Genomic DNA, 115,343 nt, shown 5'->3' with positions numbered 1-115,343 from the left:
GGCCGAAGGTCAGCGCCTCGTCGTCCTGGCCGCGCTTGGCCAGCACCACGACCCGCACGGCCAGTTCCCGCGCGAGACGCTCGGGGGAGAGCTCCTCGCCGGGCGCACGGCCTTCCCCGAGCAGCGCGCCGTGCGCCTCCCGCAGCAGGCCGGCGGCGAACCGGTGGCCGTCGCCGCCGGACAGGTCGCCGGCCTCGCCGCAGGCGCCGTGGACGGCCAGCGCCACGCGGGCCAGCAACTCGGGGTCGCCGGCCTCCCGGGCGACGGCGGCCGCCTCCTCGAAGGCCCGCCGCCCGCCCTCGTGGTCGTCGACCTGGACGAGCTCGCGGCCCAGGTCGATCGCGATCACGACCCGCCTGCGCGGCTCACCGGCCGCCGCGAGCTCCAGCGCCCTGCGGTAGTGCCCGATCGCCTCCTCGACCGCCAGACGGCCCGCGGCACCCCGGGCGGCGGCGAGCAGCCGGTCCACCGCGACGGACACCTCGATCCGTTCTCCCGCCAGGTAGGCGTGCCGGGCCAGGTCCGCGGGCAGGACGTGCTCGGCCAGGCCGGGCGACCCGTCGACGGCCCGGACGACCGCGGCGTGCAGGCGGGGCGCCTCTCCCCCCTCCGGCGACCCGCCCGGCGATCCGTCCGGCGGCTCGTACAGCGATTCGTACAGCGTCTGCCGGACCAGGTCGTGGGCGAACGCGAACGTGTCTCCCCCGCGCTCCACGACGAGGCGGGCGGCCACGGCCTGGTCGAGCAGCCGTTCCAGGTGGGGAACGGGGGTCTCGGCGACGGCGGCCAGCACCTGGCGGTGGAACTCCCGGCCGAGCACCGCGGCGGTGGTGAGCAGGTCGATGACCGGCCGGGGCAGCAGGGACAGCCGGCGCAGCAGGGTGTCGCGGACGCCGGGGGCGATGGCGGTCACGGAGCCGCCGCCGCTCCACAGCCGCGCCGTCTGCTCGACGAAGAACGGGTTGCCGCCGGTGCGCAGGTGCACCTCGGCGACCAGATCGGCGGACGGCTCCCGGCCGGCGGCGCGGGTCATCAGCGCGCCGACCTCCTCCCGTCCCAGCCCGGTGAGCGTGATCGTCGCCGCCCGCGCCGTCAGGGGCAGCACGAGAGGGCGCAGCGGATGATCCGGCGACTCCACCTCGACGTCACGGTAGGTGCCGACCAGCAGCACCCGCTCGAACCAGGTGTGCTGCGCCGCGAACTCCAGCAGCCGGAGCGTCGCGGGATCGGCCCAGTGCAGGTCTTCGAGAACGACCACGAGGGGACGGCTCTGCGAGACCGATACAAGGGCGCTGGTCACCGCGTCGTACAGCCGGAAGCCGTCGGCCGCGTCGGCCCCCGGCGACTCTCCCAGCAGGGCGGACAGGCCGGTGCCCCCGGCCTCCTCGGCCGCCGCCCACTCCCCCGGCGCGGCGCAGCGCCGCAGCCCGCGAAGGACCTGCACCCAGGGCCAGTAGCCCGGCGCGCTGTCGGAGTCCCAGCACGACCCGCCGAGCACGAGCGCGCCCAGGCGCCTGGCCTCCTCCGCCACGCTGGCGACGAGCGTGGTCTTGCCGATGCCGGCCTCACCGGCGACCAGCACCAGGCCGCCGTGGCTGGCGACCGCACGTCCGATCTCGGCACGCAGCAGCGCGGCAGGATGCTCCCTGCCGAGCAGTCCGGTGATCGCGCCATCGATTCGCATGCCGCTCCGAAGGTATCCGCCCGCTCCGACAATTCACGGCCGCCGGGGATCTCTCGCCGTACGGTACCGCGTCTCCTCGGCCGTACGGCGCCGCGGACGCTCAGGCGAAGAACTCCGTCAGGATGCGCGCCAGTGCGGCCGGCCGCTGCAGCACCGCGTGGTCCTCCCCGGGCATCACCCGCAGTTCGGCGCCCGGGAGGGCCGCCGCGACCGCCTCCGTCGCCTTCGCGAGGCCGGGCGAGGTCTGGTCGCCGTAGACCGCCAGCACCGGCACGCCGACCCCGGCGACCCGCTCGTGCGGCCTCCCCTGCCAGGGCGCGGTGACCAGCACGTCGTACGGCAGGCTGGGGGCCTTGTCCGCCATGAACGCCCATCCCTCGCCGGCCTTCATCCCGGCGATCACCTCGGCCGGGACGCCGACCGCCTCACGGAGGAACAGTTCGGTCGCGCCGTCGCGGTCCCCGGCCGCGACCAGCTCCCTGAGCCGGTCGTATACGCCGGCCACCGGGCCCGGCTGGTCCTCGTCGGCGTGGTACGGCGGTTCGTAGACGGCGACCCGGTCGATCGGCAGCCCGCGCCCGGCCGCCTCAAGCACAAGGATGGCGCCGGAGGAGTGGCCGAACACCGAGGCCCGGCCGCCCGCGTGCGCGATGACGGCCGCCAGGTCGGCGACCTCGTTCGCCACCTGGTAGTCCTCGCTCCTGTCGTCACTGGCCCCCCGGCCGCGCCGGTCGTAGGTCAGCACGGTGAACGCCGGTGCGAGTTCGGCGGCGAGCGCGGCCACGGTCGAGCGGTCGTTGAACGCGCCGCCGACCAGGATGACCGGCGCGCCGTCGCCGATCGTGTCGACGGCGAGGGTTGTGCCGTCCTCGGAGGTGATGGTCTCGGTCATGTCTGCCGGCCTTTCGGGTTGGCTCACGGTCGGGCTCAGGAGTGGGGCTTACGGCCGGGTGAAGGTGACGTGGGTGACGCCGCTGGGAGTGGACACCGACTCGACGCGGAAGCGCTTCTCGAGTTCCTCCAGCCCGTCCCACAGTCGCTCGCCGCGGCCCAGGACGATCGGGACGACGGCGACGTGCATGTGGTCGACCAGGTCCGCGGCCAGGAACTGGCGGACGGTGCTCGGCCCGCCGCCGATGCGCACGTCGAGGCCGCCCGCCGCCTCGCGGGCCTGACGCAGCGCCTCCTCGGGGGTGGCGTCGACGAAGTGGAAGGTGGTGCCCCCTTCCATCTCCACGGAGGGCCGGGGGTGGTGGGTCAGGACGAAGACCGGCGTGTGGAACGGCGGGTTCGGCCCCCACCAGCCGTTCCAGTCGTGGTTCTCCCACGGGCCCCGCTGCGGCCCGAACTTGTTGCGGCCCATGATCTCCGCCCCGATGCCCGTGTCCCACGTGCGGACTATGGCGTCCTCGACCCCGGTGCTCCCGCCGGTCTTCCCCTGCATGGCCTGGAAGGTCCGCGTCTCGAAGAACCACTCGTGCAGGCGTTCGCCCGCGTGGCCGAACGGCTCGTCGAGGCTCTGCCCCTCGCCGGTGGCGAAGCCGTCCAGGGAGACGGCGAAGTTGTGCACCCTGACACGTGACATGGTTGATCTCCCGATCTCCACAGGTGATTGCGGATTGCAATCACTAAGAAGGAGCGTAGACTGGGTGATTGTAAAACGCAACCAGTTGGAGGTCGGCGATGCGAGACGAGCCCCGGTCGGGCTGCCCGATCAACGGATCGGTGGAGGCGCTCGGAGACAGGTGGAGCCTCATCGTGCTGCGCGACGTGATCTTCGGTGGGCGCCGGCACTTCCGCGACCTGCTCGCCAACTCCATGGAGGGGATCGCGTCGAACATCCTCAGCAGCCGCCTCAAGGCCCTCGTGGCCAAGGGACTCCTGACCCACGAGGAGGCGGGGCGCGGACGACGGGGGACCTACAGTCTCACCGAGGCGGGCATCCAGACGGTCCCGATCATGGTCGCGCTCGGCTCCTGGGGCCTGCGCCATCTCCCGACGACACCGGCGCTGGCCATCCGGGCGCGGTTGCTGGAGGAAGGCGGCCCGCCTCTCTGGGAGGACCTGATGGACGAGCTGCGCGAGGCGCACCTCGGCGTCCCCCGCCCGGACCCCGGCCGCCCCCGCGCGTCCCAACTGCTCCAGGACGCGTACGAACGGGTCCTGGCGACGTCATCGACAATGGAAACATGACATCCGAAGTCGTCGAACTCAGTCATGTGGTCCGGCACGGCATGATCACCTATCCGGGCCTGCCCGCACCGGAGATCACCGATCACCTGGCGCGCGAGGACTCCCGGGGCCGTTACGCCCCGGGCGTCGAGTTCCAGATCGGCCGCATCGCGATGGTGGCGAACACCGGCACGTACCTCGACACTCCGTTCCACCGGCTCGCGGAGGGCGAGGACCTGGCCCAGATCGACCTGTCCCGGCTGGTCGACGTCCCCGGTCTGCTGATCGACGTCTCCGGCTCCCCCCGGCGCGGCATCGGCGTCGACGCGTTCGAGGGCCACGACGTCAGGGGGCGCGCGGTCCTGCTGCGTACGGGCTGGGACAGGCACTGGGGCAGCCCGGCCTACGGCGACCCGGAGCATCCCTTCCTGACGGCGGACGCGGCCGCCCTGCTCGCCGACCGGCAACCGGCCGTCGTCGGCATCGACAGTGTCAACATCGACGACATGGCCGACGGGCTCCGCCCGGCCCATACCGCCCTGCTCACCGCGGGCGTTCCGATCATCGAGCACCTGCGCGGACTGGAACGGCTGCCGCAGACCGGGTTCCGGCTCCACGCGGCGCCCATCGCCGTGTCCGGCATGGGCACGTTTCCCGTCCGCGCGTACGCCCTCGTCCCCTGACCTCCTTATCCTCAGGCGTACAGCATGGGCAGGTCGACCAGGAGGACGCGGGGGTCGCGGGCGGCGGCCTCGGTGAGCGCGGGATCGAAACCGGCGCCGCTGTAGAGCGCGAGCACCGTGTCGCGCGTGTCGAGCCCTCGCATGTGCAGCTGGTCCCTGGCCTGCGCCAGGCGCTTCAGGTGGCCGACGTTCATGGTCTGCGACCACTTCGCCTCGCCGACCGACAGGAGCCGGCGCGGGTGGTCGTCCTGCGGCGCGAGGGCGATCACGTCGACCTCGATGTTCTGCCCCCTGCCGCCGCCGGGGGCGATCCCCGCGGCGACCTCGGTGGCGTACTCGCCGTCCCAGTCGTGGGCGAGCGCGAACTCCCGGCAGACGTGCTCGAAGTGCGGGCCCACCACCTGCGCCGCGAACCTGGCTCCGGCGCCCCGCCACACCCGGTCGGCCCATCCCCGCTCCAGCAGGCTCCAGGCCGGACGCATGATCGCCTCGTAGAACGTGACGAGCGGCTCGGCGACCCGGTAGAGCGAGCGCTTGCGGATGGGGTCGATCTCCTTGCGGATGAGCCGGCAGTCCTCCAGCACGGCGAGCGGATGGGCGATGTCGGTCGCCTTCCGCTCCATGTGCCCCGCGATGCCGCCCCGCGTGTTGTTCCCGGCCGCGATCGCGCCCAGGACAGCGTGGTAGAGCGCCTCGTCGCGGATCTCCATCTCGTTCGTCAGCAGGTATCGGGCCTCGCGGAAGAGCGGCACCGCGGGGTCGAGCACCCGTCTGACCACCCAGTCGTCGAGATCCTCGCCCGGTGCCTCGTGGTCGACGAAGCCGGTCCGGTACGCCGGCGTCCCGCCCACGATGGCGTTCACCTGGAGCGCGAGCCGGGGGTCGTCGATTCCCCAGAACCGCCGGGCGAGCCGATGGTCGAAGGGCTGCACCACCAGGTCGAGCGACGCCCGCCCGCGCAGCGGCGCCTGCCCGGCGAGCAGCCTCCCCATCACCGACATCGCGGACCCGGCGAGCACCAGACGCACCCGGCTCCCGGTACTCCGATGCGCGCCCCGCCCGTCGATCTCCCGCTGGAGGATCGAGGGGATCGAGGGATCGGCCTTCGTCAGGTACGGGAACTCGTCGAGGACGATCAGCCGGTCACCGCAGTGATCCAGCAGATGGACGACGGCCTCGTCCCAGTTGGCGAACGCCAGCGTGCCCGGCACTCCCAGGTAGGCCGCGACGGCCGTGCCGAACTGCCGGAGCGCGTCGGCCGACGTGGACTCGACGGCCACGAAGTAGAAGCCGCCGTAGACGTCGGCGAGCGCCTGCAGGAGGAACGTCTTGCCCTGCCGGCGGCGGCCGCTCACCACCGCCAGCCGCATCTCCGGGCTCGGCGACTCGGCGAAGGCCGTGAGGGCGGCCCATTCGCGATCACGGTCGAAGATGTGGGCGGGCTTCATGGCCGCTCCCGGTATAAGTGCGCTTCTTATAAGTGGACTTCTTAGAAGTGTACTTATACAGATGGCAATCTCAGTGGTCCGGCGCGAAGTGGGAGAGGACCTCGGGGTTGGCCATGGCGTCGCGGTTGGCCGCCCGGTCGACGGGCGTGCCGAGCAGGATCTTCCGTACGGGGACCTCCAGCTTCTTGCCCGACAGCGTGCGGGGGATGCCGGGGACCTCGTGGATCTCGTCGGGCACGTGCCGGGGCGACAGTTCGGTGCGCAGGGCCGTACGCAGCCGGGAGATCAGGTCGTCGGACAGCGCCGTGCCGTCGGCGAGCGTGACGAAGAGCAGCAGCCTGCCCTCCTGGCCGAGTTGCCCGGTGTCGATGACCAGGCTGTCGGCGATCTCCTCGAACCGCTCCACGACCCGGTAGAACTCGCTGGTGCCCATGCGCACCCCGCCGCGGTTCAGGGTGGAGTCGGACCGGCCGTAGATGACGCAGCCGCCGTCCGGGAGGATCTTGATCCAGTCGCCGTGCCGCCAGACACCCGGATAGTCGGCGAAGTACGACTCCCGGTACCGGTCACCGGAGGGGTCGTTCCAGAACATGACCGGCATGGACGGCATGGGCCGGGTGATGACGAGTTCGCCCACCTCACCGATGATCGAGGCCCCGGAGGGGTCGAACGACTCGACGGACGCGCCCAGGCAGCGGCACGGGATGACGCCGGCCCGGATCGGCAGCAGCGGCACCGGGCCGACGAACCCGGTGCACACGTCGGTGCCGCCGGAGAACGAGCCGAGTTGCACGCCGGGCCCGACCTCGGAATAGACCCAGGCGAACCCCTCCGGCGGCAGCGGCGAGCCGGTCGAGCCGATGCCGCGCAGCCGGTCGAGGCCCTCCGGCTTCAGCCCGGCCTTCATGGACGCGACGATGTACGGCGCGCCGGTGCCGAAGTAGGTCACGCCCTCCTCGGCGGCGAGCCGCCACAGGGCCTCGGTGCCGGGATGGGCCGCGCTGCCGTCGTACAGCAGGACGGTGGCGCCGGCCAGCAGGCCGCCGATGAGGTAGTTCCACATCATCCAGCCGGTGGTGGTGTACCAGAAGAACACGTCCCCCTCGCCGAGGTCCTGGTGGAAGGACAGCGACTTGAGGTGCTCCAGGACGATTCCGCCGTGGCCGTGGACGATCGGCTTGGGCAGGCCGGTGGTGCCCGAGGAGTAGAGCACCCACAGCGGATGACCGAACGGCACCCGCTCGAACTCCAGCGGCGCGAACTCGGCGCGCAGGTCGTCCCAGCTCGGCGCGCCGTCGGGCGCCTCCGCGCCGAGCCGGGGGATCCAGACGGTCGCCCGCAGCGTCGGCAGCTTCCCGGCGATCTCGCGCACCACCTCCGACCGGTCGTACGCCTTGCCGCCGTAGCGGTAGCCGTCCACCGCGATCAGCACCTTCGGCTCGATCTGCGCGAAGCGGTCGGTCACGCTGGGCGCGCCGAAGTCCGGCGAGCAGGAGGACCAGATCGCCCCGAGCGAGGCGGTGGCGAGGAAGGCGATGAGCGCCTCGGGGATGTTCGGGACGTAGGCCGCGACCCGGTCGCCGAGCCCGACGCCGAGCCGCACCAGCCCCGCCCGGACCCGGGCGACCTCCTCGCGGATCTCGCCCAGCGAGTACTGCCAGCGGCTGCCCGACTCGTCGCGGAAGACCACCGCCGTACGGCCGGGGTGGCCGCGCAGCGCGTTCTCGGCGTAGTTGAGGGCCGAGCCGGCGAACCATTCGGCGTCCGGCATCGTTCCACGGATGACGGGCCCGTCGCCACGCGTGCCGATCACGCCGAAGTAGTCCCAGATGGACGTCCAGAAGTCGGCCGGAGACTCGACGGACCACTTCCACACGTCCTCGTACGTACCGGTGTGGCCCAGCCGTTCCATGTACCGGGTGATCCGGGCGGCACGCACGACGTCGGGCGTGGGTTCCCAGAGCAGAGCGCCTTCCTCGACCATGCCCCCCATCTTCGCCATGCCCGGGCCAGGTGTCACCCTCGTGGCCCACACAGAACACCCCTGTCATATGTGGGTTCTGAGCTGGTCGATCGCGATGCGGGCGGCGGCCCCGATCGCGGCGTCGGCCCGCGGCTGGTTCTGCGCCGTGCTGAGCGACCGGGTGAAGACCGCCACGGCGTAGCGCCCGCCGTCGGGATACTCGACCACCCCGACCTCGTTGCGGAGCGTGGGCAGCGTGCCCGTCTTGCCGCTCACCGCGACGTCGTCGAACGGGAAGCCCGAGGCCAGCCGGTGCGGCCACACCTGCAGCGCCATGAGGCGGCGGACCGCCGCGCAGGAGGCGGCGCCCGCCGCCTCGTCCCGCCAGATCATGGCCAGCAGCCGGGTCATCTCGCGTGGCGTGCTCCGGTTGCTCCGCTCCGGATGGAGCGCGCGCAGCCGTGCCACCACCTCGGGGTCCGCGCACGCCTGCATCAGGGCGGCCTGGTCCGCCACACCCGCGTCCTCCCACAGGCTGGTCAGCATGTCGCGGCAGTCGTGCACCACCCGCGTCTCCGTGAGCCCGAGGCCGTCGAGCAGCGTGTTGACCGCCTCCCGGCCCACCCGGGCCAGCAGCACGTCGGCCGCGGCGTTGTCGCTCACCGTCATCATCAGGTACGCCAGGTCGCGCAGCGACAGCGTGGCGTCGTCGAGCATCGCCGCCAGCCCGGTGCCCCCGCGCGTACGGCCCTCCGCCGGCACGCGGACGAGCCCGGCGAGGTCGAGCAGCCCGCGCTCGGCCTGGCGGTGCAGTTCCACCAGCAGGGGCAATTTGAAGACCGACGAGAGCACCACCGGCTCGCCGGCCCGCAGGCCCACCTCGCGCCCGCCGTCGACGTCGACGGCGTGCAGCCATCCGGTGACGCCGGCGTTGCGGAAGACGCGCTCCAGCGGATCCACGCCGGGGCTCACGCGAGGAACCCGGTCGCCGGGCGCGGCGCCACACGGGGCGTGGGCGGCGCTCCCTCGTCCACCATGCCCGCGCTCTCCTTCAGCACCCGTACGGCCACGGCCGTGAAGTCTCGCACGTACGGCCCCGGCTCGGCCCGCCAGGCCGGGAGGCAGCGCCAGGCCAGCGGCGTGCCCGCGAGCGGCCGCCACACCACTCCCGGCGTCTCCGCGGGGGCGCCGAACGCGACGGCCGTGCCGGACAGGACCAGGCCGAGGGCGAACTCCGCGCGGTCGGTGCAGGTGATCGCGGCGGGGACGAATCCGCCGCGGCGGCAGGAGGCCAGCGTGTCGTCGTACAGGCCGGGCTCGGCGTCCCGGGGGAACAGCACCAGCTCCCGCCCGGCCAGGTCGCCGAGGTGCACGGTCGCCCAGGCGGTGAGCTCGTCGTCCTCGGCCAGCAGGACGCCCGGATGACGGACGAGCACGGGCCCGTAGGCGAGCCCGTCCGCGGCGACCGGATGCCGCAGCAGCCCGACGTCGAGCCTGCCCTCCAGCAACGCGGCGACCTGCGCGGCCGTGCCCATCTCGGCGGGCGACAGCCGTACGTCGGGGCGTCGGTCGCGGAACCCCGCGATGAGCGCGGCGAGCACGGGTGCGCCCAGGTCGGCGGGCACGCCCGCACGCAGGACCGCCGCGTCGCCGCGCGCCAGGTCGGCCATGAGGTCGCGCATCCGCTCCACCCTGGCGACGATCTCACGGGCCTCGGGCACCAGCAGCCGGCCCGCCTCGGTCAGCGCGACCCGGCGGCTCGACCGCTCGAACAGGCGCATGCCCAGCTCCTCCTCCAGACGCCTGATGCGCTGGCTCAGCGGCGGCTGGGCCATGCCCAGCCGCGCGGCCGCGTTCCCGAAGTGCAGCTCTTCCGTCACGACGAGGAAGTAGCCGAGATGCCGGACAAGGTCCACGAGCTGGGAGCATATCCAAATCGCACATGAAGCGCGTTGATATCCATATTGGACATACTCCCGGCCGGTCTGCTGCCCTTGACGCGCACTCGACTCGAAGGGGGACGCATGAGAGAGCGAAGGCGGTGGCCGTATGTCACGGCGGGGGTGCTCGTTCCGGTGGTGGCCGCGGGGGCGACCATCTGGGCGCTGCGGACGAAGGGCTCACCCGAGGAGACCGCGCGGGACTTCCTCGCGGCCTGGTCACGCTCGGACTACGCGGCGATGCGCGCACTCACCGCCGGTCCGCCGGCCTCTTTCGAGAGCACCTACCGCCGCTTCCACGACGACCTGAAGCTGACCGGGCAGCGATTCCAGGTGAGGGATGTCCAGGAGGAGACCGTGCGGTTCCGGGCACGGCTCACCGGCCCGCTGCCCATCGCGTACGACGGCAGGCTGCGGCTGGTCGAGAGCGACCGCGCCTGGAAGGTGGCCTGGACCCCGGCGGCCGTCCACCCGCGGCTGACCGGCGGCGTGCGGGCCAGGCTCACCACGGTGCCCGCCGAGCGCGCCCCGACGACCGCCGCGGACGGCACCCGCATCGACACGCCGGACGCTCCGGGCTCCGTGCAGCAGCTCGTCGAGGCACTCCGCGCGCGGTACGGCTCCCGCCTGGACGGCACCGCGTCCGCGCGGGCCGACCTCGTCGACACGCGGACGGGCTCGAAGGTCGTCACCCTCGCCGAAGGCGGGGCGAAGCCCGGCGAGCCGCTGCGGACCACGCTCGACCTGCGGGTGCACCGGGCGGGGGCGCGGGCCCTGGACGGCGTGGACAAACCCGCCTCGCTCGTCGCGCTGCGCCCGTCCACGGGCGAGGTCCTCGCGGTGGTGAACAAGCCGGGCGGCTACAACCGCGCCCTGCTCGGCGCGTATCCGCCCGGCTCCACCTTCAAGGTGGTGACGGCCTCGGCCCTGGTCGCCGGTGGCGTCACGCCCGGCCAGACCGTCGAGTGCCCCGCCGAGAAGACGATCGGCGGCTTCCCGTTCCACAACGCCGAGCACCACGACTACGGCACGCTGCGCTTCGTCGACGCCTTCGCCCATTCGTGCAACACCACGTTCGGCGCCATGGCGGTGGACCGCCTCGGCGCGGACCGCCTGACCAAGGTGGCCGCCGACTTCGGGTTCGGCGCCACCATCAAGATCGGTGTGCCCGCCGTGGACGCCGCCTTCCCCGCGCCGCGCGACGAGACCGACCTCGCGTCCGCCGCCATCGGCCAGGGGCGCGTCCTGGCCAGCCCGCTGAACATGGCCGCGGTCGCGGGCGCCGTCGCCGCGGGCACCTGGCGCCAGCCCCGGCTGGTCCCGGCCTCGCTCGTCCCGGACGCCACTCCTCCCCGCCGGCTGGAGCCGGCGGTCGTGTCCGCGCTGCGGAGGCTGATGCCCGCCGTGGTCAGCGAGGGCACGGCGAGCGGTGTCTCCTTCCCGCCGGGCGCCGCGGGCAAGACCGGCACGGCCGAGTACGGCTCGGGCGAGGCCGGGTCGGGCGAGGCCGGGTCGGGCGAGGCGGGGTCGAACGACGAGCCGCCCACCCACTCGTGGTTCATCGGATACAGGGGCGACCTGGCCTTCGCGGTGGTGGTCGAGGGCGGCGGCACCGGCGCTGAGGTCGCCGCCCCGGTCGCCGCCCGCTTCCTCAGGGCGCTCTGAGCGACGACCGTACGCTCGTCGACCTCCTCCGCAGCGGCCGGAAGGCCGGTTCCGATCGTCGGAACCGGCCTCTCGGCCCGGCAGGCGAGCCGGGGTGGTTCAGTACACCTCGCTCCTGTTGTTGTTGATCTCGTCCAGGATCCGGATCGCGTCGCCGTAGCGGTCCCCGTTGCCCGATACGGGAAGGGCGAGCGTTCCGGCGGCGAAGAGAGCCGCGTCACGGACGGTGTGGACGCCGTTCCGGAGGCCCGCAGCCGAGGAGACCGTCGTGTCGGCGTTGACGCGCCGGGTGGCCAGGTTGAAGTAACCGGCGAGAAGCTGGGTGCGCAGGATGTTCACCTGCGGGCCGCCCGCCGTCAGGACGGCCGTGACCTCGGCCGGCGACAGGGCGCCGTCGGCGGTCGAGCCGTCCGCCCTCTCGAAACGCTGGTCGGTCGCCTGGATGCGGGCGAGGATCTCGCCCGTCCACTGCTGCGAATGGTTCTTCCAGTACCCCTGGCTCAGCGGGTCGCGCGTCGCGGGCACCTGGGTGATCCTCGTCGTGGCCGACGCGGTCACGGGCGCGTACGTGCAGCCGTTGGCGTTGGTGAACGTCACCCGGGCCGTGTTCTCGACCGTGCTCCCCGGCGCGGCGAGCAGGCTCGGCCGGGCCGTGTACTCGATCGCCTTGCGGCCCGAGGCGCCGGCGACTCCGCCCACGTGCCACACGAGGGTGCGGGTGCCGTCCCCGTTGAGGGTCACCTCGGGCGCGGGCCCGGCTCCCGTGTCCAGCGCCCTGCTGTAGTACACCCCGGCGGGAAGGACGTCGGTGACCACCACGTCGTCCGCGCCGCCGCTGCCCGTGTTCTCGTACGTGATCCGGTAGGTGATCGCCTCGCCCGCGTTGACCGACGGGGTGGCGGTCTTCGACACCGCGAGCACCGGCGCGTGCACGGTGGTCGTGACCGTGCCGGAGCCGGAGAAGGCGTTGCCGAGCATGTCCTTGGCCGTGGCGGAGGCCCTGTTCGTCAGGACCGTGCCGTCCTCGGCGGTGCACGGCACCTCCACGCTCACGTGGCGCGTCGCACCGGCTCCGACGGGGAGCAGGCCGATGTCGAAGACGGCGCGCGTCCCGTCGGGTCGGACGTCGGTGAGCTCGGTGGAGAGCGCCGGGCCGCGGCCCGTATTGGTGACCTTCGCGTCGTAGCCGACGGTGTCACCGGGGTTGGCGCCTGCCGGGCCGGTGGTGTCCACGGCCGGTTCCGGCCGGACCAGCGGGGCGAGGAACGCGCGGTTGTCGCGGACGGCGTCGGGGTCGGGCTCGCCCTCGGTGGGCCTGCCGGCCGTCGGGAAACCGTCGATGGTCCGGAACCCGTAGAAGATCCTGTTCCAGTCCTCTGAGCCGTTCAGTGTTCCCAGGATGGCCGCCTCGCCGGGGTCCTGGGTGCCGTTGCCGTTCGCGTCGTTGAAGTCGCCGTTGATGTTCGCGGACACGTTGGCGGTCGGCAGCGGCGGCCCGCACGTCGCGCCGGACAGTCCACCGCCGTCCCAGTCGTTGCCGCCCGCGCCGGCGACGCCGATTCCCGCGCACTCGTCCAGGCCGGGCGGCAGCACCTCGTTGAGCGGCGAAAGGGCGACGCGGGAGTAGTCACAGCCTCCCGGGACCACTCCGGGGAACGCCGGGACGCTGCAGTCCTGGAAGGTGTAGTTCATGAGGCTCAGGTAGTTGGGCTTGTTGTTGACGCTGTCGCCGCCGCCGTGCTGCAGGCCGAGGGTGTGGCCGAACTCGTGCATGAGCGTGCCCGCCTGCTCGTTCTGCGTGCCGACCGAACGGCCGCCGGCGTCGGTCCCCCAGCAGGCGCCGCCCCCCGCGTTCGTGCCGCCCAGGGCGACGATGAAGTTCACGCCGGGGATGCCCTTCGCCCAGCCGCTGGTGCAGTCGTTGGCCGCGGACCGGTAGTTGGTCTGGTGGACGAACAGCGCGTAGCGGAAGAGGAGGTCGCGGGCCTTGTTCATGTTCTTCAGGGTGAAGAAGTTCGTCGCCGGCCTGCCGGCGGCTCCGTCCCAGTCGACCACCGTGTTGCCGGCCTCCGCGATCCGGTCGCCGCCGCCTCCGTAGTTGCCGAAGGTGCCCACCGGTGCCGCCGCCCCTGCACGCGGCACCGTGGTGGCGGTTCCCGGGGCCTGGCGGAACATGTTGCCGACGTCGACGTGCAGTTGGAGCCCCTTGGTGCCGTCGGCGTTGTCCACGGGAGCGTCGGCGAACGCCTGGACGACCGATTGGACCGCCCCCTGAGCCGGGCAGTGGTCGTGGTCGGCGGCGGCCAGGCAGTCGACCTCCAGGAACAGGTCCTTCCGCAGCGGGTCGGCGCCCATGCCGGGGAGGTCGACGTCCACGGTGCCGTCGCCGTCCGCGTTGTAGCCGTTGCGCTCCCATCCGTCGAGCAGGAAGTCGCCGTCGGAGTCGCCGCTGGTCGACTCGGTGCTGACGTCGAAGCACACCTTGACGCGGGGTTCGTCGTCGTCTCCGCCGTCCCCCGTCGAACACGACTGGGGCCAGTTGACCTGGTCTTCCTGGCCGGTGTGGTCGATCCACTTGCCGTTGTAGTAACTGACCCTGAAGTCGAGGTTGTTGTCGTCGTCGCGCGGGCTCGCGTCGCCGAGGTCGTCGCCGGAGCTGTCGTCCCTGTCCCAGATCTGGATGGTGACCGGCACGTTCACCACGCTGTCGGGAACCTGCGTCGACACCACCCAGAACGGGTCGATGCTTCCGTTGTTGTCGATGATGGGGGTGGACGGGTCGTCGTCGCTGCTACCCGGTGGCTGTTTTACGCCGTTTATCCACACTTTGGCGTAGAAATCGGCGTGGCCTTCCAGCGCGGCCTCCAGCCCTTCCTCGTCACAGTCGTCCACGCACTCCACATGGGTGATGGTGACGGAGAAGGGGCGCGTACCGGCGGCTCGGGCGGTTCCACCGGCAAGGTTCATCGCGAGCATCCCGAGGAGAAGCACCGCGACGGCTGAGATTCGACTGATCATCGCGAATCCTTGCGTAGGAGATTTGCGCTCAGGATCGATCGCGTGATCAGGCCTGCCAAGAGTATCCGTATACTCACCTAACTCCGCGGATCACCAACCTTCCGCCGAGACAGGGTCGTGTCGGGGCACCGGCACAGGTCGACGTCTCAGCGGCCCGTACGGCCGGCCGGGGTGGTCAGGCGGGCGACGGCCGCGACGACCTCGGAGGAGTTGGCGAGGTCGGGCAGCACGATGTCGGCGCCCGCCTCGTGCAGCTCGGCCGGGGTGGACCGGCCCGAGGCCACGGCGATCATCGCCGCGCCGCCGATCCGCGCCGCCTGGACGTCGCGGGCGGAGTCGCCGACGAGCACGGTGTTGCCCGCGGTGAAGGCGGCGCCGTGCCGTTCCCTGGCCCGGCCCTGGGCGACCTGCAGCAGGGTGGCCTTCGGGTAGACCTCCTCGCCGTACCCGCCCACCTCGAAGTCGATCCACTTGTCCAGGCCGAAGGCCTTGAGCTTGTGGACGGCGTTGCTCTTGACGGTCCCGGTGAGCACCGACTGCACGACGCCGTCGAGGCGGGAGACGGCCTTGAGCGCGTCCCGTGCCCCGGGCATCGCACGCCCCTCCCTGGTCAGCCGGTCACGCCGTTCGGCGAAGCAGACGGCCAGCGCGTCGAGGAACCTCGGCAGGTGGTGGTCCTCGACGGCGATGCCGTTGACGGCCAGGGTCTCGAAGACGATCTCGGAGTCGGGGCGGCCCGCCGCCGGCGCGAGTTTCACCAGCGGCCGTCCCGTCACCATCCGGAAGGCGGCCGCGTAGGCGTCGCGGGTGACGATGGCGACGTCGACGAGCGTGAGGTCGACGTTCCAGAGAACGAGGCGGTTGATCGCGGCCTCCGTGGGGGGTGCGTCGGGGATCGTGCCCAGCGTACGGCCCACGGGCGGGGCAGACGATGCCGCAGGCCGTCACCGGCATACCGAATGTGCGATCCGGCGCCCGCGGGTACGCGACCCGGACCGGCCCGACGGGAGGTGGGCCGGGCTTCGACGGCTCCTCGACGTGGAGGAACGCCAGGCCCGCCGGGACGCGTGAGCCCGGGCGGCCGTCAGACGAAGTCGAGGGCGTCGGCCAGCGAGTCCACCACCGGGACGCCGACGCCCTCCAGGTCGGACCGCCGCGTCATGCCGCCCGTGTAGAGGACCGCGCGGGCGCCGACGTGCAGGGCGGCGTGGGCGTCGTCCACGCTGTCGCCGATGACGACGACCTTCGCCGAGTCGATGCCCAGCGCGCGCAGGTGCTCGACCATGTGCTCGGCCTTGTGGCCCCCGGACGCGGAGCGCAGCCCGTCGACCCGCCGGAAGTGACCGTCGATGCCGAACTCGCCGACCTTCCGGACCAGCCGCTCGTGGCCCCACATGGACAGCAGCGACTGCGTGCGGCCCGACTCGTCCCAGGCGCGCAGGCTCGACAGCGCGCCCTCGGCGAGATTGCAGACCTCCATCAGCCGGTGGTAGTGCTCGTGGAAACCCGTGTCGAGCAGCTCCCACTCGCCCTCGCGCAGCGGCCGGCCGAGCATCCGCTCGTACGCCACCCAGATCGGGCGGGTGTAGACCTCGCGGAAGCCCTCCACGTCGTACGGACCGAGGCCGTACGACTGGAAGAGCTCGTTGGTCGCGCCGATGACGGCGTCGACGTCGTGGAAGAGCGTCCCGTTCCAGTCCCAAACAATGTGTGTCATCTCGTCTCAAGCTTAGACGGCGCCTGTGACGAAATCGTGAACGCCGCCGGTCAGCTCAGCAGATCGGGGATCTCCTGTGTGGCGTACCAGAGCAGCTCGTGGTCCTCCACGCCGTCGACGACGAACCGCGCGTCGTCGTCCCCGCCGTCGGCGGCGGGCAGCGCCGCGATCGCCGCCTCGACGTCCGGCACGGCGGCCGGGTCGTCCACGTGCACCGCGGCGAGCAGCTTCAGCGGAACCGGCTCGACGACCCGGACGCGGGCGCGTTCCTCCAGGGCGGCCCCGACCTTCACGGTCTCGTCCGGCACCTCGGCCGCGAGGACCACCCGCCGTGCGGCGCCTTCTCCGTCACCGGCCACCGGGCCGGCGGCCAGCAGGCGCAGCGAGGCGCGGGCGGCCTCGGTGAGCGCGACGTACTCAAGTTCCTCGGTGTCCCCCGAGGCGTACCACTCGATCAACGCGGGGGTGACCGCGAAGCCGGTCAGCGGAGCCGGACCCAGCTCACCGGCGGCGACGACGCGCGCCAGCGCGGGCAGCGTGGACGGCAGATACACGCGCATGCGTTCCTCGACTCCATATCGGTGCGGCCGGGACACCCCCGGCCCGTCCCTGCGGCTGAATCTACAGACCGGGCGGCTGCTCCGCGGAGCGTGCCGCGCGCAGCGGCACGCCGAACAGGCGCTCCATCTCGGCGATGGTCGCCGTGGGATCGGTGTGGTGGACGCCGACCAGCCCGAGGGCCCGCGCCGCCGTGATGTTCGCCTCGATGTCGTCGACGAACACGCACTGCCCCGCCTCCAGCGCGAGCAGGCCGAGCGCGTGGTGGAAGATGCGCTCCTCCGGCTTGCGCATGCCGACCTCGCCGGAGATGACGACCGCGTCGAAGATGGCCTCCCAGCCCTCGCGCGTGTAGTGGTCGCCCCACGAGTTCGACACCAGGCAGGTGCTCAGCCCCGCGACGCGGGCCAGGCGCAGCATCTCGTTCATCTCCTCGACCGGCCGGAACCCGGCGAACATCCGGGTCAGCAGGCCGTCGGCCTCGGGCGGGCCGCCGTCGAGGGTGACCAGGCGGGCGGCCAGCTCGCGCTCGAAGTCGAAGATGGGGATCTCGCCGCGCTCCAGCGCGTGGATCGGGTTCTCTCCGCCTGACTGGACACCGGCCTGGTAGGCCTGGGTGACCAGCGCGCGCATGACCTCCCGGTAGTGCCGGGGGTCGATCCGGTCGGCCTCGATCCACTCCACGATGGACTCGGTCAGGCTCGTCGTCAGAACCCCGCCCCAGTCGATCAGCACACCCTTGAGCACCGCGCCTCCCAGCCGACGTGCCTCTCAAATATAGGTCTCCCCCGGCGACCGCCCCACCCAAGCCCACGCGGGACCAGGCGGCCAGGGGCACAGGCGGGCAGGGATCAGGCGGGCAGGGATCAGGCGGCAGGGCTCAGCGGGACTGGGCGAAGACGCGCTGGGCCACCTTGAGGTGCTCGGGGGACCGCAACGCGCCGGGGTCGGTGCGGATCGGCCCGAAGAGGCCGCGCCTCTCCTTCAGCCGCAGGATCCGCAGCACCGACTCGTCGATCCTGCTTTCGGAGATCCGCCCCGACCTGACCGCCTTGAGGATGGCGTCGTACGCCTTCGGGAGGTTCGGCGGCATGAGGAGCATGTCGGCCCCGGCGAGGACCGCCCGCACGACCACCTCGCTGTCGCCGTACTTCTTGCGCACCCCGGCCATGTCCAGCGCGTCCGTGCTGATCACGCCGCCGAAGCCGAGTTCGTCGCGGAGCAGGCCGGTGAGGATGCGGTGCGACAGCGTCGCCGGGTCGCCCGAGGGGTCCAGCTGCGGCATCACCACGTGCGCCGACATGACGACGTCCACGCCGTGGGCGATGGCCGTGCGGAACGGCGGCGCGTCCAGCGTCCGCCACTTGGACATCGTGTGCTTGATGACCGGGAGGCCGGTGTGGCTGTCGACGGAGGTGTCGCCGTGGCCGGGGAAGTGCTTGGCGACGGAGGCCACCTTCGCCGCGTGGAAGCCGTCGACGGCCGCGCCGACCATCGGCGCCACCTTCTTCGGGTCCGAGCCGTAGGCGCGCGGCCCGATGACCGGGTTGCGGGGGTTGACGTTGACGTCGGCGACCGGGGCGAAGTCGAGGGAGATGCCGAGGGCGCGGAGTTCCTCACCGGTGACCCGGGCGACGTCCCGCGCGTTGGCGGTCTGGCCGGTCGCGCCGATCTGCGCCGCGCCGGGAAGCTTGGTGACCAGGGCGCGGAGCCGGGAGACGATGCCGTTCTCCTGGTCTACGCCGATCATGAGCGGCGCGCCGCCGTCCTCGCGGGCCGCCTCGCGCAGGCCGGTCGTGAGCGCCGCCACCTGCCCGGCCCCCGACACGTTGCCCGCCCAGTCGAACAGGATCACCCCGCCGGGCCGGAACTTCTCCACGACCTCCGCCGGCGTCGCCACGCCGTACCGCGCCTGGTTCTCCTTGCTCGGCCCTCCTGCCTTCGGGCCCCACACCACGACGGTGAACAACTGCGCGACCTTGTCCCGCAGGTTCATCGAGGCGAGCGTCCGCTCGGCCAACCCCTTCGACGCCCCCTCCGCCGACGCCTCCGACGACGACGCAGCCGACGACTCGGCCGGGGTGGCGGCGGTAGAGGCGGCGGAGGATGCCGCCGCGGACGCGGACACCGGCGCGGCCGCGCCCCGCGAGGCCTGCGCGCCCGCGGCGCCGGTTCCGGACGAGCATCCGGCCACGAGGAGGGCGGCGAGCATGACCCCGCCTTGTCTGAGTCCTGGCACGCCTTTTACCGTAACCGCACCTCCGGCCTGCTCACCCACCGGCTCGCGGACCGGTATGGGCGGCGTCACGAGGTGCCCGCCGCCCACGCCGTACGGATCAGAGCCCGAGGTCCTCCAGGCCGGGCAGCACCGCACGCGCGGCGGCCTTGGCGTCCCGCGCGGAGGTGGCGGACCGGGCCGCGGCGGCGGCGGAACGGCACTCGCCGAGTGTGTGCCGGGCCAGTGCCGCACGCACCCACGGGAGCGCGGGAGCGCCCATCGACAGCGAGGTCACCCCCATGCCGACGAGCACGCAGGCGAGCACCGGATCGGCCGCCGCCTCGCCGCAGACCCCGCACCCCTTGCCCGCCTCGGAGGCGGCCGAGGCGGCCATGGCGATCAGGTCGAGCACCGCCGGATGCCACGGGTCCTGCAGCCCGGCGACGGCGCTGACCTGGCGGTCGGCCGCGAGCGCGTACTGCGTGAGGTCGTTAGTGCCGATCGAGAAGAAGTCGGCGGCCCGGATGAGGTCCGCCGCGCGCAGCGCCGCCGACGGCACCTCGATCATGATTCCCGCGCTGTCCAGCCCCGCCGTACGGCAGGCCTCGGCGAACCACTCGGCCTCCTCGGCCGTGGCCACCATCGGTGCCATGACCTGGACCTTGGCGGACGTGCCCGCCGCGGCGGCGGCCAGCGCGCCGAGCTGGGCGGCCATGATCTCGGGGTAGCGGCGGAACATGCGCAGGCCGCGTTCCCCGAGCGCCGGGTTCGGCTCCTCCTCCGGCGGCGGCAGGAACGCGAGCGGCTTGTCGGCCCCGGAGTCGAGCGTGCGCACCACCACCCGGCCGCGGGGGAACGCCTCGAACACCGCGCGGTAGGCCTCCTCCTGCTCGTTCGCGGACGGCGCCGACGCGCGGTCGAGGAAGAGGAACTCGGTGCGGTAGAGACCGACGCCCTCGGCGCCGTGTTCGAGAGCGCCGGGCAGGTCGCGCGGGCCGCCGATGTTGGCGAGCAGCGGCACGGGGTGGCCGTCGGCGGTCGCGCCGGGGCCGTCGGCCGCCGACAGCGCCGCGCGCCGCGCCTCGACGGCCCGGCGGGCCGCCGCGACCCGGTCCGGGCCGGGGGCGAGCAGCACCTCACCCGAGCCGCCGTCCACCAGCACGGGGGTGCCGGGGGCGATCGCGGTGGCGCCCGCGCAGCCGACGACGGCGGGCACGCCCATCGCGCGGGCGAGGATCGCGGTGTGGCTGGTCGGCCCGCCCTGCTCGGTGACGAACGCGGCGACCACGTCCTTCGACAGCAACGCGGTGTCGGCCGGGGCGAGGTCCCTGGCGACGAGCACGAACGGCTCGGCGGCGCTCGCCGGCACGCCGGGCATGGGCAGGCCGGTGAGCACGGCGATGGTCCGGTCGCGGATGTCGTCGAGGTCGGTCACCCGCTCGGCGAGGTAGCCTCCGGCCGCGGCCAGCAGGTCGCGGTACTTGCCGAAGGCGTCGAAGACGGCGCGCGGGGCGGCCACGCCCCGGTCGATCAGCGCGCCCACCTCCGCCGCCAGGCTGGGATCGCGGGCCATCAGCGCCTGCGCGCCGAGCACCTCCTGGGCCTCCCCGCCCGCCCTGGCGCCGCGCGCCTCGAGGTCGGCGGCCACCTCCTCGACCGCCCGCTCGGCGCGCGCCCGCTCGGCGGCGGCGTCGCCGCCGTGGCGCGACTCCTTGTCCGGCTCGGGGATCTCCCCCGCCAGCACGTGGGCCGGGCCGTATCCGGCGCCGGGGCTGACCGCCGTGCCGGTGAGCGACCCCGGGCCGGTCACCGCCTCTCCCCTGCCGGGCGCCTCCCGGCCCGTCTCCCCGCCCCCCGTGAGGGCCGCCGGACCGGTCACCCCGTCCCCCGCTCCCGAGCCGGTCGCCCTGTCGCCCGCTCCCGTGAGCGGCTCCGGGCCCGTCGCCTCGCCGCCCGACGGCGTCCGCCGTGTGCTCACCGCGCGTCCGCCGGCGTCAGGGGGCCGCGGCGATCTGGGCGAGTTCGTCGAGCAGCGCGTCGGCCCCCTCGCCCTCCGCGCTGATGACGATCGACTCCCCCTGCCGCACGTCGAGCGCCAGCACCGACAGGATGCTCTTCGCGCTCACCGGCGCGCCGCCCGCCTTGGCGATGGTGACGTCGAACGACGCCTTCGCCGCGGTCTGCACGAACGTCGCCGCCGGGCGGGCGTGCAGCCCGACCTCCGACGTGACACTGACTCTGCGCTCGGCCACGTTTTCTCCTCACTCCGCGCGGTGGTCTAGACCGCGGGTGGTTCCGTCAAAGGCCAGTCAATACCCGACATGTCAGGGATTACCAGATCAGCATGCGACAGTTCATCCGGGTGATGCGTGGTGGCCACCGCTACGCAGGTCATACCCGCCGCCTGGGCCGCCTCGATGCCCGCGAGCGAGTCCTCGAACACCACGCACGCGGCGGGGTCCACCCCGAGAAGGTCCGCGGCCAGGAGATAGCCGGACGGATCGGGCTTGCCCACGGTCACGTCCTCAGCGGACACGATGGTCCGGACCACCTCCAGGACCCCGATCTCGGTCAGCCTTTCCACCGCCCAGTCCCGATCCGCCGAGGTCACCAGCGCGAGCGGCGACCCGTGCCCGGCGACCCGCAGGACCAGGTCGGCCGCGCCCGGCACGGGCACGATGCCGGGCAGGTCCGGATGGCCGTAGTAGGAGGAGATCTCGTCCATCAGCGCCCGCGCGTCCATGTCGGGGAACACCTCGGGGATGACGTCGGAGCCGCGGCGGCCCATGAAGCGCCGCAGCAGCGTCTCGTCGTGGGCGATCCCGTGGCTGTCCAGGAGCATCCGCCACAGGGCCCGGCTGCGTATCTCCGTGTTGATCAAAGTGCCGTCGAGATCGAAGAGCGCGGCCTTCACGACGGCCTCACGCCCACTCGAACAGCGTGTCGCCCGCGTTCACGCTGCCCTCGGCGATCCCGCCGACCGCGTCCCGCACCGCGTCGAGCGCCACCACCGGGCAGACCGGTGACCGGCCGCCCGCCTCCACGACCGCGGGGTCCCAGGCCACCACCGGCTGACCGGCCCGTACGCGGTCGCCCTCGGCGGCGAGCAGGCGGAAGCCCTCCCCCTTGAGCTGGACGGTGTCGATGCCGAGATGCACCAGCACGCCCCTGCCGTCGTCGCCCACGACGACGTACGCGTGGGGGTGCAGTTTCACGATCGTGCCGTCGATCGGGGCCAGGGCCTCGACGGGCTCCCTGCGGGGGTCGATCGCGGTGCCGGGGCCGACCATCGCCTGGGAGAACACCGGATCGGGCACGGCGGACAGCCCGATGGCCGCCCCCGCGACAGGGGCGAGAACAGTCGTCAATGAAGCGCCCTTCCCTGAGGTTCCGGGCAGGCGTCACGCAGGGGCCGCCGGAGACCCGTGAGGGACGGGCGAGGGACCGGCGGGCCCGTCGTGACCTGCCGGTTCAGCCGATGATGTCCTCGATGTCGCTGGCGATGGTGTCGGCCTCGGGCCCCACCACGACCTGGACGACGTTGCCCGCGGCCATCACTCCGTGGGCGCCGGCCGCCTTGAGCGCGGCCTGGTTCACCTTCGACGCGTCGTGCACCTCGGTGCGCAGCCGCGTGATGCACGGCTCCACCTCGATGATGTTGTCGGCGCCACCGAGCCCGGCGATGATCGCCTCGGCGTCTGCAGCCATGGGGGTCCTCCTGGTATTCGGTCGGTCCGTCGTTCAGTCGGTCTGGGTGACCTTCTTCAGACCGCGGGGGGAATCAGGGTCGATACCGAGCCTGCGCGCGAGCGCCTCGGTGAGCAACTGCCCCGGGACGATGAGTCCCAACGGCGCCACCCACTCGGGCAGGTCCGGACCGTTCAGCGCGGCGGTCGAGGCCGCGGCGAGCCACTCGCCGCCCCCGACGCCGTACGCGGCGGCGCCCGCGCCGGTGACCCGCTCGGCCAGCGCGACGGTGCCCGCGAGTGTGGGGCCCTGTCCGGACGCGACCAGGATCGCCGGGGTGTCGGCGTCCACGACCGCGATCGGGCCGTGCAGCAGGTCGGCGTACGAGAGGCCCATCGCGTGCAGGTAGCACGCCTCCTTGAGCTTGAGCGCGAGCTCCAGGGCGGTCGAGAACGCCAGGCCGCGGCCGGAGACGACGACGCCGGGCTTGTCGGCCAGGCCCTCGACCACGGCGTCCAGGTCGCCGGGGTCGGAGACGAGCTTCTCCACGGCGTCCGGCACCCGGCGCAGGTCGTCGGGGTCGACGTCGGCGCCGAGGCCGATGGCGAGCACGGCCAGCGCGGCGAGCTGGGTCGTGTAGGTCTTCGTGGCCGGGACGGCCTTCTCCTCGCCGGCGAGCGTGCACAGCGCGAGGTCGGCCGCCTGCGCCAGCGGCGAGTCCTCGCCGCCGTTGGTGACGGCGACGGTCCGCGCGCCGCAGTCCTTCGCCCACTGGAGGGTCTCGACGATCTCCTCCGTACGGCCGGACTGGGACAGGCCCACGGCCAGCACGCCGTCGAGGTCGAGTCTCCGGCGGTAGGTGGTGGCGATCGAGGGGGCGCCCAGCGCAGCCATCCGGCCCGTCCGCGCCTCGATCAGGTAGCGGCCGTACACCGCCGCGTTGTCCGAGGTCCCGCGGGCGACGAAGAGCAGGTGCCGGGTGCCGCGGGCGACGGCCTCGACCTCGCCGGTCCGCGGGAGCAGGGCGTCCAGCGTCGCCCGGATCGCCGCGGGCTGCTCGGCGATCTCACCGCGCATTCTGGTCGTCATCAGTGATCATCCCCTGCTTGGCGAGATTTGTCTGTTATGGATCCGTCGCCGGCCCATACATTGACACATATTTCCCGGCTGTGGTCTAGTCCGGACTAGACCAGTAAGAACCTTAACTTATCCACACGATCCGGAGCGAGAGGGGAGGGATCAGTGGCCGAGATCGATCCGGACAGCCCGGTGCCGAAGTATTTCCAGCTACGGGAGATCCTGCTCGACCTCATCGAGAACAACGAGCTGCCGATCGGCGCGGCGATCCCCTCCGAACGCGACCTGAGCCAGCGCTTCGACCTGTCTCGTATGACGGTACGGCAGGCCGTCGACCACCTGGTGTCCGAGGGGCGGCTGCACCGTGTGCCGGGCAAGGGCACGTTCGTGGCGCGGCCGAAGATCGAGCTGGCCCTCCAGCTCACCTCCTTCACCGACGACATGCGGGCGCGCGGCATGGAGCCGGGCTCCCGCGACCTGGACCGGCGGGTGGTCCGGGCCAGTGCCCACCTCGCGCGGCAGCTCGGCATCCAGCCGGGCGACGCCGTCCACTTCATCGAGCGGCTGCGTACGGCGGACGGGGAACCGCTGAGCATCGAACGGGCCCATATCCCGGTCAAGCTCGCGCCCGGACTCGATGAGTTCGACCTGACCGGACGATCCCTGTACGCCCTGCTCGAGTCGCGCTACGCGCTCGTGATGGACGCCGGGGAGCTGACCATCGACGGCGGCGTCGCCGATCCGAGCGACGCCGACCTGCTCAAACTGCCCCGGGGCGGGGCCGTGCTGCTGCTGCAGCGCCGGTCCTTCGCCGGCGGGGTCTGCGCCGAACTCGGCGTCTCGACCTACCGAGCCGACCGCTACCAACTCCGGACGCTCCTCGGAGCCCCGGCCAGACGCCTCTAGTGCCGTGACCGCCAAGATTTGCCCGAAAGGAGCGGTGTCCAGAGTGGTGCATCGCAAGGCGGAGGAGGAGCTCGTAGCGGAGCTACGAGCGACGACGACAACGCAGCGAGGTGCCGCTCTGGGCGACGCGACGGGCAAAGATTGGCGGGAGGGGCACCAGCTACCCCCATCCTGGAGGAACAGCCCATGAGTTCCACCTCCGCCGACGCGGGCCTGCCGGCCGCACCCTCGGGCCAGAACGCGGTGATGACCGCACTCTCCCGCATCGGCCGCTCCCTGATGCTTCCGATCGCGGCGCTGCCCGCCGCGGCGCTCCTCCTCCGGATCGGCCAGGACGACCTGCTCGGCCGTACGGACAACGCGACCCTGGACAAGATCGCACAGGTCATCGGCGGCGCGGGCGGCGCCCTCTTCGACGCGCTGCCGCTGCTGTTCGCGGTGGGTGTCGCGGTCGGCTTCGCCCGGCGGGCCGACGGCTCCACCGCCCTGGCGGCCGTGGTCGGCTACCTCGTCTGGGACCGGGTCACCCACCTGATGTTCTTCGACGCCGCCGCGGACGCGGCGGTGCACAAGAAGGTGGCGCAGTCCGTCCTGGGGGCGGACGGCAAGCCTGCCGAGGCGCTCAACCTGGCGTCGGCCAACCCGACCGGAGTGCTCGGCGGCATCCTCATGGGCCTCGTCGCGGCCGTCCTGTGGCAGCGGTACTACCGCACGAAGCTGCCCGCCTACCTGGCCTTCTTCGGCGGGCGGCGCTTCGTGCCGATCCTCACCGCGCTGGCCGGGCTCGTCCTCGGCGTCGTCTTCGGCCTGATCTGGCCGCCGATCGGTGAAGGGCTGTCCAACTTCGGCAGCTGGCTGGCCAACAACTCGACGCTCGGCGCGGGCATCTACGGGATCGTGAACCGGGGCCTCATCCCCTTCGGCCTGCACCACTTCGTCAACTCGATCGTCTGGTTCACCGTGCCGGAGTGCACCGTCGGGGCCACCCACGCCGCGGGCGACCTGAACTGCTACTTCGCCGGGCAGGACGGCGCCGGCGCGTTCATGGCGGGCTTCTTCCCGGTCATGATGTTCGGCCTGCCGGCCGCCGCCATCGCGATGTGGCGGGCCGCCCCGCCGCACCGCCGCGCCACCGTCGGCGGCATCATGATCTCCTCGGCGCTGATCTCCTTCGTCACCGGCATCACCGAGCCGATCGAGTTCGCGTTCATCTTCGTGGCGCCGGTGCTGTTCGCGGTGCACGCGCTGCTCACCGGCGTCTCGATGGCCCTGGTCGCGTTCCTGGACGGACGCCTCGGCTTCGGGTTCTCCGCCGGAGCCATCGACGCCGCGCTGAACGCGACGAAGGACAACACGCACAACTTCTGGCTGATCATGCTGATCGGCGTCGTCTACTTCGTCCTCTACTACGTGATCTTCAGCTTCCTCATCAAGAAGCTGAACATCATGACGCCCGGCCGGGAACCCGAGCCCGATGTGGACTCCGGGGAGAGCACCGAGACAGCGCGCGCCCGCGCCTGACGCGTCACGTCCCCCTCGCGGGGAAGCAGGGGCGCCCGGTGATCCCGGGCGCCCCTGTCGCGTTCTCCACGGATTCCGGATGACCTCAATGTTCTCCGTCATGTTCCGGTAACAGGGGATGTTCCCCCAGCTCGGCCGGATCTTCCTGGACGAATGGCAGCACACGGCGGCGACTCTCGGCAAAGTTGGCGACCCCGGTATCAGGCGGGATGACCGAAATCTCTATTAGGCGTCAGAACCCGGCGCGCGAGAGCGGAGTCCCGATGCCCAAGCCCGTCCCCCTGCCACGGCTCGCGTCCGTCCCCCCGGCCGATCCTCCGTACGACGAGCAGGACGGCGGCCCGGTCACCTACGGCGCGCTCGCCCTCGCCCCGGCGACCCTCCCGGCGCCGCCCGTGTCCTACCCGTACGGGCGGCCGGGGGGCTCCCTCACCGACGAGCGCCGCCTGCGCGGGCTCGGCCAGGCGCTGGCGGAGATCCTGGCGGGCCGCAGGCCGCCGGAGACGGTGGCCGGCCGGCTCACCGAGCGGGCCTACCGCGAGCTGGTCCGGGCGGGAAAGATGATCGACACCGAGCGGCCGCCGCTGACCGGTCTCCCGCACGTGCAACGGCCTCTGGAGGGGGTCATCGAGATGTGCCTGCTGGTCAACTGCGGGCCGCGCAGCCGCGTGCTCGCCGTGCGGCTGGAGCGGCAGGGCATGCAGTGGCTGGTCACCGACTTCGAGACCGCCTGACCCCCCTGCCCCCGGCCCCCGACGCCCGGTCATGGGAGGACCCCGCCGGACATGTCCGGCGGGGTCCTCCTCAGCTCAGGTCACACCCGGCGGTCAGGCCTGCTGGTTGCGCGGGTCGCCGTGGCAGCGCTTGAACTTCTTGCCCGAGCCGCAGGGGCAGGGCGCGTTGCGCTCGACGTCGCCGTACGCGGCACGCTGCTCGGGGGTCGACTTGACCCGGCTGACCTCCACGTCGCCGCTCTCGCCGGGCGCGGTGTAGACCATCTCGGTCGGCCGCGACGGCTGCCGCAGCGCCCTGGCGATGATCGACCCGGTCTCCGACAGCGCCGTGTCCTCCTCGGCGTTCTCCTCCACGATCGGGTTGGCCTGCACCTCGACCTCGAGGTTGAACAGGTAGCCGACCGACTCCTCCTTGATGCCGTCGAGCATCGCGGAGAACATCTCGAAGCCCTCGCGCTGGTACTCGATCAGCGGGTCCTTCTGGGCATAGGCGCGCATGCCGATGCCCTCCTGGAGGTAGTCCATCTCGTAGAGGTGCTCGCGCCACTTGCGGTCGAGCACCGAGAGGATGACCCGGCGCTCCAGCTCGCGCATCGCCTCGGGGCCGAGCTGCTCCTCGCGGCGGTCGTACGCCTGGAGCGCGTCTTCCTTGATCTTGTCGGCGATGAACTTGGCGTCGAGGTCCTCCTTGCCGCCACCGGCCTCCTCGACGAGCTGCTCGACCGTCACGGAGACGGGGTAGAGCTGCCCGAAGGCCTTCCACAGCTTGTCGAGGTCCCACTCCTCGGCGAAGCCCTCGCCGGTGGCGCCCTTGACGTAGTCGTCGACCACGTCGACGACGAAGGTCCGGACCTGCTCGTGCAGGTCGGCGCCTTCCAGCACCCGCCGCCGCTCGGCGTAGATGACCGTGCGCTGGCGGTTCATCACCTCGTCGTACTTCAGGACGTTCTTGCGGATCTCGAAGTTCTGCTGCTCGACCTGGTGCTGGGCCGACGCGATGGCCTTGGACACCATGCCCGACTCGATCGGCACGTCGTCCGGGATGTTCAGCCGCGTCATGATCATCTCGACCCGGGCGGCGTTGAACAGGCGCATCAGGTCGTCTTCGAGCGACAGGTAGAAGCGCGACTCACCGGGGTCGCCCTGACGGCCGGAACGGCCGCGGAGCTGGTTGTCGATGCGCCGCGACTCGTGCCGCTCGGTGCCCAGCACGTAGAGCCCGCCGGATTCGACGACCTGCTCGTGCTCGGCCTTGACGGCCTCCTTGGCCTTCTCCAGCGCCTCGGGCCAGGCCTTCTCGTACTCGTCGGGCGTCTCGGACGGCGACAGGCCGCGCTGCTGAAGCTCCAGGTCGGCGCGGAACTCGGGGTTGCCGCCGAGCATGATGTCGGTGCCTCGACCGGCCATGTTGGTGGCCACGGTGACCGCGCCCTTGCGGCCCGCCTCCGCGACGATGGCGGCCTCACGGGCGTGGTTCTTGGCGTTCAGCACCTCGTGCGGCACGCCCTGGCGCTTGAGCATGCGCGACAGCTTCTCGGACTTCTCGACGCTCGTGGTGCCGACGAGGACCGGCTGGCCCTGCTCGTAGCGCGCCTTGATGTCGTCGACGCACGCCTGGAACTTGGCGTCCTCGGTCTTGTAGACGACGTCGGCCTGGTCCTGACGGATCATCGGCCGGTTGGTCGGGATGGGGACGACGCCCAGCTTGTACGTCTGGTGGAACTCGTTCGCCTCGGTCGCGGCCGTACCGGTCATGCCCGCGAGCTTCTCGTACAGGCGGAAGTAGTTCTGGAGGGTGATCGTGGCGAGAGTCTGGTTCTCGTCCTTGATCTTCACGCCTTCCTTGGCCTCGATGGCCTGGTGCATGCCCTCGTTGTAGCGGCGGCCGTGCAGCACGCGCCCGGTGAACTCGTCGACGATCAGGACCTCGCCGTCGACGACGATGTAGTCCTTGTCCTTCTTGAACAGTTCCTTCGCCTTGAGCGCGTTGTTCAGGAACTGCACGAGGTGGGTGTGCTCGGGCTTGTAGAGGTTGTCGATGCCGAGCCAGTCCTCGACCCGCTCCACGCCCGCTTCCAGGATGCCGACCGTGCGCTTCTTCTCGTCGACGACGTAGTCGCCGGTGCTCTCCTCGCCGTCCTTGCCCTCGGTGCCGCGGCGGAGCCTCGGCACGATCTTGGCGAACTCCTGGTACCACTTGCCCGACTGCTCACCGGGGCCGGAGATGATGAGCGGGGTGCGGGCCTCGTCGATCAGGATCGAGTCGACCTCGTCGACGATGGCGTAGTTGTGGCCGCGCTGGACGCACTCCTCCATCGACCACGCCATGTTGTCACGCAGGTAGTCGAAGCCGAACTCGTTGTTCGTGCCGTACGTGATGTCGGCGTTGTACTGCCTGCGGCGCTCGTCCGGCGACATGTTGGCCAGGATGACGCCGACCTCCAGGCCCAGGAAGCGGTGCACGCGGCCCATCGTCTCGGCGTCGCGCTTGGCCAGGTAGTCGTTGACCGTGACGACGTGGACGCCCTTGCCGGAGATCGCGTTGAGGTAGGCGGGGAGCGTACAGGTGAGCGTCTTGCCCTCACCGGTGCGCATCTCGGAGATGTTGCCCATGTGCAGGTTGGCGCCGCCCATGAGCTGCACGTCGAAGTGGCGCTGCCCGAGGACCCGGCGGGCGGCCTCGCGTACGGTCGCGAAGGCCTCCGGCATCAGGTCGTCGAGGGACTCGCCGTCGGCGTGCCGCTGCTTGTACTCGGCGGTCAGCGCGCGGAGCTCGGCGTCGGACAGGCTCTTGAAGTCCTCTTCGATGGAGTTGACCTGCTCGGCGATGCGCTTGAGCTTCCGCAGAGTCTTGCCTTCGCCGGCGCGAAGGATCTTGTCGAGAATGGCTGGCACTTTTAGTAAAGCTCCTCGCAGGTCTCACCCCGGTCGATCACCGGGGTGTGAGGACGAGACATACTTCCCCGCTAACCATCGTAGGCGGTTCCATCACCAGACACAGCCACCCTCAAACGACGGAGCGCCGCGCAACAATCCCCTATCTCATAAGGAGAAAACCGCCCAGAGGGTTCCCCCGATGTCCCGACCGCCCGGCCCATCAGGTAGAAAACGGGGTATGGCACAGAGCGGACACCAGGGCAGCCACGCGGGAAGCGCCAAATCATGGCTCGCCGTCAGCATCATCCTCATCGGCTTCACGATCGGGGGCGTGGCGCTGACCCTCGGCCCGAACTGGCTCTTCGTGTGGATCGGCGCGGGCGTCTGCGCCGTGGGCGGGCTGCTCGCCCTCGCGTTCGACATCTTCTCGGACGTGATCGTGGACGCGCCCCGGGAGATCAACGTGCAGGAGCACCACTCCCCGTTCGAGCACCGGTCCATCGGCTCCTGAAGCCGGCGATGAGGCCGCTGAAGCTTTCAGCGGCCCGCCCGGCCCCGAACCGCCGTAGGCGTTTTGTCGGTCACCGCGTCTACCATCTCCTCCTGTGACCGACCTGACCGCCGACGAGGCCCGCAGGATCATCCTCCGGGCCCAGGGCCTCCTCGGCGCCGCCGCGCGCGCCGGCGGGGTTCCCGCCATGCTGCGGCGCGTCGGCGCCGTCCAGCTCGACACCATCTCCGTCCTCGCCCGCTCCCACGAGCTCGTCGCGTACGCGAGGCTCGGCGCGGTCGGCCGGGACGCGGTCGAGCGCGCCTACTGGGACGCCCCCGCCCGTGCCTTCGAGTACTGGTGCCACGCCGCCTGCGTCCTGCCCATCGAGCAGTGGCCGCTGTACGACTTCCGCCGCCGCGCGTTCCGGGAGCGGCGGTTCCGGTGGCACGAGGTGCCGCCCGTGGTGGACAAGGTGCTGGAGCAGGTGCGCTCCGACGGCCCGCTGACCACCGCCGACATCGGCGGCGCCAAGAATGGTGGCCCCTGGTGGGACTGGTCGGACACCAAGATCGCCATTGAGTGGCTGCTCGACATCGGCGAGGTCGTCTGCACCCGCCGTGTGGGCTGGCGGCGGGTCTACGAGCTCGCCGAGCGCGCGATCCCGGCGGAGCTGCTCGGCCTGGACCTGTCGGACGCCGAGTGCGTGACCCGGCTGACCGGCATCGCCGGGCGCGCGCTGGGCGTGGCCACCCGGGCCGACCTCACCGACTTCACCCGCGTCAGGGGCGCGCACGCCGCCCTGCTCGACGAGGCCCTGCTCAGTGGGGCGGCCGGTCTCGTGCCCGTACGGGTGTCGGGCTGGCCCGCCCGGCGCGGCGCGGGCGCGGATGGGCCCAACGCCTGGGCCGACCCCGCGGCGCTGGACGGCGAGCCGCGCGGGCGGCACCGCACGACGCCGCTGTCGCCGTTCGACTCGCTGATCTGGGAGCGGGCGCGGGCCGAGCGCGTCTTCGGCCTCAACCACCGGTTGGAGGCCTACGTGCCGAGGGACAAGCGGGTCCACGGCTACTTCGCGATGCCGGTGCTCGCGGGCGGCCGGATCATCGGCCGGGTCGACCCGGCCCGCGAGGGCGCCACCCTGGTCGCCCGCCAGGTCGGCTTCGAGCCGGGCGCACGGGCCCGCGACGTGGAGGCGATGAGCGACGCCCTGTGGGAGGCCGCCAGCTGGGTCGGCTGCACCGGCGTGCGGGTGGAGCGCGTCGGCACGCCCGAACTCGAGGCCCCACTGCGCGCCGCCGTGGCCCGCGACCCGCGCTGAGCGGCCTGCCGCCCGGCCACAGTGACCGAGGTCGGTGCCGGCGAGTACCGGCTCATGCGGCAGGACCTCGCCTCCTGGAGCCATGCCCGAATCCACCTGGCGGCCGCCCGCCGGATTCTCCGGCGCACTGCCTGCCCAAGCGGTGCAATAGGGGCATGTCCCGATCTTCCCGAGTGCCGCCGCGCGCGGTCATCGCCGTGGCCGCGGTCATCGGCGCGACTGTGGCCGTCCGCGCACGCCGCCACTCCCGTCCCGCACTCCCGGTAGCTCTCACCGGGCCGCCGTCGGCGGCAGCGCCGGAGAGCACATCGGGTCCCGCAGAGGATGCCCCGGCACCTCCTCGGCGGCAATTACCTCGGGGCTGCTGCTGACCATGGCCGTGATCGGCGCCTGCTCCGCCGCGGCCTTGGTGCTGCAGGGTCCGAACTGGGCGCGCTGGACCCTTGTCGGCCTGGCCTTGGCGGGCACGGCCAGCTTGGGGATCGCATTCATGATCGGCCCGCTGGCCCGCCGCCTGGCCGGCGAGACCGCCCCGTTGACGCCCGCCGAACGCCGGCAGATGAGCGTCGTCGAGCGCGTGGAGGCCGTCAACGCCGCCCGCAGCACCCTGATCCAGGCCGCCACCGGCCTGGTCGTCATCGGCGGCGTGGTCTTCACCGTTCAAGGCCTGCGGTACACCGCCGAGTCCCTGAAGACCTCCCGCCAGGCCCAGCTGACCGCGGAGCAGGGGCAGATCACCGACCGCTACACCAAGGCCGTCGAACAGCTCGGCTCATCCAAGCAGGACGTGCGCCTGGGCGGCATCTACGCCCTGCAGCGCCTTACGGTCGACTCCCCCCGCGACCGCGAAACCATCCGCAACGTCCTGGCCGCCTACGTCCGGGGCCACGACACCTGCACTCCACAGGACCGCAAGGGCAGACCACCTGAGCAGTGCACCGCGAAAACCCTCTCCGCCCTCGCCAAGATCCCGATCACGAGGCCCGGGGCGGACGTGCTCGCGGCACTGACCATCGCCCCCGCCTTGGCCGCCGGACGCAGCGACGGCATCCCTCCCTCCACGGGCGATGGCACCACCGACTTCTCCCAGGTCCGTTTCCCTCGCACCTACCTGAGCGGCGCGTACCTGCGCAACGCGAACCTGAGCAACGCCAACCTGCGCGGCGCGTACCTGAGCGACGCCTACCTGCGCGACGCGGACCTGCGCGGCGCGCTCGTCCAGGCGTACCTGAGCGGCGCGGACCTGCATGGCGCGGATCTGCGCGGCACGTACCTGAGTGGCGTGGACCTGAGCGACGCGGATCTGCGCGGCACGTACCTGTTCGGCGCGGATCTGCGCGAGGCGGACCTGACCAAGGTGCGGCTGACCGGCGCGCACCTGCGTGGCGCCGACCTGCGTGGCGCGGACCTGAGGTTCGTGCGAGGGATGACCGAGAAGGAGATTCGGACCGTGGCCGTCGTCGATGCCACGACACGGTTCTGACCGCGGCCGAGGCTCAGGTGATCTCCAGCAGGCGCTCGCGCACGGCGTAGACCACGGCCTCCATGCGCGAGTGGAGCTGGAGCTTCTCCAGGATGTTGCGCACGTGGTTCTTCACGGTGTTCTCGGAGATGAACAGGTCCTTGGCGATCTCGCGGTTGTTCATGCCCTTCGCCACGAGGCGGAGGACCTCCATCTCGCGCTCGGTCAGGCGGGGAACGGGAAGCTGCGGGGGCCGCTCGGCCTCCTTGCGGCTCATGTTCGCGAACTCGGTGATCAGCTTGGCCGCCATGGCCGGGTTGATCAGCGACTGCCCCTCGTGCACCCCGCGCACCGCGTCGGGCACCTCGTCGATCTGGACGTCCTTGAGCAGATAGCCGGTCGCACCCGCCTTGATCGCCTCGAAGAGGTCCTCCTCCTCGTCGCTGACCGTCAGCATGATGATCCGGGTGCTCGGCACCGATTCCTTGATCTTCCGGGTCGCTCCGATGCCGTCCAGCTTCGGCATCCGGACGTCCATCAGCGCCACGTCCGGCATCAGCCGGTCGGCGAGCTCCACCGCCTCCTGGCCGTCGCTCGCCTCGCCCACCACCTCGATGTCCGCCTCCGCGGCCAGCGCGAGCTCCAGGCTGCGGCGGATCAGTGCGTGATCGTCGACGATCAGGACACGGATCGGCTCGCTTCTACCGGCTGCTCGAGCCGCCTCGTCGGGTCGGGACACGGAACCTCCTTGCGGGGGCCAAGGACGCTGGATCGCCATCATTACACGGGTTCCGGAGTGTTAGGGATCTTCGTCGCGCCGGCCCGGCCCTCGACAGGGGATCGCACGGCGCCCCGGCCCGCGTCCGTCCGGGCCGGGGCACCGCGGCCCCGCCGGCCGGAGCGGCCGGGGACCGCGCGACGACCTGTGTCAGGGCTCGACGAGCCTGAGGAGCCCGTAGTCGTAGCCGCGCCGCCGGTAGACGACGCTGGGCAGGCCCCCCTCCTTGTCACGGAAGAGGTAGAAGTCGTGACCCACCAGCTCCATTTCCAGGAGCGCCTGGTCGATCGTCATGGGGTCGGCCTTGTGGAACTTCTCGCGTACGATCAGCGGTCCGTCGCCGTCCATCTCGATGGGCACGATGGGCCCGGAATCCTCGACCCGCTCCGGCTCCGGCTCCCACTCGGCGACCGCCTGGACCGCCTGGACCTCCGCGACCGGCCCGGGCTCCTCCCGGGTGGTGCGGACCACCCCCTGCGCGTCCTCCATCACCGCCGTGAGCTCGGCCGTCGAGGGCGGGCAGTTCTTCCCGTGGTGGATCTTGCGGCGGTCGGCGAGCCGCCTCAGCCGCTCTTCGAGCTTGCCGATGGCGATGTCCAGCGCCGAGAAGCGGTCGTCCGCACACGCCTCGGCGCGGATGACGGGGCCACGTGAGTGGATGGTGAGCTCCACCCGTTCGCGTTGCCCGCTCTGCCGGTGGTTGGACTCCTTGGAGACCTCCACATCGGCCTGGATGAGCTTGTTGTCCAGTCGTTGGATTCTGGCCAGCTTGGACGTCACATGATCACGGAAACGGTCACTCACTGTGGTGTGCCGTCCCTTGACGATGATTTCCACGCAAAGCCTCCCTTCGCACATCGACTGCGGTGCACGGCTTACGGAGCACCCGTCCGGCCGACCTGGTCTTCGTCCCCACATCCGCCTGCTGAGGGGTTCGCGGCTCAGTCGCCACTACTGCCCTTCTCCTCTTGCGGGGGACATCTGGACCCCCGGGAGGGCAGGACTTACCTCTAAGCCGCACCGTGATCGGTCGACCAAGAGTCGCCTTACGTGGGCCGTTTCGCCTGCGGCTGGCATCGGCTTGCCAGGCCGGACCCCACGAGGGAGTCGGCCCGGCGCAACCACGGACCCGGACGGGTGCCATGTCTGAACGCTAGTCGCTGCCGACAGGAATGTCAGCCAAGAGGAGAGCCGGACGATCACTTTGCGTGATCCGGGTTGCCGTCTCACCCTTGTAAAACTCGCGGTCATATTCCTGGAATCCCCGCCGATCCGGGGTCCACACCTCTCTGGAGCAGGTGGGTCGCCGAATCCGCCGTCTCGTCCACCTACGCGGCGGCGAGGAGCGATCCTGCCTCAGGATTTACCATCCGTGATTATCGCGAATGTGGTGCTTCCGGCGTGTCGCGACGTACGGGACGCGCCTGGGGGTGGCCGCGATCGTCACCGCCGCGGACGGCGTGACGCCCGCCGCGCGCAGCGCCCGCGCCGCCTCCGCCAGCGTCGCCCCGGTCGTGACGACGTCGTCCACCAGGACGACCCGGAACCCCACAGCACGCCCTGTGCCGCTGTGAGGCGGCCTCAGCGCCCCCAGGGCGCGATGCCCGACCTCGAAGGCTCCGGAGAGGTTGGCGGCCCGCTCCAGCGAGCCCAGGCCCGCCTGGTCGGCCACCCGTCTGCGCTGCCGCAGCAGCGGCGCGAGCACGGCGGCGCGGCCCAGCCCGCGCAGCTCGCGGACGGCGGCCGTCGCGACGGCGCGCACCGGGTCGTGACCCCGGCGGCGGACGGCGGCCCGGGCGCTCGGCACCGGCACCAGCCACGTCACGGCCGCCTCCCCCTCACCTGCCCGATCCCCGCCTGCCCCGTCCCCGCCCCGGCCACCACCGGACAGACCCGCGCCGGACAGGGCCGCGCCGGACAGGGCCGCGCCTGCCGGGCGCGCCGCGCGCTCCCCCTCCGCCTCGGCTTCGGTCTGCCAGGCGGCGACGCAGGTCGCCACGCAGGCGGCCAGGGCCGGCACGAGAGCCGTACGGCCGCGTTCCTTGCAGGCGAGGATCATCCGGCGGGCCGCGCCCTCGTAGGCGGTGGCCGACCAGCAGTCCGGCAGCCCGGGAGGCGCCGGGTCCGGCGGCCGCGGAGCCGGCTCCCCGAGCAGCTTCACCAGGCAGGAAGGGCAGGCCACCGCGCCCCACACGCCGCATCCGGCGCAGCGGGGCGGGAGGATCAGATCGAGCAGCGCCGGCACCACGCGCCCAGCATCCCGCCCGCCACCGACATTCCGGCGGACGGGCCGGTCAGCCGAGGGGATAGACGGGAGTGGTGGCGCCGTCCTTGGCGAGCTGGTTCCAAGCCTGCTTGTCGGTGCTGTAACTGATCACCTGGCCCTCGTCGGCTCCGGCGATGACGTGGTCGGGGGCGGCGGCGATCGAGTCGATCTTCGAATCCAGCTTGATCGGCCCGGCGTCCGGGTCCGTCCTGCCCTCCATCACCGACCACGGCGTCAGCTCCTGGCCGCTCTTGACCTTGGACAGCACGAGCAGATCGGTGGCGTCCCGCCAGGCGATGTCCTCGATCTGCTGGTCGTCGCGGGAGTCGATGAGCGTCCGCACGTCGTCGATCCGCACCTGCTCGCCGAGACGGAGAATCGTGCCGATCCGCACGGAGGTGCCGAGCCCGTCGTCGAGGATGGCGGCGACCCTGGCCCCGTCGCGGGAGACCCGCAGCTTGATGATGCGCCCGTACGACAGTTCCTCGGAGATCTCCACCCTGCGGGGCTGGCCGGCGACCGCCGTCCAGACCCGGCTCTCGTGCGCACTCACCTTCTCGGCCGACCAGACGGCGCCGTACCGGTCCCAGGAGGGCGGGCTCATGTTCTTGCCGGCGATCCACCGCTGCCACGCGCTGCCCGCGGTCATCGGCGCGACGTAGACGCCGTCACCGTTGACCAGGGCCGCCACCAGGACCGGATACTGGGTCAGGACGGCCGGCTCGGTGAACTTCCCGGGCTGCTCGCCCGCCGCGCCCGGCACGGGGGTGCCGGCGCCCTTCTCCTTGTACTGCAGCAGCCTGCCGCCCTGCATGTAGTAGGCCTGCGGCGAACCGGTCAGCACGTTCGGGTCGTAGGCGTCGTAGTCGGCGGGCCGGAACCGGACGCCGGAACCGCCGCCGTTGACGCGGATCTCCACCGTGCGGCCGGTGACCAGGTCGCCGAGCGTCCAGACGAGCTGCGCCTTCAGCGCGTCGAGGCGGTCGGACGGCACCGCGTCCACCTGCGAGGTGAAGTCGACCACGACGGTGTCGCCCTCGACGGAGATCCGGTTGAGATCGGTGCCGGCGGGGAAGGCGCTGCGCACCGCGCTCGCGATCGACGAGGTCGGTCCGGCGAGCAGCCGGCGGACCCGTGTCTCTGGCACCCCTCTGCTGGGCTCGATGGGCACCCACACCCGGTCGGCCACCAGCCCCGTCGCCGGGGTGGCCGGGGGATAGTAGAGGTCCACCCGCCGGTAGGCCCGCCGCACGTCGTCGCTCGACAGCAGGCGGGCGTCCGGCGGGATGTCGATCCGCCACTCGGCGCCCACCTTGACCAGGGTGAAGGGCTCGACCAGAGCGCCGGTCGCGGGGGTGTACCTGCCCTCGGAGTCGATCGTGGCGACCTTCGTCCCCTTCAGCGTCACCGTCGTCCGGGTGGCGTGTTCGAGGTCCTGCGTACGGTCCGGCTCGATCTTGCCCTCGTAGACGCGGGTCTGCCGCCTCGGGTTCCAGCGCTGGGACGCGCCCGGGGTGAGGTACTGCTTGGCGACCCGCAACTCGGCGTCGTCGAAGGAGGCCATGGCGGCCTGGAAGCCCTTGACGATGTCGTCGGGCGGCGCGCCCGGCTTCGGCGGCTCCGCGATGATCCGCACGTACGGCTCGCTGAGCGTGTCCTTGCTCTTGTCCTCCTGGGCGACCCGGGGGCCTCCGCTCGTCGGCACGGTGGCGCAGGCCGTCCCGCCGCCGGCCAGCACGAGAACCACGCCCGCGAACGCCGCGAGGCGGCGGGTCACCGCGGCGCGCCGCTCAGTCCGCATCGAAACCGCCCGCCTCGGCGCTCTCCCGTACGCGGGGCCCGGCCTCGGAGATCGCCCCGACGGCGGGGGTGAGGACCGGCGTGGCGTGGCTGCGCCAGGTGCGCCGCATCTCCACCTCCGGCGGGACCAGCGGGAGCGGCGATCCGCGCAGCGGCGTCCCCGCGACGCGCGGCAGCGACAGGCGGAACTGGCTGCCCTCACCGGCCGCGCCCCACGCCTGGAGCCAGCCGCCGTGCAGCATCGCGTCCTCCCGCGAGATCGCCAGCCCGAGGCCCGTGCCGCCGATGGTGCGGGCACGTGAGGGATCGGCCCGCCAGAAGCGGTCGAAGACCAGGTTCTCCTCGCCCGGCTTCAGGCCGACCCCGTGGTCGCGTACGGCCACGGCCACGGCGTCGCGGTCGGCTCCGAGGGTGACGACGACGTCCCGGCCCTCGCCGTGCTCGATGGCGTTGAACAGCAGGTTGCGCAGGATGCGCTCGACCCTGCGGCTGTCCACCTCGGCCATGCACGGCTCGTTGGGCAGGCGCAGCTCGAACCGGGTGGCCTGCCGTTCGGCCAGCGTCTCGGAGTCGCCCACCGCGCGCAGCACCACGTCGCGCATGTCGACGGGGTCCAGGTCGAGGGTCGCGGCCCCCGCGTCGTAGCGGCTGATCTCCAGCAGGTCGGCGAGCATGGACTCGAACCGTTCGAGCTGGTTCTGCATCAGCTCGGCCGCCCGCGCCGACGAGGGGTCGAAGTCCTCGCGGCCCTCGTACAGCAGGTCGGCGGCCATGCGGACGGTCGTCAGCGGCGTGCGCAGCTCGTGCGAGACGTCGGAGACGAACTGGCGCTGCACCTGGGAGAGCTCCTCCAGCTGGTGGATCTTGAGCGCCAGGTTGGAGGCCATCTCGTTGAACGAGGTGGCCAGCCGGGCGAGGTCGTCCTCACCGCGCACCTTGAGCCGCTCCTCCAGGCGGCCGGCCGCCAGCCGTTCCGCCGCCTGGCGCGCGAGCCGTACGGGGATGACCACCTGGCGGGTGACGAGCGAGGCGACGCCCGCGAGCAGCAGCACGAGCGCGGCGCCCGCGCCGATCAGCATCCGCTGGACCGCCTGGAGCGTCTTCTCCTCGTCGCCCAGCGGGAAGACGTGGTAGATCTCGTAGCTCCCGTTGACCATGGCGCCGACCACCAGCGCGGGCCCGGGCTGCTTCGCGCCGATGTAGCGCACCGTCACGGTCTGGTGCCACAGAGGGTGGTCCTCGTCGCTGTTCCTGACGTCCGCCCTGAGGGAGGCGGGGATGCTCGACGGGTCGATCTGGCTGGAGACCCTGCCCTGCCCGACCATGCTCGTGTTGTAGATCACGACGTCGTAGCGACCGCCGGAGCGGTCCGCCAGCGCCTGGGCCGCCGTGTCGACGGGATCGCCCACCGGGCCGGGCGCCGAACCGTCCTGCCCGCCGTCGCCGATGTCGGAGAGCCGGCTCAGGTAACCGCTCGCGGTGGCGTTGTTGGCCTGCGACTCCGCGACCGCGGACACCTCGCTGGCGTTGTGCACCGACGCGTAGATCGACTGCATCAGGAACACGCCGAGGACGACCACGACGGCCATCGACAGCACCAGCGTGCTGGTGACGACGCGGAGCTGGAGCGAGCGCCGCCAGACGCCCCGCAGCCGGCCCGCGAGACGGCGCGCGCGTCTGCGGACCCCACGGGCGATCTGGCCAGGGGTCCGGCGGCGGGACTTTCTCGCGGGTACCGGCATGGTCGGAGCGGGCGCCTACGCGGGGCCGGCCTTGTAACCCACCCCGCGCACCGTGACGACGATCTCCGGGCGCTCCGGGTCCTTCTCGATCTTCGCGCGGAGGCGCTGGACGTGCACGTTCACCAGGCGGGTGTCGGCGGCGTGCCGGTAGCCCCAGACCTGCTCCAGCAGCACCTCGCGGGTGAAGACCTGACGGGGCTTGCGCGCCAGCGCGACCAGCAGGTCGAACTCCAGCGGCGTGAGGTTGATGGTCTCCTCGCCACGCTTGACCGAGTGACCGGCCACGTCGATCGTGATGTCGCCGATCTGGAGGATCTCGGGGGTGGGCTCGTCGGTGCGGCGCAGGCGGGCGCGCACCCGGGCGACGAGTTCCTTGGGCTTGAACGGCTTGACGATGTAGTCGTCGGCGCCGGACTCCAGGCCGAGGACCACGTCGATGGTGTCGCTCTTGGCCGTCAGCATGACGATGGGGACCCCGGACTCGGCGCGGATGCGGCGGCAGACGTCGATGCCGTCGGCGCCGGGGAGCATCAGGTCGAGCAGGACGAGGTCCGGCCGGGTGTCCCGGAAGGCGTCGAGTGCCTTGTCGCCGTCGGACACGAACGACGGTTCGAAACCCTCCCCGCGCAAGACGATGCCGAGCATCTCGGCGAGAGCGGCGTCGTCGTCGACGACCAGCACGCGACCTTTCATGGCCCCTCATTCGTACGCGTTTGGGAGATTTGGGCGTTTGTCACAGGTACCCCCGCAGGCTACCGGTGGCCGCCACTCGGGTGTTACACGACCATGACAGAGGTTGGAGTTTAGGCGGGATGGAGTTTAGGCGCAGTACACCAAGCGCGCGATTATCTGACCAGATGCGGTCACACCGGGGGGAATCCCGTGGTGCGGTCACGTTCCAAGTGTGCTCCCGCACCCCGGTTTCGGCCATCCCCTGCCGGGGCTCGCTTCCGCCCGCGAGGGGACGCCGGTGCACCACCTGCCCGTCTCCGCCGGACAACCCGGCGGTCGCGGCACTTGGTGATCGCGCGGCACACGCACGTACATCATGCCAGGATTGGGACATGACAGACGGCCCCGGCTCCTCCCCCGACGTGCCCTCCGGCTGGGCGGCCGAGCAACCTCCGCCGTACGGCGGAGCCGCCGGGACCGGCGGGACGGGCGAGTCCTGGGCCGCCCCCGGCGGCCGGGAAGGCCCGGCCGGCCCGCAACCCGGCCCGCAACCCGGCCCGCAACCCGGCCCGTACGGCCAGCCCATGTCCCATGAGCAGTATGGCCAGCCCGGCTCTTCCGGCCCGTACGGCCAGCCCGGACAGTATGGTCAGCCCGGCTACGGCCAGTACGGACCGTACGGTCAGGGCCCGCAGGCGGGCGGGCCGCACTACGGGTCCGGTCCCTACGGCCAGGGCCCCTACGGCCAGGGCCCCTATGCGCAAGGTCCATACGGACACCGGCCGCCCGACGCGCCGCGGCCGGGGATCATCCCGCTGCGCCCGCTGACGCTCGGCGACATCTTCGACGGCACGATCAAGCTGATCCGCTCGAACCCGAAGGCCACGCTCGGCCTGTCGGCGATCGTCGCGGCCGTCACCGCGATCCCCGGCGCGCTCGGCCAGGCGGTCGGCCTCGGCATGTTCGGGACGGCGCTGGACGGCTACGGCTCCGGCTCCTACGAGACGGCCGCCTCGCCCGCGCTCCCGGTCGTCGGCCTGGCCGCGCAGTACATCGGCGCGATCATCACCTATGTCATGACGTTCCTGGGCACCACGATCCTCACGGGCATCCTCACCCGGGTGCTCGGCCGCGCCGTCTTCGGCGGCCGGATCACGGTGGGCGAGGCGTGGCAGCTCGCGCGGTCGCGGGTGCTCGCCCTGCTGGGGCTGGCGCTGCTACAGGCTCTCATCCTCATGGCGCCGGTGCTCGTACTCGCCGCACTGCTCGTGGCTTTGGGGCTGGGCGACGCGACGGCGGGCGCCTTCGTGGCCGTCAGCCTGCTGTTCGTCCTGGCCTACATCCCGTACGCCGCCTTCTTCTACACCCGCTTCTCGCTGGCTGCCCCCGCGGTCGTGCTGGAGGGCCGCGGGGTCACCGACGCGATGGCCCGATCGTGGCGGCTGGTGAGGGGCGGCAGCTGGCGGGTGTTCGGCATCCTGGTGCTCACGGCCGTGCTCGTGGGCATCGCCTCCAGCGTGCTGGGAGTCCCGTTCACGATCGGCGGTTCCCTGCTCGGGATGTTCGGCGGCGGCACGGTCGCCGCCACGGTGCTCACCACGATCCTCCTGGCCGCGGGCAGCGTCGTCGCCTCCATGATCACCTATCCCTTCCAGGCGGGCGTGGCGGGGCTCCTCTACGCGGACAGGCGGATGCGGGCCGAGGCGTTCGACCTCGTGCTGCAGACGGCGGCCGCGCAGAACCAGTCGCAGGGCTGGGTCCACACCGGCGTCGACGACCTGTGGCACCCGAGTCACGCGGCCGCGACGGGACCGGCTCCCGGCCCCGGCTCTCCGCCTTACGGGACCCCGCCCGGAGCCTCGCCCTACTACGGAACCCCGCCGTACGGACCCCAGGCGTGACGGCGGTACTGCTCGCGCCGCTCGCGTCGTCGCTCGCCTCCTTCTCGTCGCCCGTCGACATCGGCCGCGACCAGGCCGCGGACGAGGCGGCACGCGAGCTGTCGAGGGCGGGCTACCAGCACGAGCCGCTGTTCGACCGGTTGCGGCGGGAGTTCTCCCAGTTCATCGGTGACCTGATGAGCGGCGACGGCACGGGCACGGGCGGCGCGCTGTCGCTCGTCGTGATCGTCGTCGTCCTGGTCGTCCTCGCCGTGCTGCTCCTGTGGGCCCTGCGCCGCTTCTCCGGCTCCGCGAGGACGGAGCCGGGAGCCGTGTTCGGGCGGAGCGAGCGGACGGCCGCCGAGCACAGGTCGGAGGCCGAACGCCTGGCGGCGGCGGAGGACTGGGCCGGGGCCATCCGGGAGCGGTTACGCGCCGTCGCCCGCGACCTGGAGGAACGCGCCGTCGTCGCCCCCCTGCCGGGCCGTACGGCGATGGAGCTCGCCGAGGCCGCCGGGCAGGCGCTGCCGTCCCACGCGGCGGACCTGCGGGCGGCGGCACGCCTGTTCGACGACGTCACGTACGGCGAGGCAGACGGCACCCGTGAGGGGTACCTGACGCTCGCCGCCCTGGACGAACGCCTGCGCTCGGCCCGCACGGGCGTGACGGCATGACCGCGCCCACAACCGGGACCACGACCGGGGCGCGGCGGGGCCGGGGGCGGGAGGCGGCCTGGATCTCGCTGGTGGTGCTGCTCGTGCTGGGCGCGGCGGCTCTGCCCGCGTTGCTCGCGCCTGACCGGCCCCCCGGGCGGCTCCTGGACCCGGCCGACACCTCGCTCGGCGGGAGCGCCGCCCTCGCCCGGCTGCTGGAGGCGCACGGGGTGGAGGTCGTCCGGGTGGAGACGCCGGGCGCGGCGGTGGCCGCCGCGGGGCCGGAAACCCTGCTGCTGGTCACCGAGGCGAGCATGCTCGGCGACCACGACGACGCCGTCCGGCTGGCCGAGGCGCCCGGCGACCGGCTCATCGCCGGGCACGCGTCCTACCTCGACGTGCTCGCCGCGGGCCTGCACAGGAAGGGCGTCGAGCGCACCCGCTCCCGGCCGCCCCGGTGCGCGCTGCGGGAGGCCGTGCGGGCCGGCGACGTCTACACCGGCGGACTCTCCTTCTCCGGCCCGTCCGGGTCCACGGGCTGCTATCCGGCGGGCGACGGCCACACGCTGGTCCGTTACACCGAGGACGGCCACACCGTGACCGCGCTGGGCGACGCGTCGTTCCTGACCAACCTGCGGCTCGCGGACGACGGCAACGCGGCGCTCGCGCTGAACCTGGCCGGCGCGCGGCCGAAGCTCGTCTGGCTCACCTGGCCCGACGATCCCGCCGACGCCGCCGACGGCGGAGACGGCGCCACAGGGGCGGACGGCGAACCGGCCAGGTCGCTCGGCGATCTCATCCCAGGCGGCGTCAACTGGGCGGTCTTCCAGCTCGTCGTCGCGGTGGCCGTGACCGCCCTGTGGCGGGGGCGCCGCCTCGGCCCGGTCGTGACCGAGCGCCTCCCCGTGGTCGTACGGGCCTCGGAGACCGTGGAGGGGCGGGGCCTGCTCTACCGGTCGCGCCGGGCCAGGGACCGCGCCGCCCTCGCCCTGCGGGCCGCCACCGCCGACCGGCTCGCTCCTCTCCTGGGCGTGCCGCGTACGGCGACGGCCGAGGAGGTCGCCGACGCCGCGGCGGCGCGTACCGGGCAGGACCCGGGACCGGTACGGGCGCTGCTGTGCGGCCCCGAACCGGCCGACGACGCCGCGCTGGTGGCCCTCGCCGCCCATCTGGACACACTGGAAAGGCAGGTTCGAGACTCGTGACCACCCCCGGACCGGGCGCCGCCCCCTCGGCGTCGTCCCCCGTACCCCCGGCCACCTCGCCGCCGCCCCTGTCAGCCCCGTCGGCCCCGTCGCTTCCGCCGCTGCCGACACCTCCCGGGGCCGACGCCGCGCGGGAGGCGCTGGCGGCGCTGCGCGCGGAGGTCGGCAAGGCGGTCGTGGGCCAGGACCCGGTCGTCACCGGCCTGGTCATCGCGCTGCTCTGCCGGGGTCACGTGCTGCTCGAAGGCGTGCCCGGAGTGGCCAAGACCCTGCTCGTCCGCACGCTGTCGGCCACGCTCTCGCTCGACTTCAAGCGCGTGCAGTTCACCCCCGACCTGATGCCGGGCGACGTGACGGGATCACTGGTCTACGACGCGCGGACGGCGGAGTTCGAGTTCCGCGAGGGGCCGATCTTCACCAACCTCCTGCTCGCCGACGAGATCAACCGTACGCCGCCGAAGACCCAGGCCGCCCTGCTGGAGGCGATGGAGGAACGGCAGGTGAGCGTCGAGGGAGCGGCCCGCGCGCTGCCCGATCCGTTCATCGTCGTGGCGACGCAGAACCCCGTCGAGTACGAGGGCACCTACCAGCTTCCCGAGGCGCAGCTCGACCGGTTCCTGCTCAAGCTCACCGTGCCGCTGCCGCCGCGCGAGCAGGAGATCGCCGTCCTCGAACGGCACGCGCTCGGCTTCGATCCGCGCGACCTGTCGGAGCTCAGGGCGGTGGCGTCCGCGGCCGACCTCGCGGCGGGACGGCGGGCGGTCGCCCAGGTCCACGTGGGCCCGGAGGTGCTCGGCTACATCGTGGACCTCGCCCGGGCCACCCGGCAGTCGCCCTCGCTCCAGCTCGGCGTCTCGCCGCGCGGGGCCACCGCGCTGCTCGCCGCCGCGCGGGCCTGGGCCTGGCTGTCGGGCCGGTCGTACGTGACCCCCGACGACGTGAAGGCCCTCGCGCGGCCCGCCCTGCGGCACCGCGTGGGGCTGCGCCCGGAGGCCGAACTGGAGGGCGCCACCCCGGACGGCATCCTGGAGGGCATCCTGTCGGCCGTACCGGTGCCCCGGTGAGGGCCGCGTGGCGCTGACCGGGCGCGCGGGACTGCTCGCCGCCCTCGCCGCGATCGTGGTGCTCCTCGCCCCCGAGCCCGGCCTGGTCGTGCTGGCCGCCGCGCTGGTGCTGGCCGCGCTCGTGACGGCCGACCTGCTGCTCGCGGGCGGCGTGCGCGGGCTGCGGTTCCACCGGGACGGCGACCGGCGCGTACGGCTCGGCCAGTCGCTCGTGATCGGGCTGGTCGTGGACAACCCCGGCCCGCGCCGGCTGCGGGGCGTGCTGCGCGACGCCTGGCAGCCCTCGGCCGGGGCCGCCCCGCGGCGGCAGGCGCTCGACGTGCCGCCCGGCGAGCGTCGGCGGCTGGTCACGACGCTCACGCCCGTACGCAGGGGTGACCGGGAGGCGGTGGCCGTGACGGTGCGCTCGGTCGGGCCGCTGGGCCTGGCGGCGCGGCAGCGGACGTTCGAGGCGCCGTGGACCGTGCGGGTGCTGCCGCCCTTCCTCAGCCGCAGGCATCTGCCGGCGCGGCTGGCCCGCCTGCGGGAGCTGGACGGACGGCACCCCGCGCTGGTGCGCGGCCAGGGCACCGAGTTCGACTCGTTGCGCGAGTACGTGGTCGGCGACGACGTCCGCTCCATCGACTGGCGGGCGAGCGCCCGGCGCAGCGACGTCGTCGTGCGCACCTGGCGGCCGGAACGCGACCGCCGCGTGCTGATCGTGCTCGACACCGGCCGCACCTCGGCCGGCCGGATCGGGACGGCGCCACCGGGCTTCGGGCCGGGCTTCGCGCCGGACTCCGGTGCGCCAGGCTCCGAGGCGGACGCGGGGCCGGGCCCGGGACGAGGTCGGGGAGCCGGTTCGGGGCCTGGTCCGGCACGAGGTCAGCGGGCCGGTTCGGGGGCCGGTTCGGGGGCCGCCGGATGGCCGCGGCTGGACTGGTCGATGGACGCCGCGCTGCTCCTCGCCGCCCTCGCCGCGCGGGCCGGCGACCGGGTGGACTTCCTCGCCTACGACCGGGCCGTACGGGCGCAGGTGTCCGGCGCGTCACGCACCGAACTGCTGTCGTCGATGGTGAACGCGATGGCGCCGATCGAGGCGGAGCTGGTCGAGTCCGACGCGGCCGGGATGGCGGCGGCCGTGCTGTCCCGGGCCCGGCGCCGCTGCCTGGTGGTGCTGCTGACCGACCTGAACACGGCGGCCATGGAAGAAGGGCTGCTGCCCGTGCTGCCGCGGTTGTCGGCGCGTCACCTGGTCCTGGTCGCCGCGGTGGCCGACCCGCGGGTGGCCGAGATGGCGGCGGGCCGGGGCACCGCCGAGGCGGTGTACGACGCCGCGGCGGCGGAGCGGCTGCGCGGCGAGCGGCGCGAGGTCACGGCGACGCTGCGCCGCCAGGGTGTGGAGGTCGTCGACGCCCTGCCCGAGGACATCGCCCCCGCGCTCGCCGACGCCTACCTCGCGCTCAAGGCCGCCGGCCGGCTGTGACCCGTCAGGCCGTGGGGGCCAGGTCGGGGGCGCGTTCGATGTCCCCCGTCTCGTTCCGGCGCTCCGCCCGGCGGCCGAAGACGACGACGTACGTGAGGAACAGCGCCTCCGCGAGCGCGCCGATGGCGATGCGCGCCCAGGTCGGCAGGCCCGAAGGGGTGACCCCCGCCTCGATGAGCCCGGAGACGAACAGCACCACGACCAGGCCGAGCGCGACGCTCATCACGGCCCTGCCCTGCTCGGCCAGCGCCTCCGCCCGCCGCCTCGGGCCGGGGTCGACGACCGTCCAGCCGAGCCGCATGCCCGCTCCCGCCGCCAGGAACACCGCGGTGAGTTCCAGCATGCCGTGCGGCAGGATCAGCCCCCAGAACACGTCGGCCCTGTCGTGGGCGTGCATCAGGCCGCCGAGCACCCCGACGTTGGCCGAGTTCTGCCACAGGATCCACGGGATGGGCAGGCCGAGCAGGATCGCCGACACCACCACCTGCATGGACAGCCAGGCGTTGTTGAGCCACACGTGGCCGGCGAAGGACGCCGCCGGGTTCTCGGAGTAGTAGTCGGCGAAGTCGTGCTCGACGATCTGCCGGATCTCCTCCGGCGTGCCGACGACGCCCTGCACCGCCGGGTCGGTCGCCACCCACACGCCCATGACGTACGCCACGACGAGAGAGGCGACCGTGGCGCCGATCCACCAGCGCCGGGCCCGGTAGGCGACGACCGGGAACGACACGGTGAAGAAGCGGACCACCTCCCGCCAGGCCGGGCTGTGGGCGCCGGTGACGGCCGAGCGCGCCCGCGCGACCAGCGACGACAGGCGACCGGCGAGCAGCGCGTCGGTCGACGCCGACCGGACGATGGACAGGTGCGTGGCCGCCTGCTGGTAGAGCTCCACCAGTTCGTCGATCTCCGCGCCGCGCAGCGTGCGCCGCCGCCGTACGAGGTCGTCCAGCCGGTCCCAGGACGGCTTGCTCGCGGCGACGAACGCATCGATGTCCACGGATCGGACCCTATCGACCACGGCGCAGTAGGGTGCGCAGTGTGTCCGAAGTCGTGACCGGTGAGGCCGTCGTCGTCGAGGTCCGCGTGGCCCAGCTGCCCAGCCGCGCCCTGGCCTTCCTGATCGACTTCGTCGTGCAGTGGACCGTGATCATCGTGGCGTCCGTGCTGGTCTCGCACGCCTCGTCGCTGACCGACGACTCGCTGTCCGTCGCGCTGCTCATCCTGTTCACGGTGCTCGTCACGGTGGGCTACCCGGTCGCGTTCGAAACGCTCACCCGGGGCCGCTCATTGGGCAAGCTCGCGCTGGGCCTGCGGGTGGTGAGCGACGACGGCGGGCCGGAACGCTTCCGGCAGGCGCTGTTCCGCGGGCTCGCCGGGTTCCTGGAGTTCTGGACGCCGTTGTTCGGCGCCCCGGCGCTCATCACCTCGCTGCTGAACCCGCGCGGCAAACGCCTGGGCGACGTGTTCGCCGGGACGATCGTCATCGGCGAGCGCGGGCCGGGCGAGACCCCGCCCCCCGAGATGCCGCCGGCGCTGGCGTCCTGGGCGGCCACGCTGGAGCTTTCCGGCCTGTCCGGCGAACTCGCCGCCACCGCCCGGCAGTACCTCGTGCGGTGGCACCAGCTCAGCCCGCCGATGCGCGAGGAGATGGGGTTGCGGGTGGCCGGTCAGGTGAGCGCCCGCATCGCGCCGCCGCCCCCGCCCGGCGTCCCGCCGTACGCCTATCTGGCCGCCGTGCTGGCCGAGCGCAGGCGCCGCGAGGAGGCGCGGCTCGCCGCGATTCGCGAGAACCGCGCGCGGTACGGCGCGCAGAGGCACGGCCCGCGTGTGTACGGCACGCACGCGGAATCTCCCCTGGTCAGCCGTGGGGCGGGAGTGCGGCCGCCCGCGCCTGTCACCCCTCGGGGAGAGGCGCCGGGAGGGTCTGCGACGACGTCCGGCGGATTTGTTCCACCGATTTAGGTGTAGACCCGCGATTGGGGGGCACCTGTGGCAATTGCAGGTCATGGGGCATCCTGCAGTGGGGTTGAGGCGGGCGCCGCCGGTGTGTTGAGGGAGAGGTCACACCGACGGTGCCCGCCTCCGTGTTGTCCCGGCCGCCACGGTCGCGGCGCCGGGCTGGTTCGGTGTTGTCGGCGATCAGGTATTCCCGCTCGGTTCTCCAGCCGCGCTGTCGGCGATCAGAAAGCCGGTGCCGTCGAGGCCCACTTCCAGATGCCACCCGTCCGGCCACACGTGGTCGCGCGTAGCCGTGGCCCTCGCACCGGTGAATGTGGCCTCGGAGAAGGCTTCGCCGCTCTGCCAGGTCGTGAAGAAGGTCTGATCGTCGGCCGTGGCGCCCCGGGAGAATGCCACCCCGCCGAACCTGGCGTCCCCGGAGAAGATCGCCCGAGCGAAATCGGCATCCCCGGTGAAGGTCACCCTGTCGAATCCGGCGTCCCCGGAGAAGGTGACGAAATCGAATCCGGCCCTTCCGGAGAAGGTCACTCCGTCGAAACTGCCGGTGAAACGGGCACGGGTGAGCTCGAAATCGATCAGGGTGGCCCCGGTCAGGTCGAGTCGCATGCCCTCCCAGTACCGAGGGCTGGGCGGGGACTCGTCCCAGGTGCTGAGAGGGCGGTCGTCACGCAGGTGCTCGGCGAGGACGCGCTGAGCGGTGAGGCGGACCTGCAGTTCGCCTTCCCGGTCGGTCTCCTGCCGGGGTGCGTGATCAGGAACGGCGAGGGCGCCGAGACGGGCGGCCCGGTAGCGGCGTCGGGCCGCCAGCAACGCCGCCCTGCGTTCGTTCTCGCGAGCCGAGGCCGATTCCGGCGCGGCGTAGGGCATGCGTAGATAGGCGCAGATGACATTGACGATGGTCTGCCGGTGGAGGGGGTTGTCCTGTGCGAGACGCTCCAGGGCGTACAGGCCGGCCAGACGTACGGCGGCTCTGTCGTGACCGAGTTGTTCGGCGGCCTTGGTGTACAGGTCGGTGACCCGGCGTTCGGCGGCGTCGTGCTCGGTGGCGGTGGCCACCCGCTCGGCGTGCCGGGCGGTGATGAAGCTGTGCAGTTCCTGATGGTTCTGCCGCCGGAAGGCGAGCGCGAGGGTGATGGCGGCGCCGACTCCGGCGCCGGCGGCCAGCGCGGTACGCAGTATCTCCCCCCGTGCGCTACCGGCCCCGGGAACGGATTGCCCGGCGGACTGGTGGGCCAGGTCGGCCAGCAGCCACCACAAGGTGCCGCCGGCGGCGGCACCGACCAGGAGGACGGCCAGCACGATCCACCAGGCAGCAGCCCGCGGAGGACGCAACGCCGGAGGAACCGGCACGGGGTCGTCCAGCGGACGGGCTGCGCGGCGGTGCGGCAGTAACGGCATACCTCCCATTGCAGCCGCACCTGGCCCGTCCCTGCCCTGTGCAACGCCTGATCGTTACCGGCGCGGCCCCTGACCGGTCCCGGCCGTCCGGAACAGTCGTCCCGGCCGCGCGTCAGTACGTCACTGGTCGGTGGTGCGACGGCGCCGGGTGCGGCGCGGATAGGCCTTGGCCGTCTCGGCCAGCCGTGCGGCGTGCTCGGCCTGCTTGCGCCAGTGCCCGTAGGCGTCGCCGCGCTGCGCGAGCCGGTCCAGTTCGCGCATGGTGGCCAGCGGGATGAACGCGGGTTCGGCGTCCCGCCACGGCGTGCCGGGCAGCGGCATGAACGTGTGGGTGTGGATGCGCGCCCCGAGGTCGGCGAGGTCGGCGGCCAGCCGCAGAGACGCCTCCTGGTCCTCGGCCGACTCGCCGGGCAGCCCGAAGATGAAGTCGACGTTCGGCCGGAAGGCGAACTCGGCGGCGATGCGGACGGCGTCGCGGACCGGTTCTGCGCCGTGACCGCGACCGGCGGCGGCCAGCACCCGGTCGGAGCCCGACTGCGCGCCGATGATGATGTTGTCGTTCGCCACGTACCGCTTCAGCAGCCGCATCGCCTCCGGCGTGACGTGCTCGGGCCGGATCTCGGAGGGGAAGCTGCCGAAGAACACCCGGCCGCCGGCGGGCAGTTCCTCCTTCACGCCCGCCAGCAGCTCCTCGACGGCATCGAGCGCCGGATCCGGCCCCTGCGTGCCGTACGAGAGCGAGGTGGGGGTGATGAACCGGACGTCACGCAGGCCGTGCGCGGCCATCCGCCGGACGTGCTCCCGCACGCTCGCCACGCCGCGGTGCCGGAACCTGCCCCCGAACATGAAGGGCGTCTGGCAGAACCGGCAGGTGTACGCGCAGCCACGGGTGATCTCGATCGGCCCGAAGGCGCGGCGGCGGTCGGGGAAGGACGGGAAGGCGTCCAGCGGCAACTGCGGCGCCGGCGGCGTGCGCAGCGCCATGCCGTCCGCGTCGCGCACCGCCAGGCCGGGCACGTGGGTGAGCGGCGCGTCCGTGCGCAGCGCCTCGACCAGGGCGACGATCGTCGTCTCGCCCTCGCCGATCGCGGCGAGGTCCCAGCCTGCGTCGATGACCTGCTGGGGTTCCGCGGTCGCGTGGACGCCACCCGCGATGTGCAGCACGCGCGGGTCGTCGGCGAGAGCGCGTACGGCGGCCAGTTCGGCGGCCATCGCCTCGGCGTCCGGGGAGTAGAACGACCACAGCACCAGGACACGATCGGCGGTGCTCGCCGCGATGTGCGCGGCGGTCTCCTCGGCCGTGACGCCGAACCGCAGATCGCATTCCGCCCTGGCGGTCTCCAGCGCGCCGAGCAGCGCGTGTACGCCGTACGTGACCGCCTTGCGATAACGGACGACCACCGACACATCCACACTCACCCTGGCAGGGTAGTGCCGGCGCGCCCTGCGAGGGCCCGGGAGACCCGCCCTAGGCGGCGCGGGCGGCGCCTGGCGGTCCGGGGAGCGGGAGGAAGCGGCGCGGAGCGGCCTGGGCGGGGCGGGCGTTCGGGGCGGGGAGCGGGTCAGGACCCGAGCCGCCAGGAGTGGAGATACTCCTCCTGCTCGGCGGTGAGCGCGTCGATCGAGATCCCGGCGGCGGCGAGCTTCAGGCGGGCCACCTCCACGTCGATGCCGGCCGGGACGTCGTGGACGCCGGGCGGCAGCCGGGACGGCTCCTCGACCAGCCAGGCGACGGTGAGGGCCTGGGCGGAGAACGACATGTCCATCACCGCCGCCGGGTGGCCCTCGGCGGCGGTCAGGTTCACCAGGCGGCCCTCGGCGAGCAGGAGCAGCCTGCGGCCGTCCTCCAGGACGTACTCGTCGGTGTTGGGCCTGATGCCGAAGCGCACCTCCCGGGCCATCCCCTCCAGCGCCCGCACGTCGATCTCGACGTCGAAGTGGCCCGCGTTCGCGAGGATGGCGCCGTCCTTCATGGCGGCCAGGTGCTCGGCGCGGATGACGTCGCGGTTGCCGGTGACGGTCACGAACACGTCGCCGATCTCGGCGGCCAGGCTCATCGGCCGTACGTCGTAGCCCTGCAGGGCGGCGTCGAGGGCCTTGACCGGGTCGATCTCGGTGACGACGACCCGCGCGCCGAGGCCCTTGGCCCGCTCCGCGACTCCCCTGCCGCAGAAGCCGAAGCCCGCGACGACGACGGTGCGGCCCGCGAGCAGCACGTTGGTGGCCCGCATGATGCCGTCGAGCGTCGACTGGCCGGTGCCGTAGCGGTTGTCGAACATCCGCTTCGTCCGGGTGTCGTTGACCGCGACGACCGGGAAGCGCAGCGCGCCCTCCGAGGCCATCTGGCGCAGCCGGATGATCCCGGTGGTGGTCTCCTCGCAGCCGCCCATCACGCCGTCGAGAAGCCCGACCCGCTCGGTGTGCAGGATGTTGACGAGGTCGCAGCCGTCGTCGAGGACGACGTGCGGCTCGATGTCCAGCGCCTGGTTGATGTGCCGGTAGTAGGCCGCCCTGTCCACCCCGGCGCGGGCGTGCACGGCGATGCCGTACTCCCCCAGCGCCGCCGCGACGTCGTCCTGCGTGGACAGGGGGTTCGAGGCCGCCAGGGCGATCTCGGCGCCGCCCTGCCGCAGCGCCCCCATGAGCACGGCCGTCTCGGCCGTCACGTGCAGGCAGGCGGCGATGCGCAGGCCGTCGAGCGGCCGGTCGGCGCCGAACCCGGCGCCGATGGCCTGGAGGACCGGCATCGACCGGGCCGCCCACTCGATGCGCCGCTCCCCGGCCTCGGCCATGTCCGGCTGGATCACGCCGGCCCTCCGTCTTTCGTGCAAGCTCTCGTGCAGGCTTTCTCGCGAGCCTTCGTGCGGGCTTTCGCAGGGGCCGCGGGGGCGCGGCGCCCCCACGGCCGTCCCGCCGTCAGTAGCGGTAGTGGTCCGGCTTGTACGGGCCCTCGACGTCGACGCCGATGTACTCCGCCTGCTTCTTGCTCAGCGTGGTCAGCTTCACGCCGAGCGCGTCGAGGTGGAGGCGGGCGACCTTCTCGTCGAGGTGCTTGGGCAGCACGTACACGCCGGTCGGGTACTCGTCGGTCTTCGTGAACAGCTCGATCTGCGCGATGACCTGGTTGGTGAACGAGTTCGACATGACGAACGAGGGGTGGCCGGTGGCACAGCCGAGGTTCATCAGCCTGCCCTCGGCGAGCACGATGATCGAGTGCCCGTCGGGGAACACCCACTCGTCGACCTGCGGCTTGATGTTGATCCTCTTGATGCCGTCGATGCGGCCCAGGCCGGCCATGTCGATCTCGTTGTCGAAGTGGCCGATGTTGGACACGATCGCCTGGTGCTTCATCCGCGACATGTGCTCGGCGGTGATGATGCCGTAGTTGCCGGTGCAGGTGACGAAGATGTCCGCGATGCCGACGACCTCCTCCAGGGTGGTGACCTGGAAGCCGTCCATCGCCGCCTGGAGCGCGCAGATCGGGTCGATCTCGGTGACGATGACCCGGGCGCCCTGGCCGCGCAGCGCGTCGGCGCAGCCCTTGCCCACGTCGCCGTACCCGCAGACCACGGCGACCTTGCCGCCGATCAGCACGTCGGTGGCGCGGTTGAGACCGTCGATCACCGAGTGGCGGCAGCCGTACTTGTTGTCGAACTTCGACTTGGTCACCGAGTCGTTGACGTTGATGGCCGGGAAGAGGAGATTGCCGGTCTTGTGCATCTCGTACAGGCGGTGCACGCCGGTCGTGGTCTCCTCGGTGACGCCCTTGATGTCCTCGGCGACGCGGGTCCACCAGTTGTCCCCGGAGACCGTGCGGCGGAGGGTGTCGAGGATGACCGCCCACTCCTCGGGGTCGTCCTCACCGGCGACCGGGACCGCGCCGGCCTTCTCGAACTCCACGCCCTTGTGCACCAGCAGCGTGGCGTCGCCGCCGTCGTCGAGGATCATGTTGGGGCCGGAGCCGTCGGGCCAGCGGAGCGCCTGCTCGGTGCACCACCAGTACTCCTCCAGCGTCTCGCCCTTCCAGGCGAAGACCGGGACGCCGGAGGGGTTGTCGGCCGTGCCGTCCGGGCCGACGACCACCGCGGCGGCGGCGTGGTCCTGCGTGGAGAAGATGTTGCAGCTCACCCAGCGGACGTCGGCGCCCAGCGCGACCAGCGTCTCGATCAGCACGGCGGTCTGGATCGTCATGTGCAGCGAGCCCATGATCTTCGCACCCCGCAGCGGCTGCGCCGCGGCGTACTCCTCCCGGGTCGCCATGAGGCCCGGCATCTCGTGCTCCGCGAGGCGGATCTCTTTGCGGCCGAACTCCGCGAGCGCAAGGTCGGCGACCTTGAAGTCCATGAGTGTGTCCCTCTCCGTTGTCTGTCGGTGCGAGTTTAGGCGTCGCGGGACTCGGGACGCATACGCGAGAGCGCGAACCTGACACAAGAATGTGAGATTCGGCCGTCCGCGGGTGCCGGAAGGCTCCGGGACTGTCTAGCGTGGGAGACCGGGCACGTGGACCGGAGGCATGATGCGCATCACCGAGGCGGCACGGCGGCTCGGCATGTCCCCCCGCATGCTGCGCTACCGCGAGGCGCTCGGCCTGCTGCCGCCCGTACGCGACAGGGGCGCCCACCGGCGCTTCGGCCCGGACGAGATCGAGGCGGTGCGGCAGGCGGTGGACCTGGAACGCCGCTTCGACGTCTCGCCCGCGGAACTGGCCTTCGCGCTCCGGGCGCTGTCCGAGCCCGCGGTGGCCCAGGCCGTACGGGACCTCGGCGTGCGCATCGGCCGCATCCAGGCGCCGCGCCGGGCGCTGGACTTCGAGAAGGAGAAGGCCCTCCGGCTGCTGCGGCACCGCTGACTCCGGCACCGGCGGTCCCGGTAGCAGCGGCTCAGTACCGGCGGCTCAGGCGCCGACCACGAGGTGAAGATCGTCCGCGCGCAGGGAGTCGGCCGTGACGTACGGCTGCTCGCTGACGACGTCGGTCATCGTCAGCGGGACGTTCAGGGACGGCACCAGCTTGAGCGCCCGGACCAGGATGTTCGGGTGCTCGGCGGTGAACTGCTGGGGCACGCCGAGGAGTTTCGCGGTCATCTTCGTCGTGCAGATCACGACGTCGCCCTCGAAGGTGAAGGTGCTGCCGACCAGGGTCGTCGAGCCCATGGTCTGCACGGGCCGCTCCAGCACGGCCTTGTGCATGGTGAAGCGGAGCATCTTGACCGTGCCGGTCGCGGTGGGCATCTCCACCACGCCGGTGAACTTCATGCCGGTCATGGTGAGGGAGGGGGCGCGGACGGCGGCGGGCTCGACCGCCACCCTCGTCTGACCGCCCGCGGATCCGGCGGGCGGGCCCTGGCCCTCCTGGTCGTCCTCGCCCGGGGACGGCGACGTGCCGGGCGAGCGGGACCGCCCCCCGGTGAGGGGGGCCAGCGGGTTCGCCGATCCCAGGGCTCCCGGCAGGTCGGTGGGCACGACCGTGGGCACGACGTCCGGGACGATGTCGGAGATGGCGCTGGGCACGGCACCGGGAAGCAGGCTCGGCACCGCGCGAGCGACCGCGTCGGACCCGCCCCGAGGTCCGGCATCGGGCACCGCGCCCTGAGCGGCCGCGGGAGCGGCGCGGGACACGGCGCCGCGCTGGGCGGACACGCCGGGGTCCGCATGCGGCACGCCCGTCCCCGTCACCAGGAGGACGGGCAGCATCGCGATGGCCAGCGCCCTGCCCGCCGGACCCGGACCCGGACCCTGCCCCGCATCCGGACCCCCGCTCCCCTCGTCGCCCACCCGCGCACCACCGTCACCCCCGTCACCGCTGTCGCCGTCCAAGGCTCCGTCGCCCTGGCCGCCGTCCGGGCCCGCGTGCTCGGGGCCGGAGCGGGCCCTGGTCTCCTCCGCCCGCCCGTCATCGGTGGGAGCAGCGGCGGGAGAGGAGGAACCCGCGGAGGACCCGCTGCCCGCACCGGCCTCCGAGCCGGAGGTGGGGCGGACGCGGCCGACGAGGACCTGAGGGCCGTCTCCGGCGGGCGGCCCAGTGGGCGGCGCGTCGGGGAGCCCCGGCCGGGCCGACGTGTCGGTTCGCGGGCCTGGCTCGGGGTCGGGCGGCTGAGGCTCGGTCCTCGTTTCGGCCTGCGCGCCGGTTCGCGGGTCGGGCTCGGCGACGGGCGGCTGGGGATGGGTCCGCGGGCCGGTGTGGACGTCCGCCGGCCGCAGGTGCTCGTCGCGGCCGACCACCCGGCGGGTGGTGAAGGTGATCTCTCCGCCGGCGGACGCGGGCGGGGCGGCCGCGCCGGAGGGCTCGGCGTCGGTTCCGGAGACGCGGGGGGCCGTCTCCCCCGGAGCCCAGGCGACCGCGAGCGCGCCTCCCACGAGGCCGAGCAGCATGCCGATCAGGAAGCCGCCCAGGTTGGCGTACACGAACGACGCGATCGAGACCAGCACGGCGACCACGCCGAGGAAGGCCCGCTGGCCGGGCTGGAGCCAGATCATCAGGCCCAGGATGACCAGCACGAGCGCGACGAGGTAGGTGGCCCCGACCGTGCCCGACTGGATGACGAGCGGCAGGGCCTTCGTCACGAACGGGATGCTCAGCAGTTCCAGGCCCGCGGCCAGCACCAGCAGGCCGCCCCAGAAAGGCCTGGACCTCCGCCAGGATCCGTTCATCGCCGCCCGCCGGGGAATTCGACCGGCCTCCGCATCAGAAGCACTCGTGCTCGCCGGGTTCGACGGTCAGCTTCAGCCCCGGCAGCTTGAAGGTCGCCGCGTTGACCGACCAGGAGACCTGCCGGAAGTTCTCGATGGAGACCGCGCTCGCCTGCTGGCCGAACATGCCCGCGGCGCCCTGCGCCTCCGGCACCTGGTCGAGCGTGCTGGCGTCACGACCGGCCTCGATCTCGGTGAAGACCGCGTTGCCCTGGATCTGCGAGGCGTCGACGATCATGTTCTCGGCGGTCACCGGGTCCTTGCCGGTCCCTGCGGTGATCCGGAGCGTCACGGCGCCGACCGGCGACTTCATCAAGACGGTCTGGCACATGTTCGTCAGGGTGGCCTTCCGGATGCCGGAGACCGCGACGGGGATCTTCTGGCCCTTCTTGTTCTCGGTGACGCTGCCGTACTGCACGAAGCCCTGGCCCTGCAGCTTGTCGGCGGAGACCTTGAACGTGTCGCCCGAGACCACGAACGACGCGCCGATGGCGCCCTCGGCGGTCGCGCCGACGAGCACGGAGGCGACCGCGAGCGCGGGTACGAAGACGAGCGCGAACCGTTTCCAGCGCACGCGTCCCTGCTGAATCATGAGTCACCTCCGGAGGGGGGAACCGGTCGGATACCCAAGTAAAGTTACCGATCGGTACCACAGAGGTTGAAGTGACTCAGGATCACATTTCAATCACGGTGCGCAGTGGGAAAGTGACCGGGCGAAAAGACGATCACGCGCCGGCGGGCTGCGCCGAGGCGGCGTCGGCCCGGTAGAGGTCCGGCTCCAGGTAGATCACGCGGGCCATCGGCACGGCCTCGCGGATGCGCCGTTCGGCCTCGTCGATGCCCCGGGCCACCTCGCTCGCGGTGTCGTCGTGCTCCACCGCGATCTTGGCGGCGACCAGCAGCTCCTCCGGGCCGAGGTGCAGGGTGCGCAGGTGGATCACCCGGCTGACCTCGGGAGCCGACTCGAGCGCCGCGCAGATCTTCTTCTCCACCTCGGGAGTCGCGCTCTCGCCGATCAGCAGCGACTTGGTCTCGACGGCCAGGATCACCGCGATCACCGCGAGCAGCAGGCCGATCACGAGGCTGCCCACGCCGTCCCACATGCCGTTGCCGGTGATCGCCGCCATCGCGACGCCGAACAGCGCGAAGACCAGGCCGAGCAGCGCGCCGAAGTCCTCCAGCAGCACGACGGGCAGCTCGGGCGCCTTGGCCCGCCGGATGAAGGACACCCAGGACTCCTTGCCCTTGTGCTCCCTCGACTCCCTGATCGCCGTACGGAACGAGAACCCCTCGGCGACGATCGCGAAGATCAGCACGCCGAACGCCCACTGCGGCGACTCCACCGGATGCGGGTCGGCGATCTTGTGCCAGCCCTCGTACAGCGAGAACAGCGCGCCGATCGTGAACAGCACCACCGCAACGACGAAGGCGTAGAAGTACCGCTCGCGCCCGTAGCCGAACGGATGCTTGCGGGTGCTCCGCTTGGCGGCCCGCTTGCCGCCCACTATCAGCAGCGCCTGGTTGCCGGAGTCGGCCACGGAGTGGACCGACTCGGCGAGCATGGACGACGACCCGGTGAAGAGGAACGCCACGAACTTCGCCACCGCGATCGCCAGATTGGCGCCGAGCGCCGCGAGGATCGCCTTGGTACCGCCACCCGCACTCACGTTGAACTCCTCATATCTGCCGGCCGAAGCGATCCTAGTGCCCCTATTGGGAAATCCGGGCCCGGAGTTCCGTGGATACGGCCACCGACGCCGGGTCGATCCCGTACCCGAGAGCAAGGTAGACAGTCGCGTAGTCGACCAACCCGGCCAGGGCGGCGAGCCGCTCCAGCGGGCGCACGCCGTCGGCCGTGATCTCCGACACCGGAACCCCGCGGTCCTCGGCCATCCGTACGGCGGCGGTGCGGGACCTGGTCACCTGCGGGTGTTCCTCCACGTCACGCAGCAGGAACAGGCGGAGCCGCGGGCCGCCTCCCGGCTCGTCGGCGAACGGGTCGGCGAAGATGTCACGCCCGGCGAGGGGGCCGTCGAACGTCCCGATCTGGTTGTGCGCCGCCTCGGGCAGCTCACCCCAGATCGCGGGATATCCCGCGTACGCGCCGAGCCGGGCGGCCAGGAGGTGGGCCGCCACCGCGGCCACCGGAGAGGTGCCCCAGACGACCGGGACCGTGCCGGCCAGCTCCATGGCCAGCGTCTTGCCGGGGTTGATGAACGACTCGCTCGACGGGCGGCAGCGGTGCGCGAGGTCCTCCAGCCGCCTCGCGACCGACTCGAACTCGTCCTCGGCCACCGAGACCAGCCCGAACGCCGCCGCCGCGAGGATCGGCGGCACCATCAGCGACCACAGGGTCGCCTCGGGCTGCCCGGCCACCCCGCCGACCGGCACGTACGGCCCGCCGGCCCGCGCGACCAGGGCCGCCAGCGGCGTGTCCGGCGCGCCCACGCCGACGAGCCCGCAGCCGCGCCGTACGGCCTCGGCGGTCACGGCGACGGTCTCCTCGGTCGTCCCCGAGCGGGAGACGGCCACGACGAGATCGGCGGCGCCGACCCAGCCGGGCAGCCGGTAGCCGCGCACCGTCACGACCGGACCCGGGGCTCCGTACCGGCACAGCGCTTCGAGCACCTCGCCGGCGAGCCCGCTCGCGCCCATGCCCGCCACCACGATCGCCCGCGGACGTCCGTCGCGGCCGATCCGCGCGAGGCCGCTCTCCACGGCCGCCCGGTACGCCGTGCGCACCTCGGCGGCCGAGGAGGCCACCGTGCGGAGCACTCCGGAGGGGTCGCCCTCCACCAGGTACGCCTGGTCGTCGAGCCGGTCGGGCTCGAACCGGGCCCCACCGGCGCCGGTCATGCCCGGCGGGCCTCGTCGACGAGGAGGACCGGGATGTCGTCACGCACCGGATAGACCAGGCCGCACGACTCGGAGGAGCACGCCAGCTCGTCCGCCTCCGGCACCGCGCGGAGGGGGGACTTGCACGCCGGGCACGCGAGGATGTCCAGCAGCCAGTCGTCGATCTTCAACTCGTCAGCTCCTTACGACGGCGAGCACTTCGTCGCGGACGGCGGCGACCTTCTCCTCGTCCGAGGCCTCCGCGTTGAGCCGCAGCAGCGGCTCGGTGTTCGACGGACGCAGGTTGAACCACCAGTCCGGACCGCTGACGGTGAGTCCGTCCAGCTCGTCGAAGGTAACACCCTCCCGCGCCGCGAAGGTCTCCCGTACTCGGGCCAGGGCCGCCGCCTGGTCCTCGACCCTGCTGTTGATCTCTCCGGAGGCGGCGTAGCGCGAGTAGCGCGAGAGCACCTCCGAGAGCGGCCGGTCCTGCTCGCCCAGCGCGGCCAGCACGTGCAGCGCGGCCAGCATGCCGGAGTCGGCGAACCAGAAGTCGCGGAAGTAGTAGTGGGCCGAGTGCTCGCCGCCGAAGACCGCGCCGGTGCGGGCCATCTCGGCCTTGATGAACGAGTGGCCGACGCGGGTGCGGACCGGCCTGCCACCGTGCTCGGCGACGATCTCCGGCACGCCCTTCGACGTGATCAGGTTGTGGATGACCGTCGCGCCGGGGTCCTTGGCCAGCTCGCGCACCGCGACCAGCGCGGTGATCGTGGACGGCGGCACCGACTCGCCCCGCTCGTCGATGACCCAGCAGCGGTCGGCGTCGCCGTCGAAGGCGATGCCGATGTCGGCGCCCTGCGCGACGACCGCCTTCTGCAGGTCGCGCAGGTTCTCCGGCTCGATCGGGTTGGCCTCGTGGTTGGGGAAGCTGCCGTCGAGCTCGAAGTAGAGCGGGGTCAGCTCGATCGGCAGGCCCTTGAAGACCTCGGGGACCGTGTAGCCGCCCATCCCGTTGCCGGCGTCTACGACCACCTTCAGCGGGCGGATGCCCGACAGGTCGACCAGGGTCTTGAGGTGGGCGGCGTAACCCTCCAGCAGGTTGCGTTCCGTCACCGTGCCCGCGCCGGGAGTGCCGCCCAGCCCGCTGTCGAGCAACTCGGCCGCGCGGTCGCGGATCTCCAGCAGCCCGGTGTCGGTGCCCACGGGAACAGCCCCGGCGCGGCACATCTTCATGCCGTTGTACTTGGCCGGGTTGTGGCTCGCGGTGAACATCACGCCCGGCAGGTCCAGGCTGCCGCTGGCGTAGTAGAGCATGTCGGTCGAGCCGAGGCCGGCGTTGACGACGTCGGCCCCCCGGGAGGTCGCGCCCCGCGCGAACGCCGCGGCCAGCGGGCCGGAGGAGGTGCGCATGTCGTGAGCCATCACCACCGACGTCGCACCGGTCAGCTCCACGAACGCCGCCCCTACGGCCTCCGCGATCTCCTCGTCGAGCTCGTCGGGCACCACACCGCGCACGTCGTACGCCTTGAAGATCCTGCTGAGGTCGGCCACTGCACGCCCCTAAAAGTCGTTAAGTCTTCGCACCTGAGCCTATAGCGCCTGATTGCCCCCACAACGGGCGATCCAACGCGGTGCGCGCGATCTCGTCGCGCGGGGTCTGATCGCGCTTCCTCAGCGCTCCCGATTGGGCTGCGCCGACTTGAGCACGCGCAGATGGCCCCGGCGTCCCACCTCGACCGCCTGGCCGACCGGCTCTCCCGCGGCGGGGGCGGGGCGGGCGGCCTCGCGGACCGCGTTCGCCAGCGCCTCCAGGTCGTCTCCGCTCGGGGACGCGGCCTCGGACGGAAGGCGCACGACCTCCCAGCCCCTGGGCGCGGTGAGCCGTTCCGCGTGCTCCGCGCACAGGTCGTAGCAATGGGGCTCGACGTACGTCGCCAGAGGGCCGAGTACGGCGGTCGAGTCGGCGTAGACATACGTGAGTGTGAAGACGGCAGGCTGCCTGCAGGCGGTACGGGAACAGCTGCGGACGGGGCTCACGGAGGGACCGTATCCGGTCCGCGTTCACATTGCCACCACCCCGCCGCTCTTATCGAGCGTGTCGCCACAATTCAGCGTTCTGAGAAGTCCTCATGAGATTGCCGGGCAAAGCGGACACAACGCCGCGCAGTCCGTCGTACCTGCGGAAGGTGCTCAGGCGGTGTCCCTCGGATCACGCCGGTCACGCCTTAAGCTGACTCCGTGAGCGATCGGAGCGGTGACAGGCCGGACCCCCGGCGGCGGGTACGCCGGCGCGACCGGCACGGTCGCGGGATGCGCGGCCCACTCGCGCCCTCGCACGTTCCCATCGCCAAGTCCCGCGGGGAGCGTTTCGACGACCTGGTGCTCGACGCGGTCGACCGGCTCAAGCCCCGGTGGGGCGCTCAGCTCGCGTCCGTCGAGTTCGCCGTCGAGGAGGTGCCGCCGGCCGACGAGCTGGTGGACGGCCCCGCCCGGTTGTCGTCGGACCCGATCCCGCTGGGACGGGCGGACTCGGCCTCCGGGGACGACCCCGCGACCGTCGTCCTGTATCGCAGGCCGCTCGAAGCGCGGGCCCGCGACCGGGACACGCTCGGCACGCTCGTGCTGGACGTGGTGGTCGAGCAGGTGGCGAGCCTGCTGGGCCTCACGCCGGAGACGATCGACCCCGGCTACGACGACCGCCACTGAGACACCGCCGGGACCGCCCGGGACCCCGTGCCGGGAGCCGGGACCGCCGCCGTTCCGGGGAGATCGTTCGGGAGGGCCTCAGGGGAGGACGACGCCCGGTGCGTCGACGGCCGGGGGCACCAGGGCCCAGATGCGGCCCACGGCCAGCGGCTGCGCGGTGACCAGCTGGCCGTCCTTGGTCGCCTCGTCCAGGACGCGGCCGCCGTACACCTGGCCGGAGCCGGGCAGCGGACGCACGACGACGCTGAAGGCGTCCTTGCTCCCTCGCGGCGTGAGCCTGATCTCCTGGGTGTGGGCCGCGGCCAGCTTCACCTCGATGGGGGCCGGCGCCTCTCCCTTGGCGGGCAGCAGCCGCACCTCCACGGTGGCGGGGGCGAAGGGCGCCGACAGCACCAGCCGCGAGACCTGCTTGCCTCCCGTCGCCTGGGCGTCCGCCACGACGCTGCCGAGATCGATGGATTCGGCGCCGGCCGTGAAGGCGACGTCCTGCCGGGTGCCGGTTCCGGTGATCTTCAGACCCGCCACGATCGGCACGTCCGACTCCAGCACCAGCGCGGCGGGCTGCCCGCCGATGCCGGTGGACAGGTCGAGTGAGGCCGTCGAGCCGGCCGGCACCTCGATCGTCTCCTTGTTCTTCAGCGCGTAGGAGCCGTCCTCCAGCACCGCCTTGATCCGTACGACCGTGTCGCGCTCCCCCGGCGCGGCGACGTACAGTTCGCGCTTCCCCGCGGTGCCGGGGATGCCGGGGACGACGACCCGGGTGGCGGGGGCGGCGGCGACGGGCAGCCAGTCGGCGCCCCGGCCCTCCCCGAGCACGGCCTTGACGGCGGCGGCCACCCGGCCGCTGCGGGTGCTCACCCGCAGCGCCATGATCAGCGGAGACGGCGCCAGGTCGCGCAGCCTGATCACACGGTGCCCGCCGGGCTTGACGACCGCGCCGTTGCCGCGCTCGCTCAGCACCGGGCCCTCGCCCGAGTAGACCATGAACGTGATGTCGGCCGGGGCGGAGTCGGGGTTGGCGAGGTAGAGGGTCATCTCGGCCGCGGCGGGTCCCGGCCCGATGAACCACGTGTCGGCGCCCGGCTCGACGCAGCGCACCCCGGCGAGGCCCCGCTGGGCGCCCGAGGTCTCCCTGGCGGTCTGCGCGCTCTCCAGCCCGGCGGCCATCGAGCCGGTGGCGTCGACCATGAGAGGGCCGCCTCCGGAGGCGATCTCCCGCTGCCACAGCAGGCCCGGCCGGTCGATGACGGCGTCCTTCTCCCCCGGGTCCTTCCCCGTTGGGTCCTTTCCCTCCGTGCCCTTCGCGTCCGGTGCGGCGATCGCCGACAGGGTGGCGCTCCCGGGTCCACCGGCGCCGGGCGGGGTGATCACGCTCACCCTGCTGCCCGCCGGAGCCGGGCACACGGCCGTGACCGACTCGACGGGCGCCCTGACGGCCTGCGGCCGCACCTGGGTCACCGGCGCGGGCCTGCTGACGAAGGCCACGCCGAAGAGCGCGCCCGACGCGATCAGCACGAGGGCGAGCAGGCCGAAGCGGTTCTCGATCAGTCGTCTCACGCGGGCACCGTTTCTTCCCTGCCCTTGTCGTTCCGGCCCTTGCCGTCCCGGCCCCTGTCGTTCCGGGACTTGTCGTCCCGGGCCCGGCGGCGGCCCCGCGTCCCCTCCTCGGCGGGAGCGTCGGCGTAGTCACCGTCGGGCTCCGTCGTACGGGCGCCGGGCGAGGCCAGCACGAGCACGAGCACGAGCAGCGCGCCCTGCGCCCACAGCCAGCCACGGTGCAGGGCGCTCGCGGGCGCCGCGGGCCGCGGCACCGTGACCTGACCAGACATGCGCCACAGGCCGCCCGCCTCCGACAGGCTCCTCCTGGCCAGGGCGGGCTCGGAGTCGAGCGCCCGTTGCAGCGCGGGGTCCACCGGAGCGGGCACCGACACGAAGCGGACGCCGAAGGACGCGAGCGTCCGCGCGTACTCGCCGCCCCGCCCGGACGCGAGCCCGGCGACCGCCGCCCCGAAGCGGGTCCTCGTCTCCCCCGGCGGTTCGAGGTCGGACTCGCCGATCAGCGGCCCCCGGCCGGGCAGCAGTGTGTAGCCGACCTCGCCGCCCCTGGACCGCAGCAGCAGCGTGCCCTCTCCCGGCGCCGACTCGACCGCGGCGAGCAGCGGCACGGGATCGGTCACGTCGTGCCGGAGCGGGCCGTCCGCGCCCCGGGCGACCCACAGCCCGGCGGCGGCCAGCGGGGTGGCGAAGGCGACCACGACGATGAGCATCGCGCCCAGGCGGCGCAGCCCCCGGGCGGCGCGGAACTCGGTGATCCGGTGCGCGGGGTGCGCCGCCGCGACCAGCAGACCGGTCGCCGCGAACGCCAGCGGCACGCCGGGCCAGACGGGGACGGCTCCTCCGGCGGCCTCCCCGATGACCCCTCCCACGTGGACGGTGATCCGGCTGACCACGATCGCCACCAGCAGGCCGAAGAGCATGACGCCCCAGCCGATCGCGACGACCATCTGGTGACGCCGCAGCAGCAGGGCGGCCAGCGCCACCGCGACCAGGCCGGCCGTCGCCCACACGGGCGGCACGCCAGGGCCGCCGGGGCTCAGCATGAGCAGCGACTCCGCGGCGAGCCGGGGGTCGGAGAGCCGGGGATCGTGCAGGCCGGACTCCAGCAGGATGCGCCCCGGCTCCTGAGCGATCTGGACCAGCCAGGGGAACAGCAGGACGACCGGGGTGCCGAGGCCGATCGCGAGCGATCTTCTGACTCCCCTGCGGATGCCGCCGAACGACACCGCGGCGAGGCCGCCGAGGATCGCCACCAGCACGTACACGAGCGGGACGAAGGCCGTGCCCACGGCCAGGAGCAGGCCGAACCCCCAGGCGGCCCGGCTCGACCCGGCCATCACCCGGATGGCGAGCGCCGCGTAGACGGGCAGCAGCACGATCACGATCGCGGTGCCGAGCCGTCCGCCGGACACCACGCCCGTCGTGACCGGCAGCAGCGCGTAGGTGGCGGCCAGCCAGACCCGCGCCGGGGTGTAGGGGATCATCCGCTTCGTCGCGGCGTACGCCGAGAGCCCGGCCAGCGGCACGCAGGCGAGCAGCAGCACGCCGACGACCAGCCACGTCTTGCCGAGCGCGAGCGCCGACAGGCCGGCCAGCACGGCGACGTACGGCGGAGCCCAGGTGCCGGAGCCGAGCCCGGCGGCGTGGTGGTCCTCGACGTAGAGCCGCCAGAGGTCGGCCGCGCCGCCGGTGACCGGCACCAGCGCGCCGCCGCCGAGCAGGCCGGCCGGCAGCAGCGTCCGTTCGGCGGCCACCGTGATCGCGGCCAGGATCAGGCAGAGCACCACTCCGGGGCTGCTCAGCAGGCGCTGGACGCCACCGGAGTCGGTGAGCAGTTCGTCGCCGTCCTCCTCCCCCGTGTCGGCGGCGGCGTGGTGGCGGCCCGCCGAGTCGACCGGGCCCGTCCCGGCCAGGAAGCCCTGCACCATGTCGGCGAGCCGGCGCAGCGCGGCGCCTGGCGGGGTGAGCTTGCGCCTGATCGCGGGCCAGCTCTGCTTCCTGCCGTTCCTCCGCGCCTTGCGGGCCCGCAGCAGACGCCACGGATGGCCGAGGACCGAGCCGAGCGCGGCCAGTTCGTCCAGGGCGTTGGCCGGCTGCTTGGCCAGCAGGAACAGCAGGGCCCGCAGCGCCGACCCGAAGACGTTGCGCACCACCGATCGCGCGAACGCGCCGAACGGGAGGTTCGCCATCAGGACGAACAGGCCGTTGCGCCGGTCGAGCCTGCGCGGGTGCTCCTCGCTCGTGGCGATGCGGCGGCGCCGCCGCGCGGACGCCTCGGCGTGCCAGGCCACCGCGTCGCTCACGTTGAGCACGCGGTGTCCCGCCGCGCGGGCGCGCCAGCACAGGTCGAGGTCGTCGCGGAACAGCGGCAGGCCGGTGTCGAGGCCGGACAACTCGTCCCAGACGTCCCTGCGGATGAGCATGCCCGCCGTGGAGACCGACAGGACGTCGGCGATCTCGTCGTGCTGGCCCTGGTCGTACTCCCTCGGCTCCAGGCCGGTGTCGCGCCGTCCGGACCTGCTGACGGTCACGCCCATCTCCAGCAGCACCCGCCGGTCGAGCCAGTCACGCAGCTTGGGGCCGAGGATCGCGGCCTTCGGGTCCTGCTCGGCGGCCCACAGCAGGGCCTGCAGCGCGTTCGCGTCGGGAGCGCAGTCGTCGTGGAGCAGCCAGACCCACTCCTGGCCGGGCGCGGGCGGCAGCCGCCGCAGCACCTCGTGGACGGCCTCGCCGAATCCGGTGGACCTCGGCATGGTCAGCACGTTGTGTGAGCCGAAGGCCTCGGTCAGCAGCTTCGCGCTGCCGTCGCGGCTGCCGTTGTCGACACCGACGACACGGTCGAGAGGCCGGGTCTGGCGCGGCAACGCCGCCAGCGTCTCCTTGAGCCAGCGGGCGCCGTCGTGAGCGACGACGATCGCGGTCACCGAGTGCACGTCGAGTCCTAAGGGGGTCGTACGGCTGAGCGCCGACCACGATACGGCAACCCGGACTCACCCGATCACATCCAGGCGAAACAGGATGTCAGCACGAACTTCGGAGAAACCCCACTGACGCGGATCGCGGGACGAACCACCGGTAACGAACCCCGCCGGACCCCGTACGGAGGACCATTCGGAGGACCATTCGGAGGACCGTACGCGGGCATTACCCGACCTCAATCATGTTGCAGACGAACGCCGCCGGACATGAACGCGGGGCCGCGCGCCGAGCGCGCGGCCCCGTTCGCGTCCTCAGACGGCCTGGCGCTTCATCTTGCGTCGCTCGCGCTCGGACAGACCGCCCCAGATGCCGAAACGCTCGTCATGCTGAAGCGCGTACTCAAGGCACTCCGCACGAACCTCGCACGAACGGCACACCTTCTTGGCTTCCCTGGTGGAGCCGCCCTTCTCAGGAAAGAACGCCTCAGGATCGGTCTGCGCGCACAGGGCGCGTTCCTGCCACCCAAGATCTTCACCATCGAGCGCCTGTGCCATGACCAGCTCGGTCATTGCACACCTCCCTGTCGCTCGCCCGCCCACATGAGGCCCCCCATAAAAACGCCTGCCCCATACCCACCGTTGGGAAGGCGTAACAACATGTCTGTAATTACACGCGCGTGGCGCGTGTGGCGTCAAGCGGCATAACGATACCCGGGGAAAGACCTGCTTGCCCCGGTTCGTATGCCCCGTTGTTCGGTCCTGTCAGCGTTCGGAACCATACCAAGGGAGGTTGGGGTCGGTTCCGCGGCCTGCCTGATCGGGGGCGGAACCTTCCTCATACTTTGCCTGCGACCTGTCGGGGGTGTAAATCGCCGTCGGGTCAATGGGCTCCTCCCTCCGGAGCGGGTCGGTGAGCGGGTCACCGCGGTAGCCGGAGGGGTCGAAGCGCAGGGTCTGCTCGGCGGCGCCCGGCGGCGGGGCCTGGAACGGCGCGGGCTCGGAGCTCTGGGGGTGGCCGAGCGGGTTGTCGTAGTACTCGGGCAGGTCCTGCGGACCGGTGGGGTGGTCCGGCAGGGCGATCTTCTGGTAGCTCTGCGCCTGCTGGTAGGCCTGCGCGAGCTGCTGTTCCCTCGGGTCGGCCGGGCTCTCGTACGCGGGGGGAGCGTCGAAGGCCGGGCCGCCCGCCGCGTGCTCGGCGGGCTGCGGGGCGAACTCGGAGCCGGAGTAGCCGGAGTGGCCGTACGGCTGCTCCGGCTCGTACGGCCTGCCTTCGGCGCCGGCCGGGGGGAAGCCGGGGCCTTCCTGCGGGTTGGGGAAGCGGCCGTAGCCGCCGGTCTCGCTCTGCTGACCGGCGTAGCCGTACTGGTCGAACACCGGGCCCTGCGGCGGCGCGGAGTAGTCGGTGCGCTGGTGCGCGGGGAGGGCCTCCGGCTGACTGCCGTAGGCTCCGTTGTCGCCCTGCTGACCATAGGCGGCGTTGTCGCCCTGACGGCCGTAGGAGCCGCCGTCGCCCTGGTGGCCGTGGGAGGCGCCGCCCGGCTGCGGACCGTAGGCGCCGTTGTCGCCCTGCTGACCGTAGCCGCCGTTGTCGCCCTGCTGACCGTAGCCGCCGTTGTCGCTGTGCCGGCCGTAGGAGGCACCGCCGGGCTGCCGGCCGTAGGGGGCGGCCTCCGGCTGCCCGCCGTACCGCCCGCTCTCGGGCTGGCCCGCGTACTGGCCGGTGGAGGGCTGCTCCTGCTGGTGGCCCGGCGCGCCGTAGTCGGAGTAGTGCGCGCCGGTCTGGACGTCCTGCATCGACGACCGGGCCTGCTGCTCGGCCTGCCACGGCTGCTGGCCCTGCGCCTGGGACTGTGCCGCCTGACCCTGTGCCTGGCCCTGGGGAGCGGCCGGTGTGCCGGGCTGGCCGAACAGCGGAGGCTGCGGGGCGGTCGCGGCGGGGTTGTAAGCGGCCTGGGGCTCGTAGGCGTCGCCCTGCCCCGGAGCCGCGCCGTACGGCTCGCGCGGGTGCTCCTGGCCGTAGACGTCCTGCGGCCGCTCCTGGCCGAAGGCGCCCTGGCCGCCGCGTTCCTGGGAGTAGGACGCGTGCGGCCGGTCCTGCGGAGCGTACGACTCCTGGCCGTAGTGGTGCTCCGCGGCCGTCGTGGGCTGGGGATGGGCGGGACCGCCCTGGGCCTGACCCTGCTGGACCTGACCCTGCTGCGCCGCCGGTGCCTGCTGGGCGTGCTGGGCCTGCTGCGTCTGGGGATCGCCGTACGCCGGGGCCTGGACGGGGCCGCCGCCCGGCGCGGACATCCCGGCGTGCTGACCCGCGTGCTGAGCGACGTGCTCGCCGAAGGGCGGCTGGCCGGAGTGGTGGGGGTCCTGCGCGCCGTTCTGCCGGCCCTGGTCGGGCTCGCCGTGGACGTTGTGGGCGACCGGCTGCTGACCCTGCCCGTGCTGGCCCGGACCGTGCTGGCCCTGCTGACCGGGACCGTGCTGGCCCTGCTGACCGGGACCGTGCTGGCCGTACGCCTGCGGACCGTGGCCCTGCTCACCCGGCCCGCCGGAACCGTGTTGAACCGGGCCCTGCTGCCGGTCGGCGGGCATGCCGTTGTGGGCCGCGCCGTTGTGGGCCGCGCCGTTGTGGGCCGCGCCGTTGGGAACCGCGCCGTTGGGAACCGCGCCGTTGGGAACCGCGCCGTTGACGACCGGGGCGCCCTGTGCCTGGCCCTGCGGCTGTCCGTAGGACGACGGGCGGCCCTGGGCGTCGCCGTACCCCTGCGGCAGCGCCGGGACGTTCGGCCGGGGCGGATAGGCGTCGTCGCGCCGGCCGAAGAAGTCGCCCGCGGGCCGCTGCGCGGACTGGAGGGCGGCGGCCGTGCTCATCGCGAACAGCGCCCCGAAGACGGCGAGAGCGAGCATCGGCAGGCCGGTGATCAGGTATTCGAACCGGTCGCGGAAGGTCGGCAGGTCGCCCACGAGGACGCCCAGCACGCCGATCACGCCGAAGACGACGCCGAGGCCCAGCGATCCGGCCGCGCCCAGCGCCACCAGGCGGGCCCGGGGCGTCGGGGCGCCCGCCTTGGCCACGAGCAGCACCGCGCCTGCCGCGAGCGCGGTCGACAGGGGGGGAGGCGAGGGTGTGCAGGCTCGTGGCCGCGCGTACGCCGAACGTGCCGCCGAGCGAGGAGGAGCTGATGAGTAACCGCGCGACACCCACGAGAACGCTTGTGATCACCACCGCGAGCATCGTCCACGCGGCCGGCTCTCTGAGCCGGTCGGTATCGACCTTCAGCACAGCTACCCCCAACGGTCCAGATGGCCCTCGGGGAAGTTTTGCACATGCTGGACTTAAGTGTCGGCAGTCCCAAGAACCTCACAAGCCAGACACACACTACATTTCGCTGGTTATCGCAGTATGTGGGGTGGGGTGGGAGGCCCGCCCGCCGCCCGATGGAAGACTGGCGGCATGCGCATCGTGTCCCTCGCCGGAGGTATCGGCGGCGCCCGCTTCCTCCGAGGTCTCAAGGCTGCGGCGCCCGGTTCGGAGATCACCGTCATCGGCAACACCGGCGACGACATCACCCTTTTCGGGCTGCGGGTATGCCCCGATCTCGACACCGTCATGTACACCCTGGGCGGCGGCATCAACGAGGAGCAGGGCTGGGGCCGGGCCGGCGAAACGTTCACGGTGAAGGAGGAACTCGCCGCGTACGGCATGGAGCCGCAGTGGTTCGGCCTCGGCGACCGCGACTTCGCCACCCACATCATCCGCACCCAGATGCTGGCCGCCGGTTATCCCCTTTCTCAGGTCACCGAGGCCCTGTGCGACCGATGGCGGCCCGGCGTACGGCTGCTGCCGATGTCGGACGACCGCACCGAGACCCATGTGGTGATCGCCGACGACGCGGGCCGGCGGGCCGTCCACTTCCAGGAGTGGTGGGTGCGGCTGCGCGCGTCCGTGCCGGCCGAGCAGATCGTGCTCGTCGGCGCCGACGAGGCCCGCCCGGCCCCCGGGGTGCTCGACGCGATCCGCGACGCCGACCTCGTGATCCTCCCGCCGTCCAACCCGGTCGTCAGCATCGGCACGATCCTGCAGGTCCCGGGCATCCGGGCGGCGCTGGAGGACAAGACGGTCGTCGGCGTCTCCCCCATCATCGGCGGCGCTCCGGTGCGCGGCATGGCCGACGCCTGCCTGACGGCGATCGGCGTCGAGACGAGCGCCCAGGCCGTGCTCGAACTGTACGGATCGGCGCTGCTCGACGGCTGGCTGGTCGCCGAGGAGGACAAGGGAGTCGCGCTCGACGGCGTGGCGGTGGAGGCGCGTCCGCTCCTGATGAGCGACCCCGGCGCGACACGGGACATCGCCGCCGCGGCCCTCGCCCTGGCCGAATCCCTCCGGTGACGTCCCTCCCGTGACCCGATCCACGACGCATCGAGGCAGTTCATGACCCATATCACCGTAAGCGGCGTCACCGGCATGCCCGAGGTCGCGCCCGGCGACGACATCGCGCTGCTCGTGGCCGAGGCCGCGCCCGCCCTGGAGGACGGCGACATCCTGGTCGTGACCTCCAAGATCGTGAGCAAGGCCGAGGGCCGGATCCGCCGAAGCGGCGCCGGTGCGGCGTGGAACGGCGGCGGAGCGCACCCGCACACACCAGGCGCGACGGCGGCGGGGCGCGGAGCGCCGCCGCGCGACAGCCGTACGGCCGCGATCGAGGAGGAGACGCAGCGCGTGGTCGCGCGGCGCGGCGACACGGTGATCGCGCAGACGCGGCACGGCTTCGTCATGGCCGCGGCCGGCGTGGACGCCTCCAACACCGCCCCCGGCACCGTGCTGCTGCTCCCCGAGGACCCGGACGCCTCGGCGAGCCGGATCCGCCGCGGGCTGCGCGACCGGCTCGGCGTACGGGTCGGGGTGATCGTCTCCGACACGTTCGGCCGGCCCTGGCGGCACGGCCTCACCGACGTCGCCATCGGCGCGTCCGGCGTACGGCCCCTGGACGACCTGCGCGGCGGCGCCGACGCCTACGGCAACCCGCTCAACGCCACGGTGGTCGCGCTGGCCGACGAGATCGCGGCGGCGGGCGACCTCGCGAAGGGCAAGCTGTCCGGCGTCCCGGTGGCGGTCGTCCGCGGGCTGGGCGGCCTGGTGACCGGCGAGGACGGGCCGGGCGGGCGGGCGCTCGTCCGGCCCGCGGACGAGGACATGTTCCGGTACGGCTCGGCCGACGTCGTCTTCGCCCGCCGCACGATCCGCGAGTTCTCCGGGCGGGAGGTCGACCCGGCGGCGGTGCGCCGGGCCGTGGCCGCCGCGATCGCCGCGCCCGCCCCGCACCACACCACCCCGTGGCGGTTCGTGCTGCTGGAGACCCCGCGGGCGCGTACGGAACTGCTCGACGCGATGCGGGACGCCTGGATCGCCGATCTCCGCTCCGACGGGTTCTCCGAGGAGTCGATCGCCCGCCGGATCCGGCGCGGCGACGTGCTGCGGAACGCGCCCTACCTGGCGGTGCCCTGCCTGGTCATGGACGGCTCGCACACCTACGGGGACGAGCGCAGGAACGCCGCCGAGCGGGAGATGTTCGTCGTCGCCACCGGCGCCGGCGTGCAGAACTTCCTGGTCCAGCTCGCCGTGGAGGGGCTGGGCTCGGCCTGGGTGTCGTCCACGATGTTCTGCCGTGAGGTGGTGCGCGAGGTGCTCGGCCTGCCAGGCGACTGGGACCCCATGGGCGCCGTGGCCGTCGGACACCCCGCCGCGCCGCCCAAGGACCGCCCGCCCCGCGACGCGGCCGACTTCTACGTCACCCGCTGACCACCGTCTCCGGGCCGGACCCGGCGGCGGGCGTGGGCGTGGGCGTGGGTGCCGTCCGCGCGGGCGTGGGCGTGACCGTGAGCAGCGGCCTTCGCACCGACCCGCAGACCCCGTCGCTGCGCCGGGCCGCCGCGGTCCGCTCCTCGCTCGGCCGGCCGTACGCGGTGGTGCGCTGGCGGAGCGGGCGGCCGGTCGGGGCGACCATGGCCTCGATCTCGCTGATCGTCTTGTAGGACCCGTTCTCCGAGCCGGCCATCCTGCTGATCGTCTCCTCCATGAGCGTGCCGCCGAGGTCGTTCACGCCGCCGGCGAGCACGTCCCGGCACAGGTCGTCGCGCAGCTTCACCCAGGAGCACTGGATGTTGCTGATCGCGCCGTGCAGCATGATCCGCGCCAGCGCGTGGACGGCCCGGTTCTCCCGCGCGGTCGGCCCCGGCCGGGCGATCCCGGCCAGGTAGATCGGGGCGCTGTGGTGGACGAACGGCAGCGGCACGAACTCGCTGAACCCGCCCGTCTCCTCCTGGATCGACCGGATCAGCCGGATGTGGCGCACCCAGTGCTCGTGGGTGTCCACGTGGCCGTACATCATGGTCGAGGTCGTCGGGATGCCGACCCGGTGGGCGGTCGTGATGACCTCCACCCACTCCCTGGTGGGCAGCTTGCCCTTGGTCAGCACCCACCGGACGTCGTCGTCGAGGATCTCGGCCGCCGTGCCGGGCAGCGAGTCGACCCCCGCCTCCCTCGCGGCGTGCAGCCACTCCTCCACCGACAGGTTCGTACGGCTCGCGCCGTTGACGACCTCCATCGGCGAGAACGCGTGCACGTGGATCTCGGGACAGCGCTCCTTGACGGCGCGGGCGATGTCGAAGTAGGCCGTGCCCGGCAGGTCGGGATGGATGCCGCCCTGCATGCACACCTCCGTCGCCCCGGCGTCCCACGCCTCCCGCGCCCGGTCGGCCACCTCGCCCAGCGACAGCGTGTACGCGTCGGCGTCCGTGCGCCGCTGGGCGAATGCGCAGAACCGGCAGCCGGTGTAGCAGACGTTGGTGAAGTTGATGTTCCGGTTGACGACGTAGGTCACGTCGTCGCCCACCGCCTCACGGCGCAGCCCGTCCGCGATCCGGCACAGCTCGTCCAGGCCCGCGTCGTCGGCGCCCGCGCCCGTCTGGTCCCCGGCGAGACCGAGCAGCGCCACCGCCTGCTCGTCGGTCAGCCGCGCCGGGTCCGTCTCCGCCCTCCGCAGCGCCTCCCGCACGCCGCCGTCCACCCTGCCGCCCTCCCTGCCGTACGGGTGACCGCTGGATGAGCCGTCGGCGGGGGCCGTGTGTGCGCCGCCGGGCAGGCGCTCGCGCAGCGCGTCCCAGTCGCCGTACACGCTGTCGAAGTCGTCGCGGCGGTCGCTCGCGCGGCCCTCGGCGTCGACGGCGGTGTGCAGATCGGCCCGTCCGCCGGTGACGAGACCTCCGAGGCCGCCGTCGGGCTCCTGCCAGGGACGGCCGCGCGGCACGGCGCCCTCCCGGGCGAGCCCGGTGGCGGGGTCGGCCAACGCCGCGACGTGCCCGGCGAGCCGGGGATCGAGCCAGGGCTCCCCCGCGAGCACGTACTCCGGGTAGATCGTCAGGCGCTCGCGCAGCGTGAACCCGGCGGCGGCGGTCCGGGCGGCGAGATCGTCGATCTGCGGCCACGGCCGCTCGGGGTTGACGTGGTCGGGGGTCAGCGGGGAGACCCCGCCCCAGTCGTCCACACCCGCCCGCAGCATGAGGGCGTACTCCTCGCCGATCAGGTTGGGCGGCGCCTGCACGCGGACCTTCGGCCCGAGCACCAGCCGCGTCACCGCGATCGTCGCGGCGAGTTCGTGCAGGTCGGCGTCGGGCATGCCGCGCATGGCCGTGTCGGGCTTGGCGCGGAAGTTCTGGACGATGACCTCCTGGACGCCGCCGTACTCCCGCGCCACCCGGCGGATCGCGAAGATCGACTCGGCCCGCTCCTCGATCGTCTCGCCGATGCCGATCAGCAGACCCGTCGTGAACGGCACGCTGGAGCGGCCGGCGTCCTCCAGCACGCGCAGCCGTACGGCGGGGTCCTTGTCAGGGGAGCCGTAGTGGGCCTCGCCCTTCTCGGTGAACAGCCGCCGGGAGGTGGTCTCCAGCATCATGCCCATCGACGGCGCGACCGGCTTGAGCCGCTGGAGGTCCCGCCAGGTCAGCACGCCGGGGTTCAGGTGCGGCAGCAGCCCGGTCTCCTCCAGCACGCGGATCGCCATCGCCCGGACGTACGAGAGGGTGTCGTCGTACCCGTGCGCGTCGAGCCACTCGCGCGCCTGGTGCCACCGGTCCTCGGGGCGGTCGCCGAGGGTGAACAGCGCCTCCTTGCAGCCCATCGCCGCGCCCTGGCGGGCGATCTCCAGCACCTCGTCCGGCGACAGGAAGGCGGCCGGCAGCCGGTGCGGGGCGGTGGCGAACGTGCAGTAGCCGCATCTGTCCCGGCACAGCCGCGTCAACGGGATGAACACCTTGCGGCTGTAGGTGACGACGCCGGGCCGCCCGGCGGCCTCCAGGCCCGCGTCCCGGACCCGCGAGGCGTACGCGAGCAGCGCGTCCAGGTCGGCGCCGCGAGCGCGGAGCAGGACCGCCGTCTCGGCGAGGTCGAGCGTCTTGCCGTCCCGGGCCCGCGCGAGCGCCCGGCGTGTCCCGCTGCCGGAGGCCGAGCCGGCGTTCGAGCCGGAGGTGGCCGAACCGGCGGAGGCCGAGGTCGAAGGGGTGCCGTCGAGGTCCGGGGGTCGCTTCGCCGTCATAGTCCGCAGCCTATGAGCACTGGGTACGGACGGCGCGGCCGCCTCCGGACCAACTCTTGGGTCACGGCCGGCGCGATCTTGCCGGGAGGCGGGGTATCAGCCGGTGGTGTACTTCCGATCAGCAGCGATCCGGCGGCTGGTCGTCGTGACGCTCGTCCTCGGTACGCCGGGACCGCCGGCGGCCCCGGCCTTCGCGGCACCGGCGCCCCGGACGCTACCCGTGGCCGACCACGTAGGCCACGGACGCCCTACGGGCCACGGCGGCCACGGCCGGCTCCCCGGGGACGCCCCGCGTGCGCGACGGGCGCGAGAAGCGGCGAAGGCGTTGCGGGCCCGAGGAACGGGGCAGGCGCGGGAAGGCACGCGGGCGCGGCAGGTGGGGCGTGGTCGTGGCGGGCCGGGCGGCGCCTGGCAGGTCACGACCGGCGTGAACGCGGCCAACTCGCCCCAGATGGGCAGCCCTGTCCGGCAGGTGTCCACGGGCAGGCGCAACGTGAACGCCCCCAGCGGCAACAGCGGCTCCGCCGTCAACGGCCTCCAGCAGGTGGCGGGCGACAGCGTCTTCCTCAACACCCTGAACGGCGGATGCCTGCCGACCGTGGTCGACTGCGGGATCAACCAGACCCTGGGGTCGTCCCGGTCCGGTGGCCGATGACGGGCGGCGCGCTCAGAAGGAGCGGTAGTCGCGTGCGGCCATGCGGGGGCCGCGGGCCGGGGGCCTGATCCCACTGAGCTCGATCAACTTGATCACGCGGTGGCGGTGACCGCGGAACGGCTCCAGCAGTTCGAGCATGCCGTCGTCGTCGGTCTTCCGGCCGGTGAAGGCATAGCCGACGATGCCGGGCAGGTGGAAGTCGCCCACACTCGGCGCGTCCGGGTCGCCGTGGGCGCGCTGACGCACCTCGGCCGAGGTCCACACGCCGACCCCCGGCAGCGCCCGCAGCAGCCGGTCCGCCTCCGCCGAGCCCTCCACACCCGCCGAGCTCTCCACACCCGCCGAGCCAGTCACACCTGCCGAGTTCTTCACACCCGTCGGACCTTCCACGCCCGCCGAAGCCCGCCCGCCCGTCGCGACCTGTGCCGCATCCGGTGTGCCCGCTGAGCCTGATGTCGCGTCAGGTGTCCGTGCCGGGTCCGGTGTGCCCACCGCGCCCAGGACTCCTGTCGTGCGCTCCAGTTTCGCGGCGTGGCGTGCGGCGTTGACGATCGTCCTGGCCCGTACGGCCTCCGCCCCGGCGCGGTGCCAGTCCCAGGACGGGACCACACGCCACACCTCCGGCGACGGGACGACGTACATGCCCTCGGGGGCCGGGCCGGGAGCGGGCTCGCCGTACCGGCGCAGCAGGAACCGCCAGGCCCGCCACGCCTCCCTGCCGACCACCTTCTGCTCCAGGACGGCGGGCGCGAGCGCCTCGAAGACCCGCAGGCTGCGCCCGATCCGCAGCCCGCCGGCGCGGCCGGCCAGATCGGCGACGAACGCGGCGGCGCGGACGTGCCGTGGATCGCCGGAGCGGGCGAGCCGCGCGAGCAACGCGGCGAATCCGGCCACGTCGTCGTCGGCCCCCAGCATCGAGGGAAGCATCTCCAGGAGCCACCCGGCCCCCGGGCCCCACGCCTGTCCGAGGATCTCGCCGTCGCGGCTCCCCGTCACTCGCAGCGTGCCGGGGCCTTCGGGGGTTCGCGAGGTGCGCCAGAACGCGCCGTCGGGCGTACGGCGCCAGGCGGGGTCGCCTCCCCCGCGCCGGTGCGGCGACAGCGTCAGCGCCACGTCGACCGGCGCCTCCGGCCGCCACCGCCGCTCGCGCGTCTGCGCCGCCTGGCCGCGACCGGCATGGACCACCCCCATGGAAGCCGCACCCGACGAAGCCACGCCGGAAGGAACGACGCCCGGAGGAACGGAGCCGGAAGTGGCCGCGCCCGAAGTGACGGTGCCGGAAGGAGCGGTGCCGGTGGAGACCGCGCAGGACGGAGCGGCGCCCGTCGTGACGGACACGTCGCCGGGCGCGGACGATCTGGGCATTCGGCTCGCCTCCACCCGCCCAGTCTGCCGCTCCCCCCGAGAGCGGGTGGGAGCGGGACCGGTCATGTCACACGTCGCTGGAGAAGCGGACGGCGCACTCGGGCAGCGTGACCCCGGGCCAGACGCGCATGCCGGCCGTGAGTTCGTTGCCGGGGCCGATGAGCGCGCCGTCGCCGATCACGACCTCGCGCAGCACGGTGCCGGAGGCGACGCGGGCGCCCACGCCGACGACCGAGTCCACCACGGTCGCGCCGGACGCGACGTGACAGCCCTCGGAGAGCACGCTGCCGCGCACGCTGGCGCCCGCCTCGACGGTGGCCCGGGGGCCGACGACCGTGCCGCCGGTGACCTTGGCCTCGGGCGACACGACGGCCCCGTCGAGCAGGAGCCGCTCCCCGACCGGGCCGGGCAGGGCGGGCGAGCCGAGCTTGCCCAGCACCAGATCGGCCGAGCCCCGCACGAACGCCGCGGGCGTGCCCACGTCGAGCCAGTACGACGCGTCGGCGAAGCCGAGCACCAGCTCACCGGCCGCGATCAGGCCGGGGAAGGTCTCCCGTTCCACCGAGACCACCTGGCCCTCGGGGATCGTGTCGATGACCGAGCGCTGGAACACGTAGCAGCCGGCGTTGATCCGGTTCGTCACGGGGTTGGGCGTCTTCTCCAGGAATGCGGTGACCCGGCCGTCGTCGTCGGTCGGCACGCAGCCGAACCTCGACGGGTCGTCCACCTCCGTGAGATGGAGGGTCACCGCGGCCCCGCGTGAGACGTGCAGGCCGACCTGCGCGGCGATGTCGTGGCCCGACAGGATGTCGCCGTTCAGCACGAGCACCGGCGCCTCGGGCGGGCAGGTCAGGGCCCGCGCGGCGTTGCGGATCGCGCCGCCGGTCCCGAGCGGGGTGTCCTCGGTCACGTACACGATCTCCAGGCCGAGCCCCGCCCCGTCGCCGAACGCCTCGGCGAACATCGAGGCCCGGTAGGACGTCGCGAAGACCACCCGGCGCACCCCGTACGCCCGCGCCTTGGCCAGCTGGTGGGCGAGGAAGGGCACCCCGGCCGTCGGCAGCAGCGGCTTCGGCGTGCTGAGCGTCAGCGGCCGGAGACGCGTGCCCTGGCCGCCCACGAGAAGGATCGCCTCAAGACCGTCCGGCGACCGCACAGAACTGTCCCTCACAGCCGCGAGAGTAGCCTAGACAGAACCTCCGTATGGTGTCCCGCCGCACACCGCTGTCCGGATATTTCCTGGCAGGCGCGGTATCTCCAAGCGCGAACTCTCAAACCGGACGGCACATAGGGCCACAAACGGACGCCCGAAAATGAGCCCGCCATAATTCCCTTTTCGCCGACCGTATCGCCGGCCCCATGCCGGGAGCCCGGAGTTCCGGCACGCATTTCTCTCCCGCTCACGGCGGCGTGGCGGCATATCCGATCGGACATACACCCCTAACCTGCCGCCGGTTTCCGATTCCCCGCCACTCGCGCACACAGCAGCGCATCACTGCTGGTCGAGCCAGGAAACGGCGAAGCGACGGAACTTCGGCACATCCGCCCCCGAGTAGCAATCGGCACCACACGTTTTGACATACCACTTAACCGGCGCATTACATGTGTCGGCGCGGCCAGGAGCTCCCTATCGGCGCGCCAATCCTCTTTCACCCCCATTCGGGGCCATCCTCCTTTTTCCTGGAGTCCTGCTTGAGGCTGCACCGCTTGAGGCTGCACCGTGCCATGCCCGCGTTCGTCCTGATCGCCGCCGCGTTGTCACCGCTGACGCCCGGGAGCCGTGCGTACGCCGAGCCGGTTCCGGCGGCGCAGCAGGATGAAGCCGCCGCGCTGCGCGCCGCCCGGACCTCCGGGCAGCCGGTAGAGGTGCTCGACCGGCGGACGGAGAACCGGACCGTGTACGCCAACAGCGACGGGACGTTCACGCTCGAACAGAGCCCGTTGCCGGTCCGGGTCCGCCGGGGCGCCGGGTGGGCCGCCGTGGACACGACGCTGCGGGCCGAGCCCGACGGGACGATCGCCCCGGTGGCGACGGCGGTGGGCCTGTCCCTGTCGGGCGGCGGGGACGGTCCGTTCGCGACCATCTCCGACCAGGGCCGTGAGCTGTCGATGAGCTGGCCGGGCAGGCTGCCGGCGCCGGAGATCGAGGGGGCGTCGGCCACATATCCGGAGGTGCTGCCGGGGGTCGACCTGCGGGTGACGGCCTCGGTCACCGGCTTCTCCGAGGTGCTCGTCGTGAAGGACGCGCAGGCGGCGGCCAACCCGGCGCTCGCCACGATCACCTTCGGCCTGGGAACCAAGGGGGTGGCGGTCAGCGAGGGCGCGGAGGGGGCGGCCCAGGCGGTCGCCGAGGGCGGGGCGGTGGTGTTCCACTCCCCCACGCCGCAGATGTGGGACTCGTCCGCCGCGGGTGCCACCGCGGGGCGGCGGGCGTCGTCCGCCGATGCCCCGGAAAGCGGGAGCAGGCGCGCGACGATGCCCACCGAGGTGACCTCGTCGGCGATCTCGATCGCTCCGGACCGGGCCATGCTGACCGACTCGGGGACCACGTTTCCCGTCTTCATCGATCCGGAGTGGACAGGGTCGAGGCTCGGCTGGGCGATGGTGTCGTCCGACGGCTCCTACACCGGCTGGAATCCCAGTCACCGGTCCGAGGCGGGCTCGTACAACGGCTCGGTGAAGCGTCGTTCGTTCTACCGGATGCGAACCGACCACGTGGCGTACAAGCACATCCTCAAGGCGACGTTCCGGATCACCGAGACCTGGTCCTGGTCGTGCAGCGCGCGGCCCGTCCAGTTGTGGTTCACCGGGCCGATCTCCCAGTCGACCACCTGGGCCAAGCAGCCGGCGCTGCACCGGAAGCTGGACGAGCTGAACGTCGCGAAGGGCTACTCCCCCGGCGGGTGCGACAGCGGCGGGATCGAGTTCGACGCGACGGACGCGGTGGTCAGCACGGCCGGGCGCGGGCTCGACGACACCACTCTCGGCCTGATCGCGGGAGACGAGACCGACAACTACGGCTGGAAGGGATTCGACCAGGACACCGCCAAGCTCGTCGTCACCTACAACAGCGTGCCCAGCCGGCCCGCCGCGATGGGCACCGCCCCGGCCACGCCCTGCGCGACGGGCTCCGGGCGGCCCGCGGTCAACTCCCTGACCCCGGCGCTGAAGGCGAAGATCTACGACCCGGACAAGGCGGGTGACGGGGTCCGGGCCGAGTTCGACGTCAACGTCCACAACCCCTCGGCCGGCACCTGGGGCGACCTGTACACCAAGACCACCGGCTACAAGGCGTCCGTCGACCCGGTCGAGCACAAGGTGACGCTGTCCGGCCTGGCCGAGGGCGGCGTCTACTCCTGGCGCGTCCGGGCGTACGACGGGACCGACGGCGGGCCGTGGAGCGCCTGGTGCGAGTTCCGGGTCGACACCGCCGTCCCCGCGGGACTGCCCGGTGTCTCCTCGGCGCGCTATCCGGGGGACGAGCCGGCCGATCCGAGCCTGTGGCACGACGGAATCGGCCGCCCGGGCTCCTTCACGTTCACGCGGAACGCGGCCGACCCAGATGTGGTCGCCTTCGACTACGCCGTGGACGACATCACGGCGCGCCGCCGGGTGCAGGCGTCGTCCGGGGCCGCCACCGTGCAGATCGCCCCGTCCCACGACTGGCTGAACACGGTGTACGTGTGGCCGGTCGACCAGGCGGGCAACCTCGGGCCGTACGCCGCCTACCAGTTCTACGTCTCCTTCACGGCGGCCGGGCCGGTCTCGCACTGGACGATGGACGAGGCCGCCGCGTCGGCCACCGCCGCCGACGCGGTCGGCGGCAGGACGTTGACGGCGACCGACGTGTCCTTCGGCGGCGGCCGTTCGGTCAAGGCCGCCTACCTGAACGGCACCGGCAGCCGTCTCGGGACGAGCGGCCCCGTGCTGGACACCGGCAAGGCCTTCACCGTCTCCGCCTGGGCGCAGGTCACCAACGACACCCACGTCAACACGGTCGCGGCCCAGGAGGGGAACCGCGCCGCCGGCTTCCAGCTCTACTACAACCACGGCGACAAGAAGTGGAACTTCGGCCGCCGCCCCTCCGACGCGGACGGCGTCTCGCCGGTCAAGGCGGTCTCGGACGCGCCCGCCCGGCTCAACGCCTGGGAGCACCTTGTCGGCGTGTACGACCCGGCCGCGGCCCAGCTGCGCCTGTACGTCAACGGACGGCTGCAGTCGTCCCAACCGGCTTTCACCACGCCGTGGAACGCGACCGGCGCCTTCGAGATCGGCCGCATGAAGATCGACGGGGTGCTCGGCAACTACTTCGGCGGAGTCGTCGACGAGGTCCGGGTGTGGGACCGCATCGTCTACCCGTCCGAGGTGGCCGACCTCGTCAACCGGCCGCCGCAGCACCAGGGCCGGTGGCGGTTCGACGAGGGAACCGGCACGTCCGCCGCCACCTCCACCAGCCACACCGGGCGCGCCGCGACCCTGTCCGGCGGGGCCGGGTGGACCACCGACGGGCACGACCTCAACGCCCTGGCGCTGCCGGGTTCCGGCCAGTACGCCGCGACACCGGCGTACGTCACCCGGACCGACGGCAGCTTCACCGCGGTGGCCTGGGTCCGGCTCGACAGCGCGGGGCAGACGGCGACGGCCGTGAGCCAGGACGGCACCCGCCGCAGCGCCTTCACGCTCGGCTACCGCGTCTTCGGCGCCACCGGTAAGTGGTCGTTCGACGTACCGGGGGCCGACACCGACACGGCGAGCCTGTTCAGCGCCTCGGCGGACCCCGCGCTGGCCCCCGTCGACCCGGAGCAGTGGACGCTGCTGACAGGCGTCTACGACTACCCGCGTCAGGAGCAGCGGCTCTACGTCAACGGCCAGAAGGTCGCCGTCACCGCCTTCGGCTCGCCCTGGAACTCCACCGGTGCGTTGCAGATGGGCCGGGCCCGATCGGCGGGCGCGGCCACCGGCTACTGGCCGGGCGACCTGGACGACGTCCACGTCTACACCGGCGTCCTGACCGACGAGGAGATCCTCGGCCTCGCACTGGGGCTCGCGTGACCACTCCCCCGACCGGCGCGGCCGGTGACGACCGCGCTCCTTCCCCTCGTTCTCCCGGCTCCGCCCGTCCTCACGGAGGCTCTGAAGTGATCGGCAAACCCGTGGTCCCCCTGTCCCGCAGGTGGACCACCCGTCTCGCGGCGCCGGTGGCGGCGGCCGTACTGCTCGGCCTGTTCCAGGTGCCGCGCGCGGCGGAGGCGGCGCCGGAGGGCCCGCACCGGCCCGGCGACGTCTCCTCGGTCTCCGGCCGTACGGGGAGCGCGCGGCCCGCCGGGAAGGACCCCGAGGCGGGCACGGCGTGGCGGGCACGTGCGGCCGCCTGGCCGGAGCCCGGCACCGCCACCGTCCGCCCTTCCGGCACCGGCAGGGCCCGCGCGGGCGATCTTCCCGTCTCCGTCGGCGTGCCCGCCGATCAGGCCGGCGGCGCAGGGACCGGCGCAGGGACCGGCACCGTCGCCGTGCAGGTGCTCGACCGCAAGGCGACGGCCGGACTCGGCGTGGACGGCGTCGTCGTGCGGGTCGCCCTCACCGACGAGCAGGCGGCCGGACGGGCCGACCTCGAGGTGGACTATTCGAGCTTCGCGGACGCCTACGGCGGTGACTGGGCCTCGCGGCTGCGGCTGGTCCAGCTGCCCGCCTGCGCGCTGACCACCCCTGGCGCCCCCGCGTGCCGGGCCGCGACTCCCGTCCCGAGCGAGAACCACGGCGGGAAGGTCACCGCCGTCGTCCAGGCCGCGCCCGCAGCCGGTGACGACGCCGCGCGATCGTCGTCGGCGGCGGGAGCGGAGACGGCCGCGGCGGGCGCGGCGACGGGCGGCTCGGTGTACGCGCTGACGGCGGCCCCCTCGGGCGGGTCGGGCGACTTCACCGCGAGCTCCCTGTCGCCGTCGGCGACCTGGTCGGGCGGCGGCTCGACGGGCGAGTTCTCCTGGTCGTACCCGCTGCGCACGCCCCCGGGGCTGGGCGGGCCGATGCCGCAGCTCGCGCTGTCGTACTCCTCCGGGAGCGTGGACGGGCGCACCGCCTCCACCAACAACCAGACCTCCTGGATCGGCGAGGGCTGGGACCTCACCTCCGGCGGGTTCGTCGAGCGCCGCTACAAGTCCTGCGCCGACGACGGGGTGACGCCGAAGACCGGCGACCAGTGCTGGGCGTACGACAACGCGACCGTCACCCTGGGCGGCAAGGCGAGCGAGCTGATCCGCGACGACGCGACCGGCGTGTGGCGGATGAAGAACGACGACGCCGCCAAGGTGGAGAAGCTCACCGGCGCCACCAACGGCGACGACGACGGCGAGCACTGGAAGATCACCACCACCGACGGCACGCAGTACTTCTTCGGGCTCGCCCGGCTGCCCGGCTGGGCGTCCGGCAAGCCCGAGACCGACTCCACCTGGACGGTCCCGGTGTTCGGCGACGACTCCGGCGAGCCCTGCCACGGCTCGACGTACGCCGCGTCCTGGTGCAGGCAGGCGTGGCGGTGGAACCTCGACTACGTCGTCGATCCGAACGGCAACGCCGCCACCTACTGGTACGCCAAGGAGACCAACTACTACGCCCGCAACCTGGCCACCGCCACCTCCTACGACCGCGGCGGCTATCCGAGCCGGATCGACTACGCGCAGCGGTCCGACAGCCTGTTCTCCGCCTCCGCGCCGGCCCGGGTGACCTTCGGGGTGGCCGAGCGGTGCCTGCCCGACTCGTCGTTCGACTGCGCCGCGTCGAAGTTCACCACCGCGAACGCCGCACACTGGCCGGACGTGCCCATGGACCAGAACTGCGACTCCGGGCAGTCGTGCACCGGCAAGGTCACGCCGACGTTCTGGTCGCGCAAGCGGCTCACCTCGATCACCACGCAGATCTGGTCCGGCAGCGCGTACGCCGACGTCGACACCTGGACCCTGACCCACCTGTTCCCGGGCGCGGGCGACGGCACCGACCCCGCGCTGTGGCTGGACTCCGTCCAGCAGACCGGGAAGGCCGGCGGCAGCGCCGCCCTGCCCGCGGTCACGTTCGGCGGCGCGCAGATGCACAACCGGGTCGACGGCACCGAGGGCCTGCCGCCGTTCACCAAGCGGCGGATCACCGTCGTCTCCAACGAGACCGGCGGTCAAATCTCCGTCACCTACTCGGGCGAGGAGTGCGAGGCCGGTCAGACCCCGGCTCCGGACGCCAACACCAAGCGGTGCTTCCCGCAGTACTGGACGCCCGAGGGCGCGAGCGACCCCATCAAGGACTGGTTCCACAAGTACGTCGTCACCGAGGTCAGCGAGATCGACCGCACCGGCGGCGCGCCCTTCACCACCACGGGCTACGAGTACGTCGGCCCGGCGGCCTGGCACTACGACGACGACGACGGGCTGACCAAGGAGAAGTACAAGACCTGGTCGCAGTGGCGCGGGTACCAGAAGGTCCGCGTCTACGAGGGCGACCCGGACGGGGAGCGGTCGCTCACCGAATACCTCTACTTCCGCGGCATGGACGGCGACAAGACCTCCTCGGGCACCCGCTCGGCGAGCGTGACCGACTCCGAGGGCACGGCCAGCACCGACGACGACTGGCTGCAGGGCGTCGTCCGCGAGGCGACCACCTACACCCGCGCGGGCGGCACGGTCCTGGAGGGGACCATCTCCGACCCGTGGACGCGCGGCCCGACCGCCACCCGGGTCCGCTCCTGGGGCACCAGCCGCGCCTACATGGTCGACACGGCCAGGACCCGGACCCGCACCGCGCTGACCGCGGGCGGGTGGCGCCGCACCGAGACCGCCACCGCCTTCAACAGCGACGCGCTCGCTACCCAGGTGAACGATCTCGGCGACACCTCCACCGCGGACGACGACCAGTGCGTGCGCAACACGTACGCCCGCAACGACAGCAAGTGGATCATCGACACGCTCGCCCGGGTGGAGACGGTCTCGGTGGCCTGCTCCGTCACGCCGGACCGGTCGAAGGACCTGCTGTCGGACGCCCGCATGTCCTACGACGATCTCGCCTTCGGCGCGGCACCGACGAAGGGCGACGTCACCACCACCGAGAAGCTCGCCGGCTACGACGGCTCACCCTCGTACGTCACCGTCGCCACCACGAAGTACGACGCGTACGGGCGGGTGGTCGAGGTCGCCGACGCGGCCCAGCACAGGACGACCACCGCCTACACCCCGGCCTCCGGGGGCCTGGTCACCAAGACGACCGTGACCAACCCGGCCGGTCACGTGACCACGACGGAGATCCGCCCCGAGTGGGGCGCCACTACCGGAGTCGTGGACCCGAACGGCAAGCGGACCGACGTGACGTACGACGCGCTCGGCCGGACGAGCCAGGTGTGGCTGCCGACCCGGCCGAAGGCGAGCAACTCCACCTCGCCCAGTGCGAAGTACTCCTATCTGGTCCGCACCGACAAGCCGGTCGCGGTGACCACCGAGACGATCCGCAACGACGGCACCTACACCACCGGCCACACCCTGTTCGACGGGCTGCTGCGGGCGCGGCAGACGCAGGCCTCCGCCCCCGGCGGCGGCCGGTTGATCACCGACACCTACTACGACAGCCGCGGCCAGGCGGTGAAGGCCAACCAGCCCTACTTCAACGACCAGGCCCCCGCCACCACCTTGTGGGAGGTGGGCAACGACGCCGACATCCCCGGCCAGACGCGGACGCAGTACGACGGCGCGGGACGGCCGACCGCTTCCATCTTCCTGGTCCACAACGTGGAGAAGTGGCGGACCACCACCGCGTACGGCGGCGACCACGTCGACCTCACCCCGCCCGCCGGGGGCACGGCGACCACCACCTACACCGACGCGCGCGGCCGGACGACCGAACTGCGGCAGTACAAGGGCGCCACCCCCACCGGGGCCTACGACGCCACCCGCTACGCCTACACCCCGGGCGGGCAGCTCGCGAAGGTGACCGACCCCGCGGGCAACCAGTGGTCGTACGGCTACGACCCGCGCGGCCGGCGGGTCCGCGCCGACGACCCCGACAAGGGCCGCACCACCTTTACGTACGACGACCTCGACCAGCTCGCCTCCAGCACCGACGCGCGGGGCCGGACCCTCGCCTACACCTACGACGTGCTGGGCCGCCCGACCGGCAGGTACGACGGGTCGCCCACCGGCACGAAGCTCGCCGACTGGACGTACGACACGCTGGCGAGCGGGACCTCGGTCAAGGGGCTGCCGGTGGCCTCGACCCGCTACGCGGGCGGCCAGGCGTACACGACCAAGGTCGACAGCTACGACGACGCCTACCGCGCCACCTCCACCACCGTGGTCGTCCCGGCCGCGGAGGGCAAGCTGGCCGGCAGCTACCAGTACGGCGCGTCGTACAACGTCGACGGCACCCTGTCGGGGTCGGCGATCCCCGCGGCCGGCGGCATGCTGCGCGAGGTCATGCTGTACGGCTACGACGAGCTCGGCAACCCGGTCACCACGAGCGGCCTGACCAGCTACGTCACCGACACCAAGTATTCCAAGCTGTCCCAGCCGCTGTGGCAGACGCTGCGTACGAGCAGCACCGGCAAGCGGGTGATGCGGTACTTCTACTTCGACGAGGGCACCAACCGCCTCAACCGCGTCCTCACCCAGCGCGAGACCGCCCCCGTCGGGATCAGCGACCTCAACTACGGCTACGACGCGGCCGGCAACATCACCTCGATCGCCGACAAGCCGTCCGGGCAGACCCCCGACGTCCAGTGCTTCACCTACGACCACCTGCGGCGGCTGACCGAGGCCTGGGCACAGGGCGCCGAGGACTGCGCCGCCGCCCCGTCCATGTCCGTCCTGGGCGGGCCCGCGCCGTACTGGTCGTCGTTCGGCTACGACGCGACCGGCAACCGTACGCGGGAGGTGCGGCACAGCGGGAGCGGGGACGTCACCCGCACCTCCACCTTCCCCGCCGCCGGGCAGCCGCAGCCGCACACGCTGCGCACGGTCGCGACGGCCGGCGGCCCGAACGACGGGCAGAGCGACGGTTACGGCTACGACGCGGCCGGCAACACCACCGGCCGCACCGCCGGGGCCGTGCAGCAGACCCTCGAATGGGACACCGAAGGCCACCTCGCCAAGGTGACCGAGGCGGGCAGAACCACCTCCTATCTGTACGACGCCGATGGCAACCGGCTGATCCGCCGCGACCCCACCGGCACCACTCTCTATCTGCCCGGGCAGGAGGTCCGCCTGGACGCCGCCTCCCAGGCCACCTCCTACACCCGCTACTACAGCCACGGCGGGGCGCAGGTCGCGGTGCGGACCAAGGCCGGCCTGTCCTGGCTGGCCCCCGACCCGCAGGGCACCGCCACCGCCGCGGTCGACGCGTCGACGCAGACGGTCACGCTGCGCCGCTTCGACCCGTTCGGGCAGGCCCGGGGGACCGTCCCCACCGCCTGGCCCGGCGAGAAGGGCTTCGTCGGAGGGACGATCGACGCCTCCACCGGGCTCACCCACCTCGGCGCCCGCGAGTACGACGCGGCGGCCGGGCGGTTCCTGTCGGTCGACCCGCTGATCGACGTCGCCGACCCGCAGCAGATGAACGGCTACGCGTACGCGAACAACTCGCCGGTCACCTCCAGCGACCCCGACGGCCTCATCCCGGAGGACTACGCCAACGGCCGCAACGGCGGCTACCGGGGCTGGCAGCAGGACGTCGCGGCGGCCAAGGCCCACCGCCCGATACGCTCGCACCCCAGCTACCGGCCCGTCGGCCACTACTCGGCGACCCCGGTCTACCACGCGCCCAAGCCCACCTGCGGCACATGGAACTTCGGCTGCCACATCCGCAAGGCCGTCAGCACGGCCGGGCAGTGGGTCGCCGAACACAAGACCGTCATCGTCTCCACCATCGTCGCCGTCGGCGTCGGCCTGGCCTGCGAGGCGGTCACGGCGGGAGCCGGCACCGTCGGCTGCGCCATGCTCGCCGGAGCCGCCGCCCATCTGGTCTCCGACGCGATGCAGGACAACATCCACAGCGTCGGCGACGCCCTGAGATCCGCCGCCATCGGATCACTGGAAGGCCTCGCCGGAGCCGGCATCGGCAGGGCGATCGGCGCCGCCGTCAAGGCGGCGGCGCCCTCGATCCGCGCCGCCGTGGGCGGGAGGGCCGGCCGGGTCACCGCCGCGGCCGAGGGCCGCTCGGCGCCCGCGGCGTGCAACAGCTTCGTGCCGGGCACGGCGGTGCTGCTTGCGGACGGATCCACCAAGCCGATCGAGGACGTCCAGGTCGGCGACCGGGTGAAGAGCACCGACCCGGAGACCGGCGAGACCGGCTCGCGCCCGGTGACCGCCCTGATCCACGGCTACGGCGACAAACACCTCGTGCGCATCGCCATCGCCGACGGCACGAAGACCGGCACGGTCACGGCCACCGACGGCCACCCCTTCTGGGCCCCGGGCCGCCGCGCCTGGGTCGACGCCAGAAACCTCAAGCCCGGCATGTGGCTGCGCACCAGCGCCGGCACCCTCGTCCAGATCACCGCGATCAAGAAGTGGACCGCCCACCACCAGCACGCCCACAACCTCACCATTGCCGACCTCCACACCTACTACGTACTCGCAGGCTCCACGCCTGTTCTGGTTCACAACTGTGGAGAGGGGGACGGTTTCCTTTATCGTGGGGTGCCTAATAAGCATTACAAGTACAGCGACGCGCTTGCAGGTCGAGCCGTCCCACGCGGTGGTCACTCTAGTCCGGGGCTTCACGCGGGCGGCGACACCAAGAGCGTTTTCACGTCGTGGACACACGATTACGAAGACGTCGCTCTCGACGCGGCCGAGGAGCTAGGCCCGGGCGGAGTTGTGCTGCGAATTCCGCACGCGAAGGTACCGGCCGACAGAGACATTCAGATTCACGGCACCCCGTATGAGCGGTACGAGGAGTCTGAACACGCACTACTTGGGATAATCGAAGGCGCGGAGATCAGCATTGACAGAGGGGCGTGGTTCAGGCCAGGCGGATGAGAAGCCGCCTCCCAGCCGCACGCGCCTCCACTTCAGGAGGGTTCCTTGGAGAGGATCGTGGACAGAAGAAGTCTCATACAACTCCTCGAAGGAGCAGACGAAGTGCGTCTACTGGCGGGGACAGCACTCGGTGCCGGTGCGGACTACGCGCTCTGGCCTGGATCCGTGGCAACCCGGGACCTGATTTCCATCTACGCGAGAAGGGAGCGGGCAGTACTCCGCTCCGGCCAACCGTCGATCGGATTTAGTGAAGCCCTCGATCAACTTCGCGCATACGGCGGCACCCAGCTCACATTGGGTTACGTAGATGACACACCTCGGAGTGGGTACTACTTCCAGCTTTTTTTCAACCCAGAGCACACGGAAGTCGTCGCATGTATGGGAGTAAAACCATCGGGCCACTGACGGAGCACCGACCCGGTGACCGGCGAGACCGGCTCGCGCCCGGTGACCGCCCTGATCCACGGCTACGGCGACAAACACCTCGTGCGCATCGCCATCGCCGACGGCACGAAGACCGGCACGGTCACGGCCACCGACGGCCACCCCTTCTGGGCCCCGGGCCGCCACACCTGGGTCGACGCCAAGAACCTCAAGCCCGGCACGTGGCTGCGCACCAGCGCCGGCACCCTCGTCCAGATCACCGCGATCAAGAATTGGACCGCCCACCACCAGCACGCCCACAACCTCACCATCGCCGACCTCCACACCTACTACGTGCAGGCAGGTGTGCCTGTTCTGGTTCACAACTGCGGGATCGGACCAGACGGTCTCATCAACCTGGAAAAGGCGTCTCAATCCGGGGCTGCGGCGGATGAGGGAGGTCTCTCATTCGCTGGGCGTGCTCTACAGAAGCATGCCGATCGGCCTGGTACCGGGGTGAACTGGCCGAGGCCGCCTGGAGCCGAGAATCCGGCGGGCTGGAATGAGGCTGGACAGAATATGTTTGATGGTGTCCTGACGGATCCCAATTCGGTCGCGCACCTAGGCTATGAGCGCATTGGTGGAACCTGGCAGGATACGCTGGACGTCCGCCTTCCCAGCGGGCTGGGAGCGCGGTTCGACTTCAACGGAAACTTCTCAGGCTTCCTGGATGGAGGACAGACTGTCGTGCGGTACGAAATTTTTCAGGGGCGCCGGATCCAGGTCATCAACATTGATGACGTCAGCGGCGAGCATGTGATCGAGTTCGTGGACTCGGCGACCGAGTCAGTTGGCGCTGTTCTTGCCATTCACAGCTCTGGAGAAGGCTGGCCGGATGCGCGGGTAAGCATCAACCCCAGGGTGGAGAGCGTGTCTGCAGAATTCATGGTTTGGCATTGGGGGTGGCTCGGCAACTGATGTAAGAATGCTGCTCCACCTGCAAATGTCCCGAACGCTGGGGCACACGAAAAGCGAGAAAGAAGTCGAGGAACTGGAGCTGATCCATCAACCGGACGGCGTTTCGAGAAGGCCGCAGGGCGAACCGCCGGAAAGGCTCCAGGAATTCCGCGACGCGCCGCCCGGCTGGGACGAGCGCAGGAGCTCAGGGCGCTGACCCGTCCGCCCCCCTGAATCTCACGATCAAGAACCTGCCGCACCTTCACCGGGAACGACCTGACAGATGTCCAGGTGCAGAAGGTCGTCGGCGGCCCGGGCGCCTACACGAACGCCCTGGTCCGCTTCGTAAGATAGGGGGTTGGATGGAAGGCGTTGCAGCCGACGTTCGTCAGCATATTAGTGAAGGATGCCGTTTCATTGATTTGCTCAGCTTTCTCGCACTGAACGAATTCTTCAAGCTGACTCCCCTCAACCTGATGAGGGTTCTCAGTGAAGCGATCGGGCTGCCCATGATCGAGTCTCGCGAGATGGTTTCAATGTTCGATGAGAACTTTTCTCCGCGGGTGCCGGATGCGGATATCGAACACCACTGGCGAGCGATCCTGGATAGCCGCAGGGGAACCTGAGCCTGGATCCACGGACCGAAAGGTGACTGAAGTGACCTGAATACGGGGAGAGGTGTCCTCCGAGCTGGGATTATGTGAGTTACTGACGATGTCAACAACCCGCCGAACAAGACACCTATCACATGCGAGGCGTGATTCAACGGTAACTCCGATCCGTACCGCAGGGCCATTTGCGTCCCGAGGAGCGCTGAGGTACTCATCCATTCATGGGTGAGCGCCCAGTCGCCTTGGAGAGCCAGGTAGTCATGGCAAAGATGATCTATGTGTGCGGGACAACTCTGAGGGATGACGACCCCGACGATAGCTGGCTCTTGCTGTCCCGTCGCGAATTCGACGTAGATCTTGACAGCTCCCACCTCCTCGGGTTGGCGAGAATGGTCCGGGATTTTTTGACCATCCTGGACGCCTATTCTGTGGACGGTGCGCTCATGGCCAAACTCCGCTGCGCCTGCGGGCGTATCATCACGACCAGCGGTGAGATACCGAATCGCCTGGAGTGGAAAATAATCTCGGACGTCGACTTCGACGAGTTCGAGGGAATTGTCGACGCGGAGGACGTCTATCTGAGATGCAAGTCGATATTCCGTTGTCCAGAATGTGGTCGGCTCTGGATCTACTGGGACGGGTTCGGCGAGGCCCCGGTCTGCTATGCCCCTGAGCCTTACTGATAACCGCTACGAGGGAGGCATGAGCGAGGGACGATTGCGGAGTGTCCACGGCCGAGAGCCGCGGACGGAAGGGGTTCCTGTGACAGGCTCGCATGCGAGCGACTTCGAGTCGCTCATCCCGCTGTTCACCGACGACGAACCGGGCCCCGTGCGCGACATCTACGTGATGGACGCCGACCTGGATGCCTGGGAACGGCTGCTCGGGAGTCTGCAGGGCTCCCGCTGGAATCCCCAGCTGTTTGTGAGGCAGCGGCCGGGAAAATCCCAGACATCGTGGGAGTCGGCATCGAAAGCGGGACGGGCCGCAACCCGGTCCGTGTGTACGGGCCTGGAGAAGCAGCGCCCGACTACATGCTCAAACCCCCGGTGGGGCTCACCATCCGTGAGCAGTCCCACACCGTGGACAGCGCGACTCATCTCAGCGAACTACTGAAACCCCGCATGGGGACCTGCCACTGGGCGGCATGGCAGGAGGTCAGATAAGTGGCGACGTACGAGGATCTCTCGCCGTACACCTACTGGAAGGACGCGAATCTGCCCGCACCTCACAACGGCGTGAGGATGCTGAACGTCGGATGGCTGGGCAGGGGCCGGGAGTTTGAGACGGGGCGATGCGCTCCCGCGGTCCTTGCCATCCTCAACCGCCTCGCCTCGACCCCGCAGGATGTCATGCGGGGACTCCACTACTGCGAGTTCTGTGAGGAGGAATCACCGATCAGGATCCCTGTGCCGGGAAGCCGGAGTGGACATGCCTGGTTGGGGACCGGAGAAATCCACGTTGCCGCAAAGGACGGCGTTGTGTATTCAGCTCCGACGCTCATCGTGCACTACATCGACAAGCACTCCTATCTCCCCCCTGCCGAGTTCATCGAGGCAGTGCTCCGCCTACCCTGATCTCACGACGTCATCCGGAACCGAGGTCTGGGTGAATCCGAACGCCACCAAGCACATCTGGGAGGAGACGCGTGGTCTCGCCTTCTCAAAGCCGTATGCGGAACAGGCCCGGCTGAGCAGCCTCGCGGACGCCATCGACAACGTCGAGATCGGTAACTGGGAAAATATGATGCGCTCGGGCTGGGACGTGCCGCAGGAGCTCAGGGCGCCGACCGTTTCACCGGCCATGAGCTGAACGAATTGATGCGGGGTCTCCGCGTCAAGGGCCGGTCCACTAGACAGAGCCGACATCGGCGCGAGCGCGGTGCGCGGATCAGCATCGATTGGATCCCGGCGGATCGGAGTGGCGCTAACCCTCGACGGCGCGTTGGTAGGCGGCGAGGTGGGCCTCGGCGGAGTGCTTCCAGGTGAACTCGCGCGAACGGGTGACTCCGGCCGCGGCCAGGGACGCGCGCCGTTCCGGCGACTCCAGCAGGGCCCGCAGCGCTCGCGCGATGCTGTCGGCGTCGGGTTCGGTGTAGACCACGGCGTCGCCGCCCACCTCCGGCAGCGAGGCCCGGTGGGTGGTCAGCACGGGCGCCCCGCAGGCCATCGCCTCCAGCACCGGCAGCCCGAACCCCTCGCACCGCGACGGCGAGGCGACCGCGAGCGCCCCGCCGAGGAAGCCCGGCAGGTCGGCGAAGGGCAGGTAGCCGGGGCGCACGACCTTCACCCGGGGCGGCAGCGCGGCCACCGCCGCGTCGACCTCCTCGTCCCAGGCCGGACCGCCCGCCAGGACCAGCGCGGGCGGGTCGGACAGGTGCGCGACCGCACGGCCGAAGCCGGTCACCAGGTTCGGCACGTTCTTACGCGGCTCCAGCGCGCCCAGATAGGCGACGTACGGCCGGCCGTGCAGGCCGATGCGGCCCGCCACCCGGCGCACGTCCTCGGGCGCCGGCGGGTGGAACAGCGCCGAGTCGACCCCGTGGTAGGCGACGTCGATCCGGGTGGGGTCGGCGGCGAGCACCCGGACCAACTCGTCCCGGGTGGCCTTCGACGGCACGATCACCCGGTTGGCGTGGCGGACGGCCGTACGGGTGGCCGACCGGAAGAACGAGGCCCTGACGGGGTCGTGCAGGTCGGGGTCGGTGAACGAGGTGGCGTCGTGGACGGTGACCACCGTGGGCAGGCCGGAGCCCAGCGGGATGGAGTAGTAGGGGGCGTGGATCACCTGGGCCCCGGCCTGCCGGGCGAGGACGGGCAGCCCCGTCTGCTCCCAGGCCAGCCGCTTGTCCCGGTTGGTGATCGCGGGTGGTCCGGAGAGGATCCGCGCCGCGGGCGCCAGGGCCGCGTACCGCTCGGCGTCCGCGCGCTGGCAGACCAGCGCGAGATCGGCGCCCGCCTCGTGCAGGGCCGCGACCAGACCGTCGACATACCTGATGAGGGCGCCGCGATCGGCGGGGACGGCGGCGGCGTCGACGAGCACTCGGGGTGTCAAGTGAATCGCTCCCCTCACTGGGCCCGCTCCGGCGGAGCTCCCCCCCGTCCTCGCGGTCCCGCTGTTCCGGCAGGTGTCCGGCAGGGACCCTCGGGCCCACGCCACGCACGGACGCCTGCCCAGCATCCCTCCCTTGTCACTCTATTTCCGGCCTCCCCCGAAACGTGAGTGATATCACATGGGGGTTGCCTCCCAGGATGCGCAAATCCGCACCCAATCCACGGAATCAGGCTCGGATGACGGGTTCCTCCCGCGTACGGGTGGATCGGCGGGCGGCGAGTCCGGCGGCCCCGGCGCACACCAGGTCGCCGAGGGACACGAGCAGCCGGGAGCACAGCGCGGCGGCGATGGCCGCGGGCCGGTCGAGCACGGGCGCGAGCGCCGCGACCATCGCGGCCTCGCGCACACCCGCCCCGGCCGGCGCCACGATGAAGACGAACCCCAGGCACCAGGCGAGCGCGAACGCGCCGACGCTCAGGACCAGGGCCGGCGTCCCCTCCGCGCCGAGACCCCGCACGATCAGCGCCAGATGCACGCCGTACGCCGCCCAGCCGGCCAGGGCCCAGCCCGAGGCGACGAGCAGGCCGCGGCGCGAGAGCGGCCGTTCGAGCGGCTCCTTGCGCAGCCGTCGCAGCCCGAAGGCGATGACCCGGTTGACCACGGCGGGATGCAGGGCGGCGGCGAGCACGGGCACGAGCAGCAGGAGCCAGGCATACCGGGAGACCGACTGCCCGGCGAGCACCGGCAGCGTGACGGCGGACACCAGCAGGCCGGTGCCCAGGTAGACCGGGTAGGTGAGGAAGAAGGCGGCCGCGCTCCGCGAGCGGGGCACGCCGTGGTCACGGCCCATCTCCATCTGCGCGAGCATCGGCCACACCGACCCGGGGATGTACTTGCCGAGCTGGCCCACGAAGAAGATCTTCGCCGCGTCGGTGAACGCGAGCGGCGAGCCGAGGTCGGCGAGCAGCGCCCGCCACATCAGCATTCCCGCGAGCAGCGCGCCGAGCACCGCCGCCAGGGAGCCGGTGAGCGCCGCCCAGTGCAGCCGGGCGAAGCCGTCCGCCACGGCGCTCCACTGGCCCGCGACGGCCCAGATCCCGAAGCCGAGGGCGACCAGCAGGAACAGCGTGCGTACGAGCTTGCGGCGGTTCATCGCGACGTGCGCACCGGCTCCGGCGGCTGCGGAAGCGCCGCGCCGAGCGGACGGCGGGGCGTCTTGGTGGCCACCCACAGATAGGTGGGGACGACCGGCAGCAGTGCCCGCAGCGCCGGGCGCGGGGTGCGCTCCAGCGTGGCCTTGGCGGCGCGGCCCACGGCGCCGGGGAACAGCTCGCCCCCCGCGAACCGCTCGGGCGCGGCCAGCACCGGGAACGTGTAGTCCCACACGTGGAAGTCCGCGAGCATTCGCCGCAACCCCGGGCGGGTGCGGAAGCGCTCGTAGTAGTGGTCGGCCCGGCCGGACGCCCGCACGTACCGGTCGGCCGCGGCGGGCGGTAGGTACGACAGGAAGGGCAGCTTGTAGTGCGGCTCCATCACGCCAAGCCGGTTGCCCAGGCCGAGGTAGAGCACGCCGTCGTCGGACAGCACCCGGTGCATGTCGGCGATCACGGCGTCGGGGTCCACGACGTGCTCGTAGATGTGGTTGAAGACCAGCACGTCGACCGACCCGTCCGGCAGCGGCAACCGGGAGCCGTCCGCACAGACGAACCCGACCCGGGATCCGAAGCGGTCGGCCGCCCTGCGCAGCCCGGGGACGTCGATGTCGAGCCCGAGCGTGCGGCGCGCGCCCGCGGCGGCCAGTTCGTCGGCGATGAACCCGGCCGAGCACCCCACGTCGCCGACGGTCAGCCCGGACAACGCCTCCTCGGGCTTGCCGGCGTCCCTGCCGAGGAAGTGCGCGAGCACCGCGATGATCTTCGCGGCCTTGCGGCGGCGCTTCTCCTCGTCGAGCATCGCGCCCTGGAACTCGGAGTACTCCAGCTGGGCCGCGCGTTCCCCGCTCACCGGTCGATCACCCTCGCGTCCTGACGGTCGTCCACGCTGCCCAACAGTACCCGTGCCCGCCCCGCCCCCGTCGCCGATCAACCCACGCTGTGGACAACCCGCGCGGCGGACCTACCCGCGGGTAGCGTCAGGCCGTACCCTGTGCCCGTGCCGCGCCTGCCGAACCGCCTGCGCTCCGGCCCGCTGCCGCGCGTGCTGCTCGCCCTGGCCGCCCTCGCCTTCCTGGCGTACGGCCTCGCCCGGAACGGGACGGAGACCTGGGCCGCCCTGGAGCGGCTGTCGTGGTGGTCGCTCGGGGTCTCGTTCCTGGCCGTGCTCGCCGGGCTGGCGTTCATGCTGGTCGCCTGGCGCGACATCCTCGCCGGGCTCGGCTCCCCGCTGCCGCTGCGCGTGGCCGCGCGGGTGCTGTTCGTCGGCCAGCTCGGCAAGTACATCCCCGGCGCGGTCTGGGCGTTCGCCGCGATGATGGAACTCGCGCGCGACCACGGGGCGCCGCCCCGGCGGACGTTCGGCGCCACCGCCCTCGGGCTGGTGACCTCGCTGGGCTGCGCGCTCGCCCTCACCGCGGCCACGCTGTCGGGGCAGATCGCGCGGGAGGCGTGGTGGCTGCTCGCGCTGGTCCCGATCATCCTCGTCGGCCTCCACCCGCGCGTCCTGGCCTGGGGCCTCAACCTCGCCCTCCGCGTCGCCCGCCGGGACCCGCTCGACCGGGTGCCCAGCGGGGCGGACATGACCAGGGCCGCCGCGTGGACGATGGCGGGCTGGCTCGTGTACGGCGTGCACCTGTGGGCGCTGGTGGGCGGCCTGCGACCCGGCGGCGTGTCCCTCTACGCGATCGCGGCCGGGGCGTACGCGCTGGCCTGGTCCACCGGCATCCTCACGGTCGTGGTCCCGGCCGGGATCGGCGTGCGGGAGGGCGCGATGGTCGTGGCGCTCGCCCCGCTGCTCGACACGCCCAGCGCCCTGGTGGTCGCCGTGGTGTCCCGGGTGATGTTCACCCTCGCCGACGTCACCTGGGCCGGCCTCGGCTTCCTCCTCGCCCGCGGGGTCCGCGCCGAAGCGCCGGGCGACCTCTCCGCCCGCACTCGATGAGCCGCCCGCGCCCGGTGAGCCGCACGGCCCCGCTGAACGGCTCGGCCCCCAGCGGCTCGCCCGCTGAGCAGGCTTCGCGGCCCGGCCCCGAGCCGCCTCCTGGCTCAGTCGCGACGAGTCCCCTGGCCGCTCAGGCCGACGGCGCGGCGGCGAGCAGGGTGTCCAGGTACACGGCCCAGTGCGGCTCCGGATCGACGGGCGCGACGCCCGCCCGCAGCCGTTCCGGGGTCCCGGGCTCGTAGAACCTCTTGATCGCCTCGGCCAGCGCCCCGGCCGAGCCCGGCTCCACCAGCAGGCCGTCCACGCCGTCGCGGACGTTGTCCGGCAGCGCCCCGACCCGGGTGGCGATCACCGGCACTCCGTGCTCGTGCCCGAGCCAGACGTTCTGGCTGGCCGTCGCCGAACGGTACGGCAGCACCAGCGCGTCCGCCTCGGAGAACAGCCCCGGCACGTCGTCGGCCGCCACGTACCCCGGCCGCAGGTCGACCCGACCGGCCAGGCCAAGGCGGCCGATCAGGGCGCGGGTCTCCTCCAGACCGCCCCAGAACTCGCCCGCCACGGTCAGCCGCACGTCCGGCACCTGCGCGAGCGCCTCCAGCAGCAGGTCGAGCCCCTTGTACGGCCGGACGATGCCGAAGAAGAGCAGCCTTCCGTACGGCTCGCGGCCCTCGCCGGTCCGGGCGCCGCGCGCGGGCAGGTGCGGCGCGAGCGCGGCCACCCGCACCGGCGCCGCGGTGAGCCCGCGGGCGAGGTCCGCCTGCTGCTCCGAATGCGCGAGCACGCCGTCCACCCGGCGCAGCAGCGCCTTCACCAGCGGCCGGTCGTACGGCTTGCTCTCGTGCGGCAGCACGTTGTGACACAGTGCCACGACCCGGGCCCGGCGGCGCAGGCCGTACAGGATTCCCAGGTAGGCGGGCACCTGCACCGGGCTGAGCACGGCGAGCACGACGAGGTCGGCCCCGCGCAGCCGCCGCCCGCAGGCGACCCAGCCGTCCGGCCTGCGCCAGTCGAGGTCACGGCGGGTGCCGGGGTACGGCTCGCCCTCCGGGCTGTCGATCGTCTGCTGCCCGGGATACAGGAAGGACGGGTACTGCGCCCGCCACGACTCGATGACGACGTCGTGCCCGGCCGCCCGCAGCCGGTGGGCCAGTTCGGTGGTGTGCTGCGCCCCGCCGCCCTTGTACGGATACGTCGGGCCGACGATCGCGATCCTCAAACGTCACCCCTGGATCGCACGATCAGGTCGGCCAGCAGGGCCACCGCCCCGATCAGCATGCCGGACAGGAAGGTCACGACGGTGTTGCTGGTGAGGTAGAAGGCCAGGTGGCTGATCATGTCGTACACGCCCTTGACCAGGCCGATGCCGACCAGCCAGAGCGCGGGCGGCATCAGCACCTTGAGCGGGTTGAAGTACATGATCATCCGCAGCACCTGCAGGATGTAGCGGTAGGCGTCGGAGACGAAGTTGAACTTCGACTTCCCGGCCCGCTTCGCGTACTCGATGGGCAGGTAGTAGACGTCGTGCTGGTTCGACATGAACGCCAGCGTGATCGTCGTGACGCAGGAGAAGCCGGGGGGCAGCAGCCGCAGGTACGGCTTGGCCACCGACTTGCGGAAGGCCCGCAGGCCCGAGTTGAGGTCGGGGATCTTCTGCCCGGCCAGCCGCTCGGCGACCTTGCGGATGAACCACTTCGCGGGCACCCGCAGGAACTTGTGCGAGCCCTCCTCGGTGGTCCGCGCGCCCACGACCTGGTCGATCGTCTGGTCCTTCTCCAGGATCTGGACCAGCTCGGGGATCCGCTCGTTCGGGTAGCTCATGTCGGCGTCGGTCCACACGACGATCTCGCCGCGTGCCTCCTGGCTGCCGATCCGCCGTACGGTGCCCGACCCGCCGTTGCGGTGGAACGCCCTGATCCGCATGTTCGGGAAGCGCGGCGCCGCCTCCTGCAGGCGCGCGAGCGTCTCGTCCGTGGAGCAGTCGTCCACGGCGAGCAGTTCGTACGTGTAACCGCTGGCGTCCATCGCGGCGGAGATACGCTCGACCTCGTCGACGACGTGGTCCTGCTCGTTGTAACAGGGCAGGACAATCGTGACGTACGGTGTCTGTGCGGGAGTCACGGCGCTTCCAGAGGTCTCGGGCGTGGTCACGTCCGGCAAGGGTACTCTCCCCCGCCAAGTGACGGTCTCACTTCGAATCGCTCGGCCTCGGGGCCGGAGGGCGGTTCCTCGGTCACAGGGGAGTCCACACGCCGAACACAGGATCTATCCGGTGGGAACGGTCGTCCAGACGTCGATGCCGAGCGACCAGGTGCCGTTGGGCGCGTCGGCCAGCGACCGCTCGTCCTGCCGGGTGCGCAGGCTCATCACCCGGCTCGCCGGGCCGTACGCCATGAGCTGTTCGGGCTCGGCCGCGAGCAGCACGGGCACCCGGCCGGTACGCCGGACGGCTCCCGCGAGACGCAGCACGTCGGCGGGGCGCGGCACGTCGGAGCCCTGGGGGTAGCCGACCCGGGCCACCGGCAGGCCGCACTCGCCCCGCACGACCTGCGTGAGGCGGTCGCCCGTGACCCGTTCCACGATCAGCACCGAGACGTCCTTCGGCAGCGCGCCGCACAGGCCCGCCACCGCCGCGGCCTCGCCCCGGTTGACCGGCGTGAACGCCGTCCCGATCGAGGTGATCGCGGGGGGCACGACCAGCAGCAGCGCTCCCGCCGCGGCGGCCGCCCGCGAGCGCCACGGCCGGGCGGCGAACCACCCGAACGGCCCTGCGGGCTCGCCCGCGAGCCGCTCCCGCAACCGCCCGGAGAGCCAGCGGAGCCCCCAGACGGCCAGCAGCACCAGGCCGGGAATGACGACCGGCACCAGCCTGCGGGAGGCGAAGGGATGGTCGGGGGTGATCGCGGGACGCCAGAGCGTCGTCACCGTCGTCCAGCCGATCACGGCGAGGGGCAGCAGCCAGGCGAACTCGCGCCCCCTGACCAGGCGGTGGGCGAGCACCGCCGCCGCGACGGTCGCGAGCACGACGACGGGAACGCCGACGTACCAGAACAGCCAGCCGAGGGAGTGTTCGTAGTACAGCCGTGAGCCGTCGGGCGCCAGGCCGTTGGCGATCTGCGTCTTCTCGATGAACTCCGACGTGAGCCGGTCCTCGGGCGTGACCGCGACGCGCCGCACGGTCTGCACCCACGGCCGTACGGCGAAGCCCGCCATGACCAGCACGACGAGGGCCGCCGCGGCCCCGGGCAGCCACCGGGCACGGGGGACGGACGACCGCGTACGCGACGCGAGCCACGGAGCGAGAGCGGCGCCGGCGGCCGTGAGGACCACGACGACGGCGCAGATCGCCAGGAGGGGCTTGAGCGAACCGGACAGATAGGCGAGATAGGGCCGGGCGAGGACGTAGCCATCCGTGAAGCCCCACGTCGCGCCGACGGCCAGACCCAGCAGGAGGGGCACGCCGAGCCGGCCCTCCGCCCTCCGGTTCCCGGTGATCCTGGCCAGCGCGACCAGCACCCCGGCGAGGACCAGGACGGGCAGCACGTCACGCAGGCCGTCGATGCGGACCAGCAGCGCCAGCCCGAACGACAGCCCCGCGAGCACGGCGGGCACGAAGCCCGGACCCGGCCGCCCCGCGGGCGCGGCCGGCTCTTCGTCAGGCTCCGGCTCCGGGCGGGAGGGCGTGGCCCGGAGCCGGGTCCGCGCGTCGAGCAGCAGGTTCATCCCGCCGAACAGCAGGATCAGGGAGGGGATCTCGCTGAAGGTGGTCCGGGACGTGTAGAGGACCGGCAGGCTGACCGCGAAGACGAGGGCCGCCAGGGGCGCCGAGCGCGGGCCCGCCAGCCGCGCCGCGGTCCCCGCGACGGTGAGCACCGCGAGCGCGCCCAGCACGGGCGGCACGAGCAGCAGGCCGGGCACGCCGCCCAGCCAGTGGCCGATCGCGTGGATCATGGGCGGTCCGGCCATGAACTGGGGGACGATCCCGCCGTCGACCAGGTAGAAGCCCATGCTGCCGAAGCGCAGGGCGGGATCGGGGCCGCCGAAGTCGCCCACCGGGATCGGCAGCGACCCGTGCCGGGCCAGCCAGACGGCGTACTGCGCGTACGTCGCCGGATCGCGCCGGACGATCAGTTGCTCGCCGTGCAGGAACCCGTTGAGGACCCCCGACCCGAGGGCCACGGCGAGGACGGCCGCCGTCGGCCATCGGTGCTCCGTAGCGACCCCGGGGAGGCGACGCAGGCCGTACGCGCACAGCACGACGGCCGCTCCACCGCCCAGCAGCGTCATCGGCAGCGGCCGGAACCAGCCGAGCAGCAGCAGCGGCAGCCCGGCGAGCAGCCATCCGCACAGCGCGAGCGCGGGCACGACGGAGACGGCCGCGAGCACCCTGCCCGCCGCCCTCCCTGCCACCCCGTCGGCCGCCTTGCCCGCCACCCCGTCCACGGGACCGCCGCCCGGCAGCCGCGTACGCCCACGACTGTTCGCTGGAATGCAGCCGAGACTATCGGTCCGCCCTGGCACACGCCCTCTCCCAGCCGTCCCCCACCACACGCGTCGCCGTCGCCCACAGACACGACTGCGGCGCACAGAGCTGTTGACGCGTCGAATGACATAAGTAACTCTTATATTGGCAGTATGGCATGGGAGATCACGCTGCACGCCGAGGTGAACGCCTGGTTCCTCGACGTATGCAAGAACGACCCAGTCACTGCGGAGAAGATCGAGGAAGCGTTAGACGAGCTCGCTGTGCAAGGTCCGAAACTCGGTCGTCCGCTGGTCGATCGGATCCACCACTCTCGTGTCCTGCACAACCTCAAAGAGCTACGGCCACGGGTTCCCGGAGAGGCGGAGATCCGCCTGCTGTTCGTCTTCGACCCCACGCGGGAGGCGATCGTGCTGGTCGCCGGTGACAAGGCAGGGGAGTGGAACCGGTGGTATCGCACAGCGATCCCGTTGGCTGAGGCACGATACGCCGCATACCGTGCCGAGAAGGAGAAGGAGGAACGGGGATGACCGAGTTCGTGAAGTGGTCGGACACCAAGGCCAAGATCCGCGAGATCGCCCCTGATTGGGACTCCCCCGAGCGGGTGGCGGCTCGGGAGGCCAGCCGCGAAGAGTTGCGGGCAGAGTTGCGCGGCGCCCAGCTCGCCGAGATGCGCAAGCGCCTGGGCATCTCCCAGAAGCTCCTCGCCGAACGCATGGGCATTTCTCAGGCGCGTGTGTCCCAGATCGAGCACGGCCAGATCGGTGGGCTGGACACGTTGCGTGCCTATGTCGTCGCGTTGGGCGGCACACTGGACGTCGTGGCCGACTTCGGCGATCACACCGTGAAGGTGGCCTGAACCGTCCACTGCGACCGGTAAGACGTGTGATCCAGGAGAGCGCGACGCCGTTCCGCTCCGCTGCGTGCGCTGGTCCGCGCTGAGGCCCGAGCACTGCGGGCGACTCCGGTAGCGTACGCCGGGAAGCGGGCAGGGGGGCGAGTGCAGGTGTCGGACAGCGGGAGCGGGTCTCCCGCGCGGGGGCGGCTCCCCAGGCAGCCGCTCCCCGCGGAACCGCTCCCGAGCGGACGAGAGGAATCGCCGCCCGGCGATCCGTGCGTGAACGGACCGCGCGTGAGCGGGGCGCTACGAGGGGGATCGCTCTCGGGCGAACCGGCCGAATCGCTCACAGCCGGCGCGAGCACAGCCGACGCGAGCACAGCGGGCGTAAGCGGACCGCTCCGGGGCGAACCGGCTGAATCGCTGCCCGGCGCAGTAGGCGTGAACGAGGCGTTCTGGGGTGAGGAGCGTCCGGGGTGGGGTGAGCGGCTCCGGCGCTGGGGGCGCGGGCGGCTGGCCCCCCGGGACCCGGTGCGTCCGATGGCCTGGGCGCGCGAGGACCTCCCGGGCTGGGCGCGCCGGCACCGGTGGTTTCTCGGGGTCTTCGGGCTGGGTGCGCTGCTGCGGCTGGTGACCGTGCTCGGCTACCGGCCCGCGCTGTGGTTCCCCGACTCCTACACGTACGTGGTCACCGCGATGCGGCCGAGGCCGGACCTCGTCCGGCCGGCGGGTTACTCGATGTTCCTGCGGCTGTTCGAGGCGTTCCACAGCTTCGCCCTGGTGGTGACCGTCCAGCACGTGCTGGGGCTGCTCGCCGGCGTGATGGTCTACGTGACCGTCCTGCGGCGCGGAGGCCGCGCGTGGGCCGCCGTCCTGGCCTGTGCGCCGGTGCTGCTCGACGCCTACCAGATCGAGCTGGAGCACCTGCTCGTCTCCGACTCGCTGTTCACGTTCCTGCTCGTCGCGGCGGTGTGCCTGGCGATGCGCCGGCGGCTGACGGCACGTGCGTCCGCCGCGCTCGGCCTCCTGCTGGCCGCCGCCACGCTGACCAGGACCGTCGGGCTCCCGCTGATCGCCGTCTTCGCGCTGGTCCTGCTCGCGTACGGCATGCGGCGAGCGGGCGCCGCGGCGGAGACCACGGCGGAGACCGAAGGAACGGCGCGGCCGAGCACGGTACGGCCGGGCAGGGTGGTGGCCGTGATCGTCCTGCCCTTCCTGGTGACCGCGCTCGTGCCGGTCGCCGCGTACGCGGGCTGGTTCTACGCGAGCCACCAGCGGCTCGGGATCATCGGCTCGAACGGCGTCTTCCTCTACGCCCGGACGATGTCGTTCGCCGACTGCGCGGTGATGGACCCGCCGGCCGACCTCGCCGTGCTGTGCGATCCCCGGCCGCCCGCGGCCCGCCCGGTGTCCCAGGAGTACATCTGGGACGCCGCGTCGCCCCTGGTCCGGCTGCCCGGCATCACGTTCACCAAGGAGACCGACACGCTGGCCGGGAGGTTCGCCTCGCTCGCGATCCGCAGCCAGCCGCTCGACTACCTCCGTACGACCCTGACCGAGCTGGGCCGGTCGTTCACGCCCGGGCGGCCCGTCTACCCGGACGCCGACACCTACGGCTACTACCGTTTTCCCGCGACCGTGCCGCCGCCGCCCGGCCGGTATCCCGCGCTGGTGGGCAAGGAGTTCGCCCGGCGCTACGAGCAGGGGCCGCTCACCGTCCGCATCTCCGAGCCGCTCGCGGGCTGGATGCGGGGCTACCAGCGGGTGGCGTGGCTGCCCGGGGCGGCGCTGCTGGCCGTCCTCCTGGTGCCGCCCGCCGCATGGACGGCGAGGCGGGCGACGGCGGCCCGAAGGGCTCCGGGCGCCCCGGACCCCGGGGGCTGGGGGCTCGCCTGGGCGACGGCCTGGGCACTGCTGCTCGTTCCCGCCGCGACGGCGCAGTTCGACTACCGCTACACGCTGCCCGCGGTGCCGCTCGCCTGCCTGGCCGCCGCGCTGGCCGTCACACGGCCGGCCGCCTCGGCCGCCCCGCCGGCGTCGCGAGGCGGCCGCGAGGGCGCGTGACCGGCCATCCCCTCGGAAGCGCCGCCAGGATGTTGTGACCTGCTCGAACAGCTTCGGAAACACCAAGTCGGGGTAAAGACAAACTGATTCTGATACCCAAAATGTCGGTGTTTAGTATGCTCTGGCCCTGGATCATGGGGGGCAGTGGCGCGGCGCAGGCCGGGCCTGGATCCTCCCAATCGTGGCGCCCGCAGGCTCTCCCGTGACCTACGCTCGGAGCGCGCCCTGTGATCGCCAGGCAAGGAGGACAAGTGTGCGAGCGAAACGTTGACCCTGTCCGCCTCTCGCCCACTCGTCCGGCCGCTTCCTGGGCGGGCCCGAGGTGAGCGAGCGCAGGCGCGTCAACCCGCCCGCCGGGCCTCCTTCTCCCGCCTCCGCCGACCAGAGGGTATGGGGTCCCCCCGGCGACGGCTCGTACGGCGGCGCCTTCCAGCCGCCGGCGCGTGACGGCCGGACGGCGGCCGCTCCCGTGCCCGCCGGCTACGCCGACCTGCCGGCCGACCCCGCGGGCTACGCGGACATGCCGCGCGGGCGCAGGCGGCAGCAGGACGGCCTTCCTCCCGACGCGCAGGAGGGCGGCCGTGGACGCCGCCGCTCCGGCCAGCGCCCCGAGCCCCGTCACGAACCGGGTAACGGCCCTGGTTATGGGCCGGGTCATCAGCCCGGCTACGAGGCCGGTTACGAGCCTGGTTACGAACCCGTACGCGAGACCCGCCGCCCCGCCGGTGACGGCCACGAGAGCGAGCCGTCCGGGCGGCGGGGCCGCAGGCGCGGCGACGAGGAGACCGCTTACGGCGCCTCCCCCACTGGACCCGGCGGACCCGGGCCAGGGCCAGGCGGACCCGGCGGACCCGTCGAACACGCCGGCCGCAGGCGGCGCGAGTCCGGCGGCGACCGTGGGCGTCGTGGCTCGGGCGGCGACGGCCTGCCCCCGGACGACGAGCCGCCCCGGCGACGCGGGCCGGGCGGCGGCCGGTCGCGCCTGAGCATCGCCGGCTGGATCAGCATCGCGATGACCTGCGTGCTGGTGATCGGCACGCTGACGGCCTACAAGGTCTACCGGAGCACGCTCGGCCTGATCAACAGGGGCGCGTCCACCGACGAGCTCGACAAGAACCGCCCCGTGAGCCCGACCGGTGCGATCAACGTGCTGCTCGTCGGCTCGGACACCCGCGCGGGCGACAACAAGAGGTACGGCCAGCACCTGGTCAACGACGGCGAGCGCACCGACACGATCATGCTGCTGCACGTGTCGCCCAACCGGGACGCGGCGACACTGCTGAGCTTCCCCCGCGACTCGATGGTGCTGATCCCCGCCTGCTACTCCCGCAACAAGACGCTGATCCCCGCGCACACGGGGATGATCAACTCCGCGTTCTCCGACGGCGGGATGATCTGCACCCGCCGCACGATCGAGAGCCTCACCAACATCCGCATCGACCACTTCATGAAGGTGGACTTCACCGGCTTCAAGAACATCGTCAACGCGCTCGGCGGCATCCAGATCTGCCTGCCGCAGGCGGTCAACGACAAGAGTTCGAAGCTCACGCTCCCCGCCGGCAAGCAGGTCGTGATGGGTGAGGCCGCGCTGGGCTACGTACGGCTGCGGCACATCGGCGACGGCAGCGACATCTCCCGCATCAAGCGCCAGCAGGTCTTCATCTCCCAGGTGGTGAAGAAGGCGACCAGCAGCGCGCTGCTCAGGGACGTGGGCAAGCTGCAGAAGTTCATCGCCGCCGCGGCGCGGTCCGTCACGATGGACGACGCGCTCAACACCGAGGAGCTCATCAAGATCGCGACGAGCGCGCAGAAGCTCTCGGCCAAGGGCTTCAAGGCCACCACGGTCCCGTGGGAGCCGTACGCGGCCGACAAGAACCGCGTGCAGTGGAAGCAGCCGGCCGCCGGCAACCTGTTCCGGGCCATCGCGAACGACACCGAGGTGACGCCCACCGCCTCCGCGAGCCCGGCCGCGTCCGCCGCCGCCTCGCCGAGCGGCCCGGTGGTCACCAAGCCGCAGCAGGTCAAGGTGCAGGTGTTCAACGGCACCAACAGGTCCGGCCTGGCCAAGGAGGTCGCCGAGGAGCTCACCGGGCTCGGCTTCAACGTCGTCGGCGTCGGCGACGCGAAGAAGCCCGACGGCAGCGACCAGCCCAAGACCATGGTCCGCTACACCGGCCAGGGCTGGAACTACTCCAAGATCCTGATCGGCAAGCTGCTCAACCCCGTCTCCCCGGAGACGGGCAAGGCGGCGACCGGGCCGGTCACGCCGTTCACCCCGGCGTCGCCGCCGCCGGACGCGCCCAAGGGCCGGGTGCGCGGGCCGATCGTCCAGCTGGTGATCGGCGCCGACTGGAAGGGCGTGCGGATTCCCCTCCAGGTCGGGGACAACGCGGTCACCTCCGACACCGACATCTGCTCCAGCTAGGAACGGCCGCGGAGGGCCGGACACGACGGATACACGTGGGTTACGTCCGGCCCCCGGGGCGACACAGGTGTCCAAGAACGTTAGGGTGGTGATCTGGCGAACGCGCCCCGTTCGCCCGTTCGGCTGATGCGCCGGGGCGCCTTCGCTAGTGTCCGAAAGGACGCGGTGCACGCCTCGGGTGCCCCTGAGGCGTGGCCGTCCCCCGAGCCTCCCCCGACAGATAGCTGAGCGTTTCTCCGTGAGTGACACCCGCCGTCATCCCCCGGTTCCCGGTTCCCCGCCAGGCGTCGACGACGACGCCGAAGAGGCCCCAACCGGAGTGATAGGCCGCATCACCGGAGACTGGCCCGCTCCGGACGGCGGTCCGGCCCGCCGGGATCCGTCGGCCGCGGGCGCTCCGGAGCAGGGACCCCACGCGGACCGGCCCGGCGCGCCGCTTCACGGCCGCCACGAGGGCGGCTTCCCGGGCTCGCGCCCGGAGGGCGACCCCGATCTGCCCGTGCGCGGCCGCCACGAGGACGGTCAGCCGGGAGACGCGCCGCCGCGGGCGCAGCAGGGTCCGGGAGGCGCCGCTCCCTCGGGCCAGGCGCCGTACGAGAAGCAGCCCCTGCCTGTACGCAAGCCGCGCAGGCCGGGGGCCGCCCGGCTGGGCGCGCCGCCCCCCGAGTCCGCGCCCTCTGCCCCGGGATTCGACTACTTCTCCGCCGGCCGGGGACAGAGCGGACCCGGCCGGGGGCAGAGCGGGCCCGGCCGCCGGCCTCTCGCGTCCGGCCCGGACGCCCCCGCACCCGCCCCCGGCGAGGCTCCCGCCTTCCCCGCACCGGCCTTCGGCGGCGGCGAGACCGAGGTCTTCGGAGCTCCGCCCGGCCCCGCTTCCCCGCCTCCTGCCTTTCCCGCGCCGGCCTTCGGCAGTGGCGAGACCGACGTCTTCGGGACGCCGCCGGCGCCCGCCTTTCCCGCACCGGCCTTCCCCACACCGGCCTTCGGCGGCCCCGAGACCGGTCCTGAGGCCGGCCCCGACCTGTCCGTGAACCCGTTCCTGGACACCCCGCCGACCGGCACCGCCGCGCTCTCCTCGCCGCCGGACGATCCCTTCGGCGCCCCGCCGTACCCGCAGCGGACCACGTCCGGCGGGCGCGGCGAGCGGCCGTTCCCGGACGACGACCCGCCCACCGCCTTCCAGGCGCCGCTCACCGACTTCCGGACGCCTCCCACCGCTGCCCAGGCGGCGCCCGCCGCCTTCCAGGCCGCGCCCGTGCCGGAGGCACCGGCGGCCCCGCCGTGGCCCGGCCCGGAGGGCGACCCGGGTGACTGGGACCCCTGGCGGCGCGCCCAGGACGGCGGCGTGCCGGACCCCCGCCAGACGGGCCCGCTCGGCAGGCCGCTGCGCGCTCCGCTGCCCGCCTGGGCCGAGGCGCCCAGCCGGTCCGCCGACCCGTTCGCCGACCCCTTCGCCCGGCCTACGGACCGGCAGGACGGGATGGAGGGCGGCGAGCCCGAGCAGGAGCCCGCGCCCCGGGCCAGGAAGCCGCGCGATCCCTACCTGGACAACGTGAAGTTCGTCGGCATCGCCATGGTGCCGATCGGGCACGCGCTGGTCCCGACGCTCGCGGCCGACTCGTCCCGGGCCGCGTACTTGTTCATCTACGTCTTCCACATGCCGCTGTTCGTCATCATCAGCGGCTACCTGTCCAGGAACTTCTGGAACTCCAACGCCAAGACCAACAAACTGGTCGACACGTTCCTCGTGCCGTACGTGATCGTCGAGGTGGGCTACGCCCTGCTGCGCACCGCCTTCGGGCACAAGTTCAGCATCACGATCATGGATCCGGCGTGGTTGAACTGGTATCTGCTGGCGCTGTTGTTCTGGCGGCTGTCCACACCGGTGTGGAAGCGCATGCGCTACCCGTTCGTCATCTCGATCGCGGTGTACCTCTTCGCCGGGTTCTCCGAGCTGACCGGCGACTTCAGCATGGACCGGTTCTTCGGCCTGCTGCCGTTCTTCGTGCTCGGCCTCGTGCTCAAGCCGGAGGTCTTCGACTTCCTCAAGCAGCGCTGGGTGCGGGTGCTGTCGGTGCTCGTCCTGCTCGGCGCGGCGGGCGTGGCCGTCTTCCTCGTGAAGAACTACTCCGTCAAGCTCGGGCCGATCTACTACAAGAACAGCTTCAAGGACCTCCACCTGGTGTGGTGGAAGGGCATGGCCCTGCGTACGGGCCTGCTCGTGGCCGCGCTGGCCATGTCGGCGGCCGTGATGTCGCTGGTCCCCCGGCGGCAGACGTGGTTCACCGACCTCGGCACCCGCACGCTCTACTGCTACCTGCTGCACGGCGTGCCCGTCATGATCGCCAAGGAGATGGGCTGGCTCGACGTGCCCTGGCTGTACGGCCCGCTCGGGGTGGCGGCCATCGCGTGCTCGAGCTTCGCCCTGGCCATCCTGCTGTGCCTGCCGGTGACCCGCACCGCGTTCAAGTGGCTGCTGGAGCCCCGGCTCACCTGGCTCTACCGCAGGCCGAGCGTGCAGGCGAAGTAGCGCCCGCACGGGAAGTTCAACCGCATTTCGGGGAGGGTTCACCCGAGGCATCCGGTCATTTCGGACTGCGCGGCCAGCCTCCCTGTATGAGGGTATGTGTCGCCACGACCGTGCATCACCCGGAGGACGCGCGGATCACCCACCGGCAGATCCGGGCGCTGCTCGACGCGGGACACGAGGTGACCTTCGTCGCGCCGTTCACGCACTGCAACGTGACTCCTTCGCCGGGGATCCGGGCCGTCGACGTGCCCCGGGCGGTGGGCCTGCACCGGAGCAGGGCGCTGCGGGCGTCCTCCTCGGCCCTGCGCAGGGCCACGCGGGACGCCGACCTGCTGCTCGTCCACGACATCGAGCTGCTGCTCACCCTGCCGCGCAGGAGGCCGCCCACGGTCTGGGACGTCCACGAGGACACGATCGCCGCGCTGGACGCCAAGTCGTACCTGCCGGGGCCGCTGCGCGGCGTCCTGCCGCCGCTGATCCGGGCGATCGAGAGCCGGGCGGAGCGCCGCCTCCACCTGATCCTCGCCGAGGAGGCCTACCGGGCGCGCTTCCCCGGCCCGCACCCCGTGGTGCCCAACCACACGTACGTGCCGCCGACGCCGCCTCCGCCGCCGGGCGACTCCCGCGTCGTCTACGTCGGGCACATCTCCGCGGCGCGGGGCGCCGCCGAGATGATCGAGGTCGCCCGGCGGCTGCGCCCGTACGGCATCCGCCTGGACCTGATCGGGCCGGCCGACGCCGCGGTCCGCCCGATGCTGCGCGACGCGCAGCGCGAGGGCGTGCTCGACTGGTTCGGATACGTTCCCAACCGGCACGCCCTGCGGATGGCCGAGGGCGCCCTGGCCGGGCTGTCCCTCCTGCACGACCTGCCGAACTACCGGCAGTCGACGCCCACGAAGATCGTCGAGTACATGGCGCGCGGCATCCCCGTCGTGACGACCCCGCTGCCGAACGCGGCGTCCCTGGTGGGACGGGTCGACTGCGGCACGATCGTCCCCTTCGGCGAGCCCGGCGCGACTTCCGGCACCGTCGCGGACCCGGTGGCCGGCGCGGCGCCAGACTCGGGGTCCGACGCGGTGGCCGATGCGGTGGTGCGGGCGGTGCTGCGCCTGCGCGACGACCGCGAGCGGCGGGCCGAGATGGGCGCCCGGGGGTACGTCGAGGCGCTCAACCACTACCACTGGCCCGCGGTGGCCGGGGACTTCGTCGCCCTGCTGGAGCGGTGGGCCGAGGCCCCCGGCCCCGTCTCCGCCCTGTCCCCCGGCCGCACGGTCCCCGCCTGACGGGCCGGCGCCGGCCTCATTCCTCGCCGAGCTCCCGGCGGCGGCGTTCGAGGAAGGCGCGCTCGGCGGCGTTGCCGCTGCGGGCGGCCGCCGCCTCGTACGCGCGGGCCGCCTCCCCGGTGCGGCCGAGCCGCCGCAACAGATCGGCCCGTACGGCGTGGAAGACGTGGTAGCCGCCCAGGTCCAGGGGTTCCAGAAGGGCGAGGGCCGCGCGGGGACCGTCGAGCTCGGCCACCACGACCGCGCGGTTCAGCGCGACGACGGGGTTCGGCGTGAGCGCCAGCAGGTGGTCGTACAGGTGGAGGATCTGCCGCCAGTCCGTGGCGGCGGTGGACGGCGCGTCGCTGTGGACGGCGTTGATCGCCGCCTGGATCTGGTACGGCCCCGGCCTGTCGCGGCGCAGGCACGCCCGGACGAGATTCTGGCCCTCGGCGACGAGGGCGTGGTCCCACCGGCTCCGGTCCTGCGCGGCGAGCGGCACGAGGTCGCCGTCCGGTGTCGTGCGGGCCGCCCGGCGCGCGTGCAGGAGCAGCATGAGCGCGAGCAGGCCGAGGACCTCCGGCTCGCCGGGCATCGACTCGGCCAGCAGGCGGCCGAGGCGGATCGCCTCCGCGCACAGATCCTCGCGGACCAGCCGGTCGCCCGCGCTCGCCGTGTGCCCCTCGTTGAAGATCAGGTAGACGACGGCCAGCACAGCCCGGAGGCGGTCCGGCAGGTCGGCCTCGCGCGGGACCCGGTACGGGATCCCGGCGTCGCGGATCTTGGCCTTGGCCCGCACCAGCCGCTGGGCCATGGCGGGCTCCGCGACCAGGAACGCCCGCGCGATCTCGGCCGTGGTGAGCCCGCCCAGCAGGCGCAGCGTCAGCGCCACCCGGGCGGTGGGAGCGAGCGCGGGATGACAGCAGGTGAAGATCAGCCGGAGCCGGTCGTCGTGCACCGCGCCCTCCTCGTCCGGTTCGTCGTGGTGGTGCGACAGGGCGGCCCGCACCTGCCTGTCCTCCCGCGTGGCCTCCCGCCGGAAGCGGTCGATCATCCGGTTGCGGGCGGTCGTGATTATCCATCCGGCCGGGCGCGGCGGCGTTCCGTCCCGCGGCCAGCGCCGAGCCGCCTCCGCGAAGGCGTCCTGGACCGCCTCCTCGGCGAGGTCGATGTCGCCGAAGTGGCGGACCAGGACCGCGACGGCGCGGCCGTACTCCTCGCGGAACACCCGTTCCACGTCGGGAGGCCCCGTCATCGCCCTCGCCCCGGCGGAGGGCCGACGCGGGCCCGCGCGCCGCACGGCAGGTCAGACACCGCCGTCGTCGTCCCCCACGACGTGCGCGAACGGACGCACCTCGATCGGAAGCGTGGTCGCCCGCGCGAGCCTGCGGCCCCACTCCAGCGCCTCGTCGAGGTCGGACGCCCTGATGATCGTCAGCCCGCCGACGTGCTCCTTGCCCTCGGTGTACGGGCCGTCGGTGACGAGTTCCTCGCCGTCGCGCGCCCGGACCACCGTCGCCGTGTCCGGGGCGTGCAGCCCACCGCTGAAGACCCACGCCCCCGCGGCCCGCAGGTCCTCGTTGAGCACCGCCAGCTCCCGCATGATCGGGTCCAGGACCTCCGGCGGGGGCGTACCGCCGCCGGGCTGCCGGATGCTCAGCAGATAGTGCCTCATGGTCTTCCGTACCTCCTCTGGCGGGCAGGCGGGGCGCCGGCCCTCACCCTCTATACGATCGGCCTCCCCGCGTATCGACATCCGATCTGGGACAACCTTGCCGCCGTACGACTGTCCTCCGGCGGCCGGGCTTGCTGTACTGGAGGCATGGCAAGCCATGTCGTGCAGGGGCGCCGGGTCGAGATGCCGGTGGAGGTCCGCGACGCCTCGATGTGCCTCGCCGCCTACCTGGTGCGGGCCGACGCCGCCCATGCGGTCCTCGCGTACTCCGGGATGGACGTCACCGAGGTGCTGCCAGGCAAGGCCATGTGCATGCTGGCGTTCGTCCGCTACCACGACTCCGACCTCGGCTCCTACGACGAGTTCGGCGTGATGTTCCTCGTACGGCCGGCCGGCGCGGGCGTCCCGCCGGGGCGCGGGCTGCTCGCCGGTCTGAAGGACCTGCGCGGGGCGGGATCGGGGGCCTTCGTCCACTGGCTTCCGGTCGACCAGGGCTTCACGATGGAGGCGGGCCGGAGCATCTGGGGCTTCCCGAAGGAACTGGCCGACGTCGACCTGCGGCTCGGCTCGCCGTACAAGCGGTGCGTGCTGCGCAGGGACGGCCGGATGGTCGTCGACCTGCTGATCAGGCCGGGGATGCCGGCCGCCCCCGCGCCGCTGGTCGGGAAGTCCGTCGCGGTGCCGGACGCCTACACCCACCTCGACGGGGTGACCCGGCGCGTCTCCTGGGCCGCCCGCGCCAGGGGGATCCGCTGGCGGCCGGGCGGCGCGCTCGTCCGGCTCGGCAACCATCCGATCGCCAAGGAGCTGAGCGAGCTGGGGCTGCCCCGGCGGGCCCTGCTGACGGTCACCGCCGAACACGTGTCGATGACGTTCGAGGAGCCGCGGCAGGCGTGACGCCCGGCCGTGCGCGCGGCGTCAGACGATGGGGGGACGGCCGAGGCGGAGCATGCGCCAGGCGGTGCGCCAGGCCATCGGACGGCGCTCTCCCGCCGGCTCACGCAGTCCCTCCACGAAGCCGCCGAACCACGCCTTGACCGCGGGCAGCGACCGCTCCCGCACGAGCGTGAGCACCATCCAGTTGAGCAGGTAGAGCGTGGCGAGCGGCCACGGCAGGTTGCGGCGGGCCAGCCACACCCGGTTGCGGGCGTTCAGGCGGTAGAAGTCCGTGTGCCGGCTCGGCAGCACCAGCGGGTGGTACATCACCGTCTCGGCGTCGTACTCGATGCGGTAGCCCTCCCCGAGCAGCCGCCAGGCCAGGTCGGTCTCCTCGTGGGCGTAGAAGAACCGCTCGGGCAACCCGCCGACCTGGAGGAACGCCGACTTGCGGATGGCGCAGGCGCCGCCCAGGAAGGTCGTCACCGGGGAGGAGCGCTCGGGGTCTCCGGCCCGCAGGCGGGGCACGTGGCGCCGCTGCACCAGGCCGCCCTCGGGATCCATCACCCGGAAGGAGATCACCGCGAGGTCGGGCTCGTGCGTGAACCGCTCGCGGACGTGCGCGGCCACCTTGGAGTTGGCGTACCAGCCGTCGTCGTCGAGGAACAGGACGATGTCGCCGGAGCACTCCTGCACGCCCCGGTTCCGTCCCTCGGGGATGCCCGCGTTGTGCTCCAGCCGGACCGTCTTTATCGTCGCCGAGCTGCCCGTCGGCGGCGCGGTGGTCAGCTCCGGCACGTCCGCGCCGTTCCCGACGACGACCACCTCGATGTCGCCGTCGGTCTGCGTGAGCGCGGACTCAACGGCCCGGTCGAGCTCGGCGATCCTGTTGCCCATGGTGAGGATGACACAGGAGATCTTCACCGCGTCATCGCCTCGACGCTGGGCGCACTGCACACGACTTCATGTTCACCGAGTCTGTATGGCCGGGCGATCCGGGAGCTGCCTGGTTTACCGTGGCACAAGGGTATCGGAACTGCCACCAAACCCCCACCCAACCGCGGATGTACGGATGACCGGCAGTGTCTCCCGCTCACCATCGGGGCGCTCATGTCCGCTCGGTCGTGCCGGAGGCGCGCCATGAACCCCCCTCGTCGCTCGTTCCTCGCTCCTCCGTCCAGACCGGCGGCGCGCCCCTGAGGATCGCTCTCATGAGAGCCGCCGGGACGCGAGGATGCTGACCAGGTGCAGCACGAGCTGGACCGCGGCGATGACGACGCAGGCGACCATGAGGATCCGGGTGGCGGAGAACCAGTTGTCGAGCACCGCCGCGGCCACGACGATCAGTGACAGCTCGACGGCCTGGATCACCCGGTGGAACCGCAGCGCCGCCGCGGCCCGGCGGGCCAGCGCGAGCCGCGGCGAGGCGAACTGCTGCGCCGCCGCCTCGGTGGTCGCGACCAGGCCGGACCGGGCGCGGGCCACGTCGACCAGGTCGGTCTCCGCCTTGATCAGGATCGCGCCCAGCGCCGCCGCGACGCCCATGACCGTGTACCAGTCGGGCAGCGTCTCCGACGCCCGGAAGCCCAGGCCGATCAGCAGCGCCGCCTCGGCGAAGTAGTGCCCGACCCGGTCGAGGTAGACCCCGGTGATCGAGGTGCGGCCGGTCCAGCGGGCCAGCTCGCCGTCCGAGCAGTCGAGCAGCAGATAGATCTGGATCAGCAGGGCCGCGGCCAGCGCCGCCCAGAGTCCCGGCAGGGCCAGGACGGCTC

At 72.3% G+C, this 115,343-nt stretch carries 92 protein-coding genes (2 of these 92 cut by a window edge); 37 read left to right on the top strand and 55 right to left on the bottom strand.

What is annotated here, in order from left to right; translation table 11 throughout:
• The 3 genes from HHX37_RS13270 to HHX37_RS13260 all read right to left on the bottom strand — a co-directional run.
• Positions 1 to 1,684, bottom strand: the 5' portion of a protein-coding gene (locus tag HHX37_RS13270; RefSeq protein ID WP_182885558.1) for an ATP-binding protein. 1,592 nt of this gene lie to the left of the window's left edge; the window shows 1,684 of its 3,276 coding nt (coding positions 1-1,684); it begins with the start codon at positions 1,682 to 1,684; its stop codon lies off the left edge, out of view.
• Between the two features lie 100 nt (positions 1,685 to 1,784).
• Positions 1,785 to 2,576, bottom strand: coding sequence for an alpha/beta fold hydrolase (locus HHX37_RS13265; RefSeq protein ID WP_182885557.1), 792 nt, complete (start codon positions 2,574 to 2,576; stop codon positions 1,785 to 1,787).
• 48 nt (positions 2,577 to 2,624) lie between these two features.
• A complete protein-coding gene (locus HHX37_RS13260) occupies positions 2,625 to 3,269 on the bottom strand; it encodes a dihydrofolate reductase family protein (RefSeq protein ID WP_111699377.1) in 645 nt (214 codons plus the stop codon).
• A gap of 98 nt (positions 3,270 to 3,367) precedes the next feature.
• Between HHX37_RS13260 and HHX37_RS13255 the strand changes: the two genes are divergently transcribed.
• Both HHX37_RS13255 and HHX37_RS13250 read left to right on the top strand, forming a co-directional pair.
• Positions 3,368 to 3,877: a winged helix-turn-helix transcriptional regulator gene (locus tag HHX37_RS13255; protein WP_182879812.1), complete on the top strand. Its 510-nt coding sequence runs from the start codon at positions 3,368 to 3,370 to the stop codon at positions 3,875 to 3,877.
• Positions 3,874 to 4,539: a cyclase family protein gene (locus HHX37_RS13250; RefSeq protein WP_182885556.1), complete on the top strand. Its 666-nt coding sequence runs from the start codon at positions 3,874 to 3,876 to the stop codon at positions 4,537 to 4,539. The genes HHX37_RS13255 and HHX37_RS13250 overlap by 4 nt, the downstream gene beginning before the upstream one ends.
• 11 nt (positions 4,540 to 4,550) lie before the next feature.
• On the opposite strand, the gene HHX37_RS13245 is transcribed toward HHX37_RS13250, so the two are convergent.
• The 4 genes from HHX37_RS13245 to HHX37_RS13230 all read right to left on the bottom strand — a co-directional run bounded on the left by HHX37_RS13245 (position 4,551) and on the right by HHX37_RS13230 (position 9,866).
• Entirely contained in the window at positions 4,551 to 5,987 is a 1,437-nt protein-coding gene (locus HHX37_RS13245) for an AAA family ATPase (protein ID WP_182885555.1), read from the bottom strand.
• Positions 5,988 to 6,057: 70 nt separating this feature from the next.
• Positions 6,058 to 7,971, bottom strand: a complete 1,914-nt coding sequence (locus tag HHX37_RS13240; RefSeq protein ID WP_182885554.1) for an acetoacetate--CoA ligase — start codon at positions 7,969 to 7,971, stop codon at positions 6,058 to 6,060.
• Positions 7,972 to 8,034: 63 nt separating this feature from the next.
• The gene (locus HHX37_RS13235; RefSeq protein WP_310737971.1) at positions 8,035 to 8,922 is read right to left on the bottom strand and encodes a serine hydrolase; all 888 of its coding nucleotides are present in this window, start codon (positions 8,920 to 8,922) and stop codon (positions 8,035 to 8,037) included.
• Positions 8,919 to 9,866, bottom strand: coding sequence for a LysR substrate-binding domain-containing protein (locus HHX37_RS13230; protein WP_182885553.1), 948 nt, complete (start codon positions 9,864 to 9,866; stop codon positions 8,919 to 8,921). The genes HHX37_RS13235 and HHX37_RS13230 overlap by 4 nt, the downstream gene beginning before the upstream one ends.
• A 108-nt stretch (positions 9,867 to 9,974) precedes the next feature.
• Between HHX37_RS13230 and HHX37_RS13225 the strand changes: the two genes are divergently transcribed.
• Positions 9,975 to 11,555, top strand: a complete 1,581-nt coding sequence (locus HHX37_RS13225; protein WP_182885552.1) for a penicillin-binding transpeptidase domain-containing protein — start codon at positions 9,975 to 9,977, stop codon at positions 11,553 to 11,555.
• Positions 11,556 to 11,654: 99 nt separating this feature from the next.
• Here the strand turns inward: HHX37_RS13225 and HHX37_RS13220 are convergent, their stop codons facing one another.
• The 12 genes from HHX37_RS13220 to HHX37_RS13165 form a co-directional block, all read right to left on the bottom strand.
• Positions 11,655 to 14,573, bottom strand: coding sequence for a DUF11 domain-containing protein (locus HHX37_RS13220; RefSeq protein ID WP_182885551.1), 2,919 nt, complete (start codon positions 14,571 to 14,573; stop codon positions 11,655 to 11,657).
• 146 nt (positions 14,574 to 14,719) lie between these two features.
• Entirely contained in the window at positions 14,720 to 15,490 is a 771-nt protein-coding gene (locus tag HHX37_RS13215) for an HAD family hydrolase (protein WP_310740354.1), read from the bottom strand.
• Between the two features lie 167 nt (positions 15,491 to 15,657).
• Positions 15,658 to 16,290, bottom strand: coding sequence for an HAD family hydrolase (locus HHX37_RS13210; protein ID WP_111699368.1), 633 nt, complete (start codon positions 16,288 to 16,290; stop codon positions 15,658 to 15,660).
• A 50-nt stretch (positions 16,291 to 16,340) separates the two neighbouring features.
• On the bottom strand, positions 16,341 to 16,850 hold the full coding sequence (locus tag HHX37_RS13205) for a DUF6912 family protein (protein ID WP_182885550.1): 510 nt from the start codon (positions 16,848 to 16,850) through the stop codon (positions 16,341 to 16,343).
• A gap of 61 nt (positions 16,851 to 16,911) precedes the next feature.
• Positions 16,912 to 17,595 carry an HAD family hydrolase gene (locus tag HHX37_RS13200; protein ID WP_111699366.1) on the bottom strand — a complete coding sequence of 228 codons (684 nt, stop codon included), beginning with the start codon at positions 17,593 to 17,595 and terminating at the stop codon, positions 16,912 to 16,914.
• Positions 17,596 to 17,728: 133 nt separating this feature from the next.
• A complete protein-coding gene (locus HHX37_RS13195; protein ID WP_310740353.1) occupies positions 17,729 to 19,087 on the bottom strand; it encodes a glycoside hydrolase family 3 protein in 1,359 nt (452 codons plus the stop codon).
• Positions 19,088 to 19,184: 97 nt separating this feature from the next.
• Complete coding sequence (gene ptsP / locus HHX37_RS13190; RefSeq protein ID WP_182885678.1) at positions 19,185 to 20,876, bottom strand: phosphoenolpyruvate--protein phosphotransferase; 1,692 nt, start codon at positions 20,874 to 20,876, stop codon at positions 19,185 to 19,187.
• Between the two features lie 184 nt (positions 20,877 to 21,060).
• Positions 21,061 to 21,318: an HPr family phosphocarrier protein gene (locus HHX37_RS13185; RefSeq protein WP_117410359.1), complete on the bottom strand. Its 258-nt coding sequence runs from the start codon at positions 21,316 to 21,318 to the stop codon at positions 21,061 to 21,063.
• A gap of 26 nt (positions 21,319 to 21,344) precedes the next feature.
• Positions 21,345 to 21,980, bottom strand: coding sequence for an HAD family hydrolase (locus tag HHX37_RS13180; RefSeq protein WP_182876931.1), 636 nt, complete (start codon positions 21,978 to 21,980; stop codon positions 21,345 to 21,347).
• A 7-nt stretch (positions 21,981 to 21,987) separates the two neighbouring features.
• Positions 21,988 to 22,434 carry a PTS sugar transporter subunit IIA gene (locus HHX37_RS13175; RefSeq protein WP_117410361.1) on the bottom strand — a complete coding sequence of 149 codons (447 nt, stop codon included), beginning with the start codon at positions 22,432 to 22,434 and terminating at the stop codon, positions 21,988 to 21,990.
• Between the two features lie 103 nt (positions 22,435 to 22,537).
• Complete coding sequence (locus tag HHX37_RS13170; RefSeq protein WP_036329147.1) at positions 22,538 to 22,774, bottom strand: glucose PTS transporter subunit EIIB; 237 nt, start codon at positions 22,772 to 22,774, stop codon at positions 22,538 to 22,540.
• Between the two features lie 33 nt (positions 22,775 to 22,807).
• Positions 22,808 to 23,842 (bottom strand): SIS domain-containing protein, encoded by a 1,035-nt coding sequence (locus tag HHX37_RS13165; protein WP_182876932.1) that lies wholly within the window; start codon positions 23,840 to 23,842, stop codon positions 22,808 to 22,810.
• 153 nt (positions 23,843 to 23,995) lie between these two features.
• Between HHX37_RS13165 and HHX37_RS13160 the strand changes: the two genes are divergently transcribed.
• From HHX37_RS13160 to HHX37_RS13150, 3 genes are all read left to right on the top strand, one after another.
• A complete protein-coding gene (locus tag HHX37_RS13160) occupies positions 23,996 to 24,736 on the top strand; it encodes a GntR family transcriptional regulator (protein WP_182879801.1) in 741 nt (246 codons plus the stop codon).
• A 186-nt stretch (positions 24,737 to 24,922) separates the two neighbouring features.
• Positions 24,923 to 26,257, top strand: a complete 1,335-nt coding sequence (locus tag HHX37_RS13155; protein ID WP_182885549.1) for a PTS transporter subunit EIIC — start codon at positions 24,923 to 24,925, stop codon at positions 26,255 to 26,257.
• Positions 26,258 to 26,520: 263 nt separating this feature from the next.
• Complete coding sequence (locus HHX37_RS13150) at positions 26,521 to 26,991, top strand: Rv3235 family protein (protein ID WP_182885548.1); 471 nt, start codon at positions 26,521 to 26,523, stop codon at positions 26,989 to 26,991.
• Positions 26,992 to 27,084: 93 nt separating this feature from the next.
• Here the strand turns inward: HHX37_RS13150 and secA are convergent, their stop codons facing one another.
• The gene (gene secA / locus HHX37_RS13145) at positions 27,085 to 29,886 is read right to left on the bottom strand and encodes a preprotein translocase subunit SecA (RefSeq protein WP_182885547.1); all 2,802 of its coding nucleotides are present in this window, start codon (positions 29,884 to 29,886) and stop codon (positions 27,085 to 27,087) included.
• A gap of 220 nt (positions 29,887 to 30,106) precedes the next feature.
• Between secA and HHX37_RS13140 the strand changes: the two genes are divergently transcribed.
• The 3 genes from HHX37_RS13140 (at position 30,107) to HHX37_RS36610 (ending at position 33,162) form a co-directional block, all read left to right on the top strand.
• Complete coding sequence (locus HHX37_RS13140; RefSeq protein ID WP_117410367.1) at positions 30,107 to 30,379, top strand: HGxxPAAW family protein; 273 nt, start codon at positions 30,107 to 30,109, stop codon at positions 30,377 to 30,379.
• Between the two features lie 94 nt (positions 30,380 to 30,473).
• Entirely contained in the window at positions 30,474 to 31,679 is a 1,206-nt protein-coding gene (locus tag HHX37_RS13135; protein WP_182885546.1) for a winged helix-turn-helix domain-containing protein, read from the top strand.
• 373 nt (positions 31,680 to 32,052) lie between these two features.
• Positions 32,053 to 33,162, top strand: coding sequence for a pentapeptide repeat-containing protein (locus tag HHX37_RS36610; protein WP_182885545.1), 1,110 nt, complete (start codon positions 32,053 to 32,055; stop codon positions 33,160 to 33,162).
• Between the two features lie 13 nt (positions 33,163 to 33,175).
• On the opposite strand, the gene HHX37_RS13125 is transcribed toward HHX37_RS36610, so the two are convergent.
• The 6 genes from HHX37_RS13125 to mtrA form a co-directional block, all read right to left on the bottom strand.
• Positions 33,176 to 33,880, bottom strand: coding sequence for a response regulator (locus HHX37_RS13125; protein WP_111701573.1), 705 nt, complete (start codon positions 33,878 to 33,880; stop codon positions 33,176 to 33,178).
• Between the two features lie 189 nt (positions 33,881 to 34,069).
• Positions 34,070 to 34,756 carry a ribosome hibernation-promoting factor, HPF/YfiA family gene (hpf, locus tag HHX37_RS13120; protein WP_111701574.1) on the bottom strand — a complete coding sequence of 229 codons (687 nt, stop codon included), beginning with the start codon at positions 34,754 to 34,756 and terminating at the stop codon, positions 34,070 to 34,072.
• A gap of 526 nt (positions 34,757 to 35,282) precedes the next feature.
• Positions 35,283 to 36,167 (bottom strand): ComF family protein, encoded by an 885-nt coding sequence (locus tag HHX37_RS13115; RefSeq protein WP_182885544.1) that lies wholly within the window; start codon positions 36,165 to 36,167, stop codon positions 35,283 to 35,285.
• Between the two features lie 46 nt (positions 36,168 to 36,213).
• Entirely contained in the window at positions 36,214 to 37,986 is a 1,773-nt protein-coding gene (locus HHX37_RS13110; protein WP_182876941.1) for an LpqB family beta-propeller domain-containing protein, read from the bottom strand.
• Complete coding sequence (mtrB, locus tag HHX37_RS13105) at positions 37,976 to 39,727, bottom strand: MtrAB system histidine kinase MtrB (protein WP_117410295.1); 1,752 nt, start codon at positions 39,725 to 39,727, stop codon at positions 37,976 to 37,978. The genes HHX37_RS13110 and mtrB overlap by 11 nt, the downstream gene beginning before the upstream one ends.
• Positions 39,728 to 39,742: 15 nt before the next feature.
• The gene (gene mtrA / locus HHX37_RS13100; protein WP_117410294.1) at positions 39,743 to 40,420 is read right to left on the bottom strand and encodes an MtrAB system response regulator MtrA; all 678 of its coding nucleotides are present in this window, start codon (positions 40,418 to 40,420) and stop codon (positions 39,743 to 39,745) included.
• Positions 40,421 to 40,791: 371 nt separating this feature from the next.
• On the opposite strand from mtrA, the gene HHX37_RS13095 reads away from it, so the two are divergent.
• The 5 genes from HHX37_RS13095 to HHX37_RS13075 all read left to right on the top strand — a co-directional run bounded on the left by HHX37_RS13095 (position 40,792) and on the right by HHX37_RS13075 (position 46,666).
• Entirely contained in the window at positions 40,792 to 42,300 is a 1,509-nt protein-coding gene (locus HHX37_RS13095; RefSeq protein ID WP_182885543.1) for a glycerophosphoryl diester phosphodiesterase membrane domain-containing protein, read from the top strand.
• A complete protein-coding gene (locus tag HHX37_RS13090) occupies positions 42,297 to 42,953 on the top strand; it encodes a DUF4129 domain-containing protein (RefSeq protein WP_310740352.1) in 657 nt (218 codons plus the stop codon). Before HHX37_RS13095 ends, HHX37_RS13090 begins: the two co-directional genes overlap by 4 nt.
• Positions 42,950 to 44,137, top strand: coding sequence for a DUF4350 domain-containing protein (locus tag HHX37_RS13085; protein ID WP_182876942.1), 1,188 nt, complete (start codon positions 42,950 to 42,952; stop codon positions 44,135 to 44,137). Before HHX37_RS13090 ends, HHX37_RS13085 begins: the two co-directional genes overlap by 4 nt.
• A 101-nt stretch (positions 44,138 to 44,238) precedes the next feature.
• Positions 44,239 to 45,201 carry an AAA family ATPase gene (locus HHX37_RS13080; protein WP_182879961.1) on the top strand — a complete coding sequence of 321 codons (963 nt, stop codon included), beginning with the start codon at positions 44,239 to 44,241 and terminating at the stop codon, positions 45,199 to 45,201.
• 7 nt (positions 45,202 to 45,208) lie between these two features.
• A complete protein-coding gene (locus HHX37_RS13075; RefSeq protein ID WP_182885542.1) occupies positions 45,209 to 46,666 on the top strand; it encodes a DUF58 domain-containing protein in 1,458 nt (485 codons plus the stop codon).
• Between the two features lie 4 nt (positions 46,667 to 46,670).
• On the opposite strand, the gene HHX37_RS13070 is transcribed toward HHX37_RS13075, so the two are convergent.
• On the bottom strand, positions 46,671 to 47,663 hold the full coding sequence (locus HHX37_RS13070) for a stage II sporulation protein M (RefSeq protein ID WP_111701793.1): 993 nt from the start codon (positions 47,661 to 47,663) through the stop codon (positions 46,671 to 46,673).
• 41 nt (positions 47,664 to 47,704) lie between these two features.
• On the opposite strand from HHX37_RS13070, the gene HHX37_RS13065 reads away from it, so the two are divergent.
• On the top strand, positions 47,705 to 48,628 hold the full coding sequence (locus HHX37_RS13065) for an RDD family protein (RefSeq protein ID WP_182885541.1): 924 nt from the start codon (positions 47,705 to 47,707) through the stop codon (positions 48,626 to 48,628).
• Between the two features lie 177 nt (positions 48,629 to 48,805).
• Here HHX37_RS13065 and HHX37_RS13060 read toward each other — a convergent pair whose 3' ends face one another.
• From HHX37_RS13060 to ahcY, 4 genes are all read right to left on the bottom strand, one after another.
• Positions 48,806 to 50,023 carry a pentapeptide repeat-containing protein gene (locus tag HHX37_RS13060; protein ID WP_182885540.1) on the bottom strand — a complete coding sequence of 406 codons (1,218 nt, stop codon included), beginning with the start codon at positions 50,021 to 50,023 and terminating at the stop codon, positions 48,806 to 48,808.
• A gap of 120 nt (positions 50,024 to 50,143) precedes the next feature.
• Positions 50,144 to 51,442, bottom strand: coding sequence for a TIGR04013 family B12-binding domain/radical SAM domain-containing protein (locus HHX37_RS13055; RefSeq protein WP_182885539.1), 1,299 nt, complete (start codon positions 51,440 to 51,442; stop codon positions 50,144 to 50,146).
• Between the two features lie 143 nt (positions 51,443 to 51,585).
• Positions 51,586 to 52,815, bottom strand: coding sequence for an adenosylhomocysteinase (locus HHX37_RS13050; RefSeq protein ID WP_182877003.1), 1,230 nt, complete (start codon positions 52,813 to 52,815; stop codon positions 51,586 to 51,588).
• Between the two features lie 124 nt (positions 52,816 to 52,939).
• A complete protein-coding gene (ahcY, locus tag HHX37_RS13045; RefSeq protein ID WP_182876947.1) occupies positions 52,940 to 54,367 on the bottom strand; it encodes an adenosylhomocysteinase in 1,428 nt (475 codons plus the stop codon).
• Between the two features lie 172 nt (positions 54,368 to 54,539).
• On the opposite strand from ahcY, the gene HHX37_RS13040 reads away from it, so the two are divergent.
• Positions 54,540 to 54,872 carry a MerR family transcriptional regulator gene (locus tag HHX37_RS13040; RefSeq protein WP_111701805.1) on the top strand — a complete coding sequence of 111 codons (333 nt, stop codon included), beginning with the start codon at positions 54,540 to 54,542 and terminating at the stop codon, positions 54,870 to 54,872.
• Between the two features lie 45 nt (positions 54,873 to 54,917).
• On the opposite strand, the gene HHX37_RS13035 is transcribed toward HHX37_RS13040, so the two are convergent.
• From HHX37_RS13035 to HHX37_RS13005, 7 genes are all read right to left on the bottom strand, one after another.
• Entirely contained in the window at positions 54,918 to 56,672 is a 1,755-nt protein-coding gene (locus tag HHX37_RS13035) for a DUF6114 domain-containing protein (RefSeq protein ID WP_182885538.1), read from the bottom strand.
• 34 nt (positions 56,673 to 56,706) lie between these two features.
• Positions 56,707 to 57,303, bottom strand: coding sequence for a DUF6230 family protein (locus HHX37_RS13030; protein WP_182885537.1), 597 nt, complete (start codon positions 57,301 to 57,303; stop codon positions 56,707 to 56,709).
• Positions 57,304 to 57,436: 133 nt separating this feature from the next.
• Positions 57,437 to 58,378, bottom strand: coding sequence for a cation diffusion facilitator family transporter (locus HHX37_RS13025; protein WP_182876950.1), 942 nt, complete (start codon positions 58,376 to 58,378; stop codon positions 57,437 to 57,439).
• 43 nt (positions 58,379 to 58,421) lie between these two features.
• Positions 58,422 to 59,567: an SIS domain-containing protein gene (locus tag HHX37_RS13020; protein WP_182879782.1), complete on the bottom strand. Its 1,146-nt coding sequence runs from the start codon at positions 59,565 to 59,567 to the stop codon at positions 58,422 to 58,424.
• Positions 59,564 to 59,737, bottom strand: a complete 174-nt coding sequence (locus HHX37_RS13015; protein ID WP_111701776.1) for a Trm112 family protein — start codon at positions 59,735 to 59,737, stop codon at positions 59,564 to 59,566. Before HHX37_RS13015 ends, HHX37_RS13020 begins: the two co-directional genes overlap by 4 nt.
• Before the next feature lie 4 nt (positions 59,738 to 59,741).
• Positions 59,742 to 61,097: a phosphomannomutase/phosphoglucomutase gene (locus HHX37_RS13010; RefSeq protein ID WP_182885536.1), complete on the bottom strand. Its 1,356-nt coding sequence runs from the start codon at positions 61,095 to 61,097 to the stop codon at positions 59,742 to 59,744.
• A gap of 120 nt (positions 61,098 to 61,217) precedes the next feature.
• Positions 61,218 to 61,583, bottom strand: coding sequence for a DUF3499 domain-containing protein (locus tag HHX37_RS13005; protein ID WP_111701772.1), 366 nt, complete (start codon positions 61,581 to 61,583; stop codon positions 61,218 to 61,220).
• A gap of 201 nt (positions 61,584 to 61,784) precedes the next feature.
• Here HHX37_RS13005 and HHX37_RS13000 point away from each other — a divergent pair, with 201 nt between their 5' ends.
• The gene (locus tag HHX37_RS13000; protein ID WP_111701770.1) at positions 61,785 to 62,252 is read left to right on the top strand and encodes a metallopeptidase family protein; all 468 of its coding nucleotides are present in this window, start codon (positions 61,785 to 61,787) and stop codon (positions 62,250 to 62,252) included.
• A gap of 78 nt (positions 62,253 to 62,330) precedes the next feature.
• On the opposite strand, the gene HHX37_RS12995 is transcribed toward HHX37_RS13000, so the two are convergent.
• From HHX37_RS12995 to HHX37_RS12980, 4 genes are all read right to left on the bottom strand, one after another.
• Complete coding sequence (locus HHX37_RS12995; protein WP_182879780.1) at positions 62,331 to 63,809, bottom strand: DUF5719 family protein; 1,479 nt, start codon at positions 63,807 to 63,809, stop codon at positions 62,331 to 62,333.
• Positions 63,806 to 66,742, bottom strand: a complete 2,937-nt coding sequence (locus HHX37_RS12990; protein WP_182885535.1) for a glycosyltransferase family 2 protein — start codon at positions 66,740 to 66,742, stop codon at positions 63,806 to 63,808. Before HHX37_RS12990 ends, HHX37_RS12995 begins: the two co-directional genes overlap by 4 nt.
• Positions 66,743 to 67,039: 297 nt before the next feature.
• Positions 67,040 to 67,297, bottom strand: coding sequence for a WhiB family transcriptional regulator (locus HHX37_RS12985; RefSeq protein WP_111701756.1), 258 nt, complete (start codon positions 67,295 to 67,297; stop codon positions 67,040 to 67,042).
• 192 nt (positions 67,298 to 67,489) lie between these two features.
• Entirely contained in the window at positions 67,490 to 69,805 is a 2,316-nt protein-coding gene (locus HHX37_RS12980; RefSeq protein WP_182885534.1) for a hypothetical protein, read from the bottom strand.
• Between the two features lie 370 nt (positions 69,806 to 70,175).
• Here HHX37_RS12980 and cofD point away from each other — a divergent pair, with 370 nt between their 5' ends.
• Entirely contained in the window at positions 70,176 to 71,111 is a 936-nt protein-coding gene (cofD, locus tag HHX37_RS12975; RefSeq protein WP_182879777.1) for a 2-phospho-L-lactate transferase, read from the top strand.
• Positions 71,112 to 71,153: 42 nt separating this feature from the next.
• On the top strand, positions 71,154 to 72,521 hold the full coding sequence (locus tag HHX37_RS12970; RefSeq protein WP_182885533.1) for a coenzyme F420-0:L-glutamate ligase: 1,368 nt from the start codon (positions 71,154 to 71,156) through the stop codon (positions 72,519 to 72,521).
• On the opposite strand, the gene HHX37_RS12965 is transcribed toward HHX37_RS12970, so the two are convergent.
• Positions 72,511 to 75,315: a bifunctional FO biosynthesis protein CofGH gene (locus HHX37_RS12965; protein ID WP_182885532.1), complete on the bottom strand. Its 2,805-nt coding sequence runs from the start codon at positions 75,313 to 75,315 to the stop codon at positions 72,511 to 72,513. The genes HHX37_RS12970 and HHX37_RS12965 overlap by 11 nt on opposite strands.
• A gap of 376 nt (positions 75,316 to 75,691) precedes the next feature.
• Between HHX37_RS12965 and HHX37_RS12960 the strand changes: the two genes are divergently transcribed.
• Positions 75,692 to 75,970, top strand: coding sequence for a hypothetical protein (locus HHX37_RS12960; RefSeq protein WP_111701746.1), 279 nt, complete (start codon positions 75,692 to 75,694; stop codon positions 75,968 to 75,970).
• A 12-nt stretch (positions 75,971 to 75,982) separates the two neighbouring features.
• On the opposite strand, the gene HHX37_RS36605 is transcribed toward HHX37_RS12960, so the two are convergent.
• On the bottom strand, positions 75,983 to 77,161 hold the full coding sequence (locus HHX37_RS36605; RefSeq protein WP_259406400.1) for a DNA-3-methyladenine glycosylase family protein: 1,179 nt from the start codon (positions 77,159 to 77,161) through the stop codon (positions 75,983 to 75,985).
• A 241-nt stretch (positions 77,162 to 77,402) separates the two neighbouring features.
• Complete coding sequence (locus tag HHX37_RS12945) at positions 77,403 to 78,506, bottom strand: NDP-sugar synthase (protein ID WP_310740351.1); 1,104 nt, start codon at positions 78,504 to 78,506, stop codon at positions 77,403 to 77,405.
• Positions 78,507 to 79,042: 536 nt separating this feature from the next.
• Between HHX37_RS12945 and HHX37_RS12940 the strand changes: the two genes are divergently transcribed.
• The 9 genes from HHX37_RS12940 to HHX37_RS12905 all read left to right on the top strand — a co-directional run bounded on the left by HHX37_RS12940 (position 79,043) and on the right by HHX37_RS12905 (position 93,083).
• The gene (locus HHX37_RS12940; RefSeq protein ID WP_182885531.1) at positions 79,043 to 82,387 is read left to right on the top strand and encodes a LamG-like jellyroll fold domain-containing protein; all 3,345 of its coding nucleotides are present in this window, start codon (positions 79,043 to 79,045) and stop codon (positions 82,385 to 82,387) included.
• 86 nt (positions 82,388 to 82,473) lie between these two features.
• On the top strand, positions 82,474 to 89,340 hold the full coding sequence (locus HHX37_RS37705) for a polymorphic toxin-type HINT domain-containing protein (protein WP_182885530.1): 6,867 nt from the start codon (positions 82,474 to 82,476) through the stop codon (positions 89,338 to 89,340).
• A gap of 420 nt (positions 89,341 to 89,760) precedes the next feature.
• On the top strand, positions 89,761 to 90,681 hold the full coding sequence (locus tag HHX37_RS12930; RefSeq protein ID WP_182885529.1) for a polymorphic toxin-type HINT domain-containing protein: 921 nt from the start codon (positions 89,761 to 89,763) through the stop codon (positions 90,679 to 90,681).
• A gap of 7 nt (positions 90,682 to 90,688) precedes the next feature.
• Complete coding sequence (locus HHX37_RS12925) at positions 90,689 to 90,877, top strand: hypothetical protein (RefSeq protein ID WP_182885528.1); 189 nt, start codon at positions 90,689 to 90,691, stop codon at positions 90,875 to 90,877.
• Between the two features lie 145 nt (positions 90,878 to 91,022).
• Entirely contained in the window at positions 91,023 to 91,286 is a 264-nt protein-coding gene (locus HHX37_RS12920; RefSeq protein WP_182885527.1) for a hypothetical protein, read from the top strand.
• A gap of 206 nt (positions 91,287 to 91,492) precedes the next feature.
• On the top strand, positions 91,493 to 91,954 hold the full coding sequence (locus tag HHX37_RS12915; protein WP_182885526.1) for a hypothetical protein: 462 nt from the start codon (positions 91,493 to 91,495) through the stop codon (positions 91,952 to 91,954).
• A gap of 273 nt (positions 91,955 to 92,227) precedes the next feature.
• The gene (locus tag HHX37_RS38175; protein WP_396775510.1) at positions 92,228 to 92,437 is read left to right on the top strand and encodes a putative adhesin; all 210 of its coding nucleotides are present in this window, start codon (positions 92,228 to 92,230) and stop codon (positions 92,435 to 92,437) included.
• The gene (locus HHX37_RS12910) at positions 92,438 to 92,848 is read left to right on the top strand and encodes a hypothetical protein (protein ID WP_220502828.1); all 411 of its coding nucleotides are present in this window, start codon (positions 92,438 to 92,440) and stop codon (positions 92,846 to 92,848) included.
• Positions 92,849 to 92,879: 31 nt separating this feature from the next.
• On the top strand, positions 92,880 to 93,083 hold the full coding sequence (locus HHX37_RS12905; RefSeq protein ID WP_182885525.1) for a hypothetical protein: 204 nt from the start codon (positions 92,880 to 92,882) through the stop codon (positions 93,081 to 93,083).
• A 114-nt stretch (positions 93,084 to 93,197) separates the two neighbouring features.
• On the opposite strand, the gene HHX37_RS12900 is transcribed toward HHX37_RS12905, so the two are convergent.
• From HHX37_RS12900 to HHX37_RS12890, 3 genes are all read right to left on the bottom strand, one after another.
• Positions 93,198 to 94,325: a glycosyltransferase family 4 protein gene (locus HHX37_RS12900; protein ID WP_111701734.1), complete on the bottom strand. Its 1,128-nt coding sequence runs from the start codon at positions 94,323 to 94,325 to the stop codon at positions 93,198 to 93,200.
• Positions 94,326 to 94,551: 226 nt separating this feature from the next.
• Positions 94,552 to 95,478: a lysylphosphatidylglycerol synthase transmembrane domain-containing protein gene (locus HHX37_RS12895; RefSeq protein ID WP_182885524.1), complete on the bottom strand. Its 927-nt coding sequence runs from the start codon at positions 95,476 to 95,478 to the stop codon at positions 94,552 to 94,554.
• Positions 95,475 to 96,329: a class I SAM-dependent methyltransferase gene (locus tag HHX37_RS12890; RefSeq protein ID WP_310740350.1), complete on the bottom strand. Its 855-nt coding sequence runs from the start codon at positions 96,327 to 96,329 to the stop codon at positions 95,475 to 95,477. The genes HHX37_RS12895 and HHX37_RS12890 overlap by 4 nt, the downstream gene beginning before the upstream one ends.
• Positions 96,330 to 96,476: 147 nt before the next feature.
• On the opposite strand from HHX37_RS12890, the gene HHX37_RS12885 reads away from it, so the two are divergent.
• Positions 96,477 to 97,421, top strand: a complete 945-nt coding sequence (locus tag HHX37_RS12885; protein ID WP_310740349.1) for a lysylphosphatidylglycerol synthase transmembrane domain-containing protein — start codon at positions 96,477 to 96,479, stop codon at positions 97,419 to 97,421.
• A gap of 130 nt (positions 97,422 to 97,551) precedes the next feature.
• On the opposite strand, the gene HHX37_RS12880 is transcribed toward HHX37_RS12885, so the two are convergent.
• The 3 genes from HHX37_RS12880 to HHX37_RS12870 form a co-directional block, all read right to left on the bottom strand.
• Positions 97,552 to 98,637 carry a glycosyltransferase family 4 protein gene (locus HHX37_RS12880; protein ID WP_182885523.1) on the bottom strand — a complete coding sequence of 362 codons (1,086 nt, stop codon included), beginning with the start codon at positions 98,635 to 98,637 and terminating at the stop codon, positions 97,552 to 97,554.
• On the bottom strand, positions 98,634 to 99,569 hold the full coding sequence (locus HHX37_RS12875; protein ID WP_307801069.1) for a glycosyltransferase family 2 protein: 936 nt from the start codon (positions 99,567 to 99,569) through the stop codon (positions 98,634 to 98,636). The genes HHX37_RS12880 and HHX37_RS12875 overlap by 4 nt, the downstream gene beginning before the upstream one ends.
• A gap of 114 nt (positions 99,570 to 99,683) precedes the next feature.
• A complete protein-coding gene (locus tag HHX37_RS12870; protein ID WP_310740348.1) occupies positions 99,684 to 101,861 on the bottom strand; it encodes a hypothetical protein in 2,178 nt (725 codons plus the stop codon).
• Between the two features lie 192 nt (positions 101,862 to 102,053).
• On the opposite strand from HHX37_RS12870, the gene HHX37_RS12865 reads away from it, so the two are divergent.
• From HHX37_RS12865 to HHX37_RS12840, 6 genes are all read left to right on the top strand, one after another.
• Positions 102,054 to 102,431, top strand: a complete 378-nt coding sequence (locus HHX37_RS12865; protein ID WP_182879766.1) for a type II toxin-antitoxin system RelE/ParE family toxin — start codon at positions 102,054 to 102,056, stop codon at positions 102,429 to 102,431.
• A complete protein-coding gene (locus HHX37_RS12860; protein WP_182879765.1) occupies positions 102,428 to 102,760 on the top strand; it encodes a helix-turn-helix domain-containing protein in 333 nt (110 codons plus the stop codon). The genes HHX37_RS12865 and HHX37_RS12860 overlap by 4 nt, the downstream gene beginning before the upstream one ends.
• A 420-nt stretch (positions 102,761 to 103,180) precedes the next feature.
• Positions 103,181 to 104,803 (top strand): phospholipid carrier-dependent glycosyltransferase, encoded by a 1,623-nt coding sequence (locus HHX37_RS12855; protein ID WP_310740347.1) that lies wholly within the window; start codon positions 103,181 to 103,183, stop codon positions 104,801 to 104,803.
• Positions 104,804 to 105,125: 322 nt separating this feature from the next.
• Entirely contained in the window at positions 105,126 to 107,228 is a 2,103-nt protein-coding gene (locus HHX37_RS12850; protein ID WP_182885522.1) for an LCP family protein, read from the top strand.
• Between the two features lie 238 nt (positions 107,229 to 107,466).
• Positions 107,467 to 109,758, top strand: coding sequence for an acyltransferase family protein (locus tag HHX37_RS37700; RefSeq protein ID WP_182885521.1), 2,292 nt, complete (start codon positions 107,467 to 107,469; stop codon positions 109,756 to 109,758).
• Positions 109,759 to 109,844: 86 nt separating this feature from the next.
• Entirely contained in the window at positions 109,845 to 111,041 is a 1,197-nt protein-coding gene (locus HHX37_RS12840) for a glycosyltransferase (protein WP_182885520.1), read from the top strand.
• A gap of 16 nt (positions 111,042 to 111,057) precedes the next feature.
• On the opposite strand, the gene HHX37_RS12835 is transcribed toward HHX37_RS12840, so the two are convergent.
• Entirely contained in the window at positions 111,058 to 112,275 is a 1,218-nt protein-coding gene (locus HHX37_RS12835) for an RNA polymerase sigma factor (RefSeq protein ID WP_182885519.1), read from the bottom strand.
• 51 nt (positions 112,276 to 112,326) lie between these two features.
• Positions 112,327 to 112,695, bottom strand: coding sequence for a YciI family protein (locus tag HHX37_RS12830; RefSeq protein WP_111701718.1), 369 nt, complete (start codon positions 112,693 to 112,695; stop codon positions 112,327 to 112,329).
• 147 nt (positions 112,696 to 112,842) lie between these two features.
• On the opposite strand from HHX37_RS12830, the gene HHX37_RS12825 reads away from it, so the two are divergent.
• The gene (locus HHX37_RS12825; RefSeq protein ID WP_182885518.1) at positions 112,843 to 113,592 is read left to right on the top strand and encodes an acetoacetate decarboxylase family protein; all 750 of its coding nucleotides are present in this window, start codon (positions 112,843 to 112,845) and stop codon (positions 113,590 to 113,592) included.
• A 21-nt stretch (positions 113,593 to 113,613) separates the two neighbouring features.
• On the opposite strand, the gene HHX37_RS12820 is transcribed toward HHX37_RS12825, so the two are convergent.
• Both HHX37_RS12820 and HHX37_RS12815 read right to left on the bottom strand, forming a co-directional pair.
• Positions 113,614 to 114,495 carry a glycosyltransferase family 2 protein gene (locus tag HHX37_RS12820; RefSeq protein ID WP_182885517.1) on the bottom strand — a complete coding sequence of 294 codons (882 nt, stop codon included), beginning with the start codon at positions 114,493 to 114,495 and terminating at the stop codon, positions 113,614 to 113,616.
• A gap of 285 nt (positions 114,496 to 114,780) precedes the next feature.
• Positions 114,781 to 115,343, bottom strand: the 3' portion of a protein-coding gene (locus HHX37_RS12815; RefSeq protein WP_138460390.1) for a CDP-alcohol phosphatidyltransferase family protein. 196 nt of this gene lie beyond the right edge of the window; 563 of the gene's 759 nt are visible here — the last part of the coding sequence; its start codon lies off the right edge, out of view; the stop codon is at positions 114,781 to 114,783.

Origin of the sequence: Microbispora sp. H10885 (assembly GCF_014161415.1) — a bacterium.
In the GTDB taxonomy this organism is placed as follows: Bacteria; Actinomycetota; Actinomycetes; order Streptosporangiales; family Streptosporangiaceae; genus Microbispora; species Microbispora triticiradicis.
The sequence above is the reverse complement of the archived record's forward strand: the minus strand, read 5'-3'. Positions and strand labels throughout refer to the sequence as shown.

Bases quoted from the DNA above. Each gene is read 5' to 3' on its own strand.
- HHX37_RS13265 (WP_182885557.1), bottom strand. From the start codon at position 2,576: ATGACCGAGACCATCACCTCCGAGGACGGCACAACCCTCGCCGTCGAC.
- HHX37_RS13260 (WP_111699377.1), bottom strand. From the start codon at position 3,269: ATGTCACGTGTCAGGGTGCACAACTTCGCCGTCTCCCTGGACGGCTTC.
- HHX37_RS13255 (WP_182879812.1), top strand. From the start codon at position 3,368: ATGCGAGACGAGCCCCGGTCGGGCTGCCCGATCAACGGATCGGTGGAG.
- HHX37_RS13250 (WP_182885556.1), top strand. From the start codon at position 3,874: ATGACATCCGAAGTCGTCGAACTCAGTCATGTGGTCCGGCACGGCATG.
- HHX37_RS13245 (WP_182885555.1), bottom strand. From the start codon at position 5,987: ATGAAGCCCGCCCACATCTTCGACCGTGATCGCGAATGGGCCGCCCTC.
- HHX37_RS13240 (WP_182885554.1), bottom strand. From the start codon at position 7,971: ATGGTCGAGGAAGGCGCTCTGCTCTGGGAACCCACGCCCGACGTCGTG.
- HHX37_RS13225 (WP_182885552.1), top strand. From the start codon at position 9,975: ATGAGAGAGCGAAGGCGGTGGCCGTATGTCACGGCGGGGGTGCTCGTT.
- HHX37_RS13220 (WP_182885551.1), bottom strand. From the start codon at position 14,573: ATGATCAGTCGAATCTCAGCCGTCGCGGTGCTTCTCCTCGGGATGCTC.
- HHX37_RS13210 (WP_111699368.1), bottom strand. From the start codon at position 16,290: ATGACACACATTGTTTGGGACTGGAACGGGACGCTCTTCCACGACGTC.
- HHX37_RS13205 (WP_182885550.1), bottom strand. From the start codon at position 16,850: ATGCGCGTGTATCTGCCGTCCACGCTGCCCGCGCTGGCGCGCGTCGTC.
- HHX37_RS13170 (WP_036329147.1), bottom strand. From the start codon at position 22,774: ATGGCTGCAGACGCCGAGGCGATCATCGCCGGGCTCGGTGGCGCCGAC.
- HHX37_RS13165 (WP_182876932.1), bottom strand. From the start codon at position 23,842: ATGACGACCAGAATGCGCGGTGAGATCGCCGAGCAGCCCGCGGCGATC.
- HHX37_RS13155 (WP_182885549.1), top strand. From the start codon at position 24,923: ATGAGTTCCACCTCCGCCGACGCGGGCCTGCCGGCCGCACCCTCGGGC.
- HHX37_RS13150 (WP_182885548.1), top strand. From the start codon at position 26,521: ATGCCCAAGCCCGTCCCCCTGCCACGGCTCGCGTCCGTCCCCCCGGCC.
- HHX37_RS13140 (WP_117410367.1), top strand. From the start codon at position 30,107: ATGGCACAGAGCGGACACCAGGGCAGCCACGCGGGAAGCGCCAAATCA.
- HHX37_RS36610 (WP_182885545.1), top strand. From the start codon at position 32,053: ATGGCCGTGATCGGCGCCTGCTCCGCCGCGGCCTTGGTGCTGCAGGGT.
- HHX37_RS13110 (WP_182876941.1), bottom strand. From the start codon at position 37,986: ATGCGGACTGAGCGGCGCGCCGCGGTGACCCGCCGCCTCGCGGCGTTC.
- mtrB (WP_117410295.1), bottom strand. From the start codon at position 39,727: ATGCCGGTACCCGCGAGAAAGTCCCGCCGCCGGACCCCTGGCCAGATC.
- mtrA (WP_117410294.1), bottom strand. From the start codon at position 40,420: ATGAAAGGTCGCGTGCTGGTCGTCGACGACGACGCCGCTCTCGCCGAG.
- HHX37_RS13095 (WP_182885543.1), top strand. From the start codon at position 40,792: ATGACAGACGGCCCCGGCTCCTCCCCCGACGTGCCCTCCGGCTGGGCG.
- HHX37_RS13085 (WP_182876942.1), top strand. From the start codon at position 42,950: ATGACCGCGCCCACAACCGGGACCACGACCGGGGCGCGGCGGGGCCGG.
- HHX37_RS13060 (WP_182885540.1), bottom strand. From the start codon at position 50,023: ATGCCGTTACTGCCGCACCGCCGCGCAGCCCGTCCGCTGGACGACCCC.
- HHX37_RS13050 (WP_182877003.1), bottom strand. From the start codon at position 52,815: ATGGCCGAGGCCGGGGAGCGGCGCATCGAGTGGGCGGCCCGGTCGATG.
- ahcY (WP_182876947.1), bottom strand. From the start codon at position 54,367: ATGGACTTCAAGGTCGCCGACCTTGCGCTCGCGGAGTTCGGCCGCAAA.
- HHX37_RS13040 (WP_111701805.1), top strand. From the start codon at position 54,540: ATGCGCATCACCGAGGCGGCACGGCGGCTCGGCATGTCCCCCCGCATG.
- HHX37_RS13035 (WP_182885538.1), bottom strand. From the start codon at position 56,672: ATGAACGGATCCTGGCGGAGGTCCAGGCCTTTCTGGGGCGGCCTGCTG.
- HHX37_RS13030 (WP_182885537.1), bottom strand. From the start codon at position 57,303: ATGATTCAGCAGGGACGCGTGCGCTGGAAACGGTTCGCGCTCGTCTTC.
- HHX37_RS13020 (WP_182879782.1), bottom strand. From the start codon at position 59,567: ATGACCGGCGCCGGTGGGGCCCGGTTCGAGCCCGACCGGCTCGACGAC.
- HHX37_RS12985 (WP_111701756.1), bottom strand. From the start codon at position 67,297: ATGACCGAGCTGGTCATGGCACAGGCGCTCGATGGTGAAGATCTTGGG.
- cofD (WP_182879777.1), top strand. From the start codon at position 70,176: ATGCGCATCGTGTCCCTCGCCGGAGGTATCGGCGGCGCCCGCTTCCTC.
- HHX37_RS12970 (WP_182885533.1), top strand. From the start codon at position 71,154: ATGACCCATATCACCGTAAGCGGCGTCACCGGCATGCCCGAGGTCGCG.
- HHX37_RS12965 (WP_182885532.1), bottom strand. From the start codon at position 75,315: ATGACGGCGAAGCGACCCCCGGACCTCGACGGCACCCCTTCGACCTCG.
- HHX37_RS36605 (WP_259406400.1), bottom strand. From the start codon at position 77,161: ATGGGGGTGGTCCATGCCGGTCGCGGCCAGGCGGCGCAGACGCGCGAG.
- HHX37_RS12925 (WP_182885528.1), top strand. From the start codon at position 90,689: ATGCTGCTCCACCTGCAAATGTCCCGAACGCTGGGGCACACGAAAAGC.
- HHX37_RS12920 (WP_182885527.1), top strand. From the start codon at position 91,023: ATGGAAGGCGTTGCAGCCGACGTTCGTCAGCATATTAGTGAAGGATGC.
- HHX37_RS12915 (WP_182885526.1), top strand. From the start codon at position 91,493: ATGGGTGAGCGCCCAGTCGCCTTGGAGAGCCAGGTAGTCATGGCAAAG.
- HHX37_RS12895 (WP_182885524.1), bottom strand. From the start codon at position 95,478: ATGAACCGCCGCAAGCTCGTACGCACGCTGTTCCTGCTGGTCGCCCTC.
- HHX37_RS12865 (WP_182879766.1), top strand. From the start codon at position 102,054: ATGGCATGGGAGATCACGCTGCACGCCGAGGTGAACGCCTGGTTCCTC.
- HHX37_RS12860 (WP_182879765.1), top strand. From the start codon at position 102,428: ATGACCGAGTTCGTGAAGTGGTCGGACACCAAGGCCAAGATCCGCGAG.
- HHX37_RS12840 (WP_182885520.1), top strand. From the start codon at position 109,845: ATGAGGGTATGTGTCGCCACGACCGTGCATCACCCGGAGGACGCGCGG.
- HHX37_RS12835 (WP_182885519.1), bottom strand. From the start codon at position 112,275: ATGACGGGGCCTCCCGACGTGGAACGGGTGTTCCGCGAGGAGTACGGC.
- HHX37_RS12830 (WP_111701718.1), bottom strand. From the start codon at position 112,695: ATGAGGCACTATCTGCTGAGCATCCGGCAGCCCGGCGGCGGTACGCCC.
- HHX37_RS12825 (WP_182885518.1), top strand. From the start codon at position 112,843: ATGGCAAGCCATGTCGTGCAGGGGCGCCGGGTCGAGATGCCGGTGGAG.